At 57.7% G+C, this 112421-nt stretch carries 116 protein-coding genes, 1 other RNA gene and 1 pseudogene (1 of these 118 running past the window's edge); 65 read left to right on the forward strand and 53 right to left on the reverse strand.

Going from position 1 to position 112421, the window contains the following annotated elements; genetic code table 11:
• Positions 1–231 precede the first annotated feature (231 nt).
• From GJA01_RS03460 to GJA01_RS03480, 5 genes are all read right to left on the reverse strand, one after another.
• Entirely contained in the window at positions 232–1047 is an 816-nt protein-coding gene (locus tag GJA01_RS03460) for a TIGR00282 family metallophosphoesterase (RefSeq protein WP_062502417.1), read from the reverse strand.
• Between the two features lie 3 nt (positions 1048–1050).
• Complete coding sequence (locus tag GJA01_RS03465) at positions 1051–1632, reverse strand: 5-formyltetrahydrofolate cyclo-ligase (protein ID WP_062502418.1); 582 nt, start codon at positions 1630–1632, stop codon at positions 1051–1053.
• Positions 1619–1775: non-coding RNA, 6S RNA (gene ssrS, locus GJA01_RS03470), on the reverse strand. The genes GJA01_RS03465 and ssrS overlap by 14 nt, the downstream gene beginning before the upstream one ends.
• A gap of 48 nt (positions 1776–1823) precedes the next feature.
• The gene (locus GJA01_RS03475) at positions 1824–2168 is read right to left on the reverse strand and encodes a cell division protein ZapA (protein WP_010501864.1); all 345 of its coding nucleotides are present in this window, start codon (positions 2166–2168) and stop codon (positions 1824–1826) included.
• 3 nt (positions 2169–2171) lie between these two features.
• Positions 2172–2417, reverse strand: a complete 246-nt coding sequence (locus tag GJA01_RS03480) for a hypothetical protein (protein ID WP_010501865.1) — start codon at positions 2415–2417, stop codon at positions 2172–2174.
• Positions 2418–2867: 450 nt separating this feature from the next.
• Between GJA01_RS03480 and GJA01_RS03490 the strand changes: the two genes are divergently transcribed.
• Positions 2868–3446, forward strand: coding sequence for a thiamine phosphate synthase (locus tag GJA01_RS03490; RefSeq protein WP_062502419.1), 579 nt, complete (start codon positions 2868–2870; stop codon positions 3444–3446).
• Between the two features lie 18 nt (positions 3447–3464).
• Here the strand turns inward: GJA01_RS03490 and GJA01_RS03495 are convergent, their stop codons facing one another.
• From GJA01_RS03495 to epmA, 3 genes are all read right to left on the reverse strand, one after another.
• Positions 3465–4115 (reverse strand): fasciclin domain-containing protein, encoded by a 651-nt coding sequence (locus GJA01_RS03495; RefSeq protein WP_253783049.1) that lies wholly within the window; start codon positions 4113–4115, stop codon positions 3465–3467.
• Positions 4116–4252: 137 nt separating this feature from the next.
• Positions 4253–4669 carry a hypothetical protein gene (locus tag GJA01_RS03500; protein WP_099282268.1) on the reverse strand — a complete coding sequence of 139 codons (417 nt, stop codon included), beginning with the start codon at positions 4667–4669 and terminating at the stop codon, positions 4253–4255.
• Between the two features lie 107 nt (positions 4670–4776).
• Positions 4777–5772: an EF-P lysine aminoacylase EpmA gene (gene epmA, locus GJA01_RS03505; protein WP_253783358.1), complete on the reverse strand. Its 996-nt coding sequence runs from the start codon at positions 5770–5772 to the stop codon at positions 4777–4779.
• Between the two features lie 51 nt (positions 5773–5823).
• On the opposite strand from epmA, the gene GJA01_RS03510 reads away from it, so the two are divergent.
• Complete coding sequence (locus GJA01_RS03510; RefSeq protein WP_062504720.1) at positions 5824–6870, forward strand: lysine-2,3-aminomutase-like protein; 1047 nt, start codon at positions 5824–5826, stop codon at positions 6868–6870.
• A 49-nt stretch (positions 6871–6919) separates the two neighbouring features.
• Here GJA01_RS03510 and GJA01_RS03515 read toward each other — a convergent pair whose 3' ends face one another.
• Positions 6920–7234 (reverse strand): carboxymuconolactone decarboxylase family protein, encoded by a 315-nt coding sequence (locus GJA01_RS03515; protein WP_010501876.1) that lies wholly within the window; start codon positions 7232–7234, stop codon positions 6920–6922.
• A 215-nt stretch (positions 7235–7449) separates the two neighbouring features.
• Between GJA01_RS03515 and efp the strand changes: the two genes are divergently transcribed.
• The 7 genes from efp (at position 7450) to GJA01_RS03550 (ending at position 15129) form a co-directional block, all read left to right on the forward strand.
• The gene (efp, locus tag GJA01_RS03520; RefSeq protein ID WP_023942929.1) at positions 7450–8016 is read left to right on the forward strand and encodes an elongation factor P; all 567 of its coding nucleotides are present in this window, start codon (positions 7450–7452) and stop codon (positions 8014–8016) included.
• Between the two features lie 2 nt (positions 8017–8018).
• Positions 8019–8846: an inositol monophosphatase family protein gene (locus GJA01_RS03525; RefSeq protein WP_062504718.1), complete on the forward strand. Its 828-nt coding sequence runs from the start codon at positions 8019–8021 to the stop codon at positions 8844–8846.
• Between the two features lie 59 nt (positions 8847–8905).
• Positions 8906–9652, forward strand: a complete 747-nt coding sequence (locus tag GJA01_RS03530) for an OmpA family protein (RefSeq protein WP_174694499.1) — start codon at positions 8906–8908, stop codon at positions 9650–9652.
• Positions 9653–9669: 17 nt separating this feature from the next.
• Positions 9670–10818 (forward strand): hypothetical protein, encoded by a 1149-nt coding sequence (locus GJA01_RS03535; RefSeq protein ID WP_062504716.1) that lies wholly within the window; start codon positions 9670–9672, stop codon positions 10816–10818.
• 3 nt (positions 10819–10821) lie between these two features.
• A complete protein-coding gene (locus GJA01_RS03540; protein ID WP_062504714.1) occupies positions 10822–11823 on the forward strand; it encodes a peptidoglycan -binding protein in 1002 nt (333 codons plus the stop codon).
• Positions 11824–11907: 84 nt separating this feature from the next.
• Positions 11908–13710, forward strand: coding sequence for a translation elongation factor 4 (gene lepA / locus GJA01_RS03545; RefSeq protein WP_062504733.1), 1803 nt, complete (start codon positions 11908–11910; stop codon positions 13708–13710).
• A gap of 9 nt (positions 13711–13719) precedes the next feature.
• Positions 13720–15129 carry a glycosyltransferase family 2 protein gene (locus GJA01_RS03550; RefSeq protein ID WP_062504712.1) on the forward strand — a complete coding sequence of 470 codons (1410 nt, stop codon included), beginning with the start codon at positions 13720–13722 and terminating at the stop codon, positions 15127–15129.
• Here GJA01_RS03550 and GJA01_RS03555 read toward each other — a convergent pair.
• A complete protein-coding gene (locus tag GJA01_RS03555; protein ID WP_010501893.1) occupies positions 15119–15649 on the reverse strand; it encodes a biliverdin-producing heme oxygenase in 531 nt (176 codons plus the stop codon). The genes GJA01_RS03550 and GJA01_RS03555 overlap by 11 nt on opposite strands.
• A gap of 109 nt (positions 15650–15758) precedes the next feature.
• On the opposite strand from GJA01_RS03555, the gene GJA01_RS03560 reads away from it, so the two are divergent.
• The 3 genes from GJA01_RS03560 (at position 15759) to GJA01_RS03570 (ending at position 20125) form a co-directional block, all read left to right on the forward strand.
• The gene (locus tag GJA01_RS03560; RefSeq protein ID WP_062504710.1) at positions 15759–17873 is read left to right on the forward strand and encodes an AsmA family protein; all 2115 of its coding nucleotides are present in this window, start codon (positions 15759–15761) and stop codon (positions 17871–17873) included.
• 83 nt (positions 17874–17956) lie between these two features.
• Positions 17957–19288 carry an NCS2 family permease gene (locus tag GJA01_RS03565; RefSeq protein ID WP_062016615.1) on the forward strand — a complete coding sequence of 444 codons (1332 nt, stop codon included), beginning with the start codon at positions 17957–17959 and terminating at the stop codon, positions 19286–19288.
• 51 nt (positions 19289–19339) lie between these two features.
• Complete coding sequence (locus GJA01_RS03570) at positions 19340–20125, forward strand: hypothetical protein (RefSeq protein ID WP_062504708.1); 786 nt, start codon at positions 19340–19342, stop codon at positions 20123–20125.
• Positions 20126–20256: 131 nt separating this feature from the next.
• Here the strand turns inward: GJA01_RS03570 and GJA01_RS03575 are convergent, their stop codons facing one another.
• Together GJA01_RS03575 and GJA01_RS03580 are read right to left on the reverse strand one after the other, a co-directional pair.
• The gene (locus GJA01_RS03575) at positions 20257–20736 is read right to left on the reverse strand and encodes a hypothetical protein (protein WP_062016611.1); all 480 of its coding nucleotides are present in this window, start codon (positions 20734–20736) and stop codon (positions 20257–20259) included.
• A 12-nt stretch (positions 20737–20748) separates the two neighbouring features.
• Entirely contained in the window at positions 20749–21093 is a 345-nt protein-coding gene (locus tag GJA01_RS03580) for a hypothetical protein (protein ID WP_023942942.1), read from the reverse strand.
• A gap of 137 nt (positions 21094–21230) precedes the next feature.
• Here GJA01_RS03580 and GJA01_RS03585 point away from each other — a divergent pair, with 137 nt between their 5' ends.
• From GJA01_RS03585 to GJA01_RS03605, 5 genes are all read left to right on the forward strand, one after another.
• Positions 21231–21485, forward strand: a complete 255-nt coding sequence (locus GJA01_RS03585; RefSeq protein WP_062023746.1) for a sulfurtransferase TusA family protein — start codon at positions 21231–21233, stop codon at positions 21483–21485.
• Positions 21486–21582: 97 nt separating this feature from the next.
• Complete coding sequence (locus tag GJA01_RS03590; RefSeq protein ID WP_010501909.1) at positions 21583–21834, forward strand: exodeoxyribonuclease VII small subunit; 252 nt, start codon at positions 21583–21585, stop codon at positions 21832–21834.
• The gene (locus tag GJA01_RS03595) at positions 21831–22736 is read left to right on the forward strand and encodes a polyprenyl synthetase family protein (RefSeq protein ID WP_062504706.1); all 906 of its coding nucleotides are present in this window, start codon (positions 21831–21833) and stop codon (positions 22734–22736) included. The genes GJA01_RS03590 and GJA01_RS03595 overlap by 4 nt, the downstream gene beginning before the upstream one ends.
• A gap of 4 nt (positions 22737–22740) precedes the next feature.
• A complete protein-coding gene (gene dxs / locus GJA01_RS03600) occupies positions 22741–24723 on the forward strand; it encodes a 1-deoxy-D-xylulose-5-phosphate synthase (RefSeq protein WP_023942944.1) in 1983 nt (660 codons plus the stop codon).
• A 3-nt stretch (positions 24724–24726) separates the two neighbouring features.
• Positions 24727–25482, forward strand: coding sequence for a TlyA family RNA methyltransferase (locus tag GJA01_RS03605; RefSeq protein ID WP_062504704.1), 756 nt, complete (start codon positions 24727–24729; stop codon positions 25480–25482).
• Here GJA01_RS03605 and GJA01_RS03610 read toward each other — a convergent pair.
• Positions 25442–26017: a TetR/AcrR family transcriptional regulator gene (locus GJA01_RS03610; RefSeq protein WP_062504702.1), complete on the reverse strand. Its 576-nt coding sequence runs from the start codon at positions 26015–26017 to the stop codon at positions 25442–25444. The two genes, GJA01_RS03605 and GJA01_RS03610, sit on opposite strands and share 41 nt — an antisense overlap.
• Positions 26014–26481, reverse strand: a complete 468-nt coding sequence (locus GJA01_RS03615) for a nuclear transport factor 2 family protein (RefSeq protein ID WP_062504700.1) — start codon at positions 26479–26481, stop codon at positions 26014–26016. Before GJA01_RS03615 ends, GJA01_RS03610 begins: the two co-directional genes overlap by 4 nt.
• 127 nt (positions 26482–26608) lie before the next feature.
• Between GJA01_RS03615 and rlmN the strand changes: the two genes are divergently transcribed.
• From rlmN to GJA01_RS03630, 3 genes are all read left to right on the forward strand, one after another.
• Positions 26609–27820 carry a 23S rRNA (adenine(2503)-C(2))-methyltransferase RlmN gene (gene rlmN, locus GJA01_RS03620; RefSeq protein WP_061928879.1) on the forward strand — a complete coding sequence of 404 codons (1212 nt, stop codon included), beginning with the start codon at positions 26609–26611 and terminating at the stop codon, positions 27818–27820.
• Between the two features lie 72 nt (positions 27821–27892).
• A complete protein-coding gene (locus tag GJA01_RS03625; RefSeq protein WP_062504698.1) occupies positions 27893–29125 on the forward strand; it encodes an argininosuccinate synthase in 1233 nt (410 codons plus the stop codon).
• A gap of 23 nt (positions 29126–29148) precedes the next feature.
• Positions 29149–29637 carry an FKBP-type peptidyl-prolyl cis-trans isomerase gene (locus GJA01_RS03630; protein WP_034880451.1) on the forward strand — a complete coding sequence of 163 codons (489 nt, stop codon included), beginning with the start codon at positions 29149–29151 and terminating at the stop codon, positions 29635–29637.
• A 27-nt stretch (positions 29638–29664) separates the two neighbouring features.
• Here GJA01_RS03630 and GJA01_RS03635 read toward each other — a convergent pair whose 3' ends face one another.
• Positions 29665–30207, reverse strand: coding sequence for a thymidine kinase (locus GJA01_RS03635; RefSeq protein ID WP_010501924.1), 543 nt, complete (start codon positions 30205–30207; stop codon positions 29665–29667).
• Between the two features lie 96 nt (positions 30208–30303).
• On the opposite strand from GJA01_RS03635, the gene GJA01_RS03640 reads away from it, so the two are divergent.
• Genes GJA01_RS03640 through trpS form a run of 3 tightly spaced genes read left to right on the forward strand, consistent with a single transcriptional unit; the run spans position 30304 to position 32264 of the window.
• Positions 30304–30789: a c-type cytochrome gene (locus GJA01_RS03640; RefSeq protein WP_062504697.1), complete on the forward strand. Its 486-nt coding sequence runs from the start codon at positions 30304–30306 to the stop codon at positions 30787–30789.
• Positions 30786–31235, forward strand: a complete 450-nt coding sequence (locus GJA01_RS03645) for a c-type cytochrome (protein ID WP_062504695.1) — start codon at positions 30786–30788, stop codon at positions 31233–31235. Before GJA01_RS03640 ends, GJA01_RS03645 begins: the two co-directional genes overlap by 4 nt.
• A gap of 39 nt (positions 31236–31274) precedes the next feature.
• Positions 31275–32264, forward strand: a complete 990-nt coding sequence (trpS, locus tag GJA01_RS03650) for a tryptophan--tRNA ligase (RefSeq protein ID WP_062504693.1) — start codon at positions 31275–31277, stop codon at positions 32262–32264.
• Here the strand turns inward: trpS and lpxB are convergent.
• The 5 genes from lpxB to rpmI form a co-directional block, all read right to left on the reverse strand.
• Positions 32254–33519, reverse strand: a complete 1266-nt coding sequence (lpxB, locus tag GJA01_RS03655) for a lipid-A-disaccharide synthase (protein ID WP_062504691.1) — start codon at positions 33517–33519, stop codon at positions 32254–32256. The two genes, trpS and lpxB, sit on opposite strands and share 11 nt — an antisense overlap.
• Positions 33516–35984 (reverse strand): phenylalanine--tRNA ligase subunit beta, encoded by a 2469-nt coding sequence (gene pheT, locus GJA01_RS03660; protein ID WP_062504689.1) that lies wholly within the window; start codon positions 35982–35984, stop codon positions 33516–33518. Before pheT ends, lpxB begins: the two co-directional genes overlap by 4 nt.
• 1 nt (position 35985) lies before the next feature.
• Entirely contained in the window at positions 35986–37056 is a 1071-nt protein-coding gene (gene pheS, locus GJA01_RS03665) for a phenylalanine--tRNA ligase subunit alpha (RefSeq protein ID WP_010501933.1), read from the reverse strand.
• Between the two features lie 101 nt (positions 37057–37157).
• Complete coding sequence (gene rplT / locus GJA01_RS03670) at positions 37158–37517, reverse strand: 50S ribosomal protein L20 (protein WP_007282845.1); 360 nt, start codon at positions 37515–37517, stop codon at positions 37158–37160.
• A 14-nt stretch (positions 37518–37531) separates the two neighbouring features.
• Entirely contained in the window at positions 37532–37732 is a 201-nt protein-coding gene (rpmI, locus tag GJA01_RS03675) for a 50S ribosomal protein L35 (protein WP_010501937.1), read from the reverse strand.
• 304 nt (positions 37733–38036) lie between these two features.
• Between rpmI and GJA01_RS03680 the strand changes: the two genes are divergently transcribed.
• From GJA01_RS03680 to GJA01_RS03690, 3 genes are all read left to right on the forward strand, one after another.
• Positions 38037–40463: a glucose/quinate/shikimate family membrane-bound PQQ-dependent dehydrogenase gene (locus tag GJA01_RS03680; RefSeq protein ID WP_062504688.1), complete on the forward strand. Its 2427-nt coding sequence runs from the start codon at positions 38037–38039 to the stop codon at positions 40461–40463.
• A gap of 149 nt (positions 40464–40612) precedes the next feature.
• A complete protein-coding gene (locus GJA01_RS03685) occupies positions 40613–41248 on the forward strand; it encodes an energy transducer TonB (RefSeq protein WP_062504686.1) in 636 nt (211 codons plus the stop codon).
• Positions 41249–41330: 82 nt separating this feature from the next.
• The gene (locus GJA01_RS03690; protein WP_034880455.1) at positions 41331–41540 is read left to right on the forward strand and encodes a hypothetical protein; all 210 of its coding nucleotides are present in this window, start codon (positions 41331–41333) and stop codon (positions 41538–41540) included.
• Between the two features lie 66 nt (positions 41541–41606).
• Here the strand turns inward: GJA01_RS03690 and GJA01_RS03695 are convergent, their stop codons facing one another.
• From GJA01_RS03695 to GJA01_RS03715, 5 genes are all read right to left on the reverse strand, one after another.
• On the reverse strand, positions 41607–42041 hold the full coding sequence (locus GJA01_RS03695) for a SufE family protein (RefSeq protein WP_062504684.1): 435 nt from the start codon (positions 42039–42041) through the stop codon (positions 41607–41609).
• A 13-nt stretch (positions 42042–42054) separates the two neighbouring features.
• Positions 42055–43377: an ATP-dependent protease ATPase subunit HslU gene (gene hslU, locus GJA01_RS03700; protein WP_062504683.1), complete on the reverse strand. Its 1323-nt coding sequence runs from the start codon at positions 43375–43377 to the stop codon at positions 42055–42057.
• A 1-nt stretch (position 43378) separates the two neighbouring features.
• A complete protein-coding gene (gene hslV / locus GJA01_RS03705) occupies positions 43379–43957 on the reverse strand; it encodes an ATP-dependent protease subunit HslV (protein WP_169925625.1) in 579 nt (192 codons plus the stop codon).
• Between the two features lie 68 nt (positions 43958–44025).
• Positions 44026–45942, reverse strand: a complete 1917-nt coding sequence (locus GJA01_RS03710) for an ATP-binding response regulator (RefSeq protein WP_062504681.1) — start codon at positions 45940–45942, stop codon at positions 44026–44028.
• Complete coding sequence (locus GJA01_RS03715) at positions 45939–47759, reverse strand: ATP-binding protein (protein WP_062504679.1); 1821 nt, start codon at positions 47757–47759, stop codon at positions 45939–45941. The genes GJA01_RS03710 and GJA01_RS03715 overlap by 4 nt, the downstream gene beginning before the upstream one ends.
• A gap of 117 nt (positions 47760–47876) precedes the next feature.
• On the opposite strand from GJA01_RS03715, the gene GJA01_RS03720 reads away from it, so the two are divergent.
• Positions 47877–48287, forward strand: coding sequence for a hypothetical protein (locus GJA01_RS03720; RefSeq protein WP_023942966.1), 411 nt, complete (start codon positions 47877–47879; stop codon positions 48285–48287).
• 6 nt (positions 48288–48293) lie between these two features.
• Here the strand turns inward: GJA01_RS03720 and GJA01_RS03725 are convergent, their stop codons facing one another.
• Entirely contained in the window at positions 48294–48671 is a 378-nt protein-coding gene (locus GJA01_RS03725; protein ID WP_253783360.1) for a hypothetical protein, read from the reverse strand.
• Positions 48672–48686: 15 nt separating this feature from the next.
• Positions 48687–48779, reverse strand: a pseudogene (locus tag GJA01_RS15505) (zinc-ribbon domain-containing protein); the annotation flags it as partial.
• Positions 48780–48901: 122 nt separating this feature from the next.
• On the opposite strand from GJA01_RS15505, the gene GJA01_RS03730 reads away from it, so the two are divergent.
• The 8 genes from GJA01_RS03730 (at position 48902) to GJA01_RS03765 (ending at position 56022) form a co-directional block, all read left to right on the forward strand.
• Positions 48902–49573 carry a cell division ATP-binding protein FtsE gene (locus GJA01_RS03730; RefSeq protein ID WP_062504675.1) on the forward strand — a complete coding sequence of 224 codons (672 nt, stop codon included), beginning with the start codon at positions 48902–48904 and terminating at the stop codon, positions 49571–49573.
• The gene (locus tag GJA01_RS03735; RefSeq protein ID WP_062504673.1) at positions 49570–50469 is read left to right on the forward strand and encodes a cell division protein FtsX; all 900 of its coding nucleotides are present in this window, start codon (positions 49570–49572) and stop codon (positions 50467–50469) included. Before GJA01_RS03730 ends, GJA01_RS03735 begins: the two co-directional genes overlap by 4 nt.
• Positions 50466–51059: a YdcF family protein gene (locus GJA01_RS03740; protein ID WP_062504671.1), complete on the forward strand. Its 594-nt coding sequence runs from the start codon at positions 50466–50468 to the stop codon at positions 51057–51059. Before GJA01_RS03735 ends, GJA01_RS03740 begins: the two co-directional genes overlap by 4 nt.
• A gap of 44 nt (positions 51060–51103) precedes the next feature.
• On the forward strand, positions 51104–51841 hold the full coding sequence (locus GJA01_RS03745; RefSeq protein ID WP_062504669.1) for a lysophospholipid acyltransferase family protein: 738 nt from the start codon (positions 51104–51106) through the stop codon (positions 51839–51841).
• A gap of 271 nt (positions 51842–52112) precedes the next feature.
• Positions 52113–53180 (forward strand): DUF2125 domain-containing protein, encoded by a 1068-nt coding sequence (locus GJA01_RS03750; RefSeq protein ID WP_172794487.1) that lies wholly within the window; start codon positions 52113–52115, stop codon positions 53178–53180.
• A 210-nt stretch (positions 53181–53390) separates the two neighbouring features.
• A complete protein-coding gene (locus GJA01_RS03755; RefSeq protein ID WP_062504667.1) occupies positions 53391–54815 on the forward strand; it encodes a cytochrome ubiquinol oxidase subunit I in 1425 nt (474 codons plus the stop codon).
• Positions 54816–54821: 6 nt separating this feature from the next.
• Positions 54822–55847: a cytochrome d ubiquinol oxidase subunit II gene (gene cydB, locus GJA01_RS03760; RefSeq protein WP_061932483.1), complete on the forward strand. Its 1026-nt coding sequence runs from the start codon at positions 54822–54824 to the stop codon at positions 55845–55847.
• A 19-nt stretch (positions 55848–55866) separates the two neighbouring features.
• Complete coding sequence (locus tag GJA01_RS03765; RefSeq protein ID WP_007282826.1) at positions 55867–56022, forward strand: hypothetical protein; 156 nt, start codon at positions 55867–55869, stop codon at positions 56020–56022.
• Between the two features lie 53 nt (positions 56023–56075).
• Here GJA01_RS03765 and gloB read toward each other — a convergent pair whose 3' ends face one another.
• Positions 56076–56792, reverse strand: a complete 717-nt coding sequence (gene gloB / locus GJA01_RS03770; RefSeq protein WP_062504665.1) for a hydroxyacylglutathione hydrolase — start codon at positions 56790–56792, stop codon at positions 56076–56078.
• A gap of 41 nt (positions 56793–56833) precedes the next feature.
• Between gloB and GJA01_RS03775 the strand changes: the two genes are divergently transcribed.
• The 3 genes from GJA01_RS03775 to GJA01_RS03785 all read left to right on the forward strand — a co-directional run bounded on the left by GJA01_RS03775 (position 56834) and on the right by GJA01_RS03785 (position 59185).
• On the forward strand, positions 56834–57550 hold the full coding sequence (locus GJA01_RS03775; protein ID WP_253783354.1) for a methyltransferase: 717 nt from the start codon (positions 56834–56836) through the stop codon (positions 57548–57550).
• Positions 57551–57611: 61 nt separating this feature from the next.
• Positions 57612–58289, forward strand: a complete 678-nt coding sequence (locus tag GJA01_RS03780) for a phosphatidylserine decarboxylase (protein ID WP_062504662.1) — start codon at positions 57612–57614, stop codon at positions 58287–58289.
• Positions 58290–58303: 14 nt separating this feature from the next.
• The gene (locus tag GJA01_RS03785) at positions 58304–59185 is read left to right on the forward strand and encodes a CDP-alcohol phosphatidyltransferase family protein (RefSeq protein ID WP_062504659.1); all 882 of its coding nucleotides are present in this window, start codon (positions 58304–58306) and stop codon (positions 59183–59185) included.
• A 77-nt stretch (positions 59186–59262) separates the two neighbouring features.
• On the opposite strand, the gene GJA01_RS03790 is transcribed toward GJA01_RS03785, so the two are convergent.
• From GJA01_RS03790 to GJA01_RS03835, 10 genes are all read right to left on the reverse strand, one after another.
• A complete protein-coding gene (locus tag GJA01_RS03790) occupies positions 59263–60198 on the reverse strand; it encodes an ROK family protein (RefSeq protein ID WP_010501980.1) in 936 nt (311 codons plus the stop codon).
• Between the two features lie 173 nt (positions 60199–60371).
• Positions 60372–60857: an NADH-quinone oxidoreductase subunit B family protein gene (locus GJA01_RS03795; protein WP_172794486.1), complete on the reverse strand. Its 486-nt coding sequence runs from the start codon at positions 60855–60857 to the stop codon at positions 60372–60374.
• Positions 60854–62293, reverse strand: coding sequence for an NADH-quinone oxidoreductase subunit D-related protein (locus tag GJA01_RS03800; RefSeq protein ID WP_172794485.1), 1440 nt, complete (start codon positions 62291–62293; stop codon positions 60854–60856). Before GJA01_RS03800 ends, GJA01_RS03795 begins: the two co-directional genes overlap by 4 nt.
• Entirely contained in the window at positions 62290–63381 is a 1092-nt protein-coding gene (locus GJA01_RS03805) for a hypothetical protein (protein ID WP_062504657.1), read from the reverse strand. Before GJA01_RS03805 ends, GJA01_RS03800 begins: the two co-directional genes overlap by 4 nt.
• Entirely contained in the window at positions 63381–63902 is a 522-nt protein-coding gene (locus GJA01_RS03810; protein ID WP_010501987.1) for a hypothetical protein, read from the reverse strand. Before GJA01_RS03810 ends, GJA01_RS03805 begins: the two co-directional genes overlap by 1 nt.
• The gene (locus GJA01_RS03815) at positions 63899–64759 is read right to left on the reverse strand and encodes a hypothetical protein (protein ID WP_062504655.1); all 861 of its coding nucleotides are present in this window, start codon (positions 64757–64759) and stop codon (positions 63899–63901) included. Before GJA01_RS03815 ends, GJA01_RS03810 begins: the two co-directional genes overlap by 4 nt.
• A complete protein-coding gene (locus tag GJA01_RS03820) occupies positions 64756–66003 on the reverse strand; it encodes a hypothetical protein (RefSeq protein ID WP_062504653.1) in 1248 nt (415 codons plus the stop codon). The genes GJA01_RS03815 and GJA01_RS03820 overlap by 4 nt, the downstream gene beginning before the upstream one ends.
• 106 nt (positions 66004–66109) lie before the next feature.
• Positions 66110–66955 carry an aldo/keto reductase gene (locus GJA01_RS03825; protein WP_062504652.1) on the reverse strand — a complete coding sequence of 282 codons (846 nt, stop codon included), beginning with the start codon at positions 66953–66955 and terminating at the stop codon, positions 66110–66112.
• A gap of 66 nt (positions 66956–67021) precedes the next feature.
• Complete coding sequence (locus GJA01_RS03830) at positions 67022–67498, reverse strand: DNA polymerase III subunit chi (RefSeq protein WP_062504650.1); 477 nt, start codon at positions 67496–67498, stop codon at positions 67022–67024.
• Positions 67482–68963 carry a leucyl aminopeptidase gene (locus GJA01_RS03835; RefSeq protein ID WP_062504648.1) on the reverse strand — a complete coding sequence of 494 codons (1482 nt, stop codon included), beginning with the start codon at positions 68961–68963 and terminating at the stop codon, positions 67482–67484. Before GJA01_RS03835 ends, GJA01_RS03830 begins: the two co-directional genes overlap by 17 nt.
• 94 nt (positions 68964–69057) lie before the next feature.
• On the opposite strand from GJA01_RS03835, the gene GJA01_RS15510 reads away from it, so the two are divergent.
• From GJA01_RS15510 to GJA01_RS03885, 11 genes are all read left to right on the forward strand, one after another.
• A complete protein-coding gene (locus tag GJA01_RS15510; protein WP_255312261.1) occupies positions 69058–69267 on the forward strand; it encodes a hypothetical protein in 210 nt (69 codons plus the stop codon).
• Positions 69268–69402: 135 nt separating this feature from the next.
• Complete coding sequence (locus GJA01_RS15515; RefSeq protein WP_253783350.1) at positions 69403–69705, forward strand: hypothetical protein; 303 nt, start codon at positions 69403–69405, stop codon at positions 69703–69705.
• 51 nt (positions 69706–69756) lie between these two features.
• Positions 69757–70554: a 3'(2'),5'-bisphosphate nucleotidase CysQ family protein gene (locus GJA01_RS03845; protein WP_062504647.1), complete on the forward strand. Its 798-nt coding sequence runs from the start codon at positions 69757–69759 to the stop codon at positions 70552–70554.
• Positions 70551–71564 carry an L-threonylcarbamoyladenylate synthase gene (locus GJA01_RS03850; protein ID WP_062504646.1) on the forward strand — a complete coding sequence of 338 codons (1014 nt, stop codon included), beginning with the start codon at positions 70551–70553 and terminating at the stop codon, positions 71562–71564. Before GJA01_RS03845 ends, GJA01_RS03850 begins: the two co-directional genes overlap by 4 nt.
• Before the next feature lie 3 nt (positions 71565–71567).
• Entirely contained in the window at positions 71568–72047 is a 480-nt protein-coding gene (locus tag GJA01_RS03855) for a hypothetical protein (RefSeq protein WP_062504644.1), read from the forward strand.
• A 52-nt stretch (positions 72048–72099) separates the two neighbouring features.
• Positions 72100–73248 (forward strand): LPS export ABC transporter permease LptF, encoded by a 1149-nt coding sequence (lptF, locus tag GJA01_RS03860; RefSeq protein WP_010501999.1) that lies wholly within the window; start codon positions 72100–72102, stop codon positions 73246–73248.
• A complete protein-coding gene (gene lptG, locus GJA01_RS03865; RefSeq protein WP_082785295.1) occupies positions 73209–74432 on the forward strand; it encodes an LPS export ABC transporter permease LptG in 1224 nt (407 codons plus the stop codon). The genes lptF and lptG overlap by 40 nt, the downstream gene beginning before the upstream one ends.
• Complete coding sequence (locus GJA01_RS03870; RefSeq protein ID WP_062504642.1) at positions 74432–76750, forward strand: LPS-assembly protein LptD; 2319 nt, start codon at positions 74432–74434, stop codon at positions 76748–76750. Before lptG ends, GJA01_RS03870 begins: the two co-directional genes overlap by 1 nt.
• 2 nt (positions 76751–76752) lie before the next feature.
• A complete protein-coding gene (locus GJA01_RS03875) occupies positions 76753–78111 on the forward strand; it encodes a peptidylprolyl isomerase (RefSeq protein ID WP_062504640.1) in 1359 nt (452 codons plus the stop codon).
• 1 nt (position 78112) lies between these two features.
• On the forward strand, positions 78113–78937 hold the full coding sequence (gene rsmA, locus GJA01_RS03880; protein WP_062504638.1) for a 16S rRNA (adenine(1518)-N(6)/adenine(1519)-N(6))-dimethyltransferase RsmA: 825 nt from the start codon (positions 78113–78115) through the stop codon (positions 78935–78937).
• Positions 78938–78959: 22 nt separating this feature from the next.
• Complete coding sequence (locus GJA01_RS03885; RefSeq protein WP_099282271.1) at positions 78960–79508, forward strand: DNA-3-methyladenine glycosylase I; 549 nt, start codon at positions 78960–78962, stop codon at positions 79506–79508.
• On the opposite strand, the gene GJA01_RS03890 is transcribed toward GJA01_RS03885, so the two are convergent.
• The 7 genes from GJA01_RS03890 to dnaG form a co-directional block, all read right to left on the reverse strand.
• Complete coding sequence (locus GJA01_RS03890) at positions 79497–80717, reverse strand: SAM-dependent methyltransferase (protein WP_062504626.1); 1221 nt, start codon at positions 80715–80717, stop codon at positions 79497–79499. The two genes, GJA01_RS03885 and GJA01_RS03890, sit on opposite strands and share 12 nt — an antisense overlap.
• 136 nt (positions 80718–80853) lie before the next feature.
• Positions 80854–81447 carry a 50S ribosomal protein L9 gene (rplI, locus tag GJA01_RS03895; RefSeq protein WP_010502011.1) on the reverse strand — a complete coding sequence of 198 codons (594 nt, stop codon included), beginning with the start codon at positions 81445–81447 and terminating at the stop codon, positions 80854–80856.
• Positions 81448–81457: 10 nt separating this feature from the next.
• Positions 81458–81739: a 30S ribosomal protein S18 gene (gene rpsR / locus GJA01_RS03900; protein ID WP_007282799.1), complete on the reverse strand. Its 282-nt coding sequence runs from the start codon at positions 81737–81739 to the stop codon at positions 81458–81460.
• 5 nt (positions 81740–81744) lie between these two features.
• Positions 81745–82227: a 30S ribosomal protein S6 gene (rpsF, locus tag GJA01_RS03905; protein ID WP_010502015.1), complete on the reverse strand. Its 483-nt coding sequence runs from the start codon at positions 82225–82227 to the stop codon at positions 81745–81747.
• A 157-nt stretch (positions 82228–82384) separates the two neighbouring features.
• A complete protein-coding gene (locus tag GJA01_RS03910) occupies positions 82385–82957 on the reverse strand; it encodes a GNAT family N-acetyltransferase (protein WP_010502017.1) in 573 nt (190 codons plus the stop codon).
• Positions 82958–82968: 11 nt separating this feature from the next.
• Positions 82969–84918, reverse strand: a complete 1950-nt coding sequence (gene rpoD, locus GJA01_RS03915; protein WP_062504625.1) for an RNA polymerase sigma factor RpoD — start codon at positions 84916–84918, stop codon at positions 82969–82971.
• A 134-nt stretch (positions 84919–85052) separates the two neighbouring features.
• Complete coding sequence (gene dnaG, locus GJA01_RS03920) at positions 85053–86894, reverse strand: DNA primase (RefSeq protein WP_062504623.1); 1842 nt, start codon at positions 86892–86894, stop codon at positions 85053–85055.
• Positions 86895–87223: 329 nt separating this feature from the next.
• On the opposite strand from dnaG, the gene GJA01_RS03930 reads away from it, so the two are divergent.
• The 6 genes from GJA01_RS03930 to GJA01_RS03955 all read left to right on the forward strand — a co-directional run bounded on the left by GJA01_RS03930 (position 87224) and on the right by GJA01_RS03955 (position 93254).
• Complete coding sequence (locus GJA01_RS03930) at positions 87224–88444, forward strand: NAD(P) transhydrogenase subunit alpha (protein ID WP_062504619.1); 1221 nt, start codon at positions 87224–87226, stop codon at positions 88442–88444.
• Positions 88441–88761, forward strand: coding sequence for an NAD(P) transhydrogenase subunit alpha (locus GJA01_RS03935; protein WP_010502024.1), 321 nt, complete (start codon positions 88441–88443; stop codon positions 88759–88761). Before GJA01_RS03930 ends, GJA01_RS03935 begins: the two co-directional genes overlap by 4 nt.
• Positions 88758–90179, forward strand: a complete 1422-nt coding sequence (locus GJA01_RS03940) for an NAD(P)(+) transhydrogenase (Re/Si-specific) subunit beta (RefSeq protein ID WP_010502026.1) — start codon at positions 88758–88760, stop codon at positions 90177–90179. Before GJA01_RS03935 ends, GJA01_RS03940 begins: the two co-directional genes overlap by 4 nt.
• Positions 90180–90202: 23 nt before the next feature.
• Positions 90203–91231: an alcohol dehydrogenase AdhP gene (adhP, locus tag GJA01_RS03945; protein WP_010502028.1), complete on the forward strand. Its 1029-nt coding sequence runs from the start codon at positions 90203–90205 to the stop codon at positions 91229–91231.
• Positions 91232–91251: 20 nt separating this feature from the next.
• Positions 91252–92235, forward strand: coding sequence for a zinc-dependent alcohol dehydrogenase family protein (locus tag GJA01_RS03950; RefSeq protein WP_062504617.1), 984 nt, complete (start codon positions 91252–91254; stop codon positions 92233–92235).
• Positions 92236–92372: 137 nt separating this feature from the next.
• Positions 92373–93254, forward strand: a complete 882-nt coding sequence (locus GJA01_RS03955; RefSeq protein WP_062504616.1) for an alpha/beta fold hydrolase — start codon at positions 92373–92375, stop codon at positions 93252–93254.
• On the opposite strand, the gene GJA01_RS03960 is transcribed toward GJA01_RS03955, so the two are convergent.
• Positions 93251–94222, reverse strand: coding sequence for a cation diffusion facilitator family transporter (locus GJA01_RS03960; protein ID WP_062504724.1), 972 nt, complete (start codon positions 94220–94222; stop codon positions 93251–93253). The genes GJA01_RS03955 and GJA01_RS03960 overlap by 4 nt on opposite strands.
• A 150-nt stretch (positions 94223–94372) precedes the next feature.
• Complete coding sequence (locus tag GJA01_RS03965; RefSeq protein WP_010502036.1) at positions 94373–94828, reverse strand: GatB/YqeY domain-containing protein; 456 nt, start codon at positions 94826–94828, stop codon at positions 94373–94375.
• A 219-nt stretch (positions 94829–95047) separates the two neighbouring features.
• Here GJA01_RS03965 and carA point away from each other — a divergent pair, with 219 nt between their 5' ends.
• Positions 95048–96409 carry a glutamine-hydrolyzing carbamoyl-phosphate synthase small subunit gene (gene carA / locus GJA01_RS03970; protein ID WP_061932436.1) on the forward strand — a complete coding sequence of 454 codons (1362 nt, stop codon included), beginning with the start codon at positions 95048–95050 and terminating at the stop codon, positions 96407–96409.
• A 3-nt stretch (positions 96410–96412) separates the two neighbouring features.
• Positions 96413–99667, forward strand: coding sequence for a carbamoyl-phosphate synthase large subunit (gene carB, locus GJA01_RS03975; protein ID WP_062504614.1), 3255 nt, complete (start codon positions 96413–96415; stop codon positions 99665–99667).
• A 55-nt stretch (positions 99668–99722) separates the two neighbouring features.
• Here the strand turns inward: carB and GJA01_RS03980 are convergent, their stop codons facing one another.
• Entirely contained in the window at positions 99723–99929 is a 207-nt protein-coding gene (locus GJA01_RS03980; RefSeq protein ID WP_062504611.1) for a helix-turn-helix domain-containing protein, read from the reverse strand.
• Between the two features lie 248 nt (positions 99930–100177).
• On the opposite strand from GJA01_RS03980, the gene greA reads away from it, so the two are divergent.
• Together greA and GJA01_RS03990 are read left to right on the forward strand one after the other, a co-directional pair.
• Positions 100178–100651, forward strand: coding sequence for a transcription elongation factor GreA (gene greA, locus GJA01_RS03985; RefSeq protein ID WP_062504609.1), 474 nt, complete (start codon positions 100178–100180; stop codon positions 100649–100651).
• Positions 100651–101877 carry a threonine ammonia-lyase gene (locus tag GJA01_RS03990; RefSeq protein WP_062504607.1) on the forward strand — a complete coding sequence of 409 codons (1227 nt, stop codon included), beginning with the start codon at positions 100651–100653 and terminating at the stop codon, positions 101875–101877. Before greA ends, GJA01_RS03990 begins: the two co-directional genes overlap by 1 nt.
• 169 nt (positions 101878–102046) lie before the next feature.
• On the opposite strand, the gene GJA01_RS03995 is transcribed toward GJA01_RS03990, so the two are convergent.
• The 3 genes from GJA01_RS03995 to msrB all read right to left on the reverse strand — a co-directional run bounded on the left by GJA01_RS03995 (position 102047) and on the right by msrB (position 103485).
• A complete protein-coding gene (locus GJA01_RS03995) occupies positions 102047–102334 on the reverse strand; it encodes a DUF1330 domain-containing protein (protein WP_061932429.1) in 288 nt (95 codons plus the stop codon).
• A 96-nt stretch (positions 102335–102430) separates the two neighbouring features.
• Complete coding sequence (upp, locus tag GJA01_RS04000; protein WP_010502049.1) at positions 102431–103069, reverse strand: uracil phosphoribosyltransferase; 639 nt, start codon at positions 103067–103069, stop codon at positions 102431–102433.
• Positions 103066–103485 carry a peptide-methionine (R)-S-oxide reductase MsrB gene (gene msrB / locus GJA01_RS04005; protein WP_082785293.1) on the reverse strand — a complete coding sequence of 140 codons (420 nt, stop codon included), beginning with the start codon at positions 103483–103485 and terminating at the stop codon, positions 103066–103068. The genes upp and msrB overlap by 4 nt, the downstream gene beginning before the upstream one ends.
• 147 nt (positions 103486–103632) lie before the next feature.
• On the opposite strand from msrB, the gene GJA01_RS04010 reads away from it, so the two are divergent.
• The 6 genes from GJA01_RS04010 to GJA01_RS04035 all read left to right on the forward strand — a co-directional run bounded on the left by GJA01_RS04010 (position 103633) and on the right by GJA01_RS04035 (position 110009).
• Entirely contained in the window at positions 103633–103824 is a 192-nt protein-coding gene (locus tag GJA01_RS04010; RefSeq protein WP_026017457.1) for a CsbD family protein, read from the forward strand.
• 121 nt (positions 103825–103945) lie between these two features.
• Complete coding sequence (gpmI, locus tag GJA01_RS04015; RefSeq protein ID WP_062504605.1) at positions 103946–105484, forward strand: 2,3-bisphosphoglycerate-independent phosphoglycerate mutase; 1539 nt, start codon at positions 103946–103948, stop codon at positions 105482–105484.
• On the forward strand, positions 105471–106760 hold the full coding sequence (locus tag GJA01_RS04020) for a murein hydrolase activator EnvC family protein (RefSeq protein ID WP_061932423.1): 1290 nt from the start codon (positions 105471–105473) through the stop codon (positions 106758–106760). Before gpmI ends, GJA01_RS04020 begins: the two co-directional genes overlap by 14 nt.
• A 124-nt stretch (positions 106761–106884) precedes the next feature.
• Positions 106885–108351 (forward strand): S41 family peptidase, encoded by a 1467-nt coding sequence (locus GJA01_RS04025; protein ID WP_062504603.1) that lies wholly within the window; start codon positions 106885–106887, stop codon positions 108349–108351.
• Positions 108352–108381: 30 nt separating this feature from the next.
• On the forward strand, positions 108382–109500 hold the full coding sequence (locus tag GJA01_RS04030; RefSeq protein WP_062504601.1) for a divergent polysaccharide deacetylase family protein: 1119 nt from the start codon (positions 108382–108384) through the stop codon (positions 109498–109500).
• Positions 109497–110009, forward strand: a complete 513-nt coding sequence (locus GJA01_RS04035; RefSeq protein ID WP_062504599.1) for an RNA pyrophosphohydrolase — start codon at positions 109497–109499, stop codon at positions 110007–110009. The genes GJA01_RS04030 and GJA01_RS04035 overlap by 4 nt, the downstream gene beginning before the upstream one ends.
• Here GJA01_RS04035 and GJA01_RS04040 read toward each other — a convergent pair.
• Positions 109967–111721, reverse strand: a complete 1755-nt coding sequence (locus GJA01_RS04040; protein ID WP_062504597.1) for an ABC transporter ATP-binding protein — start codon at positions 111719–111721, stop codon at positions 109967–109969. The two genes, GJA01_RS04035 and GJA01_RS04040, sit on opposite strands and share 43 nt — an antisense overlap.
• 47 nt (positions 111722–111768) lie before the next feature.
• Positions 111769–112421, reverse strand: the 3' portion of a protein-coding gene (locus GJA01_RS04045; RefSeq protein WP_062504595.1) for a CCA tRNA nucleotidyltransferase. Its footprint extends 559 nt past the window's final position; 653 of the gene's 1212 nt are visible here — the last part of the coding sequence; the start codon falls outside the window, past its right edge; it ends in the stop codon at positions 111769–111771.

Below are 112421 nucleotides of genomic sequence, written 5' to 3' on the forward strand. Positions count from 1 at the left end.
TCACAGTCTCTAACCGTCCCGGCCAGACCCTCGAAGAAGGCCCCGCCGCGTCGGTGAACGGGCTTATACGGGGACCAACTCACACTGTCAAACAATCATCATAAACGAGTTATCCACAGAATGGATGGCGGAAAACAAGAGAAAAAACGAGAAATCCACATTTTTCATCTGTTTAGAGCCCTGAAAAAACTTCCTTTTCCTGCATTTTTTCTTAAAAATCTTTCTCCCCGCTCAAAAATCCGGCCAATTAGGCGCCAGATGACCTCCCATTCTCAGGGGAGCCACCTTTGTGGCCAGTCCAGTGGCATCATTTGTTTCCACCAGAAGACCACAGACTGTCGCCTCCCCTTCCGCTGGCTGCGGCCGCTCTCCAGGGATTTTCCGGACCAGCTTGTGGAGAGCCGCTTCTTTTCCCATCCCGATCACGCTGTCGTAGTCACCGCACATCCCGGCATCCGTCTGATACGCTGTGCCCTTTGGTAGAATACGGTGATCAGCCGTTGGAACATGTGTGTGCGTCCCAACAACAAGAGACACCCGACCGTCAAAATACTGGCCGAAGCCCATTTTCTCGCTGGTGGCTTCTGCATGGATATCAATGATAATCGCATTCACGGTCATACCGAGCCGATGTCGTGAGAGGAGTTCACTCACAACGCGAAACGGGTCATCCAGGGGATCCATGAAGATGCGCCCCATCACATTGATGACGAGCGCACGACGTCCCCGCTCTAGATCGATAATATAACTCCCCTGCCCCGGCGTACCGGCGGGATAGTTAATAGGCCGAACAATGTTGGGCATCTGATTAATATGCCCGATCATGTCCCGGCGATCCCAGGCGTGGTTCCCCAGTGTGATGACATCCACACCAGCAGACATGAGATTTCTCGCGATATCCGGGGACAGACCATAACCGTGTGAAGCGTTCTCGCCATTCACGACCACAAGATCCAGAGCCAGCTTCTTGCGCCACTCCGGCAAATTGCGGGTAATCGCCTCACGTCCGCTACGACCTACAACGTCACCCAGAAACAGAAATCTCAACAGTCAGCCTTTCGAGTTATGGAAACCTGTCTTGATCGTCTCTTTCTCGGTGACGATGACAGACAGGGGAATATCGTATGGTCCCGCTGGAAGGGCTTCCATTTCCTGAATGGAAAACCCGTAGCCGATTGCGGGTATCTTCAACTTGGCAAGAGTGCGGTCGTAGTAACCGCCTCCATAGCCCAACCGGTAACCAGTTCGATCAAATGCGAGAAATGGAACCAGAACAAGGTCAGGAATAACCTCCGGGCCGTCCGGATAGGACGTCCCAAAGCGACCCTCGCACATAGGAACGCTCTCTTTCCATTCGCGAAAGAGGAGCGGATGTCCTTTTGGGGGCGTTTCCGGGAACCCTATCCGGCGACCTGCTTTCAGAAGTTGAAAGCAAAGAGGCCTAAGGTCGATTTCTCCCGGCAAAGGCCAGACAGCCGCGATAACGGAAGCACTCTGCGCTTCTATGACGTTATGCAGGCGATGCAGAAGCGCTGCTTCCATATCTCTGGACGCAGCATTCCTCCGTTCGGCCATCTGCCGACGGAGTTCTTTCTTCTGAAGATCGATTTCGGAAATCTGTGGAGCCGCCAAAGCCGTTGGTCTTTTCAGCCCTCCTAGACCTGCAAGTGCAGGTGGGCACCGGTTAACGTGACCAGGGCCACGACAGAGCCAGTTCCCGTAGGAATGCTTATCGGCCCGGGGGTTGATTTGCCTGACGCACCAGGCAGCTCCGCATTACATATTAGACAGTGCCGGAAGATATTCAACGGCAATCGCAAAAATCACTCGGAAGTTTCGAGTACGCCCGCAAGTTCCTCAGCCCGCTGCGCCAGTTGAGCCAGACGTTCCTGACGGGCTTCAGCAATACGCAGCGCTGCTTTCGCTTCCTCAACCGTTGCCAGCATGTCATCTGGAAGAGGACGGCGCTTGAGCTCGAAGATCTCATCCGCCATGAGCAACGCCGCCATCATGAGCGTCTTGGATTCACTGGCAGCGCCCCCCAGCGTCCGGGCGCGTTGTAGCCAGCTTTCGACCTGTCGTGCCATCGCATAAAGATGATGTTCTTCACCATCCTGACAGCCGACACTGTAGACATATCCGTTCAGACGGATGGAGACCTGCGCCATGTGTTATTCCCCTTTCCGCTCTAGAATGCCACGGATACGAACACAGAGTGCGTCGATGTTTGCAGCAATTTCAGGAAGATCAGGAGCAGAACGGGCTTCCCGCTCACGCTCTTCACGGGCTCGGGCCTGCTGTTCCATTGCACTGGAAATCCGCGCCATTGCTTCCTCAAGACGATCAATAGTCTTATCGTCCTGCAGATATCCTGCCTGCTCGCTCAAAACGCGCTCTTCCCGTTCCTGCCATGACATGCCGATGAAATGACCGACACCTGTTCCACTGGTCTACCCTCTCAGGAAAGACCTGAACCCCTCATCAGGTCAAGCACCTCTCAGCCTTTGATGAAGCCGGTCTTTGTCATTTCCTGCCATGGTGACATGACAGACCTGAAGATACGCCATCCTTTCCCGTTCCTCGCTATGTCCCCGATGGGAGCCGGCAATAGTTTCGGAGTCCCCTGGTGGTTACAGGTTGTTGGGGACGAGCGTTCAGCATCTATTCTGGATTGCGGGGCATCGGCCGCGCTCGCTCGCATTGCACTTCTTGCTGGAATCGGATGGGTCGTCTGCAAGGCCTCGCCTCGGCAATTGACAGCCCTCTCTTCGGACGAGCTCCATAGACGACGTATTCTTACGGCCAGACCACAAGCTACACCCTGGCCCCGCTAGCCTGAACCTCCTGAATCTGCGACACTCACCCTTATGATACCCTGCGACCTGTACCCTGTTCTGCCAGCCAGCTTTGAGGCAGACGCCCTCTTTGACATTCTGCCTGCGCTTCTGGCGCATCCAGAAGTCACCGCCCTGCGCTTTCCGATAAAGCACACGCTGGACAAAGCGCAGTTTTCAAGAGTGTTGGCACTTCTGCATGACAATGATGTTGCCTTGATGCTTGATGTACCGGACGGGTTTTCCGCTCTTTCCGCCGATCTTATGAAAGTTGCGGACGGGTTGCATGCTCCTTCAGCAGACAGCCTGCCAACCCTTCGCAAACTTGCTGGCGACGATATCCAGATCGGATGCTTATGCCAGAGCCGCGATGAAGCCATGCTGGCTGGAGAAAGCGGAGCCGATTACATTGCCTTCGCTGTGGAGCACGCAGACATGATCCGGTGGTGGACGTCTGTCATGGAACTCCCTGCCGTGGCAGAAAATATTCAGACAGTTGACGAAGCCGCCACTGCAACAACAGCTTCAGCAGATTTTCTTGCAATACCGCTCAAACTTGATGGAACTGACGAGACGCTGTTCTCCAGCCTTCTCGCCAGACTTCAGGGCTGATCGAGCCTCCCTGTTTCTTCAGCGGGAAACAGGGATCAGGGCATCCTGTGTGAAATACAGAACGCCGTTTGATTGCGGGAAAGACTGCCCCCACAGACGCGTTGTCTGACCTGCAGGGTTGTTCAGCAGAATAGCGCCCGTCTGTGGTTCGATGTGAACGCTCAGAATATCTCCATAAAGCGTTTTCAGACCAATCCCCTGCCCATGACGGCGAGCAATGGTCTTACGGATAGTCTTCTCATCCCAACGACCCGAAACAATCGTATATCCCAGAATATGGGTAAGTTGTCCGCGCATGGCAGGAGTCATAAGGCCTCCCGACCAACGGCTGGAAAGTTTTTCCATGGCTTCGTTGGGAATGGCGAAGACCGTAATAGGGCCCGGTCCCGTAATCCATGGGACCAATCCGGTAGCCCTGAGGCCAGCCATATAATTTGCCAGTTCGACGGAAGCGCCAATGTTCTCGTCCAGAGGGCGGTCATCATAGGAGGGTGTTGCGGGACGGTAATAGGCGACTTGTGTGCTGGGTTCGTTGTTCTTGGGCTCGACAAACGCCTTTGCGACGGTATCGGGCATATAGGACATGGACGTGCTGGCAGGCGTCTCGAAGCTGTCCTGATAATTGTGCGACCAGTCCGTTCCATGACAGCCAGCAAGGGCAAGACCCAAGGCAAGGCCTCCTCCCAGCTTCAGACCTGAAGTTCTGGACTTGCTACTGAAGAGAAAAGGAAACCCGAATCGCACCTGCATGTCTTGGTCACACCATCTTACTGAAGAGGATGCGACCATAGACCAGGAAAACGATTTCAGCACCCATCCCCGCGCATGGTCCATCCGACGACATGGCCACTCACGAGTTCGAAAGTCGTCTGACAGCTGGTGTTGTAATAGGTGGAGGGGAAACCGCCGCCCCAGCCGCCACCCCAACCGGGTCCGCCCCAGCCTCCCCAGCCACCGCCCCAGCCGGGTCCACCCCAACCGCCGCCCCAGCCACCCCAGCCCCAGCCGCCACCGCCGGAATACTGGGTCTGGTTCTCGATATAGGCGAGGAAGGAATGGCCCTCTGTCTGGTAGCTTCTGGTCGGCACACCGAACTGGCGCACAACGTCTACTTCCGTTTTGCCAACCATGCCGTCGAGAACCTGACGCTGCTGGAGGGTAGGCACCTCACAGGCAGACAGAGCCAGAAGTGCGACGACGGAAAGCAGTTTTGCCTTTTTCATTTTCTTTGTCCCCCGCTGGATGAGCAGCGCAGATATAGTCTTCAGCACGATGTTCTAGCCCGTTTGGTCTCAGAAACGGATTAAAACTCCTGCAAGTTTCAAAACGGCTAGCTTAACCACAAAATGTCACGGATTTTCGGCGCCCCTGTTGCGAGCAGAACCAGCCGATCAAATCCCAGTGCAATACCGGAACATGATGGCATATCTGGCAAGGCCGTCAAAAAAGCTTCATCAAGCGGCCAGTCCTGATCCGGCGAAAATTCCAGACGTTTCTGACGATCTGCTTCAAAGCGCTGACGCTGCTCCACAGGGTCCGTCAGTTCCTCAAACGCATTCGCCAGTTCGATGCCACCAATATAAAGCTCGAACCGTAAAGCCGCCCGTGCATCCGAAGGGTCTTTGCGCGCAAGAGCCGCCTGTTCTGCAGGCCAGTGCGTCAGGAAAGTCGGCCGTTCGCGCCCGATCACTGGCTCGACACGCTCGAGAAGAAGACGGAAAAACAGGTCTTCCCAGTTTTCTCCATCTCGCAGAACGGCGTTTGCCTGATCGGCAAGCGCGTCAGCGTCCCCTGCCGTTCCCAACAGATCTGCTCCCACATAACGCGCAAAAGCATCCTGCATCGTCAGACGCTCAAAGGGCTCCGTCACGGGAATCAGAACACCATCACGGTAAACCTGATCCGGCAGAAGCGTGCGTACGAAGGCCTCGGTTTCGTCCATCAGCGCGTCAAGATCAGCGCCCGGCGCGTACCATTCCAGCATGGTAAACTCTGGAACATGCGTCGCGCTGGCTTCCCCATTTCTCCAGACCCGCGCGAGCTGAAAAATGGGCATGCCAGTCGCTGCAATGATCCGCTTCATGGCAAATTCGGGACTGGTATGCAGGAAACGCGCCTCGCGCGAGCCATCCGAGTGTTCCAGTTCAGTCCGAAAACACCGGAGATGAACCTCTTCTCCAGGCACTGGCACCGCATAAGGTGTATCGACGTCCAAATATCCCCGCTCATCGAAGAATTTCCGCGTTGCCTGCACCATCTGGGCCCGGCGGCGCAAAAGCGGGAGACGTTCGGCAATCCTGTCCGGATCGGAGGAAGAATGGGTCATCGAAGCGAGTTCCTGTTGCAACACACGGCCAGCCAGCGTTAGAGCCACCACATGCATGATACGGTCAAGACCTCTCCGAAGCGGCGCGTCCTGCGTACGCCGTCCGATCTGATTCAAGCCGGTCTCGCCCCCGAAGCTGCGCGCAACACGCTGGATGCTGTCGCCAGTCAGTTCGCGACGGCGATCCCGCCTGCGTTTCAGGCCCTGATCGAAGCACCGGACGATCCGATTGGTCGGCAGGTCATTCCGGATGCACGAGAGCTCTCCACACAGCCTTACGAAACCCTTGATCCGATCGGAGACGATGCGCTCTCTCCTATCAAGGGAATCGTGCATCGTTATAAAGATCGTGCGCTCCTCAAGCCTCTGCTGATCTGCCCGCTCTATTGCCGTTTCTGTTTCCGGCGGGAGCATGTTGGCCCGGATGGTGGATTGCTGAACGACACCGAGCTTGAACAGGCTCTGGATTGGGTCAGAACCCACCCAGCCATCCGTGAAATCATTCTGACGGGTGGCGATCCGCTCATGCTGGCGCCCAGACGGCTGAACCATATCGTTCAGTCGCTATCGGCCATTCCCCATATTGAGACGATCCGTATTCACTCGCGCGTCCCAGTAGCCGACCCTGCCCGCATCACGCCGGAACTGCTCGACGCCATGGAAACGGATCGCGCCATGTGGGTCGTCGCACACATCAATCATGCACGGGAAATGACCGCCGAAGCCCGCACCGCCATTCGGTCCATTCTGGAGCGTGCTATACCCGTCCTCTCCCAGTCCGTTCTGCTGCGCGGCGTGAATGATACGGAAGAGTCTCTTGAAGCGCTGCTTCGGGCGCTGGTGACGGCACGGGTCAAACCCTATTACCTGCATCATCTGGATGCAGCTCCTGGCACCAGTCATTTCCATGTTCCCGTTGAGGAAGGACGGGCCCTGCTCGCCCGTCTGCGTGGGCGGGTCACCGGCCTGGCCTGGCCCACTTATGTCCTCGACATTCCGGGAGGCAAAGGAAAAGTGCCGCTTGGGCCAGACTATCTGGTGGCCGGGAATGATGGAAAAGTTCGCTCTCCGAAGGGAGAAATTGCGTCCTTTACATGAGACGCGTGTCGGAACCGGACGGAATATACCTCCGTCCGGTCCAAGACTTTCAGCCTTCGCTCTTTGGAAACAGATGCGTGGCGTGTGTAACAGCTCCACCCGCACGAATTGCTGCAGCCACGAGAGCAATTTCTGCAAGCTGGGCATCCGTCGCCCCAGCATCCCGTGCTGCCTTGCCATGCAGTTCAATACAGTAAGGGCATTGTGTCGTCAGAGCGACGGCCACGGCAGCAAGCTGTTTAGTCAAGGCGCTGACAGCCCCGTCTTCAAAAGCCGCACGGTCAAACTTCCAGAACGCGTCCATGCCTTCGCTGGCATTGGCTTCCAAGTGTGGAATACGGGAAAGATTCTTCATGTCGTACATAGAGGGAGCCTCCAGTTGCATGCCCCGCCTGCACGACAGGGTCCGGTCAGTACCATGAACGTGTCCAGGACGTGCCCCAAGAGGGCAACACTTCACACTTTCCTGAGCCATTCCGTTCAATGAAGCCGCCTTGTGCCTTGCCGACCTCCCCTCTGCGGCGCTAGAAGCCCACAAGACGTGATAAAAACCCCACCATTGCAGGGTCAGGACACACCATGAAGCAACAAGCCAACCTTATCCGCGCAGGCCAGGTCATCGAGCATGATGGTCGCCGCTGGACGGTTCTCAAGCAGCAGATCATCACCCCGGGTAAGGGTGGCGCCTTCATTCAGGTCGAAATGCGCGACCTGAACACCGGCAACAAGACGAACGAGCGCTGGAGAACGGCTGACAGCGTCGAGCGTCTGATGACGGAAGACAAGGACTACACCTATTCCTACATGGACGGTGACAACGTCGTCCTGATGGACCCGGAAACCTTTGAGCAGCTGATTCTGCCCCAGGACATTTTCGGCGACCAGTTCGCATTCCTTCAGGACAACATGCCCCTGAACGTGAAGCTGGTTGAGGGCGACCCGGTTGGCGTTGAACTGCCGCCGCACGTCACGCTCGAAATCACGGAAGCCGATCCGGTCGTAAAGGGCCAGACAGCCTCCTCGTCCTATAAGCCTGCTGTCCTGTCCAACGGCGTCAAGACGATGGTTCCTCCTTTCATTGAAGCTGGCGAGCGCATTGTTGTCCGTACGGATGATGCGTCTTACGTCGAGCGCGCCAAGGACTGATCATGCGTCTTTCCCCGCACATGGCCGTCATGCAGAATGCAGCGCAGAAGGCAGCCCGCCGTCTGCTCCGCGATTTTGCAGAGGTCGAGCAGCTTCAGGTCAGCATCAAGGGTCCGGGAGACTTCGTGTCCCAGGCCGACCTGCGTGCAGAAACCATCATCCGCGAAGAACTCGCCCGCGCACGGCCAGGCTATGCCTTCCTCATGGAAGAAACAGGCGCTTCGGGCGGGGATAACTGGACCTGGCGCTGGATCGTCGACCCTCTGGATGGCACGACGAACTTCCTGCACGGTATTCCGCACTGGGCCATTTCCATCGGTCTCCAGCGTCGCCTTCCTGACGGAAGCGTCGAAATGGTCTGTGGACTGGTTTACAACCCAGCCGCCAACGAGATGTTCTGGGCCGAGAAGGGCATCGGTGCGTTCGTGAACGAGCGTCGCCTTCGTGTCTCCGCACGCCGGAACATGCAGGAAGCCGTGTTCGCGACCGGCATCCCGTTTGCGAAGGTTCCGTGCAGCCAGCGTCTCCCGTTTGCCCGTGTTCTGGGCGCACTCATGCCGCAGGTTGCGGGCATCCGTCGCTTCGGCGCCGCCGCCCTCGATCTCGCATGGGTCGCCGCTGGCCGTTACGAGGGCTACTGGGAATTCGGGATCAAGCCTTGGGATTGTGCTGCTGGCCTGCTGATCGTACGTGAAGCCGGGGGCCATGCCACCGACCCGGACGGCAAGGAACTTCATGACCTTGATGATGACGTCAATGTTGTCGCCGGTAACGCCCAGCTTCATGGCACATTGCGCACCATCGTCCACGAAGCCCTGAACCGGGAGTAAGCAGAAGTCGCTCCCGCCCCATTGCGGGAGGATGGACCGCTCGGTTAGGATCACGCCATATGTACAGGCCGATCCTAACCTCCCTCTCAGTGGCGGCCGCTCTGGCCTGCCTTCAGCCCTCCGGGGCACATGCTCAGGTTTCCAGCAATCTGGATGATCTGCCTCAGGGCAAACCGGTCGCCGTTGCAAAACCGGCAGCCCCGCCCCGCCCCGCACATCACGCAGCGGCAGCCCCCCAAACATCCAAACCATCTGCCGCGACTGCTCCTGCCTCTTCAGTGAAGGCATCCGCACCCGCAAAAGCAAGCGTGCCGGGAGTGCCGCCTGCACCGCCGCCGCCTGTTGTGCTGCCCCCTCCGTTCGTTCCCATTCAGACGCACGCCCCCGTGCCCCCCGCAGACATCAAGCCGGTTGCGGACGCCAAAACCCGTACGGAAACACTTGAAGGCGGCGGAATGCGCGTTCTGTTTTCGCCGGAAAGTTCTGATCTGAACGATGAAAGCCTGAAATCCGTTGAGGCCTACGCAAACACCCTCAAGGATCAGCCAGAGAAACGCATCATCCTGACGGCCTATGCGACGCTGCCGGGAGATGACATTTCGATGCCACGCCGCATTTCCCTTGCGCGCGCGCTGACAATACGCTCCATTTTCATCAAGGCAGGCGTCGCGACCACCCGCCTCTATCCGCGCGCCATGGGACGTCCCGACAAGGGCGACGCAAGTCCGGCTGACCGTCTGGATATTGTGACCGAGAGCAATCCCCAGCCTTCCGAATCCGCAACCCCGGCAAGCGGCACGCCATAAGCCAGGAAAGACCCGCCGTGACCCGTCCCACCACCTTCCTTCTGCGTATGGGTATCTTCATTGTCGTCGTTGCACTTCTTGCAGCGTCGATGGCGAAGACCCTCCTGAATGCCTTCAACGCCAACCCGAAACTGGATGCTGTCATTCTTGGCGTTCTAATTCTGGGCATCATCTGGAATCTGAGAGTCGTTCAGCGGCTTATGCCTGAAGTCCAGTGGGTAGAGCTTCTTCGCCAGCCCCGGACGGGTCTGGGCACCCCCAATCCGCCGAAACTACTTGCCCCCATGGCAAGCATGTTAGCCGCCCGCAGCCGGACGGACCGCCTGACGCTCTCCACCCAGACGACACAGGCCATGCTCGACAGCCTGTCGTCCCGTCTGGATGAAAGCCGCGAAATCTCGCGCTACATGACGCAGCTTCTGATTTTCCTTGGTCTTCTGGGAACATTCTACGGCCTGCTGCTGACCGTCAGTTCAATTGCCTCGGTGATCGGCGGAATGTCGGCTGGGAATGGCGATCTGGACGCGATGTTCAACCAGCTTAAAACGGGTCTGGCTGGTCCGCTTGCTGGTATGTCCACGGCGTTTTCTGGTTCAATGTTCGGCCTTGCTGGCGCACTGGTTCTCGGTTTTCTGGATCTGACTGCTGGTCAGGCACAGACACGGTTCTTCAATGAACTTGAAGAGTGGCTCGCCGGTCTGACCCGGGTGAGTAGCGGTACAAGCATCGACAGCGATGGCGCGCCAATCCCGGCTTATGTTCAGGCACTCCTTGAGCAGACGGCTGAAAATCTGGAAACGCTTCAGAACGCGCTTTCCCGCAGTGAGGAAGGTCGTGTTCGTGAAGTGCAGCTTCTGGACAGCTTGCAGGAACGCCTTCGCGGCATGACCGAACTACTGAAAGCCAACCAGCAGATCATGGCGCGGACGGCAGAAACCAACGCCGCGCTCGTTCCGCTCCTGCGCCAGATGGGCGAGGAAGGCCAGCCGGGCTCACAGGGCACGCCCTTGCTGCGCATTGAGAGCCATCTTTCCCGCCTCGTGGAAGAACTGCATCAGGGCCGTGCTCAGACCGTTGGCGAAATCCGCAACGATCTTCGGGTTCTGGCGCGGACCATCGCAGCAGCGTCTGGTAGCACGACTGGCACTTCCAGCAGGCAGGACTGACCCATGGCCCGGCGCAGACGCGGACCCAATAACGCCCTGGATGCATGGCCCGGCTATGTGGACGCCCTGTCTACGCTGCTGATGGTCGTGACATTCGTTCTGCTGGTTTTTGTTGTAGGCCAGCAGTTTCTGTCCGTCTCCCTGATGCGGCGTGAACATACGCTGGATGACTTGCAAAAGCAGTTGGCCGAGCTGTCGCACATGCTCTCCATGACGGAGGACAAGAACAAATCCCTGAATGCGACCGTCGCCAGTCTGGCCAATGACAAGCAGAAGAATGAAGACCAACTGAAGGCCCTGGCCGGACAAATGGCTCTTCTGAACGGTCAGCTCCAGTCGAAGGATCAGGCCCTTGCTTCTGCTGATAGCGCAAGCCAGCAGCAGAACAGCAAGATTTCAGACCTTCAGGCGCAGATCGAGGAACTGACGCGCCAGCTTCAGGCCATCAGTAATGCCCTCGATATTGAGAAGAAAAACGAAACCGCGAAAGACGTCCAGATTCAGGATCTTGGCAACAAGCTGAACATCGCCCTAGCAGACAAGGTGAACCAGCTCAAACGCTATCGTTCGGAATTCTTTGGGCGCCTGCGGGATATTCTGAAGAACCAGAAGGGCGTGAATGTTGTTGGAGACCGTTTTGTCTTCCAGTCCGAAATTCTGTTCCCTCAGGGGAGCGCTGATCTGACGGCAGAAGGCAAAAAGGAAATCACGACGCTGGCCAAGACGTTCAAGCAGGTTTCCTCAACGATTCCGACTGATATTCCGTGGATTCTGCGCATCGATGGCCATGCCGACAAACAGCCGATCCACAGTGCTTTTCCGAGCAACTGGGAACTGTCGTCCGAGCGCGCCATTACAGTCGTGAAGCTTCTGATCTCGGAAGGCGTTGACCCCCGGCATCTGGCTGCGACCGGCTTTGCTGACTACCAGCCGCTTGACGCGGCCAACACTCCAGCGGCATACGCCCGCAACCGCAGGATCGAGTTCCGTCTTACGGATCGCTGATCCCTTTTGACCTGCCTTTGGAAAAAGGCAGGTTTCCCCGCAGGTCTGCTGACATTCCTGCCAGAATCCCGTATGTACCCTGCCATGACCGACACCCCGCTCTCCCTCATCCGCAATTTCTCGATCATCGCGCATATCGACCATGGCAAGTCCACACTTGCCGACAGGCTGATTCAGGCCTGTGGCGCACTTACCGAGCGTGAGATGAAAGCCCAGGTCCTCGATTCGATGGAGCTGGAGCAGGAGCGCGGCATCACCATCAAGGCGCAGACCGTCCGCCTCACCTATCCGGCCAAGAACGGCAAGGTTTACACGCTGAACCTCATGGACACCCCGGGCCATGTCGACTTCGCTTATGAAGTCAGCCGTTCACTGGCGGCCTGTGAAGGCTCGCTGCTGGTCGTGGATGCCTCACAGGGCGTGGAAGCGCAGACGCTGGCCAACGTCTATCAGGCCATCGACGCCAACCACGAAATCGTTCCCGTCCTGAACAAGATCGACCTTCCAGCCGCAGAGCCGGAACGCGTCCGGGCACAGATTGAAGAAGTCATCGGCATCCCTGCTGATGACGCCGTGGAAATCAGCGCCAAGACCGGCATTAACATCGAAGGCGTACTGGAAGCTCTCGTCGAGCGCCTTCCGGCACCAAAGGGTGACCGCGATGCGCCTCTGCAGGCCCTGCTGGTTGATAGCTGGTACGACCCGTATCTCGGCGTCATCATCCTGATCCGTGTCATGAACGGTACCGTCAAGCGTGGTGATCGTATTCGCATGATGCAGGCTGGCTCGACCTATCACGTTGATCAGGTCGGTGTGTTCCTGCCACGCATGACGAATGTGGATGAGCTTGGTCCGGGCGAGATGGGCTTCATCAATGCTGCCATCAAAACGGTGGCGGACGTTGCCGTTGGTGACACCATTACCCTTGATCGCAAGCCGGCAGAAAAGATCCTTCCTGGCTTCAAGCCTTCCATCCCGGTCGTGTGGTGTGGCCTGTTCCCGATTGACGCGGACGATTTCGAGAAGCTGCGTGATAGTTTGGGCAAGCTGCGCCTGAATGACGCATCGTTCCACTTCGAAGCAGAAAGCTCTGCGGCTCTTGGCTTCGGTTTCCGTTGTGGATTCCTAGGACTGCTGCATCTGGAAATCATTCAGGAGCGTCTGTCCCGCGAGTTCAATCTGGATCTGATCGCCACTGCGCCGTCCGTCGTCTATCGCATGACTCTGACGAACGGCACGAAGGAAGAACTCCACAATCCGGCTGACATGCCGGACCCAGCCCTGATCGAGACCATTGAAGAGCCTTGGATCAAGGCCACAATCATGGTGCAGGACGAGTATCTGGGTTCCGTACTCACGCTCTGCTCCGAGCGTCGCGGTATTCAGGTCGATCTCACCTATGTCGGCAATCGTGCCATGGCGGTCTATCGTCTGCCACTGAACGAAGTGGTGTTCGACTTCTATGATCGTCTGAAGTCCCTCACCCGCGGGTATGCGTCGTTCGATTATCAGGTCGATGGTTATGAGGAGAGCGATCTGGTTCGCATCTCCATTCTCGTGAACCATGAGCCGGTCGATGCGCTGGCGTTCGTAGCGCATCGCACGGTTGCTGAAACCCGTGGTCGCGCCATCTGTGGCAAGCTCAAGGATCTGATCCCAAAGCAGCTCTTCAAGATTGCCATTCAGGCCGCCATTGGCTCCAAGGTTATTGCGCGTGAGACTATTGGCGCCTTGTCTAAAGACGTGACCGCAAAGTGCTATGGCGGAGACATCTCCCGTAAGCGCAAACTGCTGGACAAGCAGAAAGAAGGCAAGAAACGGATGCGACAGTTTGGTAAGGTCGAAATTCCACAAAGCGCCTTCCTTGCCGCACTTAAAATGGATTGATTCTGCTTTATGTTAAAAACAGCCGCTGTTCTGTTCGTCCATAACGAGGTCGACAACATTGGCTGGTGGATCAGTCATCACAGAGCGATTGGTTTTTCGACACTGATCATCTGTGATGACCATTCTACAGATGGCACATGGACGGTTCTTTCCAGTGCAGCTTCTTTCCACGATATTCGCCTTCATCGCTCAGACGCCCGTATTCCTGATCGCCTGGAGCGACAGAACGCGTTTCAGGAGAAAGCACTCCGTGACGGTAGAAGCGCCTTTGACTGGATGATGATTCTCGCTGCAGACGAATATCTGCACTTTGAGGAAAGCGCCTCTCTCGAAGATTTTCTTTCATCCGCGACAGACAATACTCAACCTGTTCATTGGTGCCTTTTCGGGTCCAACGGACATGAAGAGCCCTCTCCGTTTGCGCCGATGCAGGCTTTCACTCGACACGCGCCGCTGGAAACAGCAGATCATCGTGTAATCCGAACACTTGTACGGTCAGAGGATTATGAAGGACCAGTTCCAGATCCACTCTCCCGCCTGAACTTTGCACCAAACTGGTCTCGGGCCCGCATTCTGCATTATGCAGCAGGCGACCGGCGCAGCTTTCTAAACCGTCACTCAAGCGCCACGCCGGAAGATGCATGGAACCATTTCAATCGAAATGACGTGTTGGACACATCTGCTCAACGGTGGCTTCGGCAAACACGTCAATTTGCAGCTTCCATTGTTCAGGCTGGTCTGACGGATCTTTACTGGCAGCTCCGGCAGATGGTCGTCCGCAATGATGAGGATGCATTTGCCAAACTGGGATTGAATTCCTCAGTTCTTTTTGAGCACGAAGACGTCTTTTTCCCTGACTTCAAGTTCTATGCGCTTGGGCAAACAACTCAACTCGCACTGGATCTGGATACTGAAGACCTCGTTACACTTGAGACCACGGCTCTTGACGCTGCACGCTATGTCCGTTTGCTGCTGATGATCGAAACAAGTGCTCCCGCTCCTCACCCGGCATATCTCATTACAGAGCGCCTCTGTTCCGTATCCTGTCTGGATGTGGAACAATCCCCATGCCTTCTCCCGATCGTTCCCCTCAAACTCGATCCCGAGAAACGTCTCATTGTGTCTCCTCTGACGGGTCAGGACGTGGCACTCCCAATACCCGACCAAGCACTCGTCAAACAGATGCCCTCTGCAGAGCTTTCCAGTCGCATCACCGCACTCACGGTCCTCTGTCAGGGTGGGCACACTCTTGCCGCGCTTTTGCGCGGGCTTGAAAGATTGCCCACTCCAGACGCAACCGCTTTGGGATGCGCCATTGCAATGCTTCCACCCGACGAAGCAGAGCGGCTGTCTGAAGCATTTCCAGGCCTTGTTCCCCGCAACATTCGCCCCGGCAAATGCGCGCCACCTATCCCCTGAGAGTTGCAGCCCTCCGGAAAAGGTCGAACGCTGACGTCACGCCATCCATGACTGACTGACGGTAACTGTCGTCAGCATTCTGAAGACGTTCTCTCAAAGTTTGGAGGAAAGCTGGCCACCCGCCTTTTTCGTGCCCTGCCGAAAGATAGGTGTGCGGCAAACCTTCACCAACCTGGGCAGCCAGCATTTTACCGCCAAGCCGGGATCCTTCCAGAACATACAAAACCCCGAGTGGAGCACCGATCCCGGAAGGGGGCTGCCAGTCCAGACACTCCGGAAGATCATGCCCCAATTCAACAAGATCGCTTCGGAGATACTCCGTCCGTTCGCGCCAGGATGGAAGTTTCACAACCGTTTTCAACCAGGCTTCAACCTGCGGCAAAACACGTCCGTGCGCCTGTAGAAACGCAGTGTAGGAAGCAGCATCTGACAGACTGAATCCCGAATAGGCTCTGTCAACCTGCTCGTGAATGGTGCGGCTGACTTCACGCAGCTTGGTCAGAGGGTCGTCTTCACGCATTTTCCGTACTCTTTTCCCTGCGAGCGAAACTGGCCCGACTGCAAATCGTATTCATACCAATGCAGTCATCTTTTCAATCCTGCCAGATTTTTTGTGATGGGGAATTACAATGGTGAATGAAACATCTTCGTCCCCCGGATCAACCAATCGTTGTCGGCACTTAGCCCTTAAGACGACCGGTGGTGTCTTTGGGGTCTTCGCCCTTGGCATCCTCATTCTGGTCATGATCTGGCAGTGGGACTGGTTTGTCCCTCTTATCAATCGCAAAGCCTCTGATGCGCTCCATAGACCGGTCAGCATTGCTCATCTCCATGTGTCGCCGGGGCTTAGAACCAGCGTTACGGTCGATGATCTGAAGATTTCCCAACCCGAAGGGTTCGAAAAGGAAAAGGCAGATTTCGCATCTGCGAAATCCCTGACAGTCAAAGTAGATGTCTGGCGCTATCTGACGGGACGGGGTCTTTTTATTCCAATCATTCGAATGGATACGCCAACGGGCGATATCGTTTCCCGGATAAACGGCCAGAACAACTATAGCTTCAGCGACACGACTGAGAAGACACAAACACAAACGCCATCAAAGCCCATGACCCTACCGGACATTGGCGAAATTGATATTCAGAATGCCGATATCCGGCTGGCGCTCGCACAGCTCAAGACCGACATGCACGTCTTGATTCACACAACGCCACCACAGAACGGCACCAAGGGTAATGTTGTTGTGGATCTCAAGGGCCGTTACGCCCAAGCGCCAATTAATGGCCATATCGTTGGAGGCGCCCTGCTCTCCCTGACACAACCCGCAGAGCCTTATCCCATTGATGGGCGCATTGAGAATGGTCCGACTTATGTCACTCTGAAAGGTACGGTTGATGATCCTCTGCACTTCAAGGGCACGAAGCTAGCACTTCACTTTGCAGGACCGGACATGTCTTTGCTTTATGGTCTGACAGGCATACCTATCCCGCATACACCTGCCTACAGCATCACGGGTAATCTCGGTTATTCCGAGAGCGCCATTCGTTTCCAGAAATTTGAAGGCAGGATGGGCTCGTCCGATATCGGCGGCGACATCAACGTCAACCCGCATCTCAAGCCCCCATTCGTCGAAGCAGCACTCCATTCCCATTCGGTTGATCTGGCCGATCTGGGAGGGTTCGTTGGTGCCAAAACAGGCGAAGCAAAAAAGACTGCTCCACCCAGCCGCAGCGTTCTACCTGACCAGAAAATCAATGTTCCCAAGCTGAATGCCGTCAATGCGCATGTCACCTATCACGGTGATCATATCCGCAACAAAGATTGGCCTCTGGACAACATCGATACGGAATTTGCAGTCAAAGATGGTGCTATTGATCTGAAGCATCTGTCCTTTGCGACGGGTTCGGGAAAAATCAGTGCAACAGCAACGCTGCAACCGACTAAAAACGAACAGTTCCGAACGAAATTCCGTCTGGATGTGTCGCGTCTGCCCCTATCCCGAATCATGAAGGCTACGGACACCTTCAAGGGTGAAGGGACAATTGGCGGCCATATCACACTCACATCAACCGGCAATTCCGTCGCGTCTCTGGTTGCCAATGGCGATGGCGGAACCACGCTGGTACTGGATCGCGGTGGCGATGTGACGGCTCTTCTGCCCGACCTTCTGGGCCTCAAACTGGGCTCTGCCGTTCTTTCCGCACTTGGAATCCCGGACCGATCCAAGCTGGAATGCCTCGTGGCGGACATGCCTCTGGACAACGGTATCCTGAAAACAAAGTCCCTCCTGCTACAAACAGAAACGACCCGTACGACCGGGACAGGCACAGTCAACTTCCACAATGATACGCTGGATTACGCTGTTACCACGCGCGCCATCCATCCACAGATCCTCTCTCTACCTGGCGCGGTTCACATTTTTGGCCCTCTTAGCAGCCCCAATATTTTGCCTGGAGCAGAACTGATTGGCCGGGTTGCTGCCTCTGTAGGACTTGGCGTCCTGTTCCCGCCCGCAGCTTTGATTCCGACGATCCAGCTTGGTGTCGGAGAAGGCTCTGCGTGTGAGCGGGCAGTTCAGGAAGCCAACACAAATCCGGCTGCTGGAATTGCACCAGGTGAAACGACAGGCGCAGGAGCCAGCAGCGTGCCGCATCCTGAAAAACAAAGCGAAACAGGCAAGCCTACAAAACACCTGACACCGTCCCAGGTACGCAAAGCATGGGCACAAAAATCGAAGCCGAAATGAAAAAACATCAAGGCCCCATGGCGGAATGAGCATTTTTCACTATAGCTGAGCACAATGTTCGTTCCCGCCGGAGTGCCTGATCGTTGCTGTCCACACTCGACCGCTGGTTTCATATTTCCGCCCGCGGCTCCACCGTACCCCGTGAGATCGTTGCTGGTCTGACGGTCTTTGGCGCCATGGCCTATATCGTCGCCGTCAATCCTTCCATCCTGTCCGCCGCAGGGCTGGACCGGCATGATATGGTCATGACGACCATCGCCGGAGCGGTCGCTGGCACGTTGCTGATGGCGCTCTGGGCGCGGCTACCCATTGCGCTGGCTCCCGCCATGAGCAGCAACGTGCTGTTTGCACAGGTTGTGGTTCAGCAGGCGCATGTCAGCCCACGTACAGCCTTTACTGTTGTCCTGTTCAGCGGCCTCTGCTTCACAGCGCTCTCTCTCAGCCAGATCAGACAGCGCATCATCCGTGGTTTTCCGCCCTCAATCGTTCTGGGCATCCAAGTCGCACTTGGCGCATTCATCGCCCGTATTGGTCTGACGACCGGTGGTATTGCCGTCCCTACTGCACAGGGTCTGACCTTCGGTTCCCTAAGCGATCCATCAGTCCTCCTCAGTATGGCGGGCGTGCTTCTCTGTGCGGTTCTGGTCGTCCTGCGTGTTCCAGCCGGGCTGCTTCTGGCAATTTCAACCCTGACGATTGCGGGTCTTTTCATCCATACGGACAAGGGTACGATCACAACTCTGCCTGCGCATGCTGTGGACTGGCCGCATTATCCCACCAATCTCTTCCTGCCTTTTGATTTTGCTGGTTTCTTTTCCCATCTTGGCCTGCTCATCCCCATCACGCTTTACTTCCTCATCAGCGATTTTTTTGATGCAACGGCCACTATGATGAGCGTGGCTCACCGCGCAGGACTGGATGGAACACCGGAGAAGCCAGCGCTGGATCATCGCGCTTTTGCCTCTGATGGTGCTGCCAGCATCATTGGTGCCAGCCTCGGGACCTGTACGGTTTCGGCATATGTAGAAAGTCTGGCTGGCGTGGAAGCCGGTGGCCGTACAGGGCTGAGCGCACTGGTTGTGGCGCTTCTGTTCGCTGTATCGTCTGTTTTCTGGCCACTGATTACTGCCATTCCAGCAATCGCAACAGCGCCTGTTCTGGTTCTGGTGGGGCTGAACATGCTCGGAAGCCTGCATCGCGTTGCAGACAATCCGTCCGATGCCATTCCACCTTTGACGATGCTGCTCATCGCAGGCGTGACCGGCAATTTCATGCTCAGCCTGTCCTGTGGTCTGCTCCTTTATACCGGACTGGCGCTCGCCCTTCGGGACTTCAAACGTCTGACACCGATCGTTCTTGGCCTTGATGCCGCATTTCTTTTCTACATGGTTCTTCAGAGCCATATGGGCAGCTAAGGACTTTAATCGGTTTCACTTTAAGCCTTTTTTAAGAAGGGCTGGCCCAACATGCGCAGCATGAGTGCCAGCCCCCATATTTTTATCGCAACACCCTGCTTCGGCGGATCTGTTACCCAGTCCTACATGCAGTCCGTCATCGGCTGCATGGCAGAAGCCGCCTCCCAGAATATCCGCCTGACGCTCTCAACGCTGGGAAGCGATGCGCTGATTACCAGAGCCAGAAATACGCTTCTGCATCAGTTCATCACCATGACAGATGCAAGCCATTTGCTTTTTATCGACAGCGATATCGGTTTTTCATTTTCGGATATTCAGGCCCTCCTGGCCGCTGACAAACCTGTTATCGGGGGCATATATCCCCTCAAATCCCATTACTGGGATAAGAACACGGAGCGATTTCTCGCATCGGGCGAACCCCCCGAAACTGCCAGTCTCCGCTATGTTGGAGATTGTGCGGCTCTTTATGAAGAAAAAACGCCTTCAGATGATGTGGCGCAGGTCTCTTATGTTGGAACAGGCTTCCTTTTATTAACCCGCGCGACCATTCAACGCATGACCGCTGCCTATCCAGAGAGCCGCTATAGACGGATTGATGCTCAACAGAGCGGAGACCACAGCCCATTTATCCATGAACAAACAGACGCATTCGCTCTCTTCGATTGTATGATCGAACCAGAAACCCGAACCTATCTTTCCGAAGATTATGCCTTTTGTCGCAGATGGATCGATATTGGCGGAACAGTCTGGATTCACCGTGGACTGATTCTTTCTCACACTGGTCCGGCAACCTTTTGTGGAAATCCTGCAAACCGAATATTGCCACTCATCAGATAATTATAAAAACCAATCAAATAAAACCCTTCCGCATAAGCGACGCCACTATTCTGTCATAATAAGGCGGTTTAAGGTCAGGTCTGCGGTGTCGGGAGCGTGATGCATACAAGTCCCCGGCATCGCTCATTCTTCTATGCCTGCAATGCCGCCTTGAAATAGACGGCATTCGCGCCAGGGTCAGCCGCGCCCAGAACCGTATTATAATGCACCTTATGATAGCGACTGAGGGCATAAGGGTCATTCGCACCCGGCAGAGCCTCCTTCACGCGATAAAAACGAATACGAGCCATCGCGCAGGCATATCGCAGGTTTGTAATCATCTGGGCGCTACGGGGCAGATCCGGCGCCAGCATCTCCTCCAGAAGACAACCAAGACGTTTTCCCACTGGGAAACGGAGAAAGTTGTTCCAGCAATCGTCATGTGTTGCTGGTTCCATTTGCCACAATCCAAGCGCAGGGCCTCCGCCGACCTGCTTCAGATACATGCCTCGACTTTCTGCAAGTGCCGTTCCAGTCAGGAGGTTAACAGCCGCTGCTCCTCCGAGTCCAAGACCCGTCAGTGTGGGGTCAACGACACAATGCTTGAGTTGAGCAACATCAAGTCCAGTCATGATACCGCCCCCTCAATGCGTACTCAGGGACAGGGCAAAATGCACCATTCCTGTGCCAAGAATAGATGTCGCCAATGTCACAAGAGCCGTCAGAACCGCACGTCCACCGATCAGACGGTCCAATTTTCCATTCACAATCCTGTTACCGTCATCCATCTTGGTCTCAAGAGATTTCATCTGGTTACGAAGAGAACTGATCTCCTGACGCATTTCTGTCCGCAGTTGCTCATACCGATCAGACAATCCTCCAGCCACGGTTTCCAACCGCAGAACCCGGTCTTCCAGAACCCGCAACGTATAGGCGCGGCGCTCATTTCCCTCAGAAACCGATGGGCTCTCGCACACCTGCTTTTCCATACATTCTCCAAAAACAGAAAAAGCGCCCCGAAGGACGCTTTGTGGCATTAAGCCACAAATATAGAAAAATCCTCACATTCCAGCAACGGAAAAACGATCTCTTGGCCCGCGATCCATGCCGAGGCATAACGGACACCATGACATTACCTCCGACGGAGACCCTGCTGGACCTGCGCGGTCTCGCCTGCCCCATGCCTGTTCTCAAGGCGAACCGTGCGCTCCGCGACATGACGCCCGGCGCACGCCTTCGCATTCTGGCGACAGATCGCGCCTCGGTGGCAGATTTCCAGTCCTACTGCCGTGAAACAGGACATGCCCTCGTCGCCTTTACCGAAAGCGCAGGCGTCCTGTCCTTCGTCATCCGCAGGCGTGCAGAAACGCAACCCTCCTGAGGAAACTCCCCCGTTCCCATGCACAGGGCTGGCAAAAGCTGTCATCTGGCTGTAATCCCTCGCTACCTTGTTTCCAAAACATGTCCTGAGGCTTTCCATGCCCGAACCTATTGATGCCATGTCTTTCGAAGAGGCTCTCTCCGAGCTGGAGCGGATCGTCCGTGGCCTTGAGGGCGGACAGATGAAGCTTGAAGACGCCATTTCAGCCTATGAACGCGGTGCTGCCCTGCGCAAACACTGTGATGCAAAGCTGGGAGAGGCCGAAATGCGTGTGCGTGCCATCGTGCAGAACGATGACGGCAGCACAGGCACGGAGCCTCTTGCCGATACCGGAGAGACCGGCCGATGAGTGCCACCACCACGTCCACCTCCCTCAAGGAGGCTCTCGCCCACGCCTGCACGGATATTGAAGCGACAATCGACGCTCTGCTCCCAATGGTCCCGGGTGACGAATCCGTTCTTCTCGAAGCCATGCGCTACGCCTCCCTCGGCGGCGGCAAGCGTCTGCGCGGCTTTCTGGCCGTAGAAGTTGCTTCCCTGTTTGGAGCGGATCGTCGGGCCGCACTGCGCGTTGCGGCGTCCGTCGAGATGCTGCACGCCTACTCGCTGGTGCATGACGATCTCCCTTCCATGGATGACGATGATCTGCGCCGCGGACAGCCCTCAACGCACCGCCAGTTTGACGAAGCGATTGCAATTCTTGCGGGCGATGCCCTCCAGACACGCGCGTTCGAAATCCTCGTTGAACCTGAAACCAGCCCGGATGCCACAATCCGCGCCAATCTGGCCCTCGCTCTGGCCCGTGCTTCCGGCGCGGCCGGCATGGTCGGTGGTCAGGTCGTGGATATTCGCGGTGAAGGCCGCGCCCTGCCGCTGAACGACGTCCGCCGCCTTCACGCTCTGAAGACAGGCGCCCTGATCCGATACGCAGCCGAGTCTGGCGCCATTCTGGCTGGTGTGAACGATGAACGCCGGGACGCCATCGTCGCTTATGGTCGTGATCTTGGAACGGCTTTTCAGGTCGCTGACGATGTTCTGGACACGACCGCAAGCGCCGAGGAACTCGGCAAGACTGCTGGCAAGGATGAAGCCAGCGGAAAATCAACCTATGTCTCCCTGCTCGGCATTGACGGAGCCCGCGCCGAGGCCCGCCGCCTGAGCGATCAGGCCCGGGAGGCCCTTTCATCTTTCGGCGCACAGGCCGCAGCCCTCAGGGCCCTTGCAGACTACGTCGTCGAGCGCAGGAACTGATTTCATGAGCAACCCGTCTTCTACGATTCCTACTTACGGCCGCTATCCGGTTCTGGACCGCGTAACGCTGCCATCAGACATGCGGAATCTTTCCGTCGATCAGCTCAAGCAGCTTGCTGACGAACTGCGCTCAGAAACGGTTGACGCCGTTTCCACGACCGGCGGCCATCTTGGTGCGTCGCTTGGCGTCGTCGAACTGACCGTCGCGCTGCACGCCGTATTCAACACGCCTGATGACCGGATCATCTGGGATGTTGGCCATCAGGCGTACCCGCACAAAATCCTGACGGGCCGTCGTGATCGCATCCGTACGCTGCGTCAGCCAGAAGGTCTGTCCGGTTTCACCCGTCGTGCGGAAAGCGAATACGACCCGTTCGGTGCAGCACATTCCTCCACATCCATTTCCGCCGGTCTCGGCATGGCTGTGGCCCATCATCTTCACGCCGAAAAAGATCCGAGCTACCACGAACGCAACGTGATTGCGGTCATCGGTGACGGTTCCATTTCTGCTGGCATGGCTTACGAAGCCATGAACAACGCCGCCGTTGCAGGACCAGGCGCAAACCGCCTGATCGTAGTGCTGAACGACAACGAAATGTCGATCGCCCCCCCGGTCGGTTCAATGTCGAACTACCTGTCGCGCCTGATGTCCTCACGCCAGTTCTTCGGCCTGAGGGATCTGGCTGGCAAGGTCGCTAAACGCCTACCGGGCAAGATCGAGCGTACAGCCAAGCGCGCCGAAGAATATGCCCGTGGCATGATCACTGGCGGCACGCTGTTTGAAGAACTCGGGTTCTATTATGTCGGCCCGGTTGACGGCCATGACATGAGCCAGCTTGTTCCCATCCTGCGCAACCTCCGTGATGCGGACGATCAGGGACCGATCCTGCTCCACATCATCACGGAAAAGGGTCGTGGCTATAAGCCTGCCGAAGCTGCAGGTGACAAGTACCATGCCGTCAGCAAGTTCAATGTTGTGACGGGTGAGCAGAAGAAGGCACCAGCTGGTCCGCCAAGCTATACGTCCGTTTTCAGCCGCGAACTAATGCGCCGCGCCAAGACCGACGACAAGCTCGTCACAGTCACGGCTGCCATGCCGTCCGGCACCGGCCTGACAGCTTTCGCAAAAGCCTATCCTGACCGTTTCTTCGACGTCGGCATTGCAGAGCAGCACGCCGTCACTTTTGCCGCCGGTATCGCCTCCGAAGGTCTGCGTCCGTTCTGCGCAATCTATTCGACGTTCCTTCAGCGCGCCTACGATCAGGTCGTCCATGACGTTGCTCTGCAGAACCTGCCAGTTCGCTTTGCGATCGACCGCGCAGGTCTCGTTGGCGCTGACGGCGCAACGCATGCTGGTTCTTTCGACCTGAACTATCTGTGCTGTCTGCCGAACATGGTCGTCATGGCACCGTCTGACGAAATCGAACTGCTCCATGCGACCGCCACGGCCTGCGAATACGATGCTGGCCCGATCGCTTTCCGTTACCCGCGCGGCAGCGGCATTGGTCTGGACCTTCCTGAAAAAGGAGAAGTTCTGGAAATCGGTAAGGGTCGTATCGTTCGCGAGTCCCGTCAGGCTCCGGGCACACGTTCCGGTGTCGCCATCCTGTCGCTGGGAACCCGTCTGCACGAATCCCTTCGCGCAGCAGACCAGCTTGCCGCACAGGGCGTCGCCGTAACAGTCGCAGATGCACGCTTCGCCAAGCCGATCGACACCAAGCTGGTAGACGATCTGGTGGCCCAGCATGACGTGCTGATCACGTTGGAAGAAGGCGCTATCGGCGGCTTTAGCAGCCTGGTCGTTCAGCATCTTGCTGAAACCGGCAAGCTGGATACGGTGAAGTTCCGCCCGATGGCACTACCAGACAAATACATCGACCATAACAACCCGGACGTTCAGTACGACGAAGCTGGGCTGACGGCTCCGCACATTGTGCGCACCGCCGCTGCAGCGCTGGGCGTTGAAGTCGCCCAGCAGTCCGCCTGATCCATGGCCAAACGCCGCGCAGACCAGCTCCTCGTTGATCGGGGGCTGGTCGAAAGCCGGACCCGCGCCCAGGCCCTCATCATGGCGGGTCTGGCCTATAATGGGGACAGGCGCATCGCGAAAGCTGGTGACCAGATTCCCGAAGATGCTCCCTTATCCCTCAAAGGGCAGGATCATCCCTGGGTCTCGCGCGGTGGTCTAAAGCTCATTCATGGCATCGAGCATTTCGGGCTGGACCCGAAAGGCCGTATCGCGATTGATGTCGGTGCCTCGACAGGCGGCTTTACAGATGTTCTGCTGACCCATGGCGCCAGCAAGGTCTATGCCGTCGACGTCGGGCACGGTCAGCTTTCATGGAAGATCCGCTCCGACGAGCGGGTCGTCGTCATGGAAAAGACGAATGCCCGCGCCCTCACGGCGGAGCAAATCCCAGAACTGGCCGGCATTGTCGTCTGTGACGCAAGTTTCATCGGCCTCAAGACAGTTCTTCCCGCCGCTCTGGCTCTTACAACGTCTGACGCATGGGCCATTGCGCTGATCAAGCCTCAGTTCGAAGCTGGTCGCGGAGAAGTGGGGGCAAAAGGTGTGGTGCGAGATCCTGCCGTCCATGATCGTGTCTGCGCCGAAATCCGGGACTGGTTTGCCTTACTCCCCGGCTGGGAAGTCCTTGGAATCGAAGCCAGCCCGATTACTGGCCCCGAAGGCAATCGGGAATTTCTTATTGCAGCCTGCCGCACGGAAACCCCAGCCGACGCCTGAATGACTGCATCCGACGCAGGAAAATTCCTGCATCGGATTGCGCGTGTGCCAGAACCAGAGCCCCTTGAATCCCACTGACAATCTCTTCTGCAAGATCAGTGGCTTCCTCCTGCGGCTTTCCAGATTTGTAAATCGCTGAAGCCAGAGCAGTCTGCCAGTCAGAAAAATAAGCCTGAATCTGTGTCCCGAACGGGGTGTCCCCATCCAATGCCATAAGGCCCATCAGGCAAATTCTCTGACCTGATTGGAAATACTGTTCCGTACTCCGAAACATGCGCTCAATTCCCGCCGACGGGTTTTCAGTTTCTTCAAGTGGTACAAAAATTTCTGTCTCAAACCATCGTTGGATATGAGCCAGCACTTCGGCGATCATTTGCTCTTTCCCATGCGGGAAAAGGTTATAAAGACTCCCCTTTCCCAGCCCGGTTGCGGTGGTCAAACGACTAAGAGAAGTCCCCTCATATCCATGACGCCGGAAGACCTCAGCAATTGCCTGAAGAACTGGATCACGGTCCCGACGGGAAGAAGTCGTCACAGACCCATCTCACTCAGCCCTGGATGAAAATCAGGCCGCACCGATTCTTCCCAACGGAATAAACGCTCTGCCTCTCCAATCCGAACGTCATTGATACTGGCATGCCGTTCATCCATCAGCCCGGCATCATTGAAGCGCCAGTTTTCGTTTCCATAAGAACGCCACCACTGACCATTCTGATCGCGCCATTCATAAGCGAACCGTACCGCGATCCTGTTTCCATCAAATGCCCAAAGCTCTTTGATCAAGCGGTATTCAAGTTCCCGTTCCCACTTCCGGATGAGAAATGCCGTAATTTCCACCCGACCAGCGAGAAATTCATCCCGATTTCGCCAACAGCTATCCTGCGAGTAGGCCAGAGCTACCCGCTCCGGGCACTGGCCATTCCATGCATCTTCTGCAGCACGAACTTTCTGTATGGCCGTTTCACGCGTGAACGGTGGCAAGGGTGGTCTGACGTTCATAGTGAAGTTTCCTGATTAAAAGGATAAGCCCAGTTTGTACCGATCGGTACAAAGAGTCCATCCCATTGCATCAAGACTCACTTTCCTTTGGAAATCCGCGCTCTCTCCGTGCTATGGGTCCGCCGCCATGACCGTCCTGACACACCCAGATACCCGCCCGCGCATCAACTCCGTCGCTTCAGATGATCTGAACGAGGCAGAACGAGAGCGTATCCGCGCGAAATCCGCCCTCTTTGCTCCGCCGGAAGCACGGCTGGAGGATGGCCGCCGCGATCTGGTTGGCATGTCGCGTGAGGAACTTGCCACCCTGATGACCGAAATTGGCGAAAAGCCATTCCGGGCAAAGCAGATCTGGCACTGGATCTACCACCAGGGTGCGACCGATTTTTCGAAGATGAGCACCATTGCCAAGCCGCTTCAGGCCAAACTGGCAGAACACTTCATCGTCGGCCGTCCCACGACAACGACGGAACAGACATCCGTCGATGCCACCCGCAAATTCCTTTTCCGCTTCCGCGACGGACAGGAAGCCGAGACGGTCTATATTCCGGACCGCAAGGAAGACCGTGGTGCCGTTTGCATTTCTTCGCAGGTCGGCTGCACCCTCTCCTGCACATTCTGTCATACCGGAACCCAGAAGCTCGTCCGCAATCTGGGACCGGCAGAAATCGTCGGCCAGTTCATGGCAGCACGAGACAGCTACAAGGAATGGCCAAGCCCGAGCGCAGACATGCCGCGCTTCCTGTCCACCATCGTTTTGATGGGAATGGGTGAGCCGCTCTATAATTATGACAACGTGGCCAAGGCCATGCGCATCATCATGGATGGTGAAGGCATTGCTCTGTCGCGCCGCCGCATCACGCTGTCCACATCCGGTGTTGTCCCGATGATGGACCGCTGCGGCGATGAACTCGGCATCAATCTTGCCATCTCCCTCCACGCCGTCACGAACGATCTACGCGACCAGATCGTCCCGCTGAACCGCAAATATCCGATCGAGGAATTGATGGCGGCCTGCAGGCGTTATCCCGCAGCATCGAATTCCCGTCGTATCACGTTCGAATACATCATGCTGCGTGGCGTCAATGACAGCGAAGCCGATGCCCGCGAACTGGTCCGCCTGATCAAGGACATGCCAGCCAAGGTCAACCTGATCCCATTCAACCCATGGCCCGGTTCAGACTTCAAACCGTCCACACGAGAGCAACTCGCAAAGTTTGCGAAAATCGTGATGGATGCAGGCTTTGCCTCTCCGATCCGTACCCCACGTGGGCAGGACATTCTTGCGGCCTGCGGGCAGCTCAAGACCGAAAGCGAGCGTCAGCGCAAAACCGCCTGACGCCCGGTTTCCCTCACGAACGCGGGATGCTAGAAACGCCTTCCGAACGAAAACCATAAGGACCACGCAGTTATGAGCGCCCATCAGGACGTCAAGAAAGTCGTTCTCGCCTATTCCGGCGGGCTGGACACTTCGGTCATCCTCCGATGGCTCCAGAAGACCTATAACTGCGAGGTCGTGACCTTTACGGCCGATCTTGGTCAGGGCGAAGAGCTGGAGCCAGCCCGCAAAAAGGCCGAGATGTTCGGCGTGAAAGAAATTTTCGTCGAAGATCTGCGCGAGACCTTCGTCAAGGACTACGTCTTCCCGATGTTCCGTGCGAACACGGTTTATGAAGGCCAGTACCTGCTCGGCACGTCCATCGCCCGCCCGCTGATCGCCAAGCGCCAGATCGAAATCGCCGAAGCTGTTGGCGCTGATGCTGTGGCTCACGGCGCAACCGGCAAGGGCAACGATCAGGTCCGTTTCGAGCTCGGCTATTATGCTCTGAAGCCGGACGTGAAGGTCATTTCCCCATGGCGTGAATGGGAGCTGACATCCCGGACGAAGCTGCTTGAGTTTGCAGAAGAAAACCAGATCCCCGTCACGAAGGACAAGCGCGGCGAAGCCCCGTTCTCTGTTGACGCCAACCTTCTGCACTCCTCGTCCGAAGGCAAACTGCTCGAAGACCCAGCTGTGGCACCTGACGAAATCGTCTTCCAGCGCACCATCTCCCCGGAAGCCGCGCCGGACAAGGCGACGGAAATCAGCATAGATTTCGTCAACGGTGACCCGGTTGCCATCAATGGCGTTGCAATGAGCCCGGCAACACTGCTGACACGCCTGAACGAGCTCGGCCGTGAGAACGGCATTGGCCGTCTGGATATCGTGGAGAACCGCTTTGTGGGCATGAAGTCCCGCGGCATCTACGAAACGCCGGGTGGCACGATCCTTCTGGTCGCTCACCGCTCTATCGAGAGCATCACGCTGGACCGCGAAGCTGCCCATCTCAAGGACAGCATCATGCCGCGCTATGCCGAGCTGATCTATAACGGCTTCTGGTTCTCGCCTGAGCGCCGCATGCTTCAGGCTCTGATCGACGCCAGTCAGCATTCCGTCAACGGTCGCGTTCGCATGAAACTCTACAAGGGTAATGTCGTTTGCGTCGGTCGCGAGAGCCCGAACAGCCTGTACGATACCCGCGTTGTGACATTCGAAGACGACGAAGGCGCGTATAATCAGCAGGATGCGCAGGGTTTCATCAAGCTCAACGCACTGCGCCTGCGTCTCGGTGGCCAGATTGGCCGTCGCGGTGGCGCACTCTGATCCATAACCAGTTGCGGGGGACCATGACCAGCCTGTTTCGCCTTACATCAGCCCTGACCCTTTGTGGTGCACTCCTTGCGGGGTGTGCCGGACACAAGGAAGACGCGCCTGAACTGACGCCTGAGCAGTTCATGGCAAAAGTGCGGGCAGAACCGGGCGTCAAGACCCTCCCCGACGGGCTGTCTTACAAGGTTCTGAAATCAGGGCCAAAGGACGGAGAAAGCCCGCATCGTGGCTCCACCATGATGGTGATCTATGAAGGCCGTCTGCCGGATGGGGGCATCTTTGACAGTTCCGACCAGCATGGTAACGGCGCTTACATGGAAATGCCACTGGATGGTCTGGTCGAAGGCTGGCTTGAAGCGCTGCCCATGATGCATGTTGGGGATGAGTGGATGCTCTACCTTCCCGCCAAGCTAGGTTATGGCAAGCGCTCCATGGGCATCATTCCGCCGAACAGCCCGCTGATCTTCAAGATCCAGCTTCTGGGCGTCAACAACGGGCAGCAGTAAAAACTGCCCTACCCTTCCAGAGAAGCCTCAGGGCTTTTCTGGAAGGCACCAGTGTGCATTGCACCGCGCTTCATAAAGTTCCTGATCGCCCGTCTCTAGAAGACGCCCTGTTTCATGCGTCTTGGCCGTCCAGCGTGCAGGATCGTTGCAGGTATGGCACCGGGCCTCAAGATGAATGATATCATCGGCAAACTGCATCAGTTTTGAAACGATTTCGAACGGCTGCTGCCGATAATCACTATCCAGCCCGCCAACGGTCACTATTGCCCCACGCAGTTTCGCTGCCTGCAATTCCGCAACAATGTCGCCTTCATAATGCGGGGCAACCATGAACTGCACTTCGTCCAGCACGATATGATCGTATTCGTCCGCCTGTGAGGGCCACTGACGCACGGATTGGGCAGCAAAATGTGATCCGTCCCGGCTCACCAGTTCGGCGCCATCCCGCGTATCGAATCCCGGCTTGAGAGCAAGAACACGCTCATGCGCAGCCGCGGCCTTGATCAGATGCGAGGATTTTCCTGCAAACATTGGCCCCACATACAGTACCAGACGTCCCTTGCTGCTCATGCTTTCTCCCTTCGATAGCGCCCATGAGCCCTATCGGGACGGATTTGCCAAGACCCGCCCTTGCTGAATGCGGTCTGAAAATGCGACAAACAGTCCGTGATCAGATTAGACCCCGCAATCCGGCTTCCCCTGTTTATCGCCATTTTTCTGGCGATTGCATTTGTCGTCGGTCATGCTTGGGAAAATCGTGAACAGGCGCCTCGCGAATATTCGAATGAATGCAGCATCTGCCATCACGGTGGACATGGGCAGGTCCGGGCCGTCGCTCCGATCTTTGGTCGGGTCGGCCATATCGCACTGACGCCAGAAGGTCACCGCTACATCATTCATGTGCTGTTGAATGGTCTTGATGGCCCCATTACCGCAGGCGGCGCGTCCTACAACAGCTCTATGCCGTCATTTCACCGACTTCCTGACGATGAAATCGCACGGATCCTGACATTTGTGGCCAGTCAGGAAATGTCCTCCGGTGGCCCGACCTTTACAGCCGCAGAAATCGCTGAAGAGCGCAAACATCTGCTTTCTCCCGAAGAAGTTCTGCTCGAACGCCAGAAACTGGAACAGCAGACGCCTCTGCCATGAAACGGATCGCTCTTCCTCTCTGCCTTGCTCTGACCTCTTGTGGAAAGAAGCCGGCTGGACAAGCCGTTTACGGCCCAAACTGCGGAATTTGCCATCATGGTGGCAGCGGTATGCCGGGCGAAACGCCTCCCCTGGTTGGTCGGCTGGACGTCATTGCCCAGACGCCGGAAGGCCGCCATTACCTTGCGACGGTTCTTTTGAACGGACTTCGCGGCCGTTTTGACACGCAGGGGTATCGTTATGACTATTCCATGCCCGCTTACCGTGATCGCCTCAATGATCAGCAGATCGCCGACGTCCTGAACTGGCTGATCGTCCGGGGCCAGAGCAAACCCACACCTGCCCTTACGGCAGCCGAGGTCGCCAGCGTCCGCGCCCAACCAGGCGACCCCGCAACAAGTTATCAAGAACGCCAGATCCTCAATCAGAAGCACCCGCTTCCATGAGGACATTGATTTTCCCCAAAGCTGAAGACTGAGTTCATCATGCAGCGTGTATTTTCCGGCATTCAGCCGACCGGTATTCCTCATCTGGGTAACTACCTGGGCGCCATTCGCAACTGGGCCGCCATGCAGGCAGACCATGACTGCGTCTTCTGCCTCGTGGACATGCATTCCCTCACGATGCCCTGGACGCCGGAAGACCTCCGGAAGCAAACCCTGGGCTCCGCCGCGTGCCTTCTGGCAACAGGCATTGAGCCGACGCGCCTCTACAACCAGTCTGCCGTCAGCGCTCATGCCCGTCTCGGCTGGATTTTCAACTGCGTCTCCCGCCTTGGCTGGCTGAACCGTATGACCCAGTTCAAGGACAAGGCAGGCAAGAACCGGGAAAACCATTCCGCGGGCCTGTATGTCTATCCGAACCTGATGGCCGCTGACATTCTGGCGTTCCATGCCACCCGCGTGCCGGTTGGCGATGACCAGAAGCAGCATATCGAACTGGCCAATGACATCGCCCAGAAGTTCAATCATGACATGGGCACGGACTTCTTCCCGCAAATCGAGGCATTCATTCCACCGGCAGCAGCCCGCGTCATGAGTCTGCGCGATGGTACGAAGAAAATGTCCAAGTCGGACCCATCCGAGCAGAGCCGGATTGTCCTGACCGACACGCCGGATGAAATTGCTCTGAAGATCCGCCGTGCCAAGACAGATTCCGAAGTTCTGCCGAGTGAAGTTGAAGGACTTGGCGACCGTGCAGAAGCACGCAATCTGGTGGCGATTTACGCCGCAATGTCAGGAGAAACGATGTCTGACGTTCTGGCGCGCTTCGGTGGTGAGGGTTTTGGGCCGTTCAAGAGTGCTCTAGCAGATCTGCTGGTGGAGAAAATTGGTCCCGTGGCTACCGAGACTGCACGCCTGATGCAGAACGAAGATCATATCATCTCCGTCCTGCGTGCAGGTGCCGACCGTGCCCGTGAGATTTCCGAGCCGATCGTGCAGGAAGCCGAGCGTCTGGTCGGCTTTATTCGCTAAAAACTTTGGCCTGTCTGGGTGAGCGGGAAACCGGCTCATCCAGTAGATCCATGATTTCGGACGCCGCTGCATCCGCCGGGGTTCCAACGGGCGGCGAGAGTTTTTCAAGCACTTCCGCGAATGCCATACGCTGTTTGTCAGCCGCTGCAGGATCATCCAGCAGCTTGCCAATCGTCGCGGCCAGCTTCTCAGGCGTGCAGTTTTCCTGAAGCATTTCAGGAACCACTTCCCGGCCAGCCAGCAGATTGACCATGGCGACATACGGCACCTTGATCATCCGACGTGCCATCATCGCTGTCACGGGATTGACGCGGTATGTGACCACCATGGGAACGTTCCCCATAGCCAGTTCAAGCGTGGACGTCCCCGATTTCGTCAAAGCCCCCTGAGCCGCCGCGAACGCATCATGCTTGTCATGAATGTCCGTCACGATATGGGGCTGAACTGGCCATTTCCGGATCAGGTTTCGCACCGTTGGTGCAATGACAGGTGCGACTGGAATAACCGGGCAGATATCCGGATGTGTCTTGCGAAGAATATCCAGCATTTTGCGGAAAACGGGCAGCAGTTTCGGAACCTCAGAGCGACGGCTTCCCGGCATCAGGATCAGAACAGGCGCATTGTCCGGAATATTATGCCGACACCGGAAACGGGCAGCGTTTCCCTGTCTTACACCCGACTGGAGAACCGGGTGCCCGACAAAACGCGCTTCCAGCCCACGCTGCGCAAACCATTCCGGCTCAAACGGGAGAAGGCACAGAAGCCTGTCCCAAAGACCCGGAAACTCCTTTACGCGCTTTTCACGCCAGGCCCAGACTTGAGGGGCAACGTAATGAACACGCTTGATCCCTGAATTTTCGATTTTCTGAAGCAGCCGGAGAGTAAAGCCCGGACTGTCGATCGTCACAACAAGGTCAGGCTTACGCAGTTCAATATCCTGCACAGCCTCAAGAAGACGTTGCCTGAGATGCTTCACCTTTGGAAGGACCTCAACCAACCCCATGACGGCGAGATCGCTCATGGGAAACAAACTATGCAGCCCCAAAGCTTCCATCCGGCCACCGCCAACCCCGGCAAACACCAGACTCGGGTCCTGTGCATGCAGCGCCAGCATGAGACGTGCACCGATCACGTCTCCGCTGGCTTCTCCTGCCAGAATCCAGATCACACGCCCATGCTGGGGAACAGGCGCCCCCGACTTGAAAGACCTGTTCATCGAATGATCGCCTGATCCGGAGTCTGCAAGAGAATTCATCGACGCAGCGTGGCCCCTGTTGCCTTGAGAACTGCACCTTCCACCGATTTGGAAAGCGCTTCAAGGCCAGCCTCGGTCAGACTCTCGGTCTGTGGCTGAAGAACAACCTCCACACCGAGCGAACGATACCCTTCCGGCAGGCTTCCACCTTCGAAGACGTCAAAGAGACGCACATCCTGAATAAGGTTCCGATCCGCCATGCGAACAGCCTTCAGAACACCCTGCGCCTCGACATCCGGTCCGGCAAGGAACGCGAAGTCACGACGAACTGGCTGGAGTGCTGACAGAACAGGCGCGGACTTCTTCTTGGCCTTCGGCTGCGGAATACGATCCAGATACAGTTCAAACGCTACAACCGTTCCACTCAGCCCGAGCGCACGCGCGACGCGAGGATGAAGCTCACCGAAAGTTCCGAGAACGAGCTTCGGCCCCTGACGTACCTGACCAGAACGACCCGGATGGTAGAAACCGGGGGCGTCTGCCGTTACGGCCAGCGAGGCTTCCGGCACACCCAGTGCGTTCAGAGCCGCCGTTAGATCGGCCTTGGCATCCCAAAGCGTCGCTTCCTGCGCTGCACGACCAGGTTCACGCGCCGTCAAACCGCCACGCAGACCGGCAAGACGCAGATGCTGCCCCTCAAAGTCAAAACAGGGCCCAATCTCAAAGAGCGATCCTTCGCCGGAAAGTCCCAACCCGCGAGCCAGATTACGCCCCAAAGCGCGCGCCAGATTGACGAGTGGCGTTGGACGCAACTGATCCAGATCGGTTGCAATCGGGTTCAACAGGCGCTGCGTTTCCGGCACATCCCCGAAAAGTACCGCATCTTCATTGGCGACAAATGAGAAGCCAACTGTTTCCATCATGCCGCGCGCTGCACAGATCCGGCGCAGGAGTGCTGTTCGCGCCTGCAGAGGCGTTACGGCAGGAGCAGAAATCATCGCGGTTTGTGGAAGCGGGACAGGAGGGACAGCATCCAGCCCGTGAAGGCGCAGCACTTCTTCCACCAGGTCGCATTCCGCTTCCATGCGCGACACGCTGGCTGCAGCCTTGGCAGCAACGTCTTCGTCCAGTGTTGCGGCCTGAGCCAGCACCTGTCCGGACGCGACGTCATTCCTCCAGGACGGAACTGCGAATGTCGCGCGCTCATCGTCACGCTCGACAACTTCAAAGCCGAGATGCTCCAGGGAGCGAACAGCGTCATCAGCCGGAATCTGTACGCCACCCAGTGTTGCCAAACGCTCGAAACGGAGAGTCGCCGTACGCTTCCAGTTTGGTACCTCGCCAGATTCCGTGATCTCGCTTGGCTCACCACCACAAAGATCCCGGATCATGATGGTGGCGGCTTCAAGGCCACTCCGCACCAGCGCCGGATCAATACCACGTTCGAAACGCTGCCGCGCATCGGTATGAATGGCCAGACGTCGGCCTGTCAGGGCGATACGAACGGCATCGAACAGAGCGGACTCAACAAACACATCTGTTGTGCTCTCCTCCACCCCGCTCTGCTGACCACCCATAATGCCTGCAAGAGACTGCACCCCGGCATCATCGACGATGACCATATCATCCGTACCAAGGACGTATTCGTTGCCGTCCAGTGCCGTAAACGTCTCGCGTGCGGCATGGGTAACGGTCAGAGTAGTGCCAGAAAATTTTGCAACATCAAAAACATGCAGCGGACGGCCGAGGTCGAATGTAAAGTAATTCGTGACGTCAACCAGCCTGGAAATCGGCTTGAGACCAACAGCCTTCAGTCGGCGCTGAAGCCATTCTGGGCTGGGGCCATTCTTTACGCCACGAATGACACGTCCCACGATATAGGGACAGCCTGGATTTTCCGTCTTCCACGTAATCGGAGACTCGAAATCTCCTTCAACGGCTTCCGTTAACCACGGTTTCAGATGACCCATACCTGCAGCTGCAAGGTCACGCGCAATACCGCGAATGCTCAGTGCATCACCACGGTTGGGCGTAATGGCGATTTCAATGACCGGGTCATCAAGCTCGGCATACGTCGCATATGCCTCACCAATCGGTGCCGTTTCCGGCAACTCGGCAATGCCGTTGCTTTCCTCGCCGAGGCCAAGCTCGCGCAGGGAGCACAGCATGCCGCCGCTTTCCTCACCACGGATCTTGCCCTTCTTGATGGTGATATCGAGCCCCGGGACATAAGTGCCCGGAGGTGCAAAAATCACATGAAGGCCAGCGCGTGCATTCGGTGCGCCGCAAACGACCTGAAGGTCTTCATAGCCTGCCCCAGCTGCCACGCGACAAAGCTGAAGACGGTCCGCATCCGGATGACGATGTGCTTCCAGAATTTTGGCTGTCCGAAAGCCAGCGAGCTTCTCGGCTGGATTTTCCACACCTTCGACTTCAAGACCAATGCCGTTCAGACGCGCACAGATCTCTTCACAAGAAGCCGTAAAATCAAGGTGTTCACGCAGCCAGGAGAGAGAGAACTTCATGTCACACGCCCTCCGTCAGCGTGGCGGGAGAGAAAGCCGAAAATCCGTAGTGACGCAGCCAGCGCAGATCGCTCTCATAGAAAGAGCGCAGATCCGGGATACCATTCTTGAGCATGGCCAGACGCTCAACGCCCATGCCAAATGCAAAACCCTGCCACTCAGCCGGATCAAGCCCACAGTTGGCCAGCACGCGTGGATGTACCATGCCGGACCCGAGAACTTCGAGCCAGTCAGAACCGCCACCGATTTCACCGGTCGCCTTGGACCAGCCGATATCCACTTCCATGGAAGGCTCAGTGAAGGGGAAGTAAGACGCGCGGAAACGCACCGGCAGATTGGGCTTGTCGAAATAGACGCGCAGGAATTCGATCAGACAGCCTTTCAGGTGCCCGAGGGTAATATTGCGATCAATGACCAGACCTTCGCACTGATGGAACATTGGCGAATGGGTGGCATCATGATCTGCACGATAGGTGCGGCCAGGAGCGATAATGCGGATGGGCGGCTTCTGACCCAGCATCGTCCGGATCTGAACGCCGGAGGTCTGCGTTCGCAGAACACGCGGCTCATTGGTTCCTGACTTCGGCGGCAGGTAGAATGTGTCGTGCTCGGTACGGGCTGGATGATGGTCTGGCGTGTTCAGCGCAGAGAAATTGTGCCACTGGCTCTCGACATCCGGTCCTTCAGCAACCGAAAAGCCCATCGCTCCAAAAATGGCCGTCATTTCTTCAATGGTACGGCTGATCGGATGAATAGCGCCCGTCGCAACCGACGGCGCAGGCATCGTCACATCCACCCGTTCGGACTTCAGGCGCGCTTCAAGAGCCTGCTCCTCGATCTCACGACCACGCTCCTCAATCGCTTTGGTCAGGTCGTCCCGCAGGCGGTTCAAAGCCTGTCCGCGCAGCTTGCGCTCTTCGGGATCAAGTTTTCCAAGCTGTTTGAGCAGCCCGGTCAGGGCACCAGACTTCCCCAGTGTTCCAACGCGAATGGCATCCCATTGCGCGCGATCCTGAGCAGCGCCCAGCGCAGCAAGAGTGTCATTCTTCAGCGTGTCGAGATCGTCAGCCATACCGCCCATCGCTTACAGTACAAATACAAAACGGGCCGCCCTGATAACAGGACGGCCCGCCAGTCACCAGCCCCCACACGTGGGGATCAGGTCTGAAAAGCTCAGGCTGCGAGAGCAGCCTGTGCCTTCTTGACGATTTCTGCGAATGCAGCTGCGTCGTCGAAAGCAATGGCAGCAAGGACCTTACGGTCGATCTCGATGCCAGCCTTGTCCAGGCCATTGATGAACTTGCTGTACGTCAGACCGTGCTCACGGACGGCAGCGTTGATACGCTGGATCCACAGGGCGCGGAAATCACGCTTCTTGTTGCGACGGTCGCGATACGCATAGCGCAGCGCCTTCTCGACGCGCTCCAGAGCAATACGGTAGTTCGTGGACGAACGGCCGCGGTAACCCTTGGCGAGGTCGAGAACTTTCTTGTGACGGGCGTGCGTCGTTACGCCCCGCTTAACACGTGCCATGTTACCTTATCTCCTTAGAGCCCGTAGGGCGCCCACTGCTTGATGGTCTTAGCGTCCATATCCGTCATGGTCTGAGGACCACGGTTGGTGCGCTTCATCTTCTGCGGACGGTTGATAAGGCCGTGGCGCTTGTTGCCTGGGCCGCATGTTACCTTGCCGGTCGCGGTGATCTTGAACCGCTTCTTGACCGACGACTTGGTCTTCATCTTGGGCATTTCGGTCTCCCTCGCCGTAAACGATTGGTCCCACAAAAGCGGGACTCTGCACGGCCGGGCATGCCACTTGAGGCCCGGACGCGTACACGGAGCGGCTGCCTTATCCCATCTGGATGATTCTACCAAGGACTTTATTTTCTTTAACGCGCAAGCAAAAGAAAGCTCTTTCTTCAAGTCACGTCACTGTGATCTCACTCACAGTGACGTGAGCAACATGAACCTTCTGACATCTTGATTCTTAATGCGCTTCTATGTGTTTGTCCGAAGGTCAAGTGCTGCACCACATAACAGCTCTAGGAACATCATGAGCACATCCTCCCGGCCAGGGCTTTGGGCCCTGATTACGGCCGCGGTCTTCGCGCTTTGCGGCGCGATCCTGACCGTGGGCGGCGCCTGGGCCGCATCCCTCGGCGGCCCACTGTATTACCTCATTCTCGGCCTTGCGCTTCTCGCAACGGCTGTCCTTGTATGGCGCCGTAATCCGGCTGCCCTGTGGCTCTTTGCTGCCGTCGTGTTCGCAACGGTTGTGTGGGAACTCTCCGTGGTCGGCCTCGACCTGTGGAGCCTCGTCCCCCGCTCCGATATCGTGATCATTCTCGGTATCTGGCTGCTGATCCCGTTCGTGTCCCGCCAGATCGGCGGCACACGCGCGACGACGCTGCCACTCGCTGGTTCCGTTGGTCTGGCGATTTTGGTGCTCATCGCCGGTCTGTTCACGGACCCGCATGACATCAGCGGCAATCTGCCAACGCAGTTGACCAATGCAGCCCCGGCTGACCCGGACAACGTGCCGGACAGCGAATGGCACGCCTATGGCCGTACGCAGGCTGGCGATCGCTGGTCTCCGCTGAAGCAGATCAATTCGACCAATGTTCAGAACCTCAAGGTGGCATGGCACATCCACACCAAGGATCTGATGGGACCGAATGATCCGGGCGAAGCCACCAACGAAGTCACCCCGATCGAATTCGACAACACACTTTATCTGTGCTCGCTGCATCAGAAACTGTGGGCCGTCGATGCCGCAACCGGCCACGTCAAGTGGACGTTCGATCCGCATCTTCAGGTCAATCCAGGCTTCCAGCATCTGACCTGCCGTGGTGTGAGCTTCCATCAGACGCCTGCTGATGCAACGGACAGCGATGGCAACCCCGCTCCGACGGATTGCGCCAAGCGTATCATTCTGCCGGTCAACGACGGTCGCCTTGTCGAAGTCGATGCAGAAACCGGGCAGAAGTGTTCCGGCTTTGGCAACGACGGCGAACTGGATCTGCGCGAGCCGAACCAGCCTTACGTCACGCCAGGCATGTATGAGCCGACGTCTCCGCCGGTCATTACCGACAAGCTGATTATTGCCAACAGCGCCATCACCGATAACGGCTCCATCAAGCAGGCATCGGGCGCAACGCAGGCATTCGACGTTTACACCGGCAAGCGCGTCTGGGTCTTTGATGCGTCCAACCCGGATCCGAACCAGATGCCGGATGCAGACCACCCGGTCTTCCATCCGAACTCCCCGAACTCCTGGATCGTGTCGTCCTACGACAAGGCCCTGAACCTTGTTTACATCCCGATGGGTGTTGGCACGCCGGATCAGTGGGGCGGTTACCGCACCAAGGAATCCGAGCGTTATGCTCCAGGCGTCATCGCGCTGAACGCAGACACGGGTAAGCTGGCTTGGTACTACCAGACCGTTCACCATGATCTGTGGGATATGGATGCTCCGTCTCAGCCGAGCCTCGTAGACGTCACCCAGAAGGACGGTTCCATCCTTCCGACGATCTATATCCCGACCAAGACAGGCGATATCTTCGTTCTCGACCGTCGCACAGGCAAGGAAGTTGTCGCTGCTCCTGAAACACCAGTTCCAGGTGGTGCAGCTCCGGGCGATCACACCAGCCCGACGCAGCCGATGTCGCAGCTGACCCTCCGCCCGAAGAACCCGCTCTCCGATGCTGATATCTGGGGTGGCACAATCTTCGACCAGATGTTCTGCAGCATCTACTTCCATTCCCTGCGCTACGAAGGTCCGTTCACGCCGCCGTCCCTCAAGGGCACGCTGGTTTTCCCGGGTGATCTGGGCATGTTCGAATGGGGTGGCCTGTCGGTTGATCCACAGCGTCAGGTGGCCTTCGCCAACCCGATCTCCCTGCCGTTCGTCTCCCGTCTGGTTCCCCGTGGTCCGGGTAATCCGCTATGGCCGGAAGGCGATGCAAAGGGAACAGGTGGCGAAACCGGCCTGCAGCACAACTACGGCATCCCGTATGCTGTTGATCTGCACCCGTTCATGGACCCGGTCCTGCTACCGCTCGGCATCAAGATGCCTTGCCGCACACCGCCCTGGGGTTATGTGGCAGGTATCGATCTGCGCACCAACAAGGTGGTCTGGCAGCATCGTAATGGTACGCTCCGTGACTCCATGCACGGCAGCTCCCTGCCCATCCCGCTGCCTCCGATCAAGATCGGTGTTCCGAGCCTTGGTGGCCCGCTCTCCACGGCTGGTAACGTCGGCTTCCTGACGGGCACGATGGACTACTACATCCGCGCTTACGATCTGACGACGGGCAAGACCCTGTGGCAGGATCGTCTGCCGGCTGGGGCACAGGCCACGCCGATGACCTATGCCGTCAATGGCAAGCAGTTCGTGGTCACCTACGCAGGTGGTCATAACTCCTTCCCGACCGTCATGGGTGACGATCTGATTGCTTACAGCCTTGCTGATCAGAAGTGATCACTCGGTAAAGCATCGATTTTCAGAAAAGGGGTACCTTCGGGTGCCCCTTTTTTATCTTCAAATCCCAACAAAAACTTTCTAAGTTTCCGTTACATTATGAAATACATTCCTACAGTGAGGGTACAGTGCTTGTTTTTCGGTACGGAATGGCTCTCACCATCTCGGCCTTCTTGGCAATTGCCCCTTTTCCCGCGCACAGCGACGATACCGCACCTGTAATAGCGGTTCTGGATCCCAATCATCGCGGACACCTGGTGTATCCACCAGCCGAACTTGAAGCACGACATGAGGGTTCGGCCCACATTCTCTGCATCATTACGGAAAAAGGTCAGCCTCGAAGCTGCCAGACATCCGCTACCGCACCAGATTTCGCGCTGGCCGCGGAAGCGTATGCTTATTCATCCAAATTTTTACCCGCTTATAAAAACGGCCAGCCCATAGAAAGTCATTGGGAAGACACCCTTCCCTTTCGAGCTAGCAAAACAGCAACTGCCCCTGTCTTGGATCACGCGCACACTGCATTTCCGTACTATCCTGATTTTGCCAATGACAAAGATATTTCAGGACGATTTACTGTAACGTGCCAGATTGATATGGCGGGCATTGCACATGACTGTTCCGCCAGCCCAGGACCAGAAATTTTGAAACAGGCAACACTCGCCTATTTCACGTTGGCTCGATACTTTCCGGCCATGAAAGACGGACAACCTGTCTCGGCGCCTTATCATGGCAAAATAAACTGGACGTCAGACGCAAAAGACAAAAACGATGGGTTTCAGTGAAACCTTGTGCCCAATAGGCAGACCATTCCATAATCTGCATCAAACCCTGCCGCTTCAGGGTAGAACTGCATAGAGGCTACGCATGACCTTTCGTAAAGTCGCTCTTCTTGCTTGCGCCACCATTGCTTTTGGCGGCCAGCTTGCACACGCCAAGTCCCAGCCCTGCCGCGATGCCAAAGGCAAATTCACCAAATGCGAGGCTCCAAAGAAGCCAAAACCCTGTCGCGACGCCAAGGGCAAGTTCACCAAGTGTGATGCTCCTGCCCCTCAGGCGGCACAGCCATCCAACTGAGCATAAAAAAGGCCCCTGCCAGCAAAGTTGGCAGGGGCTTTTGCTTTTACATAATCCAGTAGAAAATCAGGCCGCAGCGCGTTTGAGAATAGCCTGCGCCATGGCTTCGACCCCGTTTCCACGATTGGTAGACAGTGCCTTGACCAGCCCCATATCGTGCAGGAAAACCGGGCTCGTCTGAAGAATTTCCTCACAGGGACGACCCGAATAGACGCGTAGCAGCAACGCTACGAGCCCCTGCACAATCGCAGCATCCGAAGCCCCGGCAAAAAAGAGCCGGCCATCGCGGTCTTCCGCTTCAAGCCAGACCTGGCTCTGGCATCCCGGAACACGATGGGCATCATCCTGCCATTCTGTCGGGAAAACAGGCAGCTTACGCCCCATCTCGATGATGTATTGATACCGCTCCATCCAGTCGTCGAACATGGCCAGCTCGGCTTCGATTTCCTCAATGGCAGCGGCAGCAGTTTCCTCTTGCGGCGCAAGGAAGGCATCACTCACAAATCAGTCTCCGTTACAGAATGAAGCGGCTCAGATCACCCTTGCGGGCAAGTGGCGCCACCCTGTCACGAACATCCTCTGCCGTCACCCTCACGGTCTCGCCTTTGCGCTCGGAAGCCGCAAAAGACACGTCCTCCAGCAGCTTTTCAAGAACGGTTGCCAGACGACGCGCGCCAATATTTTCAACACGCTCGTTGATATCCGCGGCCAGTTCCGCCAGCGCGTCTACCGCGTCATCCGCAAATTCAAGCGTGACACCTTCCGTTCCCAGTAGGCTGACATACTGCTTGAGGAGCGAGTGTTCCGGCTCCATCAGAATACGTTTCAGATCGTCCCGGTTCAGCCCTGACAGCTCCACACGAATGGGGAGACGCCCCTGCAACTCAGGCAGCAGATCCGACGGTTTAGCGACGTGGAAGGCCCCGGAAGCGATGAAGAGAATATGATCCGTCTTCACAGAACCATATTTCGTGCTGACCGTCGTCCCCTCGATCAAAGGCAACAGATCGCGCTGCACGCCTTCGCGAGAGACATCCCCGCTCCGCGTTCCATGCTCGGACGTCGCACAGACTTTGTCGATCTCATCCAGAAAGACAATTCCATGGTTCTGGGTATGCTCCACGGCCTCGCGCTTCAGTGCATCATCATCCAGAAGCTTGTCGGCCTCTTCCCGAATAAGCTGTTCCCGCGCCACAGACACCTTCAGCTTTTTGCGTGAAGGCATCCGGTTCACAAAGCCTTTCATCATGTCATTGAAGCTGATGATCTGCCCAGACTGTAAACCAGGAATATCGCTGCTTTCCTTACCACCTCCGGTCTGTGGATCAGGGGCAATCTCGATCTCGATTTCCTTGTCTTCCAGCGTTCCATCCCGGAGCATCTGGCGAAACTTGACCTTTGTATCGGCCGTGGCCCCTTCCCCGACAAGCGCATCAACCAAACGGTTTTCAGCCGCTGCCCGGGCTTTTTCCTGCACATCCTTGCGGCGGCTTTCGCGCAGCATGGTCAGCGAGACTTCAACAAGATCCCTGATGATGCTGTCCACATCACGGCCCACATAGCCCACTTCCGTGAACTTCGTGGCTTCGACCTTGAGGAACGGTGACTGTGCCAGCTTCGCCAGACGACGGGCAATTTCCGTCTTGCCACACCCTGTCGGGCCGATCATCAGAATGTTCTTGGGAACAACCTCGTCCCGCAGGCCGTCCGGAAGCTGGGACCGGCGCCAGCGGTTACGCATGGCAATTGCGACAGCGCGCTTGGCATCGGACTGCCCGACAATAAAGCGATCAAGTTCGGAGACGATTTCGCGGGGTGCAAAATTTGGTACGGCCATATCAGGAAGCCTCCCCGCCAAGTGTTTCCAGCGTCACGGAATAGTTCGTGTAAACGCAGATATCGCCAGCAATCTTCATGGCCCGGCGCGCAATCTCTTCCGCACTCAGACCTTCAACCGTCATCAACGCCCGAGCAGCCGACAGGGCGTAGTTCCCGCCCGACCCAATGGCGACGATGCCATCTTCCGGCTCCAGCACATCGCCATTTCCTGTCAGCGTGAAGGAGCGCTCCGCATCGGCAACGGCCATCATGGCTTCCAGTCGGCGCAGATAGCGATCCGTTCGCCAGTCCTTTGCCAGTTCGACGCAGGCCCGCTCAAGTTGCCCCGGATAGCGCTCGAGTTTTGCCTCTAACCTTTCCAGCAATGTGAAGGCATCAGCGGTCGCACCAGCAAAGCCCGCAAGGATTTTGCCATGCGGACCAATACGCCGAACCTTGCGCGCATTGCCTTTGATAACAGTCGCTCCGAGAGAGACCTGCCCGTCCCCCGCCATGGCAACATGCCCATCGCGGCGGACACAGAGAATGGTCGTGCCATGCCAGCCGACCGGATCGTGGGGAGTAGTTTGATAAGACATCACCTGAAAAGATGGGGCTGCCTTTTCCACTGACAAGAGGGCGCTCGATTTCAGATCATGACGCCAGGTTATGCTGAAGAAGGCTGCATCAGACGCTGGATCGCGGACTGCAACCCTTTATGCGTGAACGGTTTGGCAAGAGGCTCTTCCGAGCCTTGCGTTGGCACCGTGTCCGTATGCCCACTAATGAACAGGACCTTTAGATCCGGAAGCCTTTTTGTGAGGGCCACTGCACAGGCGGGACCGTCATGATCCGGCATCCGCATGTCAATCACCGCGAGATCGAACGGTTCACTTTCGTCCACAACCGTCAGCGCCTCTGCAAGACACGAGACAGCGCTCACGTTATGCCCATCATGACGAAGGAACCCGGCTGTCACCATCCGGACAGGCGCTTCATCATCAATCACAAGCACACGCAAAGACACAGCCGCCTGGTCCTGCTCCTTTTGCTCGGCCATGACTTCTGCTCGAACCACGGGTAAAATCAGGGTCATGCACGTCCCGATCCCGGGCGTGCTGTCTACAACAATCTCGCCATAACTCCGGCTCAGAAAACCATAGACACTGGACAGACCAAGACCGGTTCCACGCCCCACATCCTTCGTGGTGAAAAACGGATCGAAAATCCGCTTCATCACCTCTGGAGACATGCCCTCGCCTTCATCGATCACATCAATCGCTACGGCCTGCTCAAGACAACATTCCGGTGGCAAAGTATCGAATTTCTGCCCGACCAGACGGGCCGAAACCCGTACGGTTCCTCCCTGGCTCATCGCATCACGCGCATTTACGCACAGATTGAGAAGCGCCATTTCAAGCTGATCCTGATCCGACCAGACCGCAGGAAAATCCGCAGCCAGTTCGCCAAGAGACAGAACACATGCGGCATCTCCCCCACCTGTTCTGCGCTTGAGACTCTGCACCAGCAAAGCCTCAAGCCCCGGCAAAAGGTCCTGCAACCGTACCGGAGCCAGCCTTGCCTCCCGCGGGCGCCCGAACTGAAGAAGCCGCCGCGTCAGAACTGCGCCCCGCTGCGCAGATTCCATAGCATTTTTGACGAGTGCACCGGATGTCTCATCCAGATCTACCATATCTTCCAGCAACTCAAGAGATCCAGAAATCGCTGCCAGAAGATTGTTGAAATCATGCGCGATACCCCCCGCCAGCGTTCCAAGGGACTGGAGTTTGTCCGCCTGACGTAACCGGCTTTCCATCATGACCCGGCGGGTGACATCCCGGTCCATGCTGACCTGCCAACGCTCCGACAAAGGGACTTTCTCCGGCCATGCGAGAGCAAGGCGCGTGAGTTCGTGCCAGCGTTGCGTCGTCCCACTTTCTTCGTCGGGAACGCTTTCCGCGATCAACCGCTCTTCCTGACCGCTCTGCCGAACGTCTTCCCGCATCTGCCGGACGTCTTCGCGCAGCGTTTCAGGAAAATGCAGGAGTTCATCGCCAACATTCTGAACCGTTTCGTCCAGAATATTACTCCGGATGCATCGCCCCTGCGCATCCGAAAAAACCAGTCCGATGGGCAACGCATCCATCAACCCGCGCAACAGCGCCTGTTCCGTCTGCAAGGCACGCTGGGCCACGCAATGCTGCGTAACTTCCCCGACCAGAGACCTCAGCGCATCCGAATCCCAGGGCTTATGCACATAGGCCTGCACCTGCCCCAGATTGAGCGCCGAGACCACGGCATCCAGATCCGCATACCCCGTAAGAAGAATACTGCGCGCATCGGAAAACGCGCGGGCTTTCATCAGAAGCTGATCGCCCGTCAGGCCCGGCATCCGCTGATCGGAAATAATCGTTGTGACATCCGGATGCGCGCGCAGAAGATCCAGCGCCCTGAACGGGTCCGTCGTGGCGAGGATTTCGTACTGGTCTTCCAGCAGGTCCTCAAGCGCGACAAGGATTTCCTCCTCATCATCCACCAGAAGAATCCGGGGACGACTTGGCCCCTTTGCACTCCATACACTCATACGGGACGACCAGTCGCAACTGGCCCCTCTTCTGTCATTGTCACGGGCAGGCTGAGCCGGAAGCAAGCTCCCACTCCTCGGCCATCCGGCAGATTGGCATCCGTGATTTCGATGGTTCCGTCGTGGGCTTCCATGACGCTATAGGCAATCGCCAGCCCCAATCCCGTTCCGGTGCCAACAGGCTTCGTTGTAAAAAACGGATCGAAGACACGGTTTCTCAATTCAAACGGCAGACCCGGCCCGTCATCGCTGATCGTCATGTCATACCGACCATTCTCCAGCCGTGACGTAATGACAATTCGCCCCTCCACCGGACCGCCTTCCGGAGACATGTCCGCCAGAGCATCGGCAGCATTGGAGATGATGTTCATGACGACCTGATTCAAAAATGCAGGCTGACAGACCAGATGCGCCGGTGCCTGAAGGTCCTTCTCAATAATAATATCTGGTCCCAGCTTATGTCCCAACAGGGCCAAAGCCGTTTCCAGAGCTTCGGGAACATTGACTGTCTGAAATGAACTCTCATCCAGCCTCGAAAAGCGCCTTAGGCTCAGGACAAGGTTCTGGATACGCTGGAGACCCAGCTTCATGGACTCCAGGCGCGAAATTCCCTTCTGCATGAGAGGAGCCCCCTCTTCAGGGCCACCCATCGTCTGAAGGCGTTTCAGGGTACGCTCAACCGTGTCCGCATGAGCGATCGTAAACGCCAGCGGATTGTTGATCTCATGCGCGATGCCCGCCACCAACTCACCCAAAGACGCCATCTTGGCGGTCTGAACGAGTTTGGACTGGGCCTGAATGAGCTGCTCATTCGTCCGGGCCAGTTCCATGTTGGCCTGCGCCAGTGCCTCGGCCATTTCAGCTTTGGCTCTTGCAGCCTCAAGCGTCAGGGCATTCTGCTGACGTTCGATTTCCTGCTGGCGAAATTCATCCTGCGCCATACGCCGCTGGGCCAGCGTCCTGATCCGCATCGCCAGGGCTTCGATGGCAATATCGCTGGGCACCAGATCATCAATGCCCGCTTCAAAGAACTCGCCGGAAGACTGCCGTCTGAATCGCGATGCCTCGACAATGCCCAACGTCCGGAACGGAATACCGCCCGCCTCAAGCACGGCCTGCCGACGGGCATCGAGCAGCCAGCAGAACTTCAGATCCTCTTCGCCGCTTCCCAGCTCCAGGACCAGACAGTCAGGCCCATCCGCGCCCCGCAACCAGCCACCTTCAATCAGATCATCAGACCGCTCGATGGACGTAACCGTATGACCATCGCGCCAGAGCAGTTCGCCCAGCGTAGTCTCAGGCGCATCGTCGGAAATCTCTTCGTCTTCTTCCTCATCGCGGGGAGAATTGACGATCACGATTCTGGCCCGTCGCAGGCGGGAGGCTTCGTCTACCTGAAGAAGCTCCGGCCCCTCCCGCAAAAGTGCTCGCATGCGCAGCACCAGGAGATCAGGATGCGCGGATTTGGAAATATAGGCATCGGCCCCGCTCTCCAGTCCTTCACGCTCCACGCCCGGAGACGCGTCTTCCGTTAGCATCAGAATGGGAATGGTCCGGGTCAACGCATCCAGCCGCAGACGCCGCGCAAGCTGGCCGCCCGTCATGCCCGGCAATTCTGAGCAGACGACCACAAGATCGGGCATCAGGTCTTCGACCATGCCCAGCGCGGCCTCGCCACTCCCCAGACAGGTAACGGCAAAACCTTCTTTCAGCAGAACACGCCAGATCCGCTGGGCATGGGTGTCATCCGGCTCCACGAGCAGAACGCGCGCCGTCTCCGTCACTCCAGACGAAGTTTTGAGATCAGAAGGCAGCATGACGGTGACGGAATGTTTGCATTGACGGCCTCTTGCAGCTAGTCCGAAGCTGATGTTCGTCCGATTTCCAAGGGGCGAAGACTAACTCCCGTTACCGGACCAGTGGAAGCCGTATCTATGGACATTCAGCCCTCCCGCAACATTACGGATCGCCTGCTCAACACCCGTAGCGGGGAAAGTGGTCCTCTTTCAACCGGGGCCCTGATCCGGACGGGCATCTGGTCCGTGTGCTATTTCGTCTTCTACTTCGCCCAGCAGGTGGCCGAACTGCTGGCTCCACTGCTGCTGATCCTGGGTCTGGGCTGGTATATCCTGCCCCATATCGTCAGCGCCATCACGACCAGCGCTGCCAGCGCCGACCCGCAGGCCAAGGACATCATGAATCACGTCGCCGGTACGCTACCGACGCATCTTCAGATCGGAAGCCACCTGCTGACGCCGGGTTCGCTGATGTTCGACGGCTTCCTGCTTATGGGCCTCGCCGCTATCGGAGCTACGCTTTCTGCACTGGCTGCCCGCAACATGTGAGAAAGCTCAGGGGGAAACAAAATGGCCAACACCTGGCCACAGGTGAACCAATTCCCCCGCTTTCAAGTGCCATGCGGCAACGGCACCACCCCCGACCATGGCAAGGCTGACACCCCATGCGGCCAGCCAGCGCCCTGTACTGCCAATCATTTTTCGAGCCATGGGTTCTGATCCAGCTGGCGCGCCAACGGATGAACGGGAATGCAGCACAGCCTGCCGACGCTCGATTTCTCTTGCAGCCAGACTACACACCCCAACTGACTGAGGCTTCAGAGAAACCGCTTCGTTATCCTGCAGCTCATCCGACCCCACCTCTGGGGCAACTGGTTGCTCCACACCCTGATCGCCCCCTTCAGCCCCCGGCAATTCAGGCTCGGAAGACATTATCTCCCAGCTTTCCCCACAATTTGCACAGCGCAACCGGCGTGCATGGTCCAAAAGTGCCTCAGGCACTTCAAAAACCGCATGACAGTGGGGACATTCGAGACGCATCACAGTATCCTTCAACAATCAGGCTCTACCGATATCAGCCTGATCTGAACTGGCTTGCCCATATGAAGGGGTTACCGTTAATAAATGGTTAATGTACCCGCAACACCTTTGATTGCCCATTCATGATCCGGCTGCGCGATGTGTCTCTGAAACCTGCTGGCGTTGGGCAACCCGTTCTGCACAGCATGACGCTGAACATTCCGCAGGGTGAATTCCGCTGGCTGCTTGGGCCATCGGGCGCCGGCAAATCCAGCCTGCTCCGCCTTCTGACCCTTGGTGCACGCCCTGCGTCTGGCCAGATGGATATTCTGGGAACATCCATCACCAACGCCAGCCGGGGGGCTTTAAGAAATCTGAGGCGGCGCATCGGATTTGTACCGCAGGATTATCGTCTGATCGGGGAATGGACCGTTTTTGACAATGTTGCCCTCCCGCTTCGGTTACGAGGCCGGTCAGAGCGCGATATCCGGCAGGAAGTTTTCTCCGTTCTGGAATGGCTGGATGTTGCCGCCCACGCACACTCCCGCCCTACCATTCTCTCAGGCGGAGAACAGCAGCGCGTTGCCATCGCCCGCGCCCTGATCGGACGCCCAGATATTCTTCTCGCAGACGAACCCACCAACGCCCTTGAAGAGTCTCAGGCCAGACGTCTTCTCTCCACCTTTCAGGAACTGATTGATCTCGGAACCACCGTTATCGTTGCCACCCATAATGAAGGACTGGTGCGAGAAGCCCCTGCACCGTCCATCATGCTTCGCGACGGCACGCTTGATCCACAGGCTGTCAAGCCATGAGCCGCCGCGTCTCTCCCGGCCTGCGCTCCGGCAGCCTGCCCCTTCTCGTTGCCCTCATGACCCTTCTGGCAGGACTGGCCCTTGCCGGATTGACGGGTATTCAGGCCTTGGCCGAAGGGTGGTCCCGGGCTGCTCATAGTGCAGCAACCATCGAAATCCCGACGGATATCCCGAATGCGTCGGACCGAACGAACGCACTTATCCAAGCTCTGAAAGCAATGAACGGTGTCACGAACATCCAGAAACTCTCGACCGACAAGGTACAGGAGCTTCTTTCTCCGTGGCTCGGGCAACCCGTAGGTTCTCACAAAGGCCTGCCGGGCCTTTCTCTTCCTGAAGTCCTGATTGTCGCTCACACTCCTGGAACCGACCTGACCACGACAGTCCACGATACACTCCCGGAAGCCGTTCTTCAGGAAGACCTTCAATGGGGACAGAGACTCGAGCGCCTCGGCACAAGCCTGACCGGTTGCGCATGGCTGGCTGTGACCCTGATTGCAGCCATCGCCGCCCTCTCGATCGGCATGACCGTTCGACGTTCCGTGGCTGCGCAGAAGCGTGCGGTGGAGATTGTGCATGCCCTCGGCGCCGCCGACCTCACTATTTCGAGCCATATCGCAGGTCGCGCTGCGCTCCTCAGCTTCCTTGGTGGCATCGCAGGACTGGTCCTGCTCACGCCGCTCACAACCTCCCTTGCAACGACACTTTCACCTTTCGCGCATCAATCCGCACTTCCAACGGCTTTTCCAACGACGCTTGATGGTTGGTGGACCACTCTGCGCATCCTTCCGTCGTCTCTTTTGAAAGAACTGGGAGCACTGCCCTTCATTGCGGCCTGCCTTGGCTGGCTCACGGCACAGGGTGTGGTTCTCGTCTGGCTGAGACGACTGCCTTGAGAGCCGCCGCCTCCATCCTGCTGCTGACCGCTCTGATATGGACCCTTGGTCTGGCGTGGTTCATCCATGACTCCAGACAGCCTCCCCAGGTCGCAACGGTCTGCGACGGAATCGTCACTCTCACAGGCGGACAGTCACGGATCGACACGTCCATGACCCTTCTCAAGGGCGGGTACGGCCAGCTCCTTCTTATTTCGGGGGTCGGGCCACATGTCACGCTCGACCAATTGGCAAAACTGCAAAGACAGTCCCTGTCAGAAGACATGATCGCCCGCATCACGCTGGGGCGCCGCGCCGTCAGCACCATCGGCAATGCGTATGAAATCACCACATGGGCGCGGGAACACAAGCTGCACAGCCTGCTTGTCGTCACGGCCGGGTATCATATCCGGCGCGCCATCGTGGAACTGCATCGTACAGCACCGGAACTGGATCTGGTGCCATATCCCGTTCTGCCTCCCGCACTGGAAGCCCCTTTAACGCGCCAGACCCTGCATCTTCTTGTTCGCGAATATCTCAAGCTTCTTGGAGCCGAACTTGGCAACCTCACAGGGCTTCCTGATGGAAAAGCGGGCCTGACCACACACTGATTGCCCTTGTCTAACGGGCCATTTTCTGGTGAGCAGACAGCATCATGAGCATATTCCGTGGCCTGCTGTTCAATCTGTATTTCCTGCTCCTTACGCTGATCATGGGGCTTGGCGCCCTGCCGATACGCGCGCTAGGCCGAAAGGATCTGGCCCTGAGCTACGCCAAGCTCTGGTCCAGAGCGGTTCTGTTTGGCTTCTCACACCTCTGCTCTGTTCGCATCGCCATCACGGGCCAGGAAAACATTCCCTCAGGCCCATGCCTGATCGCATCGCAACACCAGTCCTTTTTCGACGGGTTTGTCTGGATGAATTTGGTGCCTCTGCCGACCTACATCATCAAACAGGAACTCACACGCATTCCTCTCGTCGGCCCCATGCTCATCCTTGCAGGCATGATACCGGTCAAGCGCAGCGACGGCTCCAAAGCCCTTCGGGCCATGATGAAAGACAGCGCAGACGCTCATGCAGCGAACCGCCAGATTATCATCTTCCCCGAAGGGACCAGAACCCTCCCCGGAGAACGGCAGTCCATTCAGCCCGGGATCATAGCTCTCGCCCGACAAGCCAGTGTCCCTGTCGTCCCGGTCGCCACCAATTCCGGCCTCTTCTGGGACCGCTCCCCCTGGCACAAAAGACCGGGCATTCTGAAGGTCGCCATTGGCAAACCGCTCCCCACGACGCAAGGGCGCGGCGCCTTCACCGGGGCGCTGGAAAATGCATGGGACGAACTGTGCGCAACTCACGCATTGCCACGAGATCCTGTGGATAACTCTGTGGAATGAGAAACGCTTCGGCTTCCCTTGAGAGATGATGATATTTCATACCTTTACGCGGCAGGAATAAGGAAGAAACTTTCCAGTTTCCAAGGCTTTCCCGAAAATCGCTTTTTTCCGGGATTTTCTTGGAATTTCGCCACCGAATCTCTGCCTTTTTTCTGTCATATTGACGCCCCGCCATTTTTCGCGTGACTGTTTTTTCCCTCAATCCTTTTTTGGGGATAAAATAGACCTGCCAGAAACAGGATTTACATCCGTCTTCATAAAGACAGGCTCAGTGAAGCTTTCTCTCAATACTGCCCGTTACCTCAAACCAGGACTTGTCATTGCCTGTCTCGTGACAGTCCTTCTCTGCGCGGACACCCTTCTGTGGTGGCGTACAACGCGTATGATCGAAAGAGAAATTGCCACCTGTCGCATGGCCCTTCAGACAGCAGGATGGACCACCACGGTCGAACGGACCTCATCTGGTGGATGGCCATTTGGCGCATGGGTTACCCTGTCTTCCCCACGCCTGCGCCACGAGCAGACTGTTGCAGCCCCCTTTGACGCAGGATGGAGCGGAACAACCCTCCGAGCGGGAGGATCATGGCTGGATCTGATGCGTACAGACCTGCCTGTCTTCCTGTCTGGCAGAAATGCAGCACGTTTCCTCTCTCTGACCGCTCAGGCCACAGTCCTGTCGCAGGATCTGCATCTGCGGTTCTCAAAAGATCAAAACACGACGTTCAAGGCGCCTTCGGCAGAGCTTGCCTTGACGACAGAAGGACTGGATCAATCCGCGTCCCTGACCGAAGTAAGCGGACGCCTGCTCGCAGTCCCGCACGCCGCTTACGGGACAACGCGTCTGGGCCTTGAACTCTCCGCCCGATCCCTCCATTCGCCAGCCCTCCCGTCCCTTCAGCTTTCTGCAAGAGGCGTCCGCTTCATAGCAGCTCTGACATCCTCAACACGGAAAGACACAGCTTCTTTCTTCTCTCTTGAGGGATATGACCGTCTTCTCCTGCAAACAGCGACATTTTCATTCGGAGACGACAATCGCCTGTCTTTTTCAGGAGCGCTTGATCTGCCAGCCGCTACCGGTCATCTCACACTTACGCTGCTGAACTGGCATGAGGCGGCAGAGCAGCTTTTGAATACAGTTCCCGTCCGAACGGCTCTCGCCCCTGACCTTCAAATCATTCTGGAGCGCACTCTTCACAACCAGTCACCGGACATCCTCAGGAATAACCAGTCGGTGAGCCTAGATATACCGGTCGTCAACGGACATTTTCCGATGCCTCTGGAAACACTTCTGAAAAATATCTCCACACAAAAAATTGACGTATCACATTCGCGAGAGTAGACGCGGGGAATGTCTTGATCTTTGTCAAAATCGTGGCGCAGGCAAAAACTTTTGTCGTGCTACGGCTTTCAAGGTTCAGGTCCGGGTCATGTGTGCAGTGCGGTGCGCATGATCTTCGCTCTTTTCCTGACTTCTAAGGCGCGAGCGTAGCTGACGGCTCCTTCCGGGCTGGTTCTGCGATCCGCCGTCCAAGCAGAAGGCACCATCGCAATGTTCGGCCTGTCGGCTTTATTTCTTGCGCGCTTCCAGTTCGCGTTCACAGTCGGGTTTCACATCGTGTTCCCGGCATTCTCGATCGGGCTCGCTGCCTATCTTGCCGTTCTTGAAGGCCTCTGGCTCAAGACCGGACGCAGCGCTTACCTGGACCTCTTCAAATACTGGTTGAAAATCTTCTCCGTCGTCTTCGCGATGGGTGTGGTTTCCGGTCTGGTCATGTCCTACGAGTTTGGCACCAACTGGTCCCAGTTCTCGCAGAAGGCTGGCCCCATTCTTGGCCCGATGCTGGCCTATGAAGTGATGACGGCCTTCTTCCTTGAAGCCGGGTTCCTCGGCGTCATGATGTTTGGCCTGAACCGCGTGGGCAAAGGACTGCATTTCGGTGCAACCTGCATGGTCTCGATCGGCACGCTGATTTCCATGACGTGGATTCTCGCCTCCAACTCCTGGATGCAGACGCCACAGGGCTACATCATTGATGAAGCTACGGGGCGTTTCCTGCCGGGCAACTGGTGGCAGATCATCTTCAACCCGTCCTTCCCGTTCCGCCTCGTGCATATGGGACTGGCAGCCTTCCTGTCCGTCGCGTTCATCGTGGCTGGCGTCGCTGGCTGGCATCTGCTGAAGGCACGTCGTGAAGACCGTCAGGCGTCCGAACAGGTCCGCCTGATGTTCTCCATGGCTATGTGGATGGCCGCGATCGTTGCCCCGGTTCAGTTTCTGGCCGGTGACACGCAGGGTCTGAACACACTGGAATACCAGCCTGCCAAGATCGCCGCGATGGAAGGTGACTGGGAGTCCGAAGGTCGCGCGCCGGAAATCCTGTTCGGTATTCCGGACATGGAAAACGAGACGACGCACTACAAGGTCCAGATCCCGCTCCTCGGCTCCCTGATCCTGACGCACAGCCTTGATGGCAAGGTGCCGGGCCTGAAGGACTATCCGAAGGATCTGCGCCCGTACTCGCCCCTGCTGTTCTTCTCCTTCCGCATCATGATCGCGCTTGGTTCGCTCATGGTTCTGGTGGGCCTGTGGTCCCTGTTCCTGCGCTGGAAGGGCAGCCTGTACGACAACGCTCTGCTGCATCGCGTGGCGCTCTGGATGTCTCCGGCGGGCTTCATCGCTCTGCTCTGCGGCTGGATCACGACGGAAGTGGGTCGTCAGCCATACACTGTTTACGGTCTGCTCAAGACATCTGACAGTGTGTCAGAAATCGCCCTGCCGAGCATGGCAACGTCCATGATCGCCTTCGTGATCGTGTACTTCATCGTTTTCACAGGCGGTATCACGATCCTGCTGCGCAGCTTTGCCCAGGAGCCTCATTCGGGTGAAGAGGGTCCGTCCGAGCACGAGCCGCACATGTCTGCCGGTACGACGCAGGTGTCTCACCATCCCCACAATGCTGGTCTGGCGGAGTAAGCGATCATGACCGAATCCGCCGCCTTCTGGCTTCCCGTGGTCTGGGCCGTTCTCGCGGCCTCTGCCATCTTCCTCTACGTCATCCTTGACGGCTTTGACCTTGGCATCGGCGTCCTGTTCCTCAAGGAACGCGATCACGATCACCGCAACGTCATGGTCAACACGGTCGCTCCTGTCTGGGACGGCAACGAAACCTGGATGATCTTTGGGGGCGCCGCACTCTACGGCGTCTTCCCGGTCGCTTACGGCACGATCCTTCCCGCGCTGTACCTGCCGATCCTGTTCATGCTGCTGGCTCTCATCCTGCGCGGCGTCTCTTTCGAGTTCCGCTTCAAGATGAAGTCCGCACGGTCACAGCTTTTCTGGGACGCATCGTTCTGCGGTGGCTCCATCGTCGCGGCGTTCATGCAGGGTGTCATCCTTGGCACGCTCGTTCAGGGCATCCCGGTCCAGAACAACGTCTTCGTTGGCACATCCCTCGACTGGGTCACGCCGTTTGCCCTGTTCTGTGGTGCTGCCGTGACCATCGGCTATGCGCTTCTAGGCTCCACATGGCTGATCTGGCGCTGTGAGGGCGAACTTCAAGACACAATGCGTCGCGTTTCCTACACGCTCGCAGGCCTGATGTTGCTGACGATCGTGGCTGTGTCCGTCTGGACGCCGCAGCTTCACACGACCTACATGCAACACTGGCTCGAATGGCCGCAGCTTGCTCTGGTTCTGCCGGTTCCGGTGGCTGTCGTAGCTGTTGCCGGGGCACTGTTCCTGGGCCTGCGTAACCGCAAGTCGCACCTGCTGCCGTTCATCTCGACGCTCGGTCTGTTCTTCCTGTGCTTCTCCGGACTGGGGATCAATGTCTGGCCGTACATCGTACCGCCGACCATCACCATCTGGCAGGCTTCTTCCCCGCCGAGCAGTCAGGCTTTCGTCCTGTTTGGCGCCATGTTCCTGCTGCCGGTCATTCTCGGATACACGATCTATTCCTATTACGTGTTCCGCGGAAAAGTGACAGCAGAGCATCACTACCACTGATTTTCCGGGAGTTCGGACCATGAGAATCGAGTACGGAAAACCCGATCAGAAAACAGGCCCCGTCGCCTGGATGAAACGGGTCGGGTGGTTCGTTCTTTTCTGGGCCAGCGGCGTTCTCGTCGTTGGCGTGGGAGCCGAACTCCTCAAGAAAATCATTTTCGGCGGTCATCACTGACCTGCCCCGGAACAAAAAACCCCGCCTTACAAAGGCGGGGTTTTTTGTTACCGTCAGAACGTATCTTTCTGACGTCTCAGTTCCGCAAAGCGCGCCACATCTGGTGCTCTCAGAAACGGATTTGTCGCCCGTTCGGTACCAAGAGACACCGGCAATGTCGGGCGTCCTGCTTCCAGAAGCGTTTCGACTTCGGCTGCCCGCACCCTGAGCGCTGCATTGTCCGGATCAACATGCAGCGCGAAAGCAATGTTGGAGCGCGTGTATTCGTGCCCAGCGCAGACCAGCGTGTCCTCTGGAAAAGCATCATAACGATGCAGACTCCGGAACAGCTCTTCCGCCGTTCCTTCCAGTAGACGCCCACAGCCAGCGCTGAAAAGAACATCTCCACAGAAAAGCGCTGGCACTTCCGGAACAACATAGGACAGATGCCCCACAGCATGGCCCGGCGTCAGCAGAACCTCTACGGCCACGTCGCCAATGAAAAACGTGTCTCCATCTTCTAGACCACGATCCAGTCGAGGCAGCCATTCCGGCTTCTGTGATGGACCGAAGACCTTCGCCCTGTATCGGTCCCGCAAAGCGTCAACACCACCCGTATGATCCGCGTGATGATGCGTCAGCAAAATCAGATCCAGTCGCCCCTCACCCAGAGCATCCATGACCGGTCCGACCTCTCCCGGGTCCACGACAGCGCGCGCCCCATCCCCTGCCGTCAGAAGCCAGACATAATTGTCTGACAGAACCGGGATAGACTGAATATCGAGTGACATGACGGTTCCTTTGGTCTTCGCTTGCTGATTAGATACATACCATGCTGACGCGCCTGACACGTACCCGTTCCGAAGATGCCGCGACCTTCTACGGAAGCCGGACAGGCACGCACACTGCGGCACTTCTGAACCAGAGGTTGCAAGCACTGGTGCCGGATCTGCAAACACGCCGCCTTCTCGGCATCGGTTATCCCGGCCCTTATCTCCCATCCCATGCAGCCTACGCTGTCTCAGCCCGCCTTCAGCATCCGCAGACACAGAATGCTTTCCCGCATATCGCTCAGGATTGCATGGTTGATAGCGGACGACTGCCTTTCGATGATCTGTCGATGGAAGCCATCATGGTTATTCATGGCATGGAGTTTACCCGATCGGCACCGGATTTCCTCCGGTCCATCTGGAAAGTCATGACCGATGATGGCGTCCTGATCCTCGTTGTCCCCAACCGGTCAGGATGCTGGGCCCATACGAATGCAACCCCTTTCGGGCATGGAACGCCCTTCAGCACAGGCCAGATCACGCGACTTCTTGAACAGGGGCTTTTCCGCATCGAGCAGCATACGGGCGCCCTCATGACGCCACCGGCCCTGCTTTCAGGTCTTTCAGGAGCCCTCCCCGAACGACTTGGAAAAATAGCCCGGTTTCCCTGCGCCGGCGTCCATATCGTGCTGGCCCGCAAAAACATTTATGCAGGACTGCCTCTCATGGAGGAAAAAAGCCGCGTAGCCATTCCCAGACAGGTTGCGGAACCTGCCTGAAAAACGCCTTCTTTGTGGCGAATTCTTGACCCAAACTCCCTGTGCCGTAAGAGTGCGTCCCATGTCGTTGATCCAGTCCTTCAAGCTCGTCCTGTCGCCGCCGCATCGCGCCGCGACTCCTTTCCTCGCCGCCGGCGCCCTCGTCGGGCTCATCGGTCGCGCGACGCCATGGCGCTGCACGCGCCTTCTCGGCAAGACAGGCATCGCGTTCTCCGCGTTCTGCCTGTACTTCTTCCGCGACCCGAAGCGCACCCCCCCGCCGGGCGCGAACCTGGTTCTGGCCTCAGCCGATGGCCGCGTGACAGGCGTTTCGCTGGTTTCGCCACCGCCCGCTCTGGAAATGGGCAGCACACCCGTCTGGCGCGTTTCGACGTTCCTGTCCGTGCTGGATGTTCACATCAACCGTATGCCAGCCGCCGGTCAGGTCACGAAAATCGCCTACCATGCAGGCAAGTTCCTGAACGCCAGCCTCGACAAGGCTTCCGAACACAACGAGCGCAACGAAATCCGCCTGACACTTCCAGACGGCCGCAATATCGGGGTCGTGCAGATTGCTGGCCTGATTGCCCGTCGTATCCTGTGCTTCGTTGAAGAAGGCGACCATCTGGAAGCAGGCGAGCGTTTCGGTCTGATCCGGTTCGGCTCCCGTACTGACGTGTATCTGCCACCAGGTGTTGAACCGATTGTCGTCGAAGGTCAGACCATGATCGGGGGCGAAACCGTCCTGGCGAAGCTCTGAGCCAGAACGCCTCCATGACCACTCCTGAAACGGCGGATATCTCCCGTCCTGCCCGCCGACGTCGCATCCGACGCAGGCTCCGCCGTATGGGACGGACTCCCCGCACACGCGTGCGGGGTCCGTCCTTTAACCGGCTGATTCCCAACATCCTGACCATGCTCGGCCTCTGCGCCGGGCTGAGCGGGATGCGCTTTGCACTGGAGCATCGTTTCGCCCATGCGGCGGTCGCTCTTCTCATCGCAGCCTGCATCGACGGACTGGATGGCCGGATCGCGCGCCTCCTTCGCGGAACCACACGGTTCGGCGCAGAGTTCGACAGCCTGTCGGATTTCGTGTGCTTTGGCGTCGCCCCCTCTTTTGTGCTGCTGATGTGGTGCCTGGAAGATGCCGGACGTTATGCTTTCGTGCCGTGCATCATGTTCACGGTCTGCATGGCGCTGCGTCTGGCACGCTTCAATGCCAGCCTTGATGATGACGACAAGCCGGACTACTCCGCGAATTTCTTCACGGGCGTTCCCGCTCCTGCCGGTGCAGGCATCGTACTGTTCCCGGTCTTTCTTGGGCTGGAAGCAGACCGCATGCATGCCGAAGGACTGTCGGCTTTTGCACGTGAACCGATCGTTTCCGCCATCTGCCTTATCCTGACGGCCCTTCTTCTTGTGTCCACGCTTCCTGTGTGGTCCTTCAAGAACTTCAAGGTTCCAGCCCGATATGTACTGCCCCTGATGCTGGGAACCGGCCTCTATGCCGCTGTTCTCGTTGCTGATCCTTGGGGGGCACTGGCTGCGGCAGGTCTGTTCTATGTCGCCATTCTGCCGTTTTCCCGCCGTTCCTATCACCGGCTGAGAAAAGCCGCCGAGGATATGTCGGAAACGGTGGACGAAGAGCCCGCCTGAAACATAAAAAGCCGCCGGGATGTCCGGCGGCTTTTTTAATGCCTGACAAACCGGAAAATCCGGCTTCCCAGAAGTTTTTACTCTGTCACATCCCACAGCCATGCAGCGCCGCGAACGCCAGAGCTGTCACCATGCAGGTTCTTCACGATCGGCGTCGTGCAAACCGGCGTAATAACGTGCTTGCTCAACAGCGGCGGAACGCGGTCATAAAGTGACGCAAGGTTCGAAATCCCACCACCTAGAACAATAACGTCCGGATCAAGGAAGTTGATCGCCAGCGAACACGCACGGGCAAAACGCTCCATGTAACGGTTCAACGCTGCAATCGCAGCCTGATCCCCGTTCGCAGCAGCCTCTTCAATCCCAGCGGTGTTGCGGTTTCCTTCGCCCTTCCAGTCAGCAGCAAGAGCGGGTCCGGACAGGTAGCGCTCCATGCACCCCTTGTTCCCACAGAAGCACGGGCGTGGTTCACCGTCTTCTGGCAAAGGCCACGGAAGCGGAAGATGCCCCCACTCACCGGCAATGTGATGGCGACCTTCAATCACGCGGCCATTATTCACAATGCCTGCGCCCATGCCGGTCCCGACGATGATACCGAATACTGTCTGAGCCCCCTTCGCCGCGCCATCTGCTGCTTCTGAAAGAGCGAAACAGTTCGCATCGTTCTCGGTGCGGACCGGACGGGCCAGAGCGGATTCCAGATCCATGCCGAAAGGCTGATCATTCAGCCACGTCGCATTGGCATTCTTGATCAGGCCCGTTTCCGGAGAAATGGATCCCGGAATACCAATGCCCAGCGTGGACGTGCTCTGACCGGCGGAGACCCGGTGGCTTGGTACAGCCCCCAGACGATGGTCCACACTCGTTACGAGGTCACGGATCGCAAGAATAGCTTCCGGATAGACACCCGGATTAGGAATTCGCTCACGCAGGACAAGATCGCCCTGGCGATTGAGAACTGCAATCTCGATCTTCGTTCCACCAAGATCGATACCAAGGCGATAGTCAGCCATCTCATGCCCTGTACTGTTTTAACGGCCCCCGAAACGGGGAACCAGAAACGGATTAACGCACTGTATGCGCCCGTCTGCTTGAACGGGAAAGCCTCTGCGGGCAAGCTGTCCCATCACAAAAAATCAATATTTCTGTTTTTAGCCGGAGACCTGAGTGCGGGAGCCGATCTGTTTCAACGCCCGGCCAGCCGCTGCAAACCCAGAAGAATGTCCTGCGGAGATGGCGGACAACCAGGAATAGACCGGCGAACCTGGGTCAAAGCCCTGAGCCCCCCGATCGTGGCATAACCCGATCCGAACACACCCCCATCGACAGCACACGCGCCTACAGCCACCAGACTTTTCCCCGGCGGCATGGCGTTCCAGACGCGCTCAAGCATTTGCACGCAGGCCCGACTCATAGCCCCCGTCACCAGCAGCCAGTCTGCATCTGCCGGATCTGCCACACGCCTGAACCCATACCGATCCAGCGCAAAAGCAGAACCACAAAGACTTTCCACTTCCATGGCACAGCCTTCGCAGCCACCGGTCTCCAGCACATACAGACTGATCATGTCATTGTGTACGGAAGCCTCTTTGTCCGCAGAGGCTCTCCAGCGGGACGCATCCATAAAGGCATGAAGGACACTCAGCGGTCCGGTCTTCTGAAACACACTCACATCGCCACTCCCGAGGGAGACAGAGCCAGAGACCTCAGAGCCGCAGGCAGACCCTCCGGCAGTTCTCCCTTCAAAATATCCGGGAGAACAGACAGTAACGAAACCGCTGGATCACGAGCCTGAACGGCCTCGATCTTTCCGTGCCTGAGCCTCACCCAGTACCAGATATCGCCGCGGGCACCTTCAGCAGCACCAATACCTTCCTGCGTCGCCTCAGGTGCGGGCTCGTCATCATCCATGCCGATACTGCCCAGAATACGCTGAATCAAAGCCAGAGAGTCGCGGATCTCGTTCAGACGCAAAGCATCTCTCGCCGCGCCATCACCCTCACTTGATCCTGTCGAGCGCAAAGCATCCAGCCGCATCCCGGCTTCCCGACGACGCACATCCAGACTTCGCCCCGAGGCTCTCCCCACCAGTCCACCTACTGCAAATTCCCGCGCCTGTGTCGGTGTCAGAACAGCAAGACCCTTCAGTCGTGGCGCAAAAACGGATTGCAGTTCCCGGAGTTGGGCCATGCGGGGCTGCATTGCACTCACAACAGCCTGTGCCAGCGGAACGATTTCCAGTCCTGCGCGAAAACCATCACACCGCACCAGATCCGTCAGGCGGCGGGACACACCCTGTTCAGCACAGGCGAAAGCAATCGCCTCACGCGCATGTTCGCAATGCGTCGCCAAAAGCCCCGCATCCACGGCTCTGGCCGTTCGCGCCATATCAAACAGGTGAACAGACATCCGCTCGATTTCCAGCAGGATCATCCAGCAATCCCGAACACCTGGACCGGGCTGCAAGCCGCGAGCCTGAGCCACAGCCCGGCAGAACGCGACCGGATGCGCCACAAATCCTCCGGCGGTCATCCGCGACACCAAAGGTAAAGCCTCCTCAGGTGTAAGGCCGATCATCCGGTGCAGCACACCCCGATGCGCCAGCCCCGCATTGACGGACACCGCTTGCACTCGCCCCCGAACGACATCAAAGGACAGCTCCAGCGGACCCGTCAGACCCGACTTTTCAGCAGGCAGAACAGTACGCCCCGGAACAGGACGCGCCGCCTGACCACCCGGGCCGGGACGGGAAGAGAGTGGCCACGTAGCTTCCCACACTCCTTCATCCAATGCAGGCTGCCCCTCCCCGGAGGCCCCCATCGCCTCAACACCCCAGAGATCATAAGCCACCCGCTCGCCCCATTCCGCCGCCGGGAAACGGGAAGACGGCGCAAGGTAACGACGGTCTTCTACTGCCGTGCTCGCCATCAGGGGGCAATCGCCTTTAAGCAGCAGAACATAGACACGGTGTTCATCAGCCCAGCAGGACAGAAGCGGCAATGTCGCACCCGGGGCAGCCAACATGGCTTCCCACTGCTCTGCATCCAGAGAATAATGAGACAGCGCGACACGCTCCCCGCTTCGGATAACCTTTCCCATGTCGCTCATGGCTGCCACCCCGGCGTTGGATGCCACGTCAGCAGCAAAGGCCCGCACAGCCCGATCGCGAGAAGGGCAGCCTCAACCACCGGCACAATTTCGGCTTTCAATGCCAGACCAGACGGCATCAATGTGGAAAAGCGAATTTGCCTCAATCCCGGTAACAGGCACACAATCATCAGAGCCAGAAGGAACGGTTCAAGAGACCGGCCTATTGCCAGAAGTGCGCAGAAGACCGGCCAAGGCGCCATCCCATCGGCAACAGATCGGTAATGGTCAGCATCTCCCTCCCGTTCCAGGACCGCCAGCCCCAGTGACGTGATGAGCAGCAGCACAATCGCGCTACCTTCCCCGACGGCTGCCGCAATCGCCCCGAGAGCCGCCAGAACCGGCAGGAACTGCCCTCGCCCTTTCGACTGCACGGCCATCTTCATGATGAGCGTTCCGAACCCCGCGACCAGAACCAGCAGATGAACAAGCGCATGATGATCAAGCCGAAGCATCAGAAGGATTGCTGCAAAGCGCAAACCCGTATCCAATAGAGCAGCCTCAGGCTCCGGAACGGGCGATGGCCCGAGACCGGCCATCATGCAAAGACCAACCGTCAGCAGAACAGGCCCAAGCGGAGACTGCTCCATGGAGAGCAGCGACGCCCCCAGAACGCCCAGAATGACGCCTCCCAGACGGGACCGCGCCATGTCCCAGACGATCGCCGCCTTCTGCACCCCGCGTCCTTCCCGCCACGCCAGCAGAACAGTCCCAGCCCCACACAGCACCGTCACGGCGAACGCCGAATGAACATTCAGCGCCATCAGGGCGCACCCTGTCACCAGAAAGGGCAGTATACGGCCAGTTCTATCCCTTGCAGGGGGTAGCAGCAGCGGCATAACGGCCACGGCACACGAACATGCCGCCGCCAGTGCATCTGCCCCTGGCATCAGCCAGACCGCAATCGGCGTCATGATCGCCCCGGCAATGGCGAATGTCAGACTGCTGGCGGCCTGACGGTTGGCGGGCGTAAGCATGAGCAGAAAGGCCGCCAGAAGCGGCCAGACCGTGACGGCAAACAATGTCCCGATCGGAGCAAGCGGATGCATCAGTTTTCCTCCACGCGGCGCCAGGCCAGACGCGGCAGCAACGTCACGCCCAGCGCACCCAGAACGCCCCAAAGCGCAACAGCCGCGGCAAACAACGGCCAGGATTGCAGGATGCACGCCATAACGATCAGACCGTCAGCCGCCACCAGAAGGCCCGTAAACTGCACAAGAGACGGCCCGAACGCCGCGCCACAAAGCCCGATCAGAACAACACCGGCACCAAGAACAGGCGCAAGTCCCAGACTAGCTCCAGAGAGACCCAGCGCTAGCAACAGCAAAAGAGCCCCCACGACAGGCAATACAGCGCCGCGATCCGGCGCGTGAGGTGCAAAACGTCGCAGCCAGATCCAGGCGCCAATATTCAGCCCGACCAACGTAACGGACGTCAGCAGCGCAAGAAGACCGCCACAGACCGTCGCCCCGGCAAACGCACAGACCAACCCGTACAGCGGTAATCCCCGTCCATCCCGGCCCAGGCCAGCCAGCGCCAGAAGAAGGAGAACGCCAAACCCGACAATCATGTCGCGAACCTCCCAGCCAGTGCCAGAAGAAGCGCTACACCTGCGAACAGTGCCGTCAGCCGTTCACTGCGCTCCTGCGCTGTCAGCCTCAATGCCACAAGCACCATCACCACAAGTAAGACACGCGCCAGAAGGGCCGCCAGCCCCACGAACCATCCCGAAAGACCTGCATCACGCAATCCGACGGATATGGGCAGCGCCAGATCAGCCAACAGGACAATCCAGGCACAATTCAGAACCTGAGCGACCTGTCGCGCCATATCTCGGGCCGCCCGGTCCTTCATGCCTTCCAGACGTAAAAGCATATCGTCGTCACGAAGCGGCGGACATGAAATGGCCAAAGCCAGAGCACAGGCCCCTAACGCGCCCTCCAATCCCGGTACGGGCTCAATGTGCAACATGGCACAAAGCCCTCCCAGACCATCTGCCCCCGGAGCGGCCAGAGCAATCAGGGCTTCCGTCAGACACAGGACTAGCACCGCAGGAAGAACGCGCCGTCCTTCATCCCGCAAGGAGGAACGTCCCAGCATCAGCCGTCCAACAAGAAGCAGAATGCCGACAAGCAGTGGGTTCGCCAACGAAATCAAGGCGCCTCCCGTTGTGACAGCAGGCAGAACCGCAAGGCTCAGCAAAGACACGGCGAGAACGAGAGCCAACCCGGGCGCCAAAGGCTGGCGAAATACAGTGCGCCAGAAAAGCCCGGCATTGTGCACCTGACGAGCAGGCCCGGACACAGCTTCACCGTTGATCAAGCGCGGTAGTTCTTCCAGCATCCAAGCCATCAGCGACGTCAACAGGAGCAGGAGGACACACTGAAAAAGCGTCTGGGCGACAGTAAGGAAGACAGCCGTCATCATGATGTCAGCCCCAGAATGGCCAGCACCAGAGCCAGCAGCACAAGCCACAGTCCAACAGCCATCCGCCGTGTCTCGGGCATTTTTCCGACTTTCAGAGCCATCATGGCGCGGAAACGTCCCCGCCCACCTACAATCAGACGACGAACAACCCACGGCAGAGCGGCTGGCTCTTCAAACAGACCAGTTTCGTCCTGCGTAGTCTGAAGCCGACCGGAAAACAGACCTGCAAAGGCTTTTTCCAACCCACGCTCCACCCGCCATGATTTGACCAGCCACAGCCAGATGGCGACGAGAAGAAGGACAATGGCTGGCAACCTGAGATGCGCGCCGTCTCCGCCCCCCAAAGACCAGAAGGGCCAAACCCATTCGCCCCCCACATGATGAAGAACCGGGCTGAAGACGCCAAACACGATCAGAGGCAGCAGCATGGTTGCCAGAGCAATGATACCGACCGCCCCGGCAGGGCCGACAGGCAACGCGCCAGAATCTGGTCTACGCCCAACCGTCAGAACATCCACCAACGAAATCAGACCGATCAGAAGTGCAACAAACACCCCGATCACGCTCCAGCCCTGCACACCGGCAGCCAATCCAAGAGCGGCATGAATCCCAAGCCACAGCACGATAAATCCCGGCAACGGCGGAAAAGGCAGCCTGAGAATAGCCAGCACTGGAAGAAGACGAAGCACCGGAACGTACAGAACCAGAAGGGTCAGATCCAGCAACAGAGCTTCAAGGACAATGCGGGCGCCCGTCGTCAATCCTTCATCCTGCGCGGCAATCATGAGCGTTGCCAGAATGGCTGGACGGAGCAGCCCAAGGTCTCCAGGCCTTTCCCCCCACAACGCACAACGCCCCAAAACAAGAAGCGTCATCGCGCCGAGGCCTGCCATGCAGACAATCGGATTGATGGCCCCAGCGTGCCAGAGAACCGAAACGGCAAGAATGGCAGAGAGAGCCGGAAACAGCGCCCCATCGCGTGAACTGAGCGCAGGCCAGTAAAGCACCGGGAAAAGTGCCAGAAGGGCCACGGTACTGTCAGGAAGCAGAACGGAACACAGCAGCGCTGGCAACGCCCACCAGAGCGGACAGGCCCTACGTTCCTGCGTTATCCAGACGCCAAGAGCCACGGCAATGGCCGGCCCTGACGTTGCAAGGATCGCAACAAGCGCCGCCGGAAGCGCAATCCGGCCACGCCCGGCCACACTGTCCCGATCCGCTTTCAGAACGGCAGGAACAGTCAATACTGCGAGGCACAGAGAGACCGGATCGGTATGAAACAGGGTCGAAAAATTGAACAGGGTACGGTCCGCTTCGGCAGTGGAAACGGGCCGTATCAGATCATGCCCGTCAGATCATGGCGAGAGATACCTTGCGTTGCGGCGGAGGAAAAGCACGATCCAGAACTTTCAGATCATCTTCCGTCAGAACAATCTCCAGACTGGCAACATTCGAAAGCAGATGCTTCGCAGATCCAGCCTTCGGAATAGCCATGACATTCTCCCGCCGCATCACCCAGGCCAAGGCAATCTGCGCCGGATCAGCGGGCCCGACAGAGGTCTCGTGTCGTCCGGCAATCTCCTTGAGTGCGGGATGCTGAAGCAATTCCCCACCCTGCCCCAATGGCGAATACGCCATCGTGACCACGCCTGCCTTCAGATCATGATCCAGCAGATCAAACTCAGTGCCACGATGTTCCAAGCTGTAGAGGATCTGGTTGATCTGACAGGAGCCTGAAAGGTCTTCAATTTCTTCCATGTCATCGACATCGAAATTTGAAACACCCCAGCCCCGGATCAGTCCGTCAGCCTGAAGGTCTTCAAACGCCCGGATGGTCTCTTCCAGCGGCGTACCTCCCCGCCAGTGGAGCAGATACATGTCCAGCCAATCCGTCTCTAGCCGCTCCAGTGAGCGGCGACAGGCCCGGCGCACGCCGTCATATGATGCATTGGACGGCAGAACCTTGCTGACGAGATAGACGTCATCACGTACATCCGCGATGGCCTCGCCGACCAGCTTTTCAGACCGGCCATTGCCATACATTTCCGCGGTATCAATCACGCGCAGACCGGCTTCCAGCCCTTTGCGCAGGCTTTCGATTTCCGAAGAGCGACGATCTGCACTGTCTCCGACATTCCATGTCCCCATTCCAAGGGCTGGAACGGTGGCGCCGTTGCGGAGCGTAACGGTTTTCATAAGGCGTCTCCCGGGAAGAACTCAGTCACACAACGACATGAGCGCGGGAGATGTTCCGCCAAAAGGTCAGCCGGATTTCTTCCAGCCCCGCTCCTGCTGCTGCCAGTACACGAGCGTATGACCCACAGCCTTCAAAGCGACCCAACGCTGACGCGCCCGCTGGACACTCGCTGGATCACGACCGTCAAACAGATCAAAAATTCTTGTGAAGGGGGAAAAATCGTTGTCTCCCGCTCCATTAACACGGAACAGAAATTTCGCACCATTCGGCACGTCATTCCCCTCAGTCAGCCAGATCGGCTGCCGGGCAGCATGCCCCATCTTCGCCGTTCCATGAGGCAACCAGACCGGATCACGCGACGCCCAAAGTGCCGTATCCAGCGCAGTGACAGACGTGGCATCAGGGCAGCGGACAAGCGCCCGCTCCCCGATATCCAGCGTCTTGCCCAACAGCGCAGGCAACGCCTCTTCAAGAGGCGTCCGCGTCAGATGGTAAAATCCGACATCCACCCTCAGGCCCCCGTTCTCAGGCACGAGCCTCATGGGACTGCACGAACTGGTTCAGAAGACGCACACCAAAACCCGTGGCACCCTTCGGAGCGATCGGGGACGCCATCGTCTTCCAGGTTGTGCCCGCGATATCCAGATGCGCCCATGTGGCATCACCCACGAAACGCTTCAGGAACTCTGCCGCCAGAATGGCACTGCCCGGACGGCCGCCGATGTTCTTCATGTCGGCAATATCAGAGTCGATCTGACGGTTGTAGGCCTCGCCCATCGGCATCCGCCACAGACCTTCGCCAACCTGCTTTCCGGCCTCGAACAGACTAGACGCAAGCGCATCATCATTGCTGAACAGGCCCGCATTTTCCGTGCCAAGGCTCACCACGATCGCACCGGTCAGCGTGGCCAGATCCACCATCAACTTCGGCTTGAAACGGTCTTTCGTGTAGGCCAGCACGTCCGCCAGAACCAGACGGCCCTCAGCGTCGGTGTTCAGAACTTCAATGGTCTGGCCACTATAGCTCTTTACAATATCGCCCGGACGCTGCGCCCGACCGGACACCATATTCTCGACCAGCCCGACAACACCAATAACATTGACCGGTGCCTTACGACGGGCCAGCGCGCTCATCAGGCCGATAACGGTCGCCGCACCGCCCATATCGGTCTTCATTTCGTCCATACCAGCGGCTGGTTTGATGGAAATACCACCGCTGTCGAATGTCACACCCTTGCCGATGAATGCCAGCGGCGCTTCGTCCCCACCGCCGTTATGGCGAACAATGACCGTGCGGGGTGCATTGGCGCTGCCCTGCGCCACACCGAGCAACGCACCAAACCCGAGTTCCTGCATCGCTGCCTGATCAAGCACTTCAACCTCAAGACCGATCTCACGCAGCGCCTCGATACGCGCGGTGAACGTCTCGGGATAAAGAATATTGGCTGGCTCGCTGATCAGATCACGCGTCAGGAACACGCCACGGGACACGGCATCCAGAGCCACCCAGCGGCTTTCTGCAGCAGCCACATCGGACGTTGCCACCGTCAAGGCTTTCAGGGACGCACGGTCAGAAGATTTCTTCGTGCGATAAAGATCAAAATCATAGCGGGAGAGACGTGCCCCCGAAGCAGCTTCTGCGGCAAACCCGGCAACATCCGCAGTCAGAGCCAGAACGGCATTTTCCACACCATCCAGAGCCTTGGCTGCCGTACCGCCAGCATTTTCAACGGCAACAGACGTCACAGCCGAACCATCCTTGGCCGCACATCCAACAAGCACAACCTGAGACAGGGAGGCAGAAGGAGCTGTCAGAACAAGCGTTTGCCCCGCATCACCCTTGAAGCCCTTGAACGAAACAGCACGCCCCAGTGCGCCAGCTGTCGCCTCATCAATCGCCTTGAACGTCGCGTCATCAGACGTTCCTTTACCATGACAGATCAACGCGACAGCCTGTGGCGCGCTGTCATTCAGCGCAGGGAACGAACCGAAAGAAATATCGAGCATAAAACACCTTTTGCATGGCAGAACCATTTCAGTTCCTTCGTTATCGGGAACAGCGTGCCTCCACACAAGAGGGTCCAGAACAATGTTCCACCGGATGCGTTACGTCACCGCCCATTCGCTCCCACTTTTCCTGATAAGCGCTTTCACGGTTTGCGCACCGGCCCTGGCCAGTAGCGTGCAGACTGCCTCCCCGAAACTGGAGCAACTGACCCCCTTGCCGCTGCATGACGGCTTGAACAGTTTCAAGGGACCAGACGGACCATTTTCCGTGTTCCAGACATGGCGCGACAATGGAAATGCATGAGGCTACCACCTGTATCTTCTGACCAACACTGTCGAAGGGAAAACAAGCATCATTGGCGTTGAGGCCAGACCCGAAAGTTCCGACGCGTCGTTACAGGACCATGTAAGCGATGCGCCTCATACGGGCGAAGATGCCTTGACGACCATTCAGTTCGCCAAGGGGTTACTGAATGGAAAACCGTCAGTCCTGCTCTTCGAAGCCATCCGTGATCCCGGAGAGCACCCGGTTCCATTCGCAGGCCCGACAGTCATCTACGTCTACAACCTGACGACATCGGACGGGACACCCGGCTGGACGCCTTCCTACTTTCACTTTGTCAAAAAAATTCCTGTTCCGGGAACATTCTGCAGTTCCGATACAGCTTTGAAGGCCGCCACGGGCCTACCTCTTTCGGCAGACGCTGGCCCTGCACCGTCCGCAGACGGCTGCCTGCATTAGACGACGCATCAACACATGACGAAACGTCTTTCATGAAGTAGCCTTGCAGGCATGACCTCAGCTCCTCTTCAAACGGTCTCCCCTGATGATGACCGCGCCCTGCTGTCACTAGCCTTCCGCCTTGCCTCGGAAGCCGCCGACATCATCAACGAGATCCGCGCCCGCGGCTTTCGCACGGAAGTCAAAAAAGACGCTTCCGTCGTCACGGAAGCTGACCGCGCTTCGGAGGAGCACATCCTGCGCGGCCTGCGAGCCGCCTGTCCGTCTCTTGCGGCCATCGGTGAAGAGGAAATGTCCGCTGGGATCGAAGTTGACGCTGGAAAAGCCTACTGGCTGGTCGACCCTCTTGATGGCACACGCGGCTTCTCATCCGGCGGGCGAGACTTCACCGTGAATATTGGTCTCGTGCGAGGCGACAAACCCGTTCTCGGCGTCGTTGCTCTTCCCGGCTATGGACTGATCTACAGCGGCGGACAGGGCCTTGGTGCCCATCGTTTTGACGGGACAGTCAGTACCCCCATCCATACAGCTGTCCCGACCAAAGACGGCCTGCGCGTTCTGGCGTCCAGTCATCATGGCAACACAGAACTGCTGGAACGCTGGCTTGCAGGCCGAAAAGTCGCGTCCATCGACAAGCTGGCCTCATCCGTGAAGTTCATGCGCGTTGCGGAAGGTGCTGCGGATTTCTATCCCCGCTTCGGACCCACCATGGAATGGGATACCGCCGCTCCACAGGCCATTCTGGAAGCCGCTGGCGGAAGCCTTCTGGATGAACACGGTCAGCCCCTTCGTTACGGCAAGCCCGGCCGTCTGAACTCATCTTTTTACTGCACGGGAGGCGCTTCGTGAGCGAGACCCTTCATACCGAACGTCTGGCCGCCAACCCTGAAGGCATCCGCCGCGCTGCTGAACTCCTGAAAGCGGGCAAGCTCGTCGCTTTCGGAACCGAAACCGTTTATGGCCTTGGCGCTCTTGCCTCATCGAATACCGCTGTCGCCCGTATTTTTGCGGCAAAGGGGCGGCCCCGTTTCAATCCGCTCATCAGCCACCTGGCCGATGCGGAAAGCGCCTTTGCCCAAGCCGAATTGCAGGGCCGGACAAAAGACATCGCCCATGCGCTGGCAGAAAAATTCTGGCCCGGCCCGCTCACAATGGTGCTTCCCCGGTCTCCAAACTCCACGGTTTCGGACCTCGCTGCCGCCGGGCTGGACACGCTGGCCCTGCGCGTTCCTCGCGGCAAGACGGCTCTGGCGCTGCTGCGCGAAGTCGGCGCCCCGATTGCAGCCCCATCGGCCAACATCTCAGGCACCGTCAGCCCGTCAGAGGCCTCGCATGTCCTGCGCTCCCTTGATGGCCGGATTGACGCCATTCTTGATTCCGGCCCCTGCTCGGTCGGCGTCGAAAGCACCGTTCTGGATCTCACACGGGAAACGCCTGTTCTGCTCCGTCCAGGCGGAGTCACACTGGAAGAACTAAGAGCCCTGTGCGGTAGCATTCATCATCCTGATGACTTTACAGAAGCGCTCCCCGCCTCTCCCGGACGTCTGGCCTCCCATTATGCCCCGTCCTTACCCGTTCGGCTGGATGCCTATGAGGTCGAGCCGAACGAAGCCCTGCTCGCTTTCGGGCCGGCCTTGCCGGGAGCAGGCCTGACGTGGAACCTGAGTGAGACAGGAGATCTGGAAGAAGCAGCAGCCCGACTTTTCGCAGGACTGCGCTTTCTCGATGCAGAAGGAACAAAACGAGGGCTGACACGGATCGCGGCCCAGCCCATTCCACGACACGGACTCGGTCTGGCCATCCGGGATCGGCTACGTCGTGCCGCCGAGCCTCGACCGTCTTCCACCTCTCTCGGCTGATATATGGGCGAGGCATTCGACCCAAAAGACATCAAGGTGCTGTCCGACATTCTGGCACTCGTGCTGGAAGAGTCGTCCGGCTCCGCCCAGAACGCACTGGATGCCCTGCGAACACGCGCGCAACGCAACGCTCTGACAGGTGGCGCCCTCAAAAACCTCTTCATCAGTCTGGCGACAGACCCAATGCGCACCGGGGCAAGCGCCCGTGAAGCCCAACTTCGGCAGACCATTGCGCGCCTTGAAGGCGAACTGAGGACACAGCAGATCAAAGTCCGCACTGTTCAGGCCGACCTGAGCCGCACACAGAGGGATGCTTACAGCCTTCAGGCAGAAGTGGTGACCAACAAGGCACAACAACCATGGCGTTACATAGCAATTGCCTTCGGGGTGAGTGCAGGGTTATTGCTGGGTGTCGCTGCCACCCAGCTTTATCACAGCCTGACAGACCCTCCCCCGATCGATCGATCGATCTACTTGCGCTAAATACCGCTTTTTCGCCTTTCTCCCGTCACAGGCTAAGGATACACGAAGGGCCATGGCCTCTTCCCCCGGCACTTCAGTGCGACACCTGCTGCCCCTTCTCGATCGTTATGTCCTTCGACAGCTTCTGATCGCTCTGCTCGCCCTGACCGGCGGTGCCGTGGCGCTTATCTGGCTGACGCAGTCACTGCATTTCGTCTCGATGATTGTTCAGCATGGACTGTCCCTGCGCGTCTTCCTGCAGTTGACGTCGCTAATGTTGCCGTCTTTCGTGGCCGTAATCCTACCGATTACCACTTTTCTTGTGGTGCTCTTCACCTATCAGCGCATGTCCGGAGACCGCGAACTGACTGTCATGCGCGCAGCCGGTCTTTCGCCACTTGAACTGGCGCGCCCGGGCCTGATCTGTGGCGTCACATCCGTCGCACTCTGCTATGTTCTGACGCTCTGGCTGGCCCCCGTATCGTACCACGCCTTCCACCGGTACGAATTCCAGATCCGCAATCAGATGGCCGCCTTCCTGTTACAGGAAGGTGTATTCACAAAGGTTTCGGGGGACATGACAGTTTATGTGCGCTCACGGGATGCCAACGGGCTCCTCCACGGCGTTCTGGTGGAAGATGACCGTGACCCGGACGCCCATACCACCATTCTGGCCGAGCGAGGCACCATCGTCACAGTCAACGATAAACCCAGAGTCGTGCTTTATAACGGCTCCCGCGAGGAAATTGACCACCATACCGGCCGCCTGAACGTTCTGACCTTCGGCCGAAACACCGTTGACCTCACCTCATCCCATCAGAACAATCACGAGGAACGGGATGCAGCGGAAATGTCCCTCCACGAACTTTTCCACCCCAATCCCGCCGAAGTCTCGGAACGGGATCGTGGAAAGTTCGCCGTGGAGGGGTGGCACCGTCTGACAGCCCCCCTGACCGTCCTGTCCTTCGCCATGATCGGTCTTGTGGCTGTTCTGCGTGGGGCGTTTTCCCGTCATGGCAACATCACCAGGCCCCTGACAGCCATTCTGACGGTTGTGGGCCTTCAGGCTCTCACCCTGATGCTTCAGAACCTTGCAGGCCGAAATCTCGCACTTGTTCCGCTCATCTGGGCGGCTGCCCTTCTTCCCAGCTTCATCTGCGCGGCGCTGCTATTTGCCGAACAATGGACTGGCACATCCCAGCAGGCGAAGCAGTCTTCATGAAGCGCATGTTCTACAGTCGGCGCGGCTGGTTCTCCACGCTGCTCCATACGTTGCGTCCTCAGGAAACCGAGGTCGGTTTCTCCACGACGCTGGCAATCTATATTGCCCGTCATTTTACACTGAACACGCTCGCCATGGTGCTGGCCCTGACCGGGCTCGTCTCCCTGTTCGACTTCATCGACCTGCTTCGCCGTGCAGCAACGCGCCCCGACGTCCCAACCAGCCTCATTCTGGAAATCGCAGGGCTGCACATCCCGTACTACATTATCTACGTGCTGCCCTTTGGCATCCTACTGGGCGGAATTGTCTGCTTTTCGCGCCTGACGCGGTCTTCGGAACTGATCGTGGCCCGTGCCGCCGGCATCTCCGCATGGCAGTTCCTCGCCAGTCCGCTGGCCTGCGCGCTGATGATCGGACTTTTCACAACCACGGGAATTTCCGCCCTGTCGTCCACCATGTACCGGCAGGCAGAATTCCTGGATCAGTCTTACCTGCGAACGGGCGGCGGTCCCCTCACGATGCAGGGCGGCGAATTATGGCTTCGGCAGGCCGATGAAGGGCTCGTTCCATACGGCGTTGCCATTCTCCATGCCCAGAATGTGCGTCTGAACAAAAGCACTCTGGAAGTTTCAGGCGTTACAATTTTCCGCCTGGATGACCGTGACCGTCTGATTGTGCGCGTTGAATCACCGCTGGGTATTCTGGCCAATCAGGAATGGCACCTCAATGATTCGGCCGTTCTGAAGCCCGATCATCTTCCTCAGAAAATTGGTGCCCTGACGCTCCCGTCGGATCTGACGGTCAGCCGCATTCAAGAGAGTTTTGCCTCTCCTGATACGCTCTCTGTCTTTACTTTGCCGGGATTCATCCACCTGCTGGAACACTCCGGTTTCCCGTCGATCCGTCACAGGTTACATTTCCAATCGCTTCTGGCTCTTCCCATCCTTGCTGGTACAATGGCATTGGTATCCGCAGGGTTTTCGATGCGCCCCACACGGCGCGGCGGGGTAGCCCGGATGCTGGGATCGGGAATTGCTGCAGGTTTTGCACTTTTTACCATCTCGAAAGTGGCTGAACAGTTTGGTGAATCCGGTGCATTGCCGCCGGTTCTTGCAGCATGGGCACCTACGGGCGCAGGGCTTTGTCTTGCGGTCGCGCTTCTGCTGCACATGGAGGATGGTTGATGTCGGTGCCCCGGTGGCTCCCTAAACGCGCTCGCAGGTACGTTTCCCTTGCAAGCGCCGCCCTGACGGGAACAGCGCTCGTGGCGCCGCAGGACATGTTTGCCAATACGATGCAGCGCGACAACACGCATATCATCGTTATTGGGAAACCTACGTCTGAACGCGATCCCCTGACCTACCTTACCGATAGCGAAAGCTATGCCAAAAATGGCCTTGTCACGTGGGAAGGCAACGTCCGGATCTGGCAGGGCGATCATGCGCTTCGTGCCGACAAGATTACCTATGATCGCAATACAGGCGTTCTGGCAGCAACCGGTCATGTTGCCATCATGGAGCCGGATGGCAGCACCACCTATGCCACCTATATGGAATTCAGCCATGGCATGCATGATGGAATTGGCACATCCATCTACATGAGAATGCAGGACAATGCGAAGCTGGCCGGAAACGGAATGCGTCGCACGAACGGCCTCATCAACGATCTGTCACACGCCGTCTATACGGCCTGTGAAATCTGCGCCAAACGCCCGGACGCACCACCTTTCTGGCAATTCCAGGCCTATGGCGCGACACAGGACACTCAGCACAAGCGGATAGAATTTGATCATGCCTGGCTGAAAATGCTGGGGCTGCCCGTCTTCTACTTCCCGTTCTTCTCCATGAGTGACCCGTCCGTAAAGCGCCAGAGCGGCTTTCTGATGGCTGGCATCAGCCCGCATGACAGATATCTCGGCACCTATTTTACGCTCCCCTATTTCTGGGCGATCGACGAGCATCAGGATCTGACAGTCCGTGGGCTCGTCTCCTCAAAAACCGGGCCGGAAGTTACAGCCGAATATCGAAACCGCTTCAACTTCGGCACGCTGGATATTACAGCCGGTGGCGCCTACGACACCAACCGGGAAAGCCGTTACACCAATACCTTTGGCAACAACGTCAACTCCTCAGGCGAATACGGCCTTCAAGGATATATTTTTGGCCGGGGGGAGGCCTCCCTCAGCAAGAACTGGCTGGTAGGTGCGAACATCAACCTCGCAACATCCGCCAACTACATGCGTGATTATCGCGTTCCGGGCTACGGCTCGGAAATGCTGAACTCGAATATCTTCCTTGAAGGATATGGCATCGGGTCTTACGCGCGCGTCGATGCGCAGGCTTATCAGGGTCTGAACCAGGGCGTCATTCAGAACTCGGATCTTCCCTGGGTTCTTCCCCGATTTACTTATGCTTTTCAGGGACAACCGGACGCACTCGGTGGTCGGTTCAGCCTGAACACCACAGATTTTGACGTTTATCGTGTGAACGGCGTCTCCGATCAACGCGGTCAGCTTCAGATGCAATGGGACCGTCCATTCCATAACAGTTGGGGTCAACAGTTTCTGGTCACGGCACGCTTGGATTCGAATATCTATCGTGCCACCCGGTCCTACCAGCAGCCCCTGTACTACACAGCCCAGGGCACGAAGTTTACAGGGCAGGTCCTGCCAACAATTGCTGTTAAGATGAACTGGCCATTCCTGCGTTCTTTCGCGCATGGGCGTGGTTCACAGATCTTCGAGCCCATCGTACAGGCGATTGCAGCCCCCAACACAGGCAACTCTTCCAACAGCTACATGCCGAACGAAGACAGCCTGACCTACGAATTCACGGATACGACCCTCTTCTCACTCAACCGCTATAATGGCACGGACCGTCTTGATGGTGGCTTACGTGCCAATGTTGGCGTGCACCAGAACTGGGTGTGGAACGGACATACGATCGATATGCTCGTAGGCGAAAGCTTTCAGGAGCATGTCACCCACAACCGTATCCCCTATTCTGGCCTAGACCATCATCTGTCTGACCCGGTCGGTCGACTGCGAATTTCTCCAAACCAGTATGTCGATGTCACCGCACGAGGGCGCTACAATCCTTGGACCCGTCAGCTTGATTATGGCGAAGGTCTGATGAGTACAGGCATCCCTGCCCTGCGGTTCACCGCGGGCTATATCTATGCTCCGGTGACCCCATACTATTACTATGCAACGAACTACCGCACGAATGGCGTCAACACGCCTTACACCGTAAAAACGAACGAAATTACGGGCGGCGTATCTACGCACTGGCGTCAGTATCATGCGTCCGGTTTCTTCCGTCGCAGTCTCTCCCGGAAACAGTTCGTCGCAAATGGCGGGGATGTTGGCTATTCCAACGACTGCTTCGGGCTGGATATCATGTATATCAAACAGTACACACGGATCGGCGGCGAGCAGCGGAACACCACAGTGATGTTCAACTTCACGTTCAAAACGATCGGCACCTTCGGAATCAACGGCTGAGCATGTCCAAGACCCAACGCACCGCACCTACGGCCCTGGCTGCCCTGCTGGCTCTCTCTGTCGCAGCGCCCGCCGCTTTGGCCCATCCCGCTCCAGCACATAAAAATGTGCCCCAGAAAGCAGCAGCTCCGGCAAAGCCACCGCCGGAGGATCAGATCCTTGCCGTCATCAACGGCCAGGTTCTGACGCAGCGTGATGTGGATAACCGCGCGAAACTGTTCGTGCTCTCAACCGGCCTGCCCGTCAGCCCGGACGTCATGAACCGCATGCGCGGACAGATTATCCATCAGCTGATTGATGAGCGCCTCAAGACGCAGGAAATGCTCAAGAGACACATCAATGTCGAGCCAGAGCAGATTGCCGCAGCCATCAGCAACATCGAACAGCGCAACGGCATGCCCAAAAATGCCCTGCGTGACCGTCTTGCTTCTGATGGCGTATCTCTGACCACCCTGATTGACCAGATCCGTGTCCAGATCGGCTGGATGCAGGTTCTGCGTGAACAGCTTGGCGAAGGCGGCCGCATCACGGCAACGCAGATTGCCCAGCGCGAACAGGCGCTTCAGGCCGAACAGGGTCGGGCACAGTACATGATGAGCGAAATTTTCGTTCCTGTGGCGGACCCTCGCCACGACGAAAACGAACTCACCTTTACCCGCACCATCATTACCCAGCTTCGCAATGGCGCACCCTTCCCCATTGTGGCGGCTCAGTTCTCCCAGGCACAGTCGGCGCTTGATGGCGGCTCTATGGGATGGGTTCAGGAAGACAATCTCGATCCAGAGGTTGTGAACATCGTACGTCAGATGCCAATCGGCGCCATCTCCAACCCGATTCAGGTTGCAGGCGGTTTCGTCATTGCCACGGTTCAGGCCAAACGCGTCGTAGGAAAGCAGATGGGAACACTGGTCGCACTGCGACAGGCGTTCTTCCCATTCGATGCGCCTCTGAACCCGCAGAATCCAACGCCGCAGCAGCAGGCCTCCTTACAGAAGGCAACACAGGCTATCCAGACCATCCATAGCTGTGACGCCTTGGAAGCCCTGAACAAGTCTCTCGGGGAAAAGCGCCCCAGCAATCCAGGAACCCAGGTTCTGGAGCGCCTTGCTCCCCAGATGCGCTCGGTTATCGAGCCGCTGCCCGTCAACAAAGTCAGCCGCCCGCTGGTTTCCATGGATGGAATTGCCTTGCTTATGGTCTGTGACCGTCAGCAGAAAAATCTGGCACAGCAGACACCGGGCGAAATTGCCGATCAGCTCATGAACGAACGCGTGGAACAGGCGTCCCGCCAGCTTCAGCGCGATCTGCAGCGCCGTTCCATCATCGACATCCGCCCTGCCGCAAAACCGGCGCTGAACTGACGTGAACCTTCCTTCCCTTAAAGACACCATTCAGGCCCATGGTCTGGATGCCAAAAAGTCTCTCGGTCAGCACTTTCTTCTCGATCCGGGCATCTGCGCCCGGATTGTTTCTCTCGGCGGAGATCTGACGGGCCGCAGTGTTGTGGAAATTGGCCCGGGACCCGGTGGTCTGACCCGCGCTCTGCTTGAAAGTCCCGCAGCGCGTGTTGATGCCGTCGAAATTGACGAACGAGCTTGGCCTCTGCTGGACGAACTGGCAGGCTATTATCCCGACCGGTTGCATGTCGTTCGTCAGGATGCCCTGAAGCTAGATGCAGCAAGCCTTGCTCCTGCCCCGCGTCAGATTATCGCCAACCTGCCCTATAACGTCGCGACACCTCTGCTCGTAGGCTGGCTAAAGCAGGCCGCATCCTGGGAACGTCTGTCCCTGATGTTTCAGCTGGAAGTGGCCGAGCGTATCTGCGCGGCCCCAGACACATCGGCCTATGGCCGGCTGGCCGTGCTGTCTCAATGGTGTGCCTCCTGCTCCGTCGCCCTCCGTATCCCCCCGGGAGCCTTCTCGCCGCCGCCAAAAGTCCATTCTGCCGTTGCTGTCCTGATCCCTCATGCAGAACAGCCGGAACCGGCTCTCTTTCGTGCCATGGAACGGGTGACAGCAGCGGCTTTTGGACAGCGCCGCAAAATGCTCCGCTCCTCCCTCAAGTCCATTGGCGGAGAAGCTCTTCTGGCCGAAGCAGGGATCGAACCAACCCGACGCGCCGAAACCCTTTCGGTCGCAGAATTCGCACGTCTTGCAGAACTGCACCTTGCCCGTTCCCGGTCCTGACCACCCACGTTGCCGCTGGGCTATGACAGATCCGCTTCTTCGTCAGTACCATGACGAAGAATGGGGCGTCCCTGTCAGGGACAGCCGCCTTCTGTGGGAAACTCTGGTTCTGGAAAGCTTTCAGGCCGGCCTGTCCTGGCTGATTGTCCTGCGTCGTCGAGAAGGGTTCCGACGTGCTTTTGCCGGTTTTGACCCGGAAAAAATTGCCCTGTTTACAGATGCCGATGTTGATCGGCTGATGCAAGATGAAGGCATTATTCGTGCTCGTGCCAAAATTGTAGCAACCATCGGGAATGCCCGCGCCTATCTCGCCATGCGAGGCAATGGCGAAGATTTTGCGGATTTCATCTCGAAACTGGTTCCTGACGCTCCGCTTCATAATCCCAGTGGAACGGTCCTGAGCCAGTCTCCGCTATCCTTGAAAATTTCAAAAGAACTGAAGTCTCGTGGCTTTCGTTTCGTCGGGCCCGTCATCGTCTATGCATGGATGCAGGCCGTGGGCCTGGTACACGACCATGACCCATCCTGCTTTCGCTATACACCGAAAAGAGAGGTCTCTTCAGACCTCTGACGCCTTATGCTCCGTTTCGTACATGTAATCCCGTGTGAGCGGTAAAGCGTCCACCGATCGCGTCAACTGTATCTGAAAATTCATGTGCCCCTGTAGGCGAAACGCCAGTTCACTTCCAATTAGATACAACTCGAACATCCGGACGAACCGCTCGTCATAAAGGTCTATGATTTTCTGACGGTTCGCATCAAATCGCTTCCGCCATTCAGCAATCGTTTTGGCATAATGCAGACGAAGGATTTCACAGTCCGTCACCCATAACCCTGACCGCTCAACCGCCGCCAGTGTCTCGCTCAGAGCAGGAGAGTATCCGCCTGGGAAAATATATTTCTGAAGCCATGCATTGGTCGTTCCGGGCCCGTCCGTTCGACCGATGGAATGAACCAACGCAATACCATCAGGCCTCAGGCAATCCTTAATCCCCCGGAAATACCGCTCGAATTGGGCTTTGCCCACATGCTCGAACATCCCCACCGAGACAACACGATCAAACTGATGCCGGACGTTTCGATAATCCATGAGTTCGAAGCGAACCTGCCCTTCAAGCCCCTCTTCCCCAACCCGCCGGCGCGCCTCTTCCAGCTGTTCTTTCGAGAGGGTAATGCCCACAACAGTGGCGCCATAATCCTTGGCCAGCGTCAGGGCCAGCCCACCCCATCCGCATCCGATATCCAGAACCTCAAGCCCCGGTCGATCCAGTTTGAGTTTGGAGGCAATGTGCCGCTTCTTCGCAGTCTGTGCCTCTTCAAGGGTCATATCGTCATGCGCAAAGTAAGCGCAGGAATATTGACGGTCCTTGTCGAGAAACAGGTCGTAAAGGCGACCGTTCAGATCATAATGATGCGCAACATTGCGACGTGATTTTTTAAGGGAGTTTAATCCCTTGAGGGGACGCGCAAAATATCGGAGTCGGTCCTCGATTTCTTCAAAGACGTGGCCACCCTCCATGATGTTGGCCATCAAAACCCTCATCAAGGTCTCAAGCGTACATCCTTCAGGGGAGAGTTCTCCCGCCATATATTCTTCGCCAAACGCCAGGCCTGAATTGATGACCAGAGAGCGCTCAGCCTGCTTCGTTTTCAGATGAAGCCCTGCTTCAAGGCCGGGCTTGGTGCCTCTGTAAATATGAACAGTGCCGTCACTGAACGTGACCCTCAGCACTCCAACCTGAATAAATTTCTTCAGAACGAAATCGAGAATTGGTTTCACACCTGCCTCCCCCTGTTCACGCGCCTCACGACAAAGCGTGACACATCTGTCAGTTTCCTGACCAGAAGAGCAGACAACAAAAAACCCGGCGCGGGAATACCCGGCCGGGTTCTCTGTTTTGGCTATGCCAGCGAAATCAGCCTTCGACTTCTTCCGCAGCAGCGGCTTCGGCGGCAGCTTCTTCAGCTGCGTTCTCTGCCTGCAGTTCGCCGAGGATGTTCTCATCCTCTTCTTCCACGCCAACGGCTTCGCCGCGGGCCTGGCGCTCAGCTTCTTCAGCAGAACGTGCAACGTTGACTGTCAGCGGAATGGACACTTCCGGGTGCAGCACGATGCGGGCTTCCGTCAGGCCAAGGACCTTGATCGGGTGAGCCAGAATAACCTGCTGACGAGCAACCGTCAGGCCGGCATCCGTAGCAGCAACAGCGATGTCGCGCGTGCTGACGGAACCATACAGGCTGCCGCTGTCGCTGGCCTGGCGGATGATAACAACCGAGAGGCTGTCCATACGCTCGGCAAGACGCTCGGCTTCTTCACGCTTCTTGATGTTCAGGGCTTCAAGCTGCGCACGTTCCGTGTCGAAACGCTTGCGGTTTGCAGCCGTGGCACGCATGGCCTTGCCCTGCGGAAGCAGGAAGTTACGTGCGTAACCCGGCTTCACCTGGACAAGATCACCCATCTGGCCGAGATGCTCAACCCGCTGGAGCAGGATCAGTGCGGTCTGGGACATGGTGCTCTCCTCAGCTCACGACGTAGGGGAGCAGGGCGAGGAAGCGGGCACGCTTGATAGCCTGCGCCAGCTCACGCTGCTTCTTGGCCGAAACGGCCGTGATGCGGCTCGGCACGATCTTGCCGCGCTCGGAAAGGAAGCGGCTCAGCAGACGCACGTCCTTGTAGTCGATCTTCGGCGCATTCGGGCCGGAGAACGGGCAGGACTTGCGACGACGGTAGAACGGGCGACGTGCACCAACTGCGGTGCGACGGGTAGCCGGGTTCACTTCTGGGGTGGTTGTCTCGGACATGATTCTTACTCCGCTCCAGCCGCCTCACGAGCATCGTCATGCTCGCCGCGTGCACGATACTCTTCACGGTCTTCACCGCCACGACGCGGGCCGCCACGGCCGCTCTCGAAACGGCCAGCCGGCTTGGAGCCGCCACGGAAACCGCCACGCTCGCCACGGTCGTCGTTCTTGCGAGCCAGAACCGGAGACGGGGTCTCGTCGATCTCGTCAACGCGGAGCGTCAGAACGCGCAGCACGTCTTCGTTCAGACCGAGCTGACGCTCGAGTTCACGCAGCGTGTCAGGGGTGCAGTCGATACCGAGCAGGACGTAATGGCCCTTGCGGTTCTTCTTGATGCGATATGCGAGCGAACGGAGACCCCAGAATTCGCGCTTCTGGATGGAACCACCATGTTCGGTCAGCAGGGCTTCAATGGTCTCGACCAGGCCTTCGACCTGTGCCTGGGACACATCGTTACGTGCAATAAGCACGCTTTCGTACAGTGGCATGAAAACTCCCTTCGGATGAGGTCAACCCAACTGGTCCAGCCCGTGCCGGAGACAGTGCAATCTTGAGGAAAGCGTGGGTATAGCCGGCGCGACGCCACATCGCTCGGCAGGGAAAGGCTGCATTAATCACGCAGACCTTCGAAAATCAAGAATAAACTCAGAGTCGGCGCAGTCTCGGCGGCAGATATTCATCCGGAACATCCCAGACTTCCTGCACGACATGCCGGATCACAAAGCCGCCCTTTTGATAATTGGTCAGAGCCCGCGGATGATCGAGGGTACAGGTATTCACCCGCAGCCGCCAGCTTCCTGCGTCAAACGCCTGAGAAACCGCACAATTCAGCAAAACAGGCCCAAGCCGCCGACCGATCGCAGCAGGCACCAGACCGAAATAAGCCAGATTGGCATCCCCATGATCTCTCAGATCCAGTTCATAAAACCCAAGAGCAACTCCGGCAGCATCCCAAAGTACCATAAAATAGACGGAGGGATCATGCAGGATTTCCGCGAGCTGCGCATCCGGCATCGGGCGCCGCATCCACCAGCAATAGTCTTCTCCGACATCGCGGTAGAGCTGGCGATAAAGTGTGAGAGCCGGTGGTAGAACCCGTTCAAGGGACAAACCATCCGGAAGCACTGGAGACGCGCAGGACGTACGCGTTTCCAGAAAAGTGACATCCACCTCAAGCCGGGTGGATGCCCCCTTTGGACTGAGCCAGTCCGGCACCATACCCCCAACGATCAGTTATCGTCGAGGAAGGACCGCAGCTTACGGCTACGGCTCGGATGCTTGAGCTTACGAAGCGCCTTCGCCTCGATCTGACGGATACGCTCACGGGTCACGTTGAACTGCTGCCCAACTTCCTCAAGCGTGTGATCCGTGTTCATACCGATGCCGAAACGCATGCGAAGCACACGCTCTTCACGAGGCGTCAGGGATGCCAGAACGCGGGTCGTGGCTTCACGCAGGTTCGTCTGAATCGCGGCATCCAAAGGAATAACAGCCGTCTTATCCTCGATGAAGTCACCGAGATGGCTATCTTCCTCGTCGCCAATCGGCGTCTCCAGAGAAATTGGCTCCTTGGCGATCTTCAGAACTTTGCGGACCTTCTCCAGCGGCATGCCAAGCTTTTCAGCCAGCTCTTCCGGAGCAGGTTCCCGCCCGATCTCGTGCAGCATCTGACGGGATGTCCGCACCAGCTTGTTGATCGTTTCGATCATGTGCACCGGAATACGGATGGTCTTGGCCTGATCCGCGATGGAACGCGTGATCGCCTGACGGATCCACCAGGTGGCGTAGGTCGAGAATTTGTAACCGCGACGGTACTCGAACTTGTCCACGGCCTTCATCAGACCGATGTTCCCTTCCTGAATCAAATCCAGGAACTGCAGACCACGGTTCGTGTACTTCTTGGCAATCGAGATCACGAGACGCAGGTTGGCTTCGATCATTTCCTTCTTGGCACGCGTGGAATCACGCTCACCACGGGAAATGGTCGCATAGACACGACGGAACTCGCCAACCGGAAGACCCGTCTCATGCGCCAGTGCAGACAGGTCTCCACGGAGACTATGAAGCTGCTCCAGATGGCGGGTGGTGAGCGTCTTCCAGCCCTTGCCTGGCAGAGTGCAGATGAAGTCGATCCAGGTCGGGTCCATCTCGCGGTTACGATACTTCAGCAGGAAGTCGTCACGCGTGATCTTGCAGCTTTCCGCAAGACGCAGCATCCGGCCTTCCAGAGTATTCAGGCGCTGAACATGAACCTTGATCTGCGCAACCAGTTCTTCGATCCGGTTATTGTGCAGATGAACCTGCTCAACCAGCGTCACCAGTTCACGACGCAGTTCTTCGTAAACCTGCTCGGACTTGTCCGTTGATTCTTCACCAGCGGTCAATGCTTCCAGACGCTTGGTCTGTAGCTGGCGCAGCTTGTGATACAGCGGCTCAATGGCTTCAAAGCGGGCCAAGATTTCCGGCTTCAGCTTCTCTTCCAGAGCGGACAGAGAAAGTCCACTGCCTTCCTGCTGCTCGCCGTCACCATCCTCGGCATCATCATCGCTATCGTCGTCAGCAGGCTCTTCGCCTTCTTCGCCTTCTTCGTCTTCAGGTCCTGGACCACCAGACTGGCTGGCCTCCAGATCCACGATATCACGAAGCAGCATCTCGCCGTCCTTGAGGCGCTCATGCCAGGAAATGATGGCGCGGATCGTCAGTGGGCTTTCGCAAAGCCCACCAATCATCTCGTCCCGACCAGCCTCAATCCGCTTTGCGATGGCAATTTCGCCTTCGCGGGACAGCAACTCCACCGAGCCCATCTCGCGCAGGTACATGCGCACCGGATCATCCGTCCGGCTGGCAGCTTCGGCGTCGATGTTACCACCCTGCGGCTCATCGGATTCCTCAGCTTCTTCCTTGGCCTCGTCCTGAGTCGTCTCAGCCTCATCCTGTTCTTCGTTCTCGAGAACCTGGATGCCCATTTCCGACAGAGCTGCCATCACGTCTTCGATCTGCTCAGAGGACATCTGGTCCTGCGGCAGAACGGCGTTCAGCTCGTCAAACGTGATGTGGCCACGCTCACGCCCTTTGGCGATCAGCCGCTTTACGGCAGCGGACTGCGTATCAAGAAGAGTGGCATCCCCCTCCTGTTCCTGCGCGTTCCGATCCGTACCAGAGGCTGTTTTCGTCGCCATGCGTCTCTCCCTCAACTCCACCGAAAGCAAGCAATTCGGCAGCGTGCAGGTGGTCGATCCTGAGCTGTAAGTCAAGGTTCAGACGAAAAAGAATGCAACTTCAAGGCAAGAAAAAACGTTACCGCCGACCTTTTTCAGTTCTCTTCTTCCACATCCTCACCCCGACGCAACGCCTCCAGAACACGCATCCGGGCCAGAAGACTTTCCGGAAAAGAACCGTCTCCGCTTCCTCCTCCAGAGTAAACTTGCATGATGGTTGCCTGAATATCGTTGGCCACTTCGCGCTCGAAATTTCGAAAATTTACAAGCCCGTAAAAGTGCCACCAGCTTTCCACGACATCGACCTTGAGAACATCATCCCGGTCTTTTCCAAGACCCACCTCACGAGGCATCGGGCTTTCCGTAACGGCGGTCACGATATCCGTCAGGCCACGATTCTCGATCCAGTGCTGACAGTTCTCTTCCGTCAGATCCTCGTCCTGACAGGCCCAGTCCAGAAGGGCCGCGCGAATCCGATCCAGATCACCGGGAAGGGCCAGACTGCTATAGGCCTGTTCCACTTCGGGAAGAATGTCCGGATATCGCAGAAGCAGTGCTGTCAGGATATTCAGCCGCTCCACACTGCCCTGCTCGATATGACGCATCTCTCCCGGAGCCTGCGTCGACAGGGGCAGCGGCGCACCTTTCTTCTGAAACGGCTTTTTTCCACCGCCTCCGCCACGCCGGAAACGCGCGAAAAACATATCCAGAAACGTGCTGCGATACTCGGAAGACAGGGCACGATCCGGAATCAGCTTTGAAAGCGCCACCAGCTTTTCCCGAAGCGCCGCCCGCTGATCAGGGCCGGGGTCCGACATATTCCCCGTCATCAACCCAAACAGTTCCGTTGCCAGAGACGTTGCGCCCGACAATGCTTCCCCCATCGCGCCAGCCCCGCGCGAACGGATCAGACTGTCCGGGTCATCTTTTGGATCAAGACGGCAGAAGCGGAGCGTCCTTTCTGGCGACAACAGAGGCAGCGCCACTTCACACACACGCAAAGCCGCACGCGCGCCAGCCGCATCCCCATCCAGACACAGAATGGGAGACGGCGTCATCCGCCAGAGAAGATCAAGCTGCTCTTCTCCAAGCGCAGTTCCTAAAGGAGCCACCGCTCCCCCGAACCCGGCCTGATCCAGAGCAATGACATCCATATACCCCTCGACCACAACCAACTCGGCGCCCTTGTGGACAGCCTCACGGGCCAGATCGAGATTGTAGAGGGTTCGTCGTTTGGAAAAGAGCGCCGTTTCCGGTCCGTTCAGATATTTCGGCTGGCCGTCGCCCAAAGTCCGTGCGCCGAAGGAAATGATTTTCCCGCGCCGGTCCCGGATTGGAAACGTCACGCGATTGAAGAACAGCTCACCCTTGGGCTGCCCTCGATCATCCACACGCAGAATACCAGCCTGCACCAGCATCTCAGGCGTCACATCATGAGCACGCAGTTCTTCGACCAGATGCCGCCCATCGCCGGACCATCCCAATCCGAACCGCTCTATCGTCGCGTCACTCAGCCCACGTCCACGAAGGTAAGCCAACCCTTCCCGGCCTTCCGGAAGAGAAAGCCGACGCCGGTAGCTCGCCTGAACGAGAGACAGCACGTCCCCAAGAGATTTGACCTCGCGCGCACGTGCCTCACTTCGTGGGTCCTGCTTCGGGACTTCAAGTCCGGCTTCAGCGGCGAGCTGCTCCACAGCCTCCGGAAAACTCCGGCCATCGCTCTGCATGACAAACGAAATCGCATCGCCATGCGCGCCACAGCCGAAACAATGGAAATGGTCGTCATAGACGTAGAAAGACGGCGTCTTTTCCCCATGGAAAGGACAGCATGTTTTCCAGTTCCGGCCCGAGCGAACGAGCTTGTTCCGCCGCCCGATCAGGGAGGCCAGGGGCGTCCGGTTGCGGAGTTCATCCAGAAAGGCAGCATCAAATGCCATGGGGCAGCAGGAGCCTTTCAATCAATTCTGTCAGGAAGGATGCGTCTTACCGCGAGCGGAAAAGAAAATCCATCATCCCCAATCTGAGCAAACCTGCTGGTTACAGGCAGAACCGCCCATTTCAGAAATAATCGTAACCGCTTTTCGGCCTGTCGCCGCTTACATTATGTCAAATGAAAGAAACTTTTTTTCTTTTGACACCCATCAAGGGAAGAGAGGCAAATATAGCGTCAATATGGCAGTCGAACGAGGCGCAGCCCCCTGCATCCCTTTAGTGGGGTGGATGAGTCGCGCCTTCACAAAAGATTAAAGACGCAGGATTTCAACCTATGACCGTCAAAATCACGGTATTAAAAGAACAGGACGAAGGTGGCGAACGCCGCGTCGCCCTGATCCCGCAGGTTGTCGAGCGCCTCAGCAGCCTCGGCGTCTCTTTCGCGATGGAAAACGGGGCCGGGGCCGCCTCTTCCTACCCGGATGAAACCTATAAAGACGTAACCCTTTCAACAGACAGAAAGGCCCTGCTCAGCGACGCGGACATCGTCCTCGCCGTTCAGCCGCCAACCATTGAAACCGTTCAGGCCATGAAGCCCGGCGCCGTTCTGGTGTCCTTCATCTACGGCCGAAACCACCCAGATCTGGTCAAGGCCCTGCGCGACCAGAAAGTGACCTGCTTCGCCATGGAGCTGGTTCCCCGCATTTCCCGCGCACAGGCCATGGACGCCCTGTCCAGTCAGGCAACCCTCGCAGGCTATTACGCCGTCCTGCTCGGGTCCGTGCACATGACCAAGATCCTTCCCATGATGACCACCGCCGTTGGCTCCCTGCGGGCCGCACAGGTTTTGATCATGGGCCTTGGCGTCGCTGGCCTACAGGCCCTCGCCACGGCCAAGCGCCTTGGCGCGGTGACAGAAGGCTATGACGTCCGCCCCGAAACACGCGAAGAAGCCCAGTCTCTCGGTGCAAAATTCGTCGATACCGGCGTGAACGCGACTGGAACAGGCGGATACGCCCGCGAACTGACGGACGAAGAAAAGCAGACGGTCCGCAAGGCCATCAGCGATCACATCGCCCGCGCCGACCTGATCGTCACCACGGCAGCCGTCCCCGGCAAGAAGGCTCCGCGCCTGATTGATGCCGAGCAGATCAAGGCCATGAAACCGGGCTCCGTCATCATCGACCTTGGGGCGGAAGGCGGCGGCAACTGTGAGGGCACACAGGCTGGCCAGACCGTACAGGTCGGCCCGACCACGATCGTGGGCCCGATCAATGTTCCGTCCATGCTCGCTCTTCAGGCCAGTGAACTCTATTCCAAGAACATCATGCACCTGCTCCAGCAGATCTTGACCAAAGACGGTCAGATCCAGCTGGATTTCACGGATGAAGTCATTTCCGGCACCGCCCTCACTCATGATGGCTACATCACGAACGAAGGCATCCGCACGGCCATCGATCCGAATTCCCCGGCACCGCCCGCACCGCAACCCCCTGCCCCGGCTGCCGTCCCCGCCGCACCGGCACAGGCTTCAGGACAGGAGGCCGCACGATGATCACCGCAATGACCTTCATCATCGCGCTCTACATCTTCATGCTCGCCGCCTTCACAGGCTACGAAGTCATCAGCCGCGTGCCCTCCATTCTGCACACACCGCTGATGTCCGGCTCGAACTTCGTGCACGGCATCGTGGTCGTGGGTGCGCTGACAGCCCTGTTCAACGCCTCTTCCGTACTCGAACAGATTGTCGGCTTCCTTGGCGTCGTCATGGGTGCCGGTAACGTCGTCGGCGGTTACGTCGTGACAGACCGGATGCTGGCCATGTTCAAACCCAGCGACAAAGCGGCTCCGCAGAAGGGAGCACAGAAATGATTCTCCTCGAATATATCGTCGCCATCAGCGCTCTGATCGCCTCCGGCCTGCTGGTCTACGGCCTGAAGCGCATGTCCTCTCCCGTCACGGCCGTTTCCGGCATCGTAACGGCGGGCTGGGGTATGCTCTTCGTCACAGTCGCCAGCTTCCTCGGCATTTTCAGCGTTTCTGAAGCTGCAAAGCCGCATCTGGTCGTCAATGTCATTCTGGCCATTCTTGGCCTCGTCATCGGTGGTGGCTGGGCTGGCTGGAAAGGCCGCAGCGTTGCCATGACGGCGATGCCGCAGATGGTCGCTCTCTTCAACGGCATGGGTGGCGGTGCTGCCGCAGCAGTGTCCGTCATCGCCCTGACCGGCCCGAAAGAAACAGGCATCGTTCCGCTTCTCGTCACCGTCGCCGGTGGCCTGATCGGCAGCATGTCCCTGTCAGGGTCCATCATCGCCTGGGCCAAACTCGATGGCCGGATGAACAAGCCGATCCGCTTTGGTGGCCAACGGATCGTCAATGCTGCCGTCTTCATGCTGACCGTCCTGCTCGGCATCATGGCAGCCTTCCTGTACCATCAGGATGGCGGCGGTATCGCTACACTGCTGTTCTTCATCGGCGCCCTGCTGGCTGGTATCTGCATGACGATCCCCATCGGCGGCGCAGACATGCCAGTCGTGATCTCGCTCTATAACGCCTTCACAGGTCTGGCCGTCGGCCTCGAAGGCTATGTCATGGCCGATCCGGCCCTGATGATCGCCGGTATGGTCGTGGGTTCTGCCGGTACACTGCTGACGGTCATGATGGCCAAAGGCATGAACCGCTCCATTTCCAACGTGCTGTTCAGTAATTTCGGTGAAGCTTCTGCCTCCACGGCCACAGGTCCGCAGAAAGAAGCCAAATCCGTTGCTCCGGGCGATGCTGCCACAACGATGCGCTATGCGTCGTCTGTCATCATTGTTCCGGGTTACGGTCTGGCCGTCGCTCAGGCACAGGGCAAGCTGTACGACTTCGTCAAGCAGCTTCAGGCCGCGGGCGTGGACGTCAAGTTCGCCATCCACCCGGTCGCCGGTCGTATGCCAGGCCACATGAACGTGCTGCTCGCCGAAGCCGGCGTCCCGTATGACATGATCTATGACATGGAAGACATTAACGACAGCTTCGCTGACACGGATGTCGCCCTCATCATCGGCGCCAATGACGTGGTGAACCCGTCGGCCAGAACCGACAAGTCCTCCCCGATCTATGGCATGCCGATCCTGAACGCCGACAAGGCCCATCAGGTCTTCGTCATCAAGCGTGGCATGGGCATGGGTTATTCTGCCGTCGAAAACCCGCTCTTCTTCCAGGACAACTGCGCCATGGTCTTCGGCGATGCGCAGGCCGTCCTCAGCAAGATGGTCGAAGCCGTCAAGGCTCTCGGCACATCGTAACCAGTTCTCAAGGAGACACTCTCATGGCTGATACAATGCTGGCCGCCGTCGTCCGCGAGTTCGGGAAGCCTCTCTCTGTCGAGAGGCTTCCCATCCCCGAGATCCGGCCCGACCAGATCCTCGTGAAAGTCGATACCTGCGGCGTCTGCCATACCGACCTGCACGCTGCGGAAGGAGACTGGCCTGCAAAGCCTAATCCTCCGTTCATCCCCGGCCACGAAGGCGTTGGTCACATCGTTGCGGTTGGCAGCCAAGTCAAACACTCCAAGGTTGGAGACATGGTCGGCGTGCCCTGGCTCTATTCCGCCTGCGGTCACTGCGAACACTGTCTGGGTGGCTGGGAGACACTGTGTAAGGATCAGGATGACACCGGCTACACGGTCAATGGCTGCTTCGCCGAATATGTCGTCGCAGACCCGAACTATGTCGCACACCTGCCCAGCACCATTGACCCGCTTCAGGCAGCACCCGTCCTCTGCGCCGGCCTCACTGTCTACAAGGGTCTCAAGATGACCGAGGCTCATCCCGGTCAGTGGATGGCTATTTCAGGTGTCGGCGGTCTGGGTCAGATGGCCGTGCAATACGCGGTCGCCATGGGCATGAATGTCGTGGCCGTCGATATTGACGACGACAAGCTCGCCACTGCCAAAAAGCTTGGCGCTGCCCTGACCGTCAATGCCAAGGACAAAGACCCGGCCGCCTTCATCCAGCAGGAAGTCGGCGGTGCTCACGGCGCTCTTGTCACAGCTGTCGGCCGCACCGCATTCTCGCAGGCCATGGGCTATGCCCGCCGTGGCGGCACGATCGTTCTGAACGGCCTGCCACCCGGAGACTTCCCGGTGTCGATCTTTGATATGGTCATGAATGGCACGACCATTCGTGGCTCCATCGTCGGCACACGGCTGGACATGATCGAAGCCATGGATTTCTTTGCCCGCGGCAAAGTAAAATCCGTCGTCACCGCAGACAAGATCGAGAACATCAACACGATATTCGACAACCTCAAGAACGGACGCCTTCAGGGCCGTACAGTTCTGGATTTCCGTTCCTGAGACCTTAGAAAGCACACCCCATGTTTGCCATGCAGCTCCGCCAACACCACCAGCCTCTGGAATGGGTGGAGCTGCCAGACCCCGAACCCGGACCGGACGAAATCCGCATCCGCATCGGGGCCTGCGGCGTCTGCCGCACAGACCTGCATGTCGTGGACGGCGAACTCGCCAACCCCACCCTTCCGATTATCCCCGGCCATGAAATCGTCGGGCGAATTGATAAACTCGGCAGCAACGTTACGAGCCTGAGTGTCGGAGAACGGGTCGGTATTCCCTGGCTCGGCCATACCTGCGGACATTGCTATTACTGCACACACGGGATGGAAAATCTCTGCGACCATCCGCTCTTCACAGGCTTCACCCGCAATGGCGGCTACGCGACCATGACAGTCGCTGATGCGCGATATGCCTTTCCCATGGGTGACAAGGGGGAAAACAAGGATCTTGCTCCCCTGCTCTGCGCTGGCCTGATCGGCTGGCGCTGTCTCAGCAAAGCTGGAGACGGCAACAAGATCGGCCTGTATGGCTTCGGAGCCGCCGCTCACATCATCATTCAGGTGCTGCGCTGGCAGGGACGCGAGGTTTATGCCTTCACCTCCCCCGGAGACACAGAGAAACAGGCCTTTGCCCGCTCCCTTGGCGCAGTTTGGGCAGGCGGCTCAGACGAACTTCCCCCCGAACCACTTGACGCTGTCATCCTGTTTGCACCTGTTGGCGCGCTGGTTCCGGCAGGACTGAAAGCCGTCCGCAAGGGTGGAAAGGTCGTGTGTGGCGGCATCCACATGAGCCCGATCCCGTCTTTTTCCTATGATACGCTTTGGGAAGAACGCGAAATCGTCTCCGTTGCCAATCTAACCCGGCAGGACGGCCTGGATTTCCTGAAACTGGCTCCAGAGATCGGTATCAAGGTGACGAACACCCCTTATGCCCTCAAAGACGCCAATCAGGCTCTCGACGATTTGCGGCACGGCCGCTTTGAAGGCGCCGCGGTTCTAATCCCATAATACACAGAAAATATTCCCGTTTCTGCCGTCAGACAGATCTTCCTTATTCCTGAAAAGATCTTTTGAAACTGCCCCAAACAGCCGGGCATTCTTATTTCACATAAGAAACAAACCATGGAAACAAGGGCCTTTATATTATGCGCCGACTACTCCGAGCGTCCATGTTCGCCATTGCTCTCGCAGGGATCGGCATTTGTCCCGCCAGTGAGGCGCAGGCTCTCCCACCTTTAAAGAGCATCTCCGTTTACGGGCAGAAAATCCGCTTTCTGGAAGCCGGAACAGGCCCGGATCTTGTTCTGGTCCACGGCTTGGGAAGTAGCGCCACAATGGACTGGGGCAAAGTCATCCCTGGGCTGGCCCAGCATTATCATGTCATCGCTATGGACCAGCTCGGCTTCGGATCATCCGAGAAGCCATTAATCGCCTACGGTATCCAAACATGGGTGGACATGCTGGATGGCTTTCTGAAAGCCAAACACATCACGCACTTTATGCTTGCCGGGGAATCCCTTGGGGGCTGGATTGCGGGACTTTACGTCGTCGAAGCCGCACAGGACTCTTCCATGGCCATGCCAAGTCGTCTTGTCCTAAGCGATGCAGCCGGTCACCGATCACTCGTCGAGCACGGATTACCTCTTTTTGGCCCCGTCTCATTTTTCGGAATCCGTACAGGACTCAGAAGTCTGTTTTACAACAAGGCTCTCATTACTGATGACCTGGTGAAAGCAATATTTCAAACCCGGATGGCCGAAGGCGCACAATACACACAGGAAAGTTTTGCAAGAAACGCCAATGCGCCAGACACTTTCCTTGATAACCGTATGACAGCCATCCAGATCCCAACGCTCGTGATCTGGGGCCAGGATGATCAGGTTATTCCCCTATCGGACGGCCAGGATTTTGCCGCCCACATTCCGAACGCTCATCTGGTCATCATTCCACACTCAGGCCACGCCCCAAGCATTGAGCGCCCGGAAGAATTTCTGAACGCTGTAACGCCCTTTCTGGCCTCACACTAAAGCAGCCCCGATGAATTGAGAGCCGCAGGGATACCGTCTCTTTTGTCCTGAGCCTCAATATACATCCGCAAGACAGCCGGATATCGCGCGCGTGTTGTTTTCTCCAGCATCGAAACGCCTCGCTCTACATCTCCGGCTGACATCGCATCATCCCAATCCAGAGACAGCAGCACGATAATACTGTCAGGCCCCCGGGTCTCGGTCACAACTTCATTGATCCCAACAACCCCCGGAAGCTTTTGCGCTTCGGCACGAACAAACGCATCAATTTCCGGATTACTTTCGCCCACAAGAAGAGAGCGCGTCTCATTGGTCAGCAAACCTGCCACGACGACCAGCACAACACCGATCAGAAGCGATGCAATCCCGTCCAGAACATGCAGCCCCGTTACAACGGAAAGCACCGTAAACAGAAGAGCAATCACCAGACTGACCAGAGCAGCCCCGTCTTCAAATAATACGACAAACAATCCCGGGTCTGCACTTCGACGGATCATTCGCCACAAAGAAACACCCTCACTCCGAGGCAGAGATTTCACAGCCGCAAAGAAACCATATCCTTCCATGCTGCCAGAAATCGCCAGAATGATGACATTCATCCACCAGCCCGGAAAAACATGCCCCAGCAGATGCACCGGCTGCATCTCCGCCGGGTGCATGACTTTTTCCCAGCCTTCGTACAAAGACGCAACGCCACCGCCCACAAACAGCGCACCCGCCACAACCATCGTCCAGAAATACAGCTCACGATGATATCCAAGCGGGTGCTCTTTGGTTGCCGGAGCCGTAGCTCTCTTCATACCGACAAGCAGCAGGATCTGGTTTCCACAGTCCACGAAAGAATGAACCGTCTCAGCCAGCATGGCAGCCGAGCCTGTCAGAAGTGCTGCCACGCCTTTCACGCAGGCAATGCCAAAATTGACACCCAACGCGATGAAAACGACTTTCGTTGAACCACCAGCAGACATGAAGTCCTCATTTCCGTGAACAAGGACCAACTGAGCCCCTGAATAGTCTGCGTCAAACCCCATGGACCGTCACGGGTTCATTGCAGATCGCCACAAAAAAAGCCGCCCTTAAAAAGGACGGCCTTTTGCATACGGGCATAATTGCCTTTTTCAGGCAGCAAGCCGAGCCTTCACCAGACCACTGGCCTTGGCCGGATCAAGATCAGCACCGAAGCGCTCTTTCAGAACCGCCATGACCTTGCCCATATCCTTCATGCCCGCGGCACCAACAGCCGTCACAGCCTCATCAATCGCAGCCTTCAGAGTATTCTCATCCAGTTCAGGCGGCAGATAGGACTGGATCGTGGCGATCTCGCCCTCTTCCTTTTCCGCAAGTTCAGGGCGGCCCCCCTGACGGTACATGTTGGCAGACTCCGTGCGAGACTTGATCATGGAGCGCAGGGCCGAAATCATGTCTGCTTCCGTCACCTCCCCACTCTTGGCACGAGCCGCAACTTCGAGGTCCTTGAGCTTGGCCGTGATACCACGGATCTGCGCCACCTTTTCAGACTGACCTGCCTTCATTGCAGCCTTGAGATCGTCCATGATCTGTGCGCGAAGTGACATGCGCCTTCTCCCATCTGTTCAGAGGCCCGAGAGCCTCAGGGTCTATTCATGGCCGCAAACTCGCACAAAAGCAGACGTCCAACAATGGAAGCCCTGCTAAGGGAAGTTTTTTCCCACCCTTTTTTGGTCCACCGAGAATCACATGGGAAAAAACTTCCCATCCGCTTCCTAATCGCTTATCAGACCTGAAAGTGAACACGGAGCCAGGAACGGGCGACCATGGACATCGACAGAATCATCGAAAAAGCCGGAGGCGCGGACGAGATCGCTGCTCTTGCCGGCGTCGGCCTCGAAGCCGTCCGCAAGTGGCGTCAGTCGCGAACCGTGCCGACCAAGCACTGGCCCGCCCTGCTACGCGTTCCCGGAATCGAACTCCAGGACCTGACTTCCGCTGAAACCCCGCAAGAAAGAGAGACGGACGTGTCCAATTCCTGCCCTGCCGGCGCCAATGCCGCCCTTGTCCTTGCAGATGGCACGGTCCTGTGGGGCCGAGGCTTCGGCGCCCACACCGATGGCGCCGTCGGTGAACTCTGCTTCTCCACCGGCATGACCGGCTATCAGGAAACCCTGACGGACCCGTCTTTCGCCGGGCAGATCGTGACCTTCACCTTCCCGCATATCGGCAATGTCGGCACGAACACGGACGACAATGAAGCGCCGAAGATGGCCGCTCTTGGCGCCGTCGTGAAGGAAGACGTCACCGCTCCGGCAAGCTGGCGTTCCATGGAATCCCTCGATGGCTGGCTGAAGCAGCATGGCCGCGCAGGTATCAGCGGAGTAGACACCCGCGCAGTAACCCGCTCCCTGCGTGACAATGGCCCGCAAACTGCCATCCTTGCCTTTCCAGCAAACGGCCGGATCGACACGGACAGCCTGCTGAACCGCGCCCGCCAGTGGCCTGGGCTCGAAGGCATGGATCTCGCCAAAGAGGTCACGCAGCCGAAGCGCGTCTGGACGGAAGGCGTGTGGGAAAGCACCCGCCCGGCCCGTACCGAGAACCGCCGCCGCGTGGTCGCCATGGACTACGGCGCCAAAGACAACATCCTGCGCTGCCTCGTGACCGCTGGTTGTGACGTCACGGTTCTGCCCGCGACCGCTACGGCTGAGGAAATTCTGGAACTGAAACCCGAAGGTGTGTTCCTGTCCAACGGCCCGGGCGACCCGGCAGCGACCGGCACCTATGCCGTCCCGGCCATCAAGAGCGTTCTGGACGCCAACGTGCCAGTTTTCGGCATCTGCCTTGGCCATCAGCTTCTCGCACAGGCTCTTGGTGGGAAGACCTACAAGCTGGATCGTGGCCATCGCGGCGCCAACCAGCCGGTCAAAGACATCGAAAGTGGCCGAGTGGAAATCACCAGCCAGAACCATGGCTTCGCCGTGGATGAGAAGTCCCTGCCTGCTGATGTGAAGGTGACGCATGTGAGCCTGTTTGACGGCTCCAACGAAGGCATTGCTTCCACCACAAAGGACGCCTTCTCCGTTCAGTACCATCCCGAGGCCAGCCCTGGCCCGTCTGACAGTTTCTATCTTTTCGAGCGTTTCGTCGCGGTCATGGACCGTCGCGCCAAAGCAGGAGCCTGAGCCATGCCAAAACGGACAGACATCAAGTCCATCCTGATCATCGGCGCAGGCCCGATCGTCATCGGACAGGCCTGCGAGTTCGATTACTCCGGCGCACAGGCCTGTAAGGCACTGCGTGAGGAAGGCTATCGCGTCATCCTCATCAACTCCAATCCAGCCACGATCATGACCGATCCGGGCCTGGCGGACGCAACCTATATCGAGCCGATCACGCCGGAATTCGTCGAGCGCATCATCCTCAAGGAAAAGCCCGACGCCGTCCTGCCAACCATGGGCGGCCAGACAGCCCTGAACGCCGCCATGGCGCTCGACAAGTCCGGCTTCCTCAAGAAGCACAATGTGGAACTGATCGGCGCAGACGCAGAGGTCATTGATCGCGCGGAAGACCGCCAGAAGTTCCGCGAGGCCATGGACGAGATCGGGATCGAAAGCCCGCGCAGCACCATTGCCCATACGCTGGAAGAAGCCCGCGCAGCGTTAGCCGATGTCGGCCTGCCCGCCATCATTCGTCCGTCCTTCACCATGGGCGGCGCTGGCGGCGGCATCGCGTATAACCGTGAAGAGTTTGACCAGATCGTCGCGGGCGGCCTCGATGCCTCCCCGACAACGGAAGTTCTGATTGAAGAGTCCGTTCTCGGCTGGAAAGAGTACGAGATGGAAGTGGTCCGCGACACCGCGGATAACTGCATCATCATCTGCTCCATCGAAAACATCGACCCGATGGGCGTGCATACCGGTGACTCCATCACCGTCGCCCCGGCCCTGACGCTGACCGACAAGGAATATCAACGCATGCGCGACGCCTCACTGGCGTGCCTGCGCAAAATCGGCGTCGAGACCGGTGGTTCCAACGTGCAGTTCGGTGTCAATCCGGCTGATGGCCGCATGGTCGTCATCGAAATGAACCCGCGCGTGTCCCGCTCTTCCGCGCTGGCGTCCAAGGCAACCGGCTTCCCGATCGCCAAGATCGCCGCCAAGCTGGCCGTTGGTTACACGCTGGACGAACTCAAGAACGACATCACCAAGACGACCCCGGCCTCCTTCGAGCCGACGATCGACTACGTTGTCGCCAAGATCCCCCGCTTCACGTTCGAAAAGTTCCCAGGCTCTCCGGCCCTGCTGTCGACGTCCATGAAGTCGGTCGGTGAAGCCATGTCCGTGGGCCGCTCCTTTGCCGAGGCGATCCAAAAGGGTTTCCGCTCCATGGAGACGGGCCTGACCGGTCTGGACCCGGTTGAAGCACCTGGCGACGGCTCCAAGGACGCCTATCTGGCCGCCCTCGCAGAGCCACGCCCCGAGCGTATCCTGATGGCCGCACAGGCGCTCCGTGCTGGCCTGACGGTTGAAGAGGTTCAGCAGGCCTGCAAGTTCGAACCATGGTTCCTGCGCCAGCTTGAAGACATCATCGCGTCCGAGCGTGACGTTGAGAAGAATGGCCTTCCGAAGGACGCTTACGGCTTCCGTCGCCTGAAGGCTCAGGGCTTCTCGGACCGTCAGCTTGGCCGCCTGTCAGGTCAAAACGAAGCAGACGTTCTGGCACAGCGCGAAGCTTTGAGCGTCGTACCGGTCTATCGCCGCATCGACACCTGCGCCGCCGAGTTCGCCTCCGACACGCCGTATCTGTACTCCACCTATGAAGGCGGGTTCGGTACGCCGGAATGCGAAAGCCAGCCGACGAACCGCGACAAGATCATCATTCTGGGCGGTGGCCCGAACCGGATCGGTCAGGGCATCGAGTTCGATTACTGCTGCGTTCATGCCGCTTACGCCCTGCGCGAAGCTGGCTTTGAAACAGTCATGGTCAACTGCAACCCGGAAACGGTTTCTACTGATTACGACACATCCGACCGTCTGTACTTCGAGCCACTTACGGCAGAAGACGTCATCGCCCTCATCCGCACGGAAGCGCGTGGCGGTAAGGTTCTGGGCTGCATCGTGCAGTATGGCGGCCAGACCCCGCTGAAGCTTTCCCGCGCACTGGAAGACGCAGGCATCCCACTCCTCGGCACCCCTGCCGATGCGATTGACCGCGCCGAAGACCGCGAGCGTTTCCAGACCATGCTGCGCAAGCTGGGCCTTCGCCAGCCACGCAACGGCATCGCCCGCACGCCCGCAGATGCTGAAAAGGTTGCAGAGGAAGTCGGTTATCCGGTTGTCGCCCGCCCATCCTATGTTCTGGGCGGACGCGCGATGGAAATCGTGTACGACAATGCTGGTCTGAAGCATTACCTCAACACGGTTCTCCGTGCCGCTGGCCCAGAAGTCTCGACCGGCCCGATCCTGCTCGACCATTACCTGAACGACGCGATCGAAGCCGACGTGGACTGCATCGCCGATGGCGAGACGGTCTATGTCGCCGGTGTCATGGAGCACATCGAAGAAGCCGGTATCCATTCCGGTGACTCCGCCTGCTCCCTGCCGCCCTACACGCTCTCCCCGGCACTGGTGACGGAACTCCGCGCGCAGACGGAAGCCATGGCCCGCGAACTTGGTATCCGTGGCCTGATGAACGTGCAGTACGCCATCAAGGATCAGGAAGTTTTCGTCCTTGAAGTGAACCCACGCGCTTCCCGGACCGTGCCGTTCGTCGCCAAAGCAACAGGCGTTCCGGTTGCAAAGATCGGCGCCCGCGTCATGGCTGGCGCACGCCTGTCCGAGTTCCGTCTGGATGGTGGCGCAGTGTCCCCGCATGTGGCCGTCAAGGAAGCTGTTTTCCCGTTCCATCGCTTTGCAAACGCTGACACGATCCTTGGTCCGGAAATGCGCTCCACGGGTGAAGTCATGGGACTGGATTCCAGCTTCGAACGCGCTTTTGCCAAGTCGCAGCTTGCTGCTGGCGTGAAGCTGCCACTGTCCGGAACGGTCTTCCTCTCCGTCCGTGACAGCGACAAGGGACATGTCCAGCCTCTAGCCCGCAAGCTTGTGGAAATGGGCTTCACCATCTTTGCCACCAGCGGTACGGCATCACGCCTTGAAGCGGCCAACATTCCCGTGAAGCGCGTCAACAAGGTGATGCAGGGCCGCCCGAACTGCGTGGATGCCATCCGCTCCGGCGACGTGCAGATGGTCATCAACACGTCTCAGGGCGGTCAGGCAGCGCGTGACAGCTACGACATCCGTCGCGGCGCCCTAACGATGGGCATCCCGCATTACACAACAATTGCCGGTGCCCGTGCAGCGACCTACGCCATTGCGGTTCTCAAGGACGGTGACCTGGGCGTTGCGCCACTCCAGTCCTACTTCAAAGGCGAGTTCTAACATCGCCTCATAACAAAAAAGCCCGTCAGAACAATCTGGCGGGCTTTTTTTGTTCTTACTCGCCCGAATACCGAAGAATATCGCCCGGCTGGCAGTCAAGCACGCGACACAGAGCCTCCAGAGTGGAAAACCTGATCGCCTTTGCCTTGCCAGTCTTGAGAATGGAAAGGTTGGCAAGCGTCAGACCCACCTTCTCCGACAACTCCGTCAAAGACATGCCCCGCTCTTTCAGAAGCTCATCCAGACTGATCCGGACAGGCATCAGATGACCTCATCTATTTCAGATTGAAGCCGGTTACCTAACTTAAATACAGTTCCTCTACTTGAGACAGACCATATTTTCCTATGTTGTTTTCCTGACATCAGGATCTTGAATCCTTACCCTTGGCGCTTTATTTTATTATCGTTAATCGATAAATAAAAACACCCTACCTTGCATAAAACCCCCTGAAATCCTATGTTGTCTGGCTATTCATTCAATTCCAGCCATGCTTTCTCAAGGATTTCAGAGTGCAGAAGATCCCAATGACCGCGCAGGGACTACAGCGTCTCGAAGACGAACTGCGAACTCTCAAGAGCGTCGATCGTCCCGCAGTCATTCGCGCCATTGCGGAAGCCCGCGAACACGGCGATCTTTCTGAAAACGCAGAGTACCACGCTGCCCGTGATCGCCAGTCCTTCATCGAAGGACGCGTGCTTGAGCTTGAAAGCATCGTCTCCTCCGCTGACGTGATCGATCCTTCCGCGTTCACAGGCACCAAGGTTCGTTTCGGTGCGCATATCGAAGTCGTGGATGAAGAGACAGACAAGGAAAACGCCTACCAGATCGTCGGCGTCCATGAAGCCGACATCAAGCAGGGCCTGATCTCCATCTCGTCCCCGCTCGCCAAGGCCCTGATCGGCAAGGATGTGGGCGATACCATCTCCGTTCCCGCCCCCGGCGGCGATCGCACCTACGAGATCCTGAAAGTCACATACCGCTAATGTCTGACGTCCTGACGTCCACCGCCCCTGTCGTTACCATCCAGGACATCGAGAGCGCCCATGAGCGCATCGCGTCCACAGTGGTACGCACGCCGACGATTACCTGCCCTGCCCTGTCCCGTCTGACAGGTGCGGAAATTACGCTCAAGCTCGAAAACCTTCAGGCCATTGGCTCCTTCAAGGAGCGGGGTGCCGCCAACAAAATGGCGCTCCTGACGGCTGAAGAACGGGCATGCGGCGTGATTACCGTCTCGGCAGGCAATCACGCGCAGGGTGTGGCCCGTCAGGCCAGTCTTCTTGGCATTGATGCGACAATCGTCATGCCGCGCTTTACCCCGGCATCCAAAATTGCGGCAACGCAGGCCTGGGGAGCGAATGTCGTTCTGGCTGGCGACGATTTTGCACAGGCCTGCATCACAGCAGAAGAACTGCAGAAGACAGAAGGACGCGTTCTCGTCCATCCGTTCAATGATCCTGCCGTCATTGCAGGACAGGGCACGGCGGCTCTGGAACTGCTTCAGGACGCCCCCCAGATTGACACGGTCGTTGTGCCGGTTGGTGGCGGCGGTCTGATTGGTGGCTTTGCAACCGTGATGGCGGCCTTACGGCCGGACGTCGAAGTCATTGGCGTACAGGTCGAGGCCTATGCATCCCTGGCTGCCTTCCCTCAAGAGGGAGGCCCGACGCTCGGCGGCTCCACGATCGCGGAAGGCATTGCCGTTACCACGATGGGCGAACACTGCCTGAACGCATTCCGCCACCGGATTTCCAGAATTCTGGTAGTCAATGAGCTTCAGGTTGAAAGCGCCATCACCACGCTCGCCGAGAAAGCCAAACAGGTCTGCGAAGGAGCCGGGGCCACGGGACTGGCTGCCGTTATCGCCAATCCGGAACTGTTCAAGGGTCGCAAAGTCGCCCTTCCCCTGTCTGGCGGCAACATCAACGCCCGTATTCTGGCAAACACAATCCTGCGCTCGCTCCTGCGGGACGGACGTATCCTACGCCTGATTTTCCAGATCCCTGACCGGCCAGGCATGCTGGCCGATATTTCCGCCCGGATTGGCAATTACGGTGGAAACATTATCGAAGTGTCCCATCACCGTCTCTTTGCCTCTCCCTCCGTCCAAACGGCAGAGCTGGTCGTGATGATTGAAGCCCGCGATACGGAACATGCCAAACAGATCGAGACCGACCTGTCCCGGCATTACATCGTACGCAGGGACTGAAAACCCATAGGGTCTTTCACACTCATAGCTGCCACGGGCCTCATGCTCGCTGGCAGCGTCAACCTTCCGAAAACTCGGATCTTCAGCAGATACCCGGCGCAGGAACGGCAAAAATATTGCCGTCCCCAATCACATAGAACACATTGATTTCACGATTTAGAGCGACAGATCAAACGCCCTCTACAATAACAACATTGTAGGACGCGGCTTTCCAGCGGTGCTTTGCAGCAGCCTGATACTCCGGGCTATCGTACCAGGCGCGGGCAGAAGTGATATCCGGAAATTCGATAATGACCACACCGTCCGGCTCAATACCTTCAAGCTTTTCCTGCTTTCCGTAAGCAGCCAGAATTTTGGCGGGATGGCCCTTGAAGGTCTCCCCAACCGTATCTGAGTACGCTTGAAATTCAGCGGGATCTGTCAGTTTGTCGCGAATGAAAATAGCGTAGGCGGTCATGGATGAAACTCCCGAGAAAAGGATGATGATCCATAACCGGCCACAAAACGGCATAACATTCAGCACACAAGCGCGTGTGCCGAATATTTACGTCTATCAGCGCGTCCCGAACAGACGGTCGCCAGCATCTCCCAGACCGGGGACAATATAGCCGTGCTCATCAAGCTTCTGATCCACACAACACGTCACGACCTGCACATCCGGATGCAGCTCCGTCATGTGAGCAATCCCTTCCGGAGCTGCTAGCAGACAGGCGAAAACAGGTGCGATTGCTCCCGCTTCTTTAACACGCGTGACAGCAGCAGCCGCAGAGTGCCCGGTGGCCAGCATCGGGTCCAGAACAATGCAGGTCCGGCCCGGAACATCGCTCGGCATGTTGAAGTAGTATTCACTGACTTCCAGCGTCTCATGGTCCCGGCGAAGACCAATATGACCGACACGCGCAGACGGCACGAGATCCAGCATTCCGTCCAGAAGGCCGTTACCCGCACGCAGAATGGAGACGAAGCAGAGCTTCTTGCCGTCCAGTTCCTCACCTTCCATGAACCCGCTGGGTGCTTCGATCTGACGCGGCACAAGAGACAGGTTACGCGTGGCTTCATAAGCCAGAAGCAGACTGAGCTCACGGGTCAGGCGACGGAAACCCGCTGTGGATGTATTCTTATCGCGCAGACGGGTCAGCTTGTGGCGCACCAGCGGATGGTCGAGAACGATAGGCGGCAGCGCCTGACTCATACTTTTTCTCCTGCGGCCGGGCGAAAATCGAGCGCCAGACCGTTCATGCAATACCGTAATCCCGTGGGTGGTGGCCCATCAGGAAAGACATGCCCCAGATGCCCCTGGCAGTTCGCACAGTGTACTTCCGTGCGAACCATTCCATGGCTCCCATCCCGCGTCGTTTCAACAGCGCCTTCAAGAGGCTGGAAAAACGATGGCCAGCCACTCCCGCTTTCGTACTTCGTCGCGGACGAAAACAGCTCACGGCCACACCCGGCACAGGCGTAAATTCCAGAACGTTTTTCATCGTTCAGCGGGCTGGAACCGGGATATTCAGTGCCATGCTCCAGCAGAATACGGCGCTGCTCCGGCGTCAGGCCAACACCACATCCGCCACCAGTGGCGCCCTTAACGGAACCGCAGCCTTGGGTCATGGTCAGTCTCCAGAAAATCTGAGGTTTTCAGTTTCCGATATATGGAAGCCACATCCCCTTTTGTCACGCATATCTGAAGCTGCGACCGAAACTTCTTCTGCCGAGAGCCGTTTGAAGTCCGTAACTCTTTTTCAGGAGGAGATCATCATGAGCTCCATCGAAGACAAAATCAAAGGTGCTACCAACAAGGTCGTCGGCAAGATCAAGGAAGAAGTTGGTCGTGTCACGAATGACGAAGAGCTTGAAGGTGAAGGCGTCGTCCAGAACCTCAAGGGTCAGGCCCAGACAGCCAAAGGCGACGTCAAGGACGCCGTCAAAAAGGGTGTCGACAAGATCTGACGCTCACGTCACGGTCATGAGACATGCAACGCCCGCCTCTCCGGCGGGCGTTCGCATTTGTGGGGAAAGGTGACATAATGGCTCTCTTTTCTTTCCTCCTTCCGCAAGACAGGAAACAGCCATGTCCTCCACCGCTTCATCCCCCCGCCGCCCTGTCATGCTCGTCATTCTGGACGGGTTCGGCTGGCGTGAGGAAAATTCCGATAACGCGGTGAGACTGGCCAACACACCAACTTTCGATACCCTCTGGGCTAACTCCCCTCATGCCTTTCTCAAAACCTGTGGCGAAGACGTCGGCCTGCCTGATGGCCAGATGGGCAACTCGGAAGTCGGCCATCTGAATATCGGCGCTGGACGCGTTGTCATGCAGGAACTCCCGCGCATTTCTCGAAGCGCACGGGACGGCTCCCTCGCTGAAAATACGGCTCTGAAAGAGTTCATCCACGCTCTGAAAGTCTCCGGCGGCACCTGCCATCTCATGGGCCTGATCTCCCCCGGTGGTGTTCATGCCCATCAGGACCATGTCCTTGCGCTCGCCAAAATCGTCAGCGCGGCTGGTGTTCCTGTGGCCCTGCACATTTTCAGTGACGGCCGCGACACCGCCCCCCAGTCCGGTCAGGACTACATCTCCGCCCTGCTGGCCGACCTCCCCAAAAGTGTGCAGGTCGCCACAATCAGCGGACGCTATTACGCCATGGACCGTGACCGTCGCTGGGAACGCGTCAAACTGGCTGTCGATGCCATTCGGGATGGCAATGGCCCGCATGCGAACGATGCTCTTTCCGTCCTCAAAGCCAGCTATGCTGAAGACAAGGGAGACGAGTTCGTCGTCCCGACAGTGCTCGGCAGTTACGCAGGCATGAAAGACGGAGATGGTATTCTGTCCTGCAATTTCCGCGCAGACCGTATCCGCCAGCTTCTGGATGTTCTGGTCGTGCCGGATTTTGACGGTTACGACAGTGGCAGTCTCATCAATTTCGCCGCCGTCAGTGGCATGACGCGCTACTCTGACCATCTTGCCCCATACATGACGGTCCTCTTTCCGAAGATCCCCCTCGACGATCTTCTGGGAGACGTTGTGTCCAAAGCCGGCAAGGCACAGCTTCGCATGGCCGAGACAGAAAAATTCCCGCACGTCACCTACTTCCTGAACGGTGGTCGAGAGGTCCAGCTTCCGGGTGAAGAGCGTATCCTCGTCCCGTCTCCAAAAGTCGCCACCTATGATCTGCAACCGGAAATGTCGGCTCCTGAACTGACAGATCGTGCTGTGGAAGCCATCGACTCAGGCCGGTTCGACATGATCATCCTGAACTTCGCCAACCCGGACATGGTCGGCCATACCGGCTCCCTTCCGGCGGCCATCAAGGCCTGCGAAACGGTTGACCAGGGCCTTGGCCGTATCAATGACGCCATTACCCGCGCCGGGGGAACACTGATTGTCACTGCAGATCACGGCAACTGCGAAACCATGCGCGACCCCGAAACCGGCGGTGCTCACACGGCCCATACCCTCAACGTCGTTCCGGTCATTCTGGCTCACGCCACAGGCAAGACCATCCATGACGGACGCCTTGCCGATCTGGCTCCGACCCTTCTTGCGCTCCTCGGCCTGCCTCAGCCCGCAGCCATGACAGGCGTTTCCCTGCTTGAAAACGTCTGATCCAGCCAGACTGCTGCCATTGGCTCTGGCGATCTCGCCATGGCTGATGGCGGCCTCTCCGGCAGATCACGCCCATCACCGGGCCGCCGCGCATACTCACCATTCATCTGCGGCCAGCGCTGGACAACAAGCGCTTGCGCGAGCGCAGGCCGCCCGAAAAGCGCTCGAAGCCCAGCAGGCGCAGGAAGCAGCCACTTTACGCGCGCGACAGCAAGCGGCCACTCAGGCGCAACAAAAAGCGCTTCAGGACAATGCCCGCAAAGTCGCGTTTGCCGCACAGACACGCACAGCACAAACAGCCGTTCAGACAACACGCTCCCGTATCGACACTCTGAACGCGGAAATTGATGATCTGAAACAGAAACAGGCTAGTATCAGGCAGGATATTGCCCACGAAAACGAGGCCTTGCAGCCTCTTTTGCCCGTTGCAGCCCGCCTGTCCATTGCGCCTGATGCCGCGCTTCTCGCCTCCCCCTCCGCCGCAACAGACAGCGTAACAGCCCTGTCCATTCTTGGCGGTTTCTCACGCTTGACCCAGCAGCGGGCCGCGCATCTTCAGGCAAAACAGAACGAACTCCAAACAGTCGAAGACGCGCTTGATAGCCGCCAGAAAGAACTGGATGGTCTCCTGAAATCCCAGACACGCCAGCGCGATGTCGCAGCGGCCAGAACAAAGGTCGCGGCCCGTCAGGAAACGCTTTCGGATCAGGCTGCAAAACGCGCCAGATCCGCTGTCGCCGAAGCCATGAAAGCGTCTGCTGATCTTTCAGCTGAAATCGAAACCATCGCCCGGCAGGAAGCACAGGCCAAAGCCGAACTTGAGGCAGAGGCCCGTGCGCTGGCAAAGCAGCACCAGATGGAGCAGGCCCGCAAGGCACGCGCGCAGGCGAAAGCACTGTCGGCTGGCAATGGCGTCTCTTCCGGCAGCGGGCATGCCCCGGTTTCGGGACATGTCGCAGTCCGTTGGGGACAGGACACAGAGGCTGGTCCCGCTACGGGCATCACTTACGCAGCAGCCTCATCCGCCGCCGTACAGGCCCCCTGCAGCGGACGAATCGTCTTTTCCGGTCCTTTCCGGTCCTTCGGGCAGATGCTGATCCTGGATTGCGGGCAGAATTATCGCTTTGTTCTTTCTGGCCTCGGCTCTCTGGGGGTTTCAAGCGGTCAAAGCGTCAGGAAAGCCGCCACACTCGGGCAAATGCCCGCCTCTGACGGGCTGCTGTTCGTCCAGTTACGCCATGGCGCACAGATCGTCAGCCCTGCTCCGTTTCTCTGACCCTGTTTTCTGACAGGGCAGGACACTGTAAGATCACGTCTTAACATTTCGGCAACCCGTTTCGCGCTAGTCCTGCACAGCAAGAGACGCCGGAAGCACGCCCGTTCCCGAGGATGGAGATCACATGAAGTTCCGTACTGGCCTGTTGCTGGGCACCGCCTTTCTGGCCGGACTGGCTGTCGGACCGGGCGCACTGCGTCTCGTCGGGTCCGCTGGCACTTTCCCTACCGCCGCCCTCGCCCGCGACGTCTCTCATGACAACAGCGCCGAAACCGTTCGTCTCCTGACTCTTCTGGGTACGGTCATGGACGTCGTGAAGGCCGAATACGTTCATCCGGTTTCGGACAAAGACCTCATCAACAACGCGCTTGATGGCATGGTTGGCGAACTGGACCCGCATTCGTCTTACATGACCGCCGCCCAGTTCAAGGACATGCAGACCGAGATTTCCGGCAAATTCGGCGGCCTTGGCCTTCAGGTTCAGGCAGAATCCGGCCATGTCCGCGTGGTATCACCGATCGACGGCACACCTGCTGCCCGCGCGGGTATCCAGACGGGTGATTTCATCACCATGGTCGACCACAAAAGCATTGATGGTCTGACGCTCGATCAGGCCGTCCGCAAAATGCGTGGTGATCCAGGAACCTCCATCAGCCTGACCGTCGTACGCCCAAAGACGGGTAAGACCCTGACTTTCGACATGAAGCGCGAAATCGTTCACGTTCAGATCGTCCGGTCCGCCCTGTACGGCAGCACAGCCTATATTCGTCTGACCGAATTCGATGATGACCTCGAAGGTGCAATGCATACGGCTTTCGACAAGCTCAAAGCAGAAGCCGCCAAAAGTCCTGCCCACAAGCTGACGGGCGTTATTCTGGATCTACGGTCGAACCCTGGTGGCAAGCTCGATCAGGCCATCGCCGTCTCCGATGATTTCATCAAGGAAGGCGAGATTGTCTCCATCCGTGGACGTCACCCGGAAAACAACCAGCGCTGGGATGCCAAGGGAACGGACATCACCAACGGGTTGCCGATCGTTGTCCTGACAAATGGCGGTTCTGCCTCAGCCAGCGAAATCGTTGCCGGTGCCCTGAAGGATCATCGCCGTGCGGTCATTCTTGGCGAAAAGACGTTCGGCAAGGGGTCTGTCCAGACGCTGATCCCGATCGGCGATCAAGGCGCTGTCCGCCTGACAACAGCCCGTTACTATACGCCATCCGGCCGTTCCATTCAGGGGCTGGGCATTACGCCTGATATTACGGTTGCAGAAACCAAGGATGACGATGGCTACGGTTATCGTGAAGCTGATCTGTCCCATATTCTGACGAATGTGGGCGGAAATCGCACCACCGAGACGCCCCGCACAGACCTGCCGGCAATTTCCAAATCCATTCCGAAGGCTCCCCCTGCGGATTGGCCGAAGTTCGATCTCACAAAACCCGCAACGGACTTCCAGCTTCAGCAGGCAATCAAGGTCGTGAATGCCATGGCAGGCATTCCGAACCCGGCTCCTGCGGTTGAACAGGCCACCGAAGTCAAGGCGTCTCCAACTGACAAGAAGTCCGCACCGGCTAACACTCCGGCGCACTAAACTCATAAAACCAGAAGGACAGTCCAGATCGTGCAGAACCGTCCCGCTTCACCCCGTTCCCCCGGGCTCTGGAGCCGTCTTCCCGTTATCGGACGCCTTCTGGTCGCGTTCTGGGGTCTTGTTCTTGTAGGTGGCACGACAGCAGCTCTGATGCTCCGGCATCAGAGCCAGCCTTCCACTCCGGTACGCACGACAAACAACCAACCTGCCGCCCCCGGTGCTCATCAACCGGATGCGGTGGCCGATAATTATTCAGTACGGCCGCCCGTGATACCAGTCGAGAAGGCGCAAAATACATCCACACCTAAACCTGTTCCTGTTCCTGTCCCAGCTCCGGTTCCATCGACGCCAGCGATCAAATCTCCGCAGATGCCGCCGCCGATTGCACAAGCACCCACTTTCGATCTGAATTCAATCACAGCATCCGGGAAGACGGCCCTTGCCATCGTGCTTCAGGGCTTTGGCTATTCAGATGCCATGACCTACGATGTGCTTTCACGCATTCCCGCCCCGGTTGCCGTTGGCGTATCGCCTTATATTGGCAATCTGCCGGATGTTCTGGCGCGTGCCCACGCAGCCCATCGGGAAATCTTTGTCACGCTGCCGATGCAGAGCGCTCATCCAGAAAACGTTGATGAAGGCCCGCACGCACTGGGCAATGGCAATTCCGAAGCCGATGATCGCCGTGAGCTGGACTGGTGCCTGTCCCGCGCAGAAGGTGCAACTGGTCTGACGGATGCTTCGGAAGCCGGAGACAGCCAACCCGGTGGCGGATATGCCACCACGCCTGGTTTCCATCCGATTGAAGACATCATCGCCAGTCATGATCTGCTTTACCTCAGCGGATCACCTCAGGAAGACCGTCATATCCGGGGCATGACTGCGACGGCATGGATCAACGGTGACACCGATGCCGCAACGCTTGATGCACAGCTTGCCGCCCGGCTTCCAGACGGTACAAAACCCACACATATCCTGTTGATGGTTGGTCCGTTGACGCCAGTAGCGATCGATCGTCTTGCAACTTGGCTCAGTGGCCCCGTTGCAAACCGCTTTGTTCTCGTTCCGCCTTCCGCACTGGCAGACAATGGTACAACAAGTGAACAGGCCTCGGCACAGCCCAAAGACATTCAGACGGCTCCCCTATGACCGATTTTTCCAATCTTCCTTACCGTCCCAATGTTGGGGTCGCCCTTTTTAACCGGGACGGAAAGCTGTTTGTCGCCCGGCGCGCAGATCTGCCGGGAGAGATCTGGCAATGCCCACAAGGTGGCATAGACGAAGGAGAAGACCCTCGGACTGCCGCCTTGCGTGAACTCGCAGAAGAAACAGGCTGCACACGGGCAACAGTCCTGGCAGAACGCCCCGAGTGGCTGGCTTATGATCTACCAACAGAATTGATCGGCCGGGCACTGGGAGGGAAATACCGCGGACAGACACAGAAATGGTTTGTTCTCGGTTTTGAGGGAACAGACAGCGACATCCGGCTGGATCTGCATCTTCCTGCAGAGTTTGATCTCTGGGAATGGATAGAGCCGGAAGACCTGCTTCAACGCAATCTGGGCTTCAAACAGGAGCTTTACGAAAAACTCCTGCCAGAACTAAAAACCCTCTATCAGGCTGCTTCCAGCGACTGGCTGCGCACCAACCGGGCATAAAGGCCGTCTTTTTTCAGAAGATCGGCATGCGACCCTGCCTCAACAGCCCGTCCTTCGTCCATCACGACAATCACATCTGCGGACTGAACCGTCGAAAGGCGATGCGCCACAATCACCGTGGTGCGCCCGGTCCGCAGAGTTGCGAGAGCCCCCTGCACCCGAGACTCGCTTTCTGAATCCAACGCACTTGTCGCTTCATCAAGAAGCAGAACGCGGGGATCACGCAGAAGAGCACGCGCAAGCGCTACACGCTGCCTCTGCCCCCCCGAAAGACGGCGCCCCCCTGGACCAACGCGCGTTTCCAGACCATGCGGAAGATTGTCCGTAAAATCGACAGCCGCCATCCGGCAGGCCGCTTCTACGTCCTCACGGCTCGCATCTGGCCGACCAATCCAGATATTTTCGATCAATGAAAGATCAAACAGTGTGGTGTCCTGACTGACATACGCAATCGCATCACGCAAAGACGCCACCTGCACATCCCGAATATCCACCCCCTCAAGCAGAATACGCCCACCCGACACATCATGCAGACGCGGTATCAGGGACAGTGCCGTTGATTTTCCTGCTCCGCTCGGCCCAACGAGAGCCACAGTCTGGCCTGGTTGTACATCAAGCGTCAGACCAGCCAGCCCCACCCGACCATCTTCGTACTGATAGGATGCCTGCTCAAAAACAAGATGCCCCTTGCCGCCCGGCAAAGACACGGCATCCGTGCGGTCAATAACCGCAGGCGGCTCATCAATGACGGCAAAAACACGCGCCAGTCCAGCAAGACCTTCCTGCATTGCCGTGTTGAGTGACCCAAGCGCACGGATAGGCCGGGCGGCAGTCAGGAGAGCGGTGATAAACGCCGTGAAGTCTCCAAGTGTTGCCCCGCCCATGGCCGCACGCCAGCCCGCAAACCCCAAAACGACAGCCACAGCCGTTCCGCCCAGAACTTCCAGAACAGGATCAACACGCGCGCGCCCTTTTGCAATGCGTAGAAACGCGGTGTGCAGCAGATCCAGCGACTGGTCGACACGACTGCTCTCGCGGTCCTCCATGCGGTAAATCCGCACCTGACGTGCCAGCGCAAAACTTTCATTCAGAAGTGCAGACGTCTCACCAATCTGCTCCTGCATTCCGCCGGACGCCCGACGCACTTTTTTGCCCAGCTTTTGGATCGGAACAGCAGCGACGGGGTACAACACCAACGCAATAAGGCTCAGTTCCCAGTCAGCCCAGATCATGGCGGCCACAAGGCCTACGACCGTCACGGCATCACCCAGCGCATTCACAACACGCACCATGGCTTCACGGATGGAAACGGCATCCGTTGTAAAGCGCGCAGCCCACTGGGCAGGGGCTTCGCGCTCAATGCGGGAAACATCAGTCTGAAGGGAATGTCTGAACATGCGGGACTGCAACCCACGGATCACCGTCAGAACAAGCCCCTGAACGGCAATCGTCTGCCCATACTGGGAAGCTGCTTTCAGTGTGGTCACAATCACGACCAGCGCTGGAACCTGATACAAAATCCGAGGGTCCTGCGCAGCGAACATGTCCACGGCACGCTTGATGACGACCGGGTACAGCGCGGTCAGACTAGCCATCAAAACAGTCAGTACAATGACCGTCACGATCTGACGAACGTGATGACGCATTTCGTCCCGCCAGATCCTGCGGATCAGAATCTGGCTATCTGTATCAAGGGCTGTCTTTCTGCTCATGCGTGGGGGTTTAGCAGGCCTCTTGAAAACTGCGAAACAAGACGGCTTTAGTCTGATTTTTCCCGTAGTTCGGAGGCTCCCGCCAGATGCATAAGACAGGCCTTCCTGTCAGGCCGACAGCCCTGTTCCAGCCACCAGGATTGCCCGGCCTTCAGCCAGGCTCCCATGATAGGCCCCGGCAGTAATCCGGCGTCTTTTGCATCCTGCCCAGTCAATGGAAAAACCGGCTGGGGCATGTGCTGCAAACGCGTCCTCAGACGATCCCATCCTTTGTCCGGCACACCGAGAACAGAAGCCTGCGTCAACCAGCTTCTATCCAGAAGAATGGGAAGAGACTGCCGAAACCGGACCCGGCGGAGATCATCCTCCAGCATGGCCGGATCAAGAACAGGCGTATTTTCACCATACTGCCGAAGGCGGTCACGATCCGCATTCGACAGTCTCAGTCGTTCCCCCAGATCACTCCAGTCTACATGACAGAGCGCGAACAACCGTAGAAGTGCTTCTTCAGGAGCCTGACACACCAGAAGCCTGTGCAACGCCTGAATATCCGAAGCGGGGACAAGATGCGCCAGAAGTCCCACGTCTTTCATAACGGAAAGCGTTTCGACAACCCGTGGTCCGGTCAGAATTCTCAGCAGTTCAGAAGCAATCCGTTCGGCCGACAACGCATCAATCAGATCCAGCCGTTCCGAAATCG

This window comes from Gluconobacter japonicus (genome assembly GCF_002723975.1).
Taxonomy (GTDB): Bacteria; Pseudomonadota; Alphaproteobacteria; order Acetobacterales; family Acetobacteraceae; genus Gluconobacter; species Gluconobacter japonicus.

Coding starts and splice junctions, on each gene's coding strand:
- GJA01_RS03950 (WP_062504617.1), top strand. CDS start 91,252: ATGTTTGCCATGCAGCTCCGCCAACACCACCAGCCTCTGGAATGGGTG.
- GJA01_RS03550 (WP_062504712.1), top strand. CDS start 13,720: ATGTTAAAAACAGCCGCTGTTCTGTTCGTCCATAACGAGGTCGACAAC.
- gloB (WP_062504665.1), bottom strand. CDS start 56,792: ATGTCACTCGATATTCAGTCTATCCCGGTTCTGTCAGACAATTATGTC.
- GJA01_RS04035 (WP_062504599.1), top strand. CDS start 109,497: ATGACCGATTTTTCCAATCTTCCTTACCGTCCCAATGTTGGGGTCGCC.
- GJA01_RS03810 (WP_010501987.1), bottom strand. CDS start 63,902: ATGATTGTCGGGTTTGGCGTTCTCCTTCTTCTGGCGCTGGCTGGCCTG.
- rplT (WP_007282845.1), bottom strand. CDS start 37,517: ATGGCACGTGTTAAGCGGGGCGTAACGACGCACGCCCGTCACAAGAAA.
- GJA01_RS03965 (WP_010502036.1), bottom strand. CDS start 94,828: ATGTCACTTCGCGCACAGATCATGGACGATCTCAAGGCTGCAATGAAG.
- GJA01_RS03585 (WP_062023746.1), top strand. CDS start 21,231: ATGACATTACCTCCGACGGAGACCCTGCTGGACCTGCGCGGTCTCGCC.
- GJA01_RS03885 (WP_099282271.1), top strand. CDS start 78,960: ATGACAGATCCGCTTCTTCGTCAGTACCATGACGAAGAATGGGGCGTC.
- GJA01_RS03870 (WP_062504642.1), top strand. CDS start 74,432: ATGTCGGTGCCCCGGTGGCTCCCTAAACGCGCTCGCAGGTACGTTTCC.
- GJA01_RS03500 (WP_099282268.1), bottom strand. CDS start 4,669: ATGAAAAAGGCAAAACTGCTTTCCGTCGTCGCACTTCTGGCTCTGTCT.
- GJA01_RS03490 (WP_062502419.1), top strand. CDS start 2,868: ATGATACCCTGCGACCTGTACCCTGTTCTGCCAGCCAGCTTTGAGGCA.
- GJA01_RS03800 (WP_172794485.1), bottom strand. CDS start 62,293: ATGAGCGACATGGGAAAGGTTATCCGAAGCGGGGAGCGTGTCGCGCTG.
- GJA01_RS03595 (WP_062504706.1), top strand. CDS start 21,831: ATGAGTGCCACCACCACGTCCACCTCCCTCAAGGAGGCTCTCGCCCAC.
- GJA01_RS03555 (WP_010501893.1), bottom strand. CDS start 15,649: ATGCGTGAAGACGACCCTCTGACCAAGCTGCGTGAAGTCAGCCGCACC.
- GJA01_RS03680 (WP_062504688.1), top strand. CDS start 38,037: ATGAGCACATCCTCCCGGCCAGGGCTTTGGGCCCTGATTACGGCCGCG.
- GJA01_RS03625 (WP_062504698.1), top strand. CDS start 27,893: ATGAGCGCCCATCAGGACGTCAAGAAAGTCGTTCTCGCCTATTCCGGC.
- GJA01_RS03875 (WP_062504640.1), top strand. CDS start 76,753: ATGTCCAAGACCCAACGCACCGCACCTACGGCCCTGGCTGCCCTGCTG.
- GJA01_RS03475 (WP_010501864.1), bottom strand. CDS start 2,168: ATGGCGCAGGTCTCCATCCGTCTGAACGGATATGTCTACAGTGTCGGC.
- GJA01_RS03630 (WP_034880451.1), top strand. CDS start 29,149: ATGACCAGCCTGTTTCGCCTTACATCAGCCCTGACCCTTTGTGGTGCA.
- GJA01_RS03805 (WP_062504657.1), bottom strand. CDS start 63,381: ATGCATCCGCTTGCTCCGATCGGGACATTGTTTGCCGTCACGGTCTGG.
- GJA01_RS03790 (WP_010501980.1), bottom strand. CDS start 60,198: ATGGCTGACTATCGCCTTGGTATCGATCTTGGTGGAACGAAGATCGAG.
- GJA01_RS03570 (WP_062504708.1), top strand. CDS start 19,340: ATGCGCAGCATGAGTGCCAGCCCCCATATTTTTATCGCAACACCCTGC.
- GJA01_RS03995 (WP_061932429.1), bottom strand. CDS start 102,334: ATGACCGCCTACGCTATTTTCATTCGCGACAAACTGACAGATCCCGCT.
- msrB (WP_082785293.1), bottom strand. CDS start 103,485: ATGACCCAAGGCTGCGGTTCCGTTAAGGGCGCCACTGGTGGCGGATGT.
- GJA01_RS03815 (WP_062504655.1), bottom strand. CDS start 64,759: ATGATGACGGCTGTCTTCCTTACTGTCGCCCAGACGCTTTTTCAGTGT.
- GJA01_RS03525 (WP_062504718.1), top strand. CDS start 8,019: ATGCGTCTTTCCCCGCACATGGCCGTCATGCAGAATGCAGCGCAGAAG.
- dxs (WP_023942944.1), top strand. CDS start 22,741: ATGAGCAACCCGTCTTCTACGATTCCTACTTACGGCCGCTATCCGGTT.
- GJA01_RS03735 (WP_062504673.1), top strand. CDS start 49,570: ATGAGCCGCCGCGTCTCTCCCGGCCTGCGCTCCGGCAGCCTGCCCCTT.
- GJA01_RS03725 (WP_253783360.1), bottom strand. CDS start 48,671: ATGTCTTCCGAGCCTGAATTGCCGGGGGCTGAAGGGGGCGATCAGGGT.
- GJA01_RS03930 (WP_062504619.1), top strand. CDS start 87,224: ATGACCGTCAAAATCACGGTATTAAAAGAACAGGACGAAGGTGGCGAA.
- upp (WP_010502049.1), bottom strand. CDS start 103,069: ATGAGTCAGGCGCTGCCGCCTATCGTTCTCGACCATCCGCTGGTGCGC.
- GJA01_RS03785 (WP_062504659.1), top strand. CDS start 58,304: ATGACCACTCCTGAAACGGCGGATATCTCCCGTCCTGCCCGCCGACGT.
- GJA01_RS03825 (WP_062504652.1), bottom strand. CDS start 66,955: ATGAAAACCGTTACGCTCCGCAACGGCGCCACCGTTCCAGCCCTTGGA.
- GJA01_RS03515 (WP_010501876.1), bottom strand. CDS start 7,234: ATGTACGACATGAAGAATCTTTCCCGTATTCCACACTTGGAAGCCAAT.
- hslU (WP_062504683.1), bottom strand. CDS start 43,377: ATGGCCGTACCAAATTTTGCACCCCGCGAAATCGTCTCCGAACTTGAT.
- GJA01_RS03730 (WP_062504675.1), top strand. CDS start 48,902: ATGATCCGGCTGCGCGATGTGTCTCTGAAACCTGCTGGCGTTGGGCAA.
- lepA (WP_062504733.1), top strand. CDS start 11,908: ATGACCGACACCCCGCTCTCCCTCATCCGCAATTTCTCGATCATCGCG.
- GJA01_RS03645 (WP_062504695.1), top strand. CDS start 30,786: ATGAAACGGATCGCTCTTCCTCTCTGCCTTGCTCTGACCTCTTGTGGA.
- dnaG (WP_062504623.1), bottom strand. CDS start 86,894: ATGGCATTTGATGCTGCCTTTCTGGATGAACTCCGCAACCGGACGCCC.
- efp (WP_023942929.1), top strand. CDS start 7,450: ATGAAGCAACAAGCCAACCTTATCCGCGCAGGCCAGGTCATCGAGCAT.
- rpmI (WP_010501937.1), bottom strand. CDS start 37,732: ATGCCCAAGATGAAGACCAAGTCGTCGGTCAAGAAGCGGTTCAAGATC.
- hslV (WP_169925625.1), bottom strand. CDS start 43,957: ATGTCTTATCAAACTACTCCCCACGATCCGGTCGGCTGGCATGGCACG.
- GJA01_RS04010 (WP_026017457.1), top strand. CDS start 103,633: ATGAGCTCCATCGAAGACAAAATCAAAGGTGCTACCAACAAGGTCGTC.
- GJA01_RS03755 (WP_062504667.1), top strand. CDS start 53,391: ATGTTCGGCCTGTCGGCTTTATTTCTTGCGCGCTTCCAGTTCGCGTTC.
- GJA01_RS03540 (WP_062504714.1), top strand. CDS start 10,822: ATGGCCCGGCGCAGACGCGGACCCAATAACGCCCTGGATGCATGGCCC.
- GJA01_RS03575 (WP_062016611.1), bottom strand. CDS start 20,736: ATGACTGGACTTGATGTTGCTCAACTCAAGCATTGTGTCGTTGACCCC.
- GJA01_RS03560 (WP_062504710.1), top strand. CDS start 15,759: ATGGTGAATGAAACATCTTCGTCCCCCGGATCAACCAATCGTTGTCGG.
- carB (WP_062504614.1), top strand. CDS start 96,413: ATGCCAAAACGGACAGACATCAAGTCCATCCTGATCATCGGCGCAGGC.
- GJA01_RS03845 (WP_062504647.1), top strand. CDS start 69,757: ATGACCTCAGCTCCTCTTCAAACGGTCTCCCCTGATGATGACCGCGCC.
- epmA (WP_253783358.1), bottom strand. CDS start 5,772: ATGACCCATTCTTCCTCCGATCCGGACAGGATTGCCGAACGTCTCCCG.
- lpxB (WP_062504691.1), bottom strand. CDS start 33,519: ATGAATTCTCTTGCAGACTCCGGATCAGGCGATCATTCGATGAACAGG.
- GJA01_RS04025 (WP_062504603.1), top strand. CDS start 106,885: ATGAAGTTCCGTACTGGCCTGTTGCTGGGCACCGCCTTTCTGGCCGGA.
- GJA01_RS03685 (WP_062504686.1), top strand. CDS start 40,613: ATGGCTCTCACCATCTCGGCCTTCTTGGCAATTGCCCCTTTTCCCGCG.
- GJA01_RS03990 (WP_062504607.1), top strand. CDS start 100,651: ATGTCTGACGTCCTGACGTCCACCGCCCCTGTCGTTACCATCCAGGAC.
- GJA01_RS03830 (WP_062504650.1), bottom strand. CDS start 67,498: ATGAGGCTCGTGCCTGAGAACGGGGGCCTGAGGGTGGATGTCGGATTT.
- GJA01_RS03605 (WP_062504704.1), top strand. CDS start 24,727: ATGGCCAAACGCCGCGCAGACCAGCTCCTCGTTGATCGGGGGCTGGTC.
- GJA01_RS03935 (WP_010502024.1), top strand. CDS start 88,441: ATGATCACCGCAATGACCTTCATCATCGCGCTCTACATCTTCATGCTC.
- gpmI (WP_062504605.1), top strand. CDS start 103,946: ATGTCCTCCACCGCTTCATCCCCCCGCCGCCCTGTCATGCTCGTCATT.
- GJA01_RS03855 (WP_062504644.1), top strand. CDS start 71,568: ATGGGCGAGGCATTCGACCCAAAAGACATCAAGGTGCTGTCCGACATT.
- rpoD (WP_062504625.1), bottom strand. CDS start 84,918: ATGGCGACGAAAACAGCCTCTGGTACGGATCGGAACGCGCAGGAACAG.
- GJA01_RS03940 (WP_010502026.1), top strand. CDS start 88,758: ATGATTCTCCTCGAATATATCGTCGCCATCAGCGCTCTGATCGCCTCC.
- rpsF (WP_010502015.1), bottom strand. CDS start 82,227: ATGCCACTGTACGAAAGCGTGCTTATTGCACGTAACGATGTGTCCCAG.
- GJA01_RS03530 (WP_174694499.1), top strand. CDS start 8,906: ATGTACAGGCCGATCCTAACCTCCCTCTCAGTGGCGGCCGCTCTGGCC.
- GJA01_RS03745 (WP_062504669.1), top strand. CDS start 51,104: ATGAGCATATTCCGTGGCCTGCTGTTCAATCTGTATTTCCTGCTCCTT.
- GJA01_RS03510 (WP_062504720.1), top strand. CDS start 5,824: ATGCATGATACGGTCAAGACCTCTCCGAAGCGGCGCGTCCTGCGTACG.
- GJA01_RS03480 (WP_010501865.1), bottom strand. CDS start 2,417: ATGTCATGGCAGGAACGGGAAGAGCGCGTTTTGAGCGAGCAGGCAGGA.
- GJA01_RS03710 (WP_062504681.1), bottom strand. CDS start 45,942: ATGAGTGTATGGAGTGCAAAGGGGCCAAGTCGTCCCCGGATTCTTCTG.
- trpS (WP_062504693.1), top strand. CDS start 31,275: ATGCAGCGTGTATTTTCCGGCATTCAGCCGACCGGTATTCCTCATCTG.
- carA (WP_061932436.1), top strand. CDS start 95,048: ATGGACATCGACAGAATCATCGAAAAAGCCGGAGGCGCGGACGAGATC.
- GJA01_RS03590 (WP_010501909.1), top strand. CDS start 21,583: ATGCCCGAACCTATTGATGCCATGTCTTTCGAAGAGGCTCTCTCCGAG.
- GJA01_RS03980 (WP_062504611.1), bottom strand. CDS start 99,929: ATGCCTGTCCGGATCAGTCTGGATGAGCTTCTGAAAGAGCGGGGCATG.
- adhP (WP_010502028.1), top strand. CDS start 90,203: ATGGCTGATACAATGCTGGCCGCCGTCGTCCGCGAGTTCGGGAAGCCT.
- pheS (WP_010501933.1), bottom strand. CDS start 37,056: ATGGCTGACGATCTCGACACGCTGAAGAATGACACTCTTGCTGCGCTG.
- rlmN (WP_061928879.1), top strand. CDS start 26,609: ATGACCGTCCTGACACACCCAGATACCCGCCCGCGCATCAACTCCGTC.
- GJA01_RS03960 (WP_062504724.1), bottom strand. CDS start 94,222: ATGTCTGCTGGTGGTTCAACGAAAGTCGTTTTCATCGCGTTGGGTGTC.
- pheT (WP_062504689.1), bottom strand. CDS start 35,984: ATGAAGTTCTCTCTCTCCTGGCTGCGTGAACACCTTGATTTTACGGCT.
- GJA01_RS03780 (WP_062504662.1), top strand. CDS start 57,612: ATGTCGTTGATCCAGTCCTTCAAGCTCGTCCTGTCGCCGCCGCATCGC.
- GJA01_RS03835 (WP_062504648.1), bottom strand. CDS start 68,963: ATGCTCGATATTTCTTTCGGTTCGTTCCCTGCGCTGAATGACAGCGCG.
- GJA01_RS03955 (WP_062504616.1), top strand. CDS start 92,373: ATGCGCCGACTACTCCGAGCGTCCATGTTCGCCATTGCTCTCGCAGGG.
- rpsR (WP_007282799.1), bottom strand. CDS start 81,739: ATGTCCGAGACAACCACCCCAGAAGTGAACCCGGCTACCCGTCGCACC.
- GJA01_RS03720 (WP_023942966.1), top strand. CDS start 47,877: ATGGACATTCAGCCCTCCCGCAACATTACGGATCGCCTGCTCAACACC.
- GJA01_RS03775 (WP_253783354.1), top strand. CDS start 56,834: ATGCTGACGCGCCTGACACGTACCCGTTCCGAAGATGCCGCGACCTTC.
- GJA01_RS15510 (WP_255312261.1), top strand. CDS start 69,058: ATGCGTTACGTCACCGCCCATTCGCTCCCACTTTTCCTGATAAGCGCT.
- GJA01_RS03715 (WP_062504679.1), bottom strand. CDS start 47,759: ATGCTGCCTTCTGATCTCAAAACTTCGTCTGGAGTGACGGAGACGGCG.
- GJA01_RS03910 (WP_010502017.1), bottom strand. CDS start 82,957: ATGGTGCCGGACTGGCTCAGTCCAAAGGGGGCATCCACCCGGCTTGAG.
- cydB (WP_061932483.1), top strand. CDS start 54,822: ATGACCGAATCCGCCGCCTTCTGGCTTCCCGTGGTCTGGGCCGTTCTC.
- GJA01_RS03635 (WP_010501924.1), bottom strand. CDS start 30,207: ATGAGCAGCAAGGGACGTCTGGTACTGTATGTGGGGCCAATGTTTGCA.
- GJA01_RS03765 (WP_007282826.1), top strand. CDS start 55,867: ATGAGAATCGAGTACGGAAAACCCGATCAGAAAACAGGCCCCGTCGCC.
- lptG (WP_082785295.1), top strand. CDS start 73,209: ATGGACTGGCACATCCCAGCAGGCGAAGCAGTCTTCATGAAGCGCATG.
- rplI (WP_010502011.1), bottom strand. CDS start 81,447: ATGTCCCAGACCGCACTGATCCTGCTCCAGCGGGTTGAGCATCTCGGC.
- lptF (WP_010501999.1), top strand. CDS start 72,100: ATGGCCTCTTCCCCCGGCACTTCAGTGCGACACCTGCTGCCCCTTCTC.
- GJA01_RS04040 (WP_062504597.1), bottom strand. CDS start 111,721: ATGAGCAGAAAGACAGCCCTTGATACAGATAGCCAGATTCTGATCCGC.
- GJA01_RS03615 (WP_062504700.1), bottom strand. CDS start 26,481: ATGAACGTCAGACCACCCTTGCCACCGTTCACGCGTGAAACGGCCATA.
- GJA01_RS03580 (WP_023942942.1), bottom strand. CDS start 21,093: ATGGAAAAGCAGGTGTGCGAGAGCCCATCGGTTTCTGAGGGAAATGAG.
- GJA01_RS03690 (WP_034880455.1), top strand. CDS start 41,331: ATGACCTTTCGTAAAGTCGCTCTTCTTGCTTGCGCCACCATTGCTTTT.